This is a genomic window from Kribbella pittospori (assembly GCF_004331465.1).
Classification (GTDB): domain Bacteria; phylum Actinomycetota; class Actinomycetes; order Propionibacteriales; family Kribbellaceae; genus Kribbella; species Kribbella pittospori.
Genome location: NZ_SJKB01000001.1, coordinates 1143697 through 1257365 on the forward strand (window position 1 = coordinate 1143697; position 113669 = coordinate 1257365).

Sequence of the window (113669 nt, forward strand, 5' to 3'; positions counted from 1 at the left end):
GGATCATGGCGCACGTGTCGGAGGACGAGGGCCTGATCTCGGCGTTCAACTCGGGGATGGACTTCCACTCGGTGACGGCGTCGCGGGTGTTCTCGGTCGACACCGCAGAGGTGACGCAGGAGCAGCGGGCCAAGATCAAGGCGATGAACTACGGTCTCGCCTACGGCCTGTCGGCGTACGGGCTGAGCCAGCAGCTGAAGATCGGCGTGGACGAGGCGCGGGGCCTGATGGACGAGTACTTCGAGCGCTTCGGCGGCGTCCGCGACTACCTGCGCAGCATCGTGCTGGACGCCGGCAAGAGCGGCTACACCGAGACGATCCTGGGCCGCCGGCGCTACCTGCCCGATCTGACCAGCGACAACCGGCAGCGCCGGGAGATGGCCGAGCGGATGGCGCTGAACGCGCCGATCCAGGGCTCGGCCGCGGACGTGATCAAGATGGCGATGCTGAAGGTCGACGCGTCGCTGCGCGAGTCCGGCCTGAAGTCGCGGATGCTGCTGCAGGTGCACGACGAACTCGTCTTCGAGATCGCACCCGGCGAACGCGAGCCCCTCGAGGAACTGGTCCGCCGCGACATGGGCCACGCCGTCGACATGACCGTCCCCCTCGACGTCTCCGTAGGCATCGGCCGCACCTGGCACGAAGCGGCCCACTAGGAGGTGGTCGAGCCGAACCGGCCGTTCCGCTGGGATCTGGTCCGGCCGGATCAGCTCGGCTCACTGCTGGACGACGTCGGGGAGCCGCGCCTGTTCTTCCTCGACGACCTGATCGAGTGCGCGGCCCGCGTGCTCGCTCAGTGCGCGGATGGTGAGCTGTACTTCGTCGGCCGCTCGGTCGACAGCCTCTTCGACCTGCTCAGCGGTGCACTGGCCGATACGGACTGGAGCACCCGCCTGCACTCGCTGCCGCTGTCGATGTTCGGGGGCGACGGCCGCGACTTCACGCCGGACGAGATTCGCCAGTTGCGGACCAACCTGACGGCTGACGGCCTCGCGCCCGCCGACCTGATGCGCGGACGCCCGACCGTCTTCGTCGACCTCGTCTACGCAGGCTCCACGTTCGGGAACCTGTACGCCGTACTGCGCCGGTGGATCGATGACGACCGAGCGCAATGGGACGTGATCCGACGCCAGTTGCGGTTCGTCGGGATCACCGCCCGGACCAAGACGAGCCCGAACACCTGGCGCTGGCAGCAGCACGCCGCGTTCGCCGCGGAGTTGCCGGCCTCGGCGATCCGGAACGTGTCGCTCGACGGCCGCCTGTGGTCGTACTTCGGCGACTACCAGCACAAGACGGCGGCGTCCTTCCGCCGCACACGCTGGTCGGACCCTGACGTCGCGAGCCCACGGCGCGACCAGGACACCCGGTTCGCGCTGGCGCAAGCGGTGCGGGTGGTCGCGGCGGGGCGCACGCCGGCGGTACGGCGCCAGCTGGCCGACCGGTTGACACAGGAGCCCACGATCAGCGAGCGGTGGCTGCGCGACCTCCAGTTGGCGCTTCGCCGGTAGCCCGATCGGTCGTGAAGATCGGCATCGGGTCGGGGGAGAGGGCGTGCTGGATCATGGTCAGTTCGCGGCGTGCCAGCGGCGGCAGATCGTCCAGGGGCCACCAACGGACCTCGAGCGACTCGTCGTCGTTCACCCGAGCCTCGCCACGGAGCGGCCGGCAGCGGAAGCAGAGGTCGAGGAACTGGACCTGGTCGCCGTTCGGATAGCCAGACGGCGGCAGTGACTCGATGCTGACCAGACGGTCGATCGCTGCCTCGACGGCGGTCTCTTCCTCGATCTCGCGGAGCAGGCCGACGGCGGGCTGTTCACCCGGTTCGAGGATGCCCGCGACCAGACTCCACCGTCCGGTGTCGGCCCGGCGTACCAGCAGGACCTGATCGGCGTCGTCGAGCACGACACCGGTGATGCCGGTGAGCCACAGCAGGTCGTGCCCGATCTTCTCGCGCAGCTCGAGGATGAACTTGGGAGTGGTCATGTCCAGAAACCTACCGAAGGGGCGGACAGGGTCCTGCTCAGGTTGCGGCGGAGGCCTGGCGATGGAGTCCTGCCGCCAGGCCGGCCGACAGCAGCAAGGCACAGGTGCTGGTCATCGCGACGAGGACCTTCACTCCGTTGAGTCCGGTTGCCATGTCGGTTCCGAGCACGATTCCGGCGGCGATCACGAGGACGACGAGACCGACCCAGATCAGCAGCGCGGCGCGCTTCTCCTGCTGTGCGATCGCAGCATAGACAACGAGTTGCAGTACGGCGTATGCGGAGCCGGAGATCGCGAACAGCCAGGTGTACGGGCCGAGCGGCGCGTACTTCTCCTCGCCGCCGATGATCGCCACTACCAGGTCCGGCAGCAGCAGAGTGCCGATCACCGTGCAGACCCCGAGCCCGGCAACGGCCTGGATCGCACGGCGCAGCCGCACGGTGTCGCCCGGCGAGCTGGCCAGTGTCGGGAACACGACCACGATGACGAACTGCGGCAGGAACAAGCACGCCTTCGCCACGATCACACCGGCCGCGTAGTACCCGCTGTCCGTGCCGTCGAGAAGCGACCGGGCCAGCAGCACATCCGCGTTCGCGATGACGAAGAACGCCAGCAGCGTGTGCGTGCCGTGGACCGTCTCCCGCAGTACCTCCTTGATGTGCTCGGCGGTCGCACCGGACGATCCACGCAGCAGGAAGGCACCCAGCAGAGTCGGTACGACGGCGCCCAGGGCCAGACCGATCATCGCCGAGTCGAGCGATGGGTGGATCAGCAGCGCACCGCCACCCAGCACCAGGCGACCGACGCCGACCGCGGTATAGACGGCTGCCAGTTCGGTCCAACGTTTGCTGCCCTGCAGTACGCCGAGCTCCGAGCCCATCAGCGTGAGACAGCCGAGTGTCGGCGCGAGAAGCAGGACCGGGAGGACAGAGTCGATGTGCAGCAGCCACATGAACAGTGGCGTGGCCACGAGCAGCACCGCAGTCAGCCCGAGCGCCCCGCGGCGGCCCGCCTTGACCAGCGCGTCGGCCAGGGACGCCGTGCTGTCACCGGTGTGGGTGGCCATCATCCGGGCGCCGGTCGCCTGCAGGCCGAGTGAGGCGACGTTGCCGATCAGCAGCAGCCCGAGCAGAGCGGTGATGGCGCCGAATTCCTCCGGCGTGAGCCGGCGGGAGCCGAGGATCGTGAAACCGTAGGCGGCCACGTTCATGATGGCCATGCCGACGGCAACGACAGTGGCACCGCGCAGGAATGCCAACCGAGGTGCCATTGGCTCTTGCTCCGGAGTGGTGTCTGAACTCATGCTCTACTGCCTCAGGTCGCAAGCACTGGGTGGGGAGGTGGTCATGTCAGAACGTGCACTGCGCGTCCTGCCCTGGTTGTGGCCTGTCCTGCTCACCCTGTTGATCACTGCTCCGCTGCTGGCTCCGGGCTATGTGGTCGGCTACGACATGGTGTTCGTGCCGGACCTCACGGTACGGCTTGACCTGTTCGGTGTCACAACGGCCATGCCGCGAGCGGTGCCGTCGGACGTGCTGGTCGCCGTACTGGACGAGTTCACCGGCGGTCAGTTGCTCAACAAGGTCGTGCTGGTAGCCATCCCGCTACTGTCCGGACTCGGTCTGACCGCGCTCTGGCGTGAGCTCCGGCTGGGTGGCGCACTAACCGGTGCCGCGGCCGCCACCCTCTACATGTGGAACCCGTTCGTCGCCGAACGACTCCGCCTCGGCGCCTGGGCGCTCCTCCTCGGGTACGCCGCTCTGCCGTGGCTGGTCCGATCCGCGCTGCGACTGCGCAGGGGAGCGGGATGGCCGGGCTTCGTGCTCGCATCTGCCGGCTGTGCGCTCACCGCGTCGGGTGGAATCACCGGACTGCTCGTGGGCGGCTTGCTCCTGCTGTGGCGACCACGGGTGAAATCGCTGTGGCCGTTGGGCGCAGCGGTCCTGCTGAACGCGCCGTGGCTGATGGCAGGCCTCGCGCACACCGGCAACGCGACCACCGATCCGGATTCGGTCACCTCCTTCGCGGCCCGCAACGAGGGCTACGGGGGAGTGCTGCCCACTCTGCTCACGTTGGGTGGCATCTGGAACGCCGATGTTGTGCCGGGCAACCGGGGCGATCTGCTGCCGATCATCTTCGCGTTCGTCATGCTGGTCGTCTCCGTGATCGGTGTCGTCCTGCGGTGGCGCCAGGATCCGGTGGCGGGGGCTCTGGTCGTGGCTGCGGTGATCACACTGCTTCTCGGTCTGGCCGGCGTGGTCGCATCTGGAGCCTTTGCTCAGGTTGTCGCTCACGTCCCCGGCGCCGGTCTGTTCCGTGACGGCCAGCGCTATCTCGGACCGCTCGCCCTGCTCGAGTCCATCGGCTTCGGTGTCGCGCTGGCCGTGGCTCTCGAGCACGTCCGCCTGTACCGGGTCGTCGGCCTCACCGCGATGCTGCTGCCGATCGCCGCACTGCCGGCCCTTTCTGGTGGCGGGGGACTGAAGGTTGCGCAATACCCGGCCGATTGGGAGCAGGCACAGCAGGCCGTCGCGGGACGGTTCGTCCCGTGGCCGTTCGAGTCTTACCGGGCACCGTCCTGGAACGGACGGCGCCCGTTGCTCGATCCCATGCCGCGGTACTTCGTCCAGCCCTCGGTCGTTCCCGACGAGTTGATCGTCGGGGGTCACCGATTGGCCGGTGAGGATCCGAGCGCGCGCGAGGTGGCAACCGCGATCCGGTCGGCCGTGCGGGACAAGACCGATCCGACGCCCGCCCTGCTGCGGCAAGGCGTCGGTTGGTTGGTGGTCGATCGGGAGGCGGGCGGACCGACTCCACCCAGCCTCATGCCTGGTCTCACCGAGGAGTTCTCCGGTCCGACCGTGACGGTGTACCGACTCGCCGGCACGCCTGCTCCGCGACCCCATGCGCTCTGGCGGACCATCGTCGTACTGGCTGCTTGGGCGGCCGCCGCAATGACCTTGATCGCTGCTCTGGTCTCGGTGGTCCGGCGTTGTTACTCTTCGGTTCACTTGACCGGGAGGGGACACAGTTCATGGGAACACTGATCGGTGCGGCACTCGCCGTACTCGCCGGGCTGGCGGTTGCTACCACCACGGTTGTCGGGGTCGTGCAGTCGGTGCAGGAGGACCCGGCGCCGCCGCCGGCCGGGCAGACGCCGGGGGATCTTCCGGGCGTCGGCTACGGCTCGAAGTAGACAGCAGCCGGTCGAAGGACAGTGCGGCCGCGCACCAGGTGAAGTTGTCCGCACCTGCGACCGCACCGTCCGACAACCGGCGCCGAAGCTCGGTGTCCTGCAGCAGCACGGTGATCGCCGTCCTGAACTCGTCCGGGGTGTCCACCAGGACGCCGGTGACTCCGTCGTGCACGGACTCCGTCGGACCGCCCGCGCTCCGATAGGCCACCGTCGGTACGCCGTGACCCGCGGCCTCACCGACGACCAGACCCCAGCCCTCCTTGAGGCTCGGCAGTGCCAGCACCCAAGCCTCGTCGTACGCCGCGTGCTTGTCGTCCTCGCTCACGTGGCCGGTGAAGTCGACCGCCGCCTGCAGACCGCGCTGCTCGACGTACTCGCGCAGTGAGTCTTCCCACCAGCCCGAGCCGACGACGACCAGGCGCGCGTCCGGCAGTACCTTGCGTGCTTCGGCGATCGCGTCGACCGCGTGCTCGAGCTGCTTGTGCGGAACGATGCGGCCGACGCAGACCACTGTCGGTACGGCGGCCTGCGGTCGCTGCCGTGGTGGCGCCGGATCGGTGCCGTTGTGGATCACGGTGATGTCGGCGACGCCCAGTCCGGCGAGCTCGTCGCGTGAGGCCGACGACACGGTCACGTACCGGCAGTCGTCGTACAGCTGTGGGGCCACGCGCGATTCCAGCCACCACCCGAGCCGGCCGCGCCAGCCCGGGTACACCACCTGCCACTGCTCCTGGTGCACGTGATGCACGAGCACGACAACGCCAGTACGACGTACGAGGCGGGTAAAGAATGGCAGTCCGTTCTGCACGTCCACCACACGATCCGGGCGATGCAGCCAAGTGTGCAGGAGGCCGCGCAGATACACGCTGACCTTCGTACCGCGGTACAGGTACCGCACCTCGTGGCGACGCGCCTCACGCGGGCTGCCGGGGTACGCCGCGCACAGCACCGTCACCGACCAGCCCAATGCGGCAAGGCCTCTTGCCACCTCCTCCACATAACGCTCAGAGCCTCCGCCCTCAGGGTTCGTCGTGTCCCGCCAGTTCAGCATCAGCACGCTCTGGGCACGCACCTCGTCAACCCCACCCCTCCGGTCACCTCCCCCGAGGTAATGGGCGGGGACGTTACCAAGGAGTAACGATGTCCACCAGACCTCGCGAGATCCGTTAATGTCCCGCCTGTGCCAGTGATGACGAGTGCCATAGGGAACACGGGGTGGAAGGCCGATCTCGGCCGTGCCGTCCGGCTGTTCCGGGCGTTCGGCGTCGAGCAGACGGACGCGGATCACTTCTACGAAATGCTTGCTGCGGACTCGGTCGGACAGGTCGGCCAGTACGCCGATCTGCGGGGTTCACTGATGCTCGATGTCGGAGGTGGACCGGGCTACTTCGCTGAGGCGTTCCGCGCTGCCGGTGCGACGTACTACGCGATCGACTCCGACCTCGGTGAGCTGAGCGGCCGAGGCGAACCCGTACCGGGCACAGTGCTCGGCAGCGGCATGGCGCTACCTGTCGCAGACGCCACAGTCGACGTCTGCTTCTCGTCCAACGTGCTGGAACACGTGCCGGACCCCTGGCTGATGGCTGATGAGTTGGTCCGGGTCACCCGGCCCGGCGGAACGGTCTTCCTGTCGTACACCGGCTGGTGGGGGCCGCACGGCGGTCACGAGACAGCGCCCTGGCACTACCTCGGTGGAGACCGGGCAGCCCGTCGGTACGAACGCAGAGTGGGTCACCGGCCGAAGAACAAGTTCGGTGAATCGCTTTTCCCGATCAGCGTCGCCGCCGGACTGCGGTGGGCGCGCACTTGCACCGCGGCTGACCTGGTGGCGGCGGTGCCGAGGTATCACCCGCGCTGGGCGTACGGCGTACTCGCCGTCCCCGGAGTGCGCGAGGTCGTCACCTGGAATCTCGTCCTGGTGCTCCGGCGGCGATGAGGAGACTCAAGGCCGGAAGTTCCGAGCAGGTGGTCTGGCGAGCGAGGCTCGTGCTGGGCTGCCTGGTCCTGATCGCCCTGTGCTTCCACCAGGCGCCGGGCAAGATCGTGCCGGACACCAAGCTTGACCTCACCGCCAGTCCCGGTGGCTTCCTCGTTCGTGCACTGCACCTGTGGGATCCACAGGGCGCCTTCGGGCAGTTGCAGAACCAGGCGTACGGCTACCTGCTGCCGATGGGTCCGTTCCACTGGCTGCTCGACTCGCTGTCGGTACCGGACTGGGTGACGCAACGGCTGTGGTGGTCGCTGGTGCTGTGCGTCGCGTTCCTCGGTGTGTGGAAGCTGTGCAACGCCCTCGAGTACGGCGTGCCCTGGACCCGCTTCGCGGTCGCGCTGCTCTACGCGCTGAGCCCGCGCATGCTGGGCGAGGTGTCGATCACCTCGATCGAGGTGTGGCCGATCGCCATGGCTCCGTGGGTACTGCTGCCACTCGTCACCCCGCGGGCTCGCTCGGGCTGGTGGCGGGTCGGCTGGTCGGCGGTCGCCTTCGCTCTGGTTGGCGGAGTCAACGCGGTCGCCACCGGAGCAACGCTCGTAATGCCTGCGCTCTGGCTGCTCACCCGTCGGCTGGACCGGTCGACGGTGAAGGTGATGGTCGGCTGGCTCGGCTGTGTGGTGGCCGTGTCGATCTGGTGGCTCGTGCCACTCCTGCTGCTCGGCCGGTACAGCCCGCCGTTCCTCGACTGGATCGAGGACGCCGGAGTGACCACCGGAACGGCCAGCGTCTTCGAGTCCTTCCGCGGTACGTCGCAATGGCTCAACTTCCTGTCCGGCACCGACGGACCGAGCTGGCCGGCCGGCTGGTTGTACGTCACCCAGCCGACGCTCATCCTGATCACCGCGGTCGTCGCGCTGCTGGGCCTGGCCGGCTTGGCGATGGGCTCCCTCAAGCACCGCGGCTTCCTGCGGCTCTCACTCGTCGTCGGACTGCTGCTGGTGACGCTCGGCCATGCAGGTACGGCCGGCTCGCCGCTGGCACCCCAGATTCAGGACCTGCTCGACGGACCGCTCGCAGCACTTCGCAACACACACAAGTTCGAGCTGGTCGTCCGTCTGCCGCTCGCACTCGCCGCTGCGCACTCGCTGAGCAGACTCACCGAATGGGCGACCGTCCGAGGCGTTCACCGTCGCATAGTGCCGGTGCTCGTCGCCTGTCTGATCGTGTCGGTGGCCACGCCGGCCATCTTCGGCCAGCTCCCCAGACCCGAGGGGTACGACGCCATCCCCGCCCACTGGCGCGAGGCGGCGGCGTGGCTCGACAACCAGACCACGAAGGGAAGCGTCCTCGTCGTACCGGCCGCGTCATTCGCCGACTTCACCTGGGGGTCGACGAAGGACGAGCCGTTCCAGGCCCTGCTGGAACGACCCCTGGCCGTGCGAGACGCCGTACCGCTCGGCTCTGCCGGTACGACGCGCTGGCTGGACGAGGTGGAACGCCGACTCGGCACGGGGGTCGGCGACAAGACTCTCAAGCAGGCGCTGACGCGGGCCGGAGTCCGGTACGTCGTCGTCCGCAACGACCTGCGGTACGACGCCCAGGTGACACCGACGCCGGCCGTCCACGAGACCTTGGACGAGTCCGGCATCGACCGCGTCGCGTACTTCGGTCCGGGCACCGGCAGCACGATCGAACAGCCCGGTGTCACGCTCGACGGACACACCCGCCTCCCGTACCCGAGTGTGGAGATCTACGACGTCGGCGCCACCAGTCCGGGGCGGCTGATCCCGAAGTCGCAGCTTGTCGAGGTCCGCGGTGCGGCCGAGGACGTGCCGGCCGCACTGACCGCGCTCGGCGGCGATCTCAACGCTGTCACGAGTTCTGACGCGGCCGGTCGACTGACCGGGCTCCCACTGATCCAGACCGACGGCATGCAACGTCGTGAGGTCTCGGTCGGTCGTCCCGCGGAGAACTACTCGCCCGTGCTGACCGCGTCCGAGGCGGGCCGTCAGGGCCGCCGCACCCTCGGGTACGACGTCGACCCCGCGGCACCGGTCACTACGCGGACGTGGGGTGGCGGCATCGTCGACGTACTGGCGTCGTCCTCGGCGGCGGATGCGAACGCGACGCTGCGGACCGGACCGGGCAACGGGCCGTTCGCAGCGGTGGATGGTGATCCGTCGAGTCGGTGGATCTCTGGGACGTTCGGCCGGAGCAGTGGCGAGTGGATCGAGCTGACGTTCGCGTCGCCGCGCAGTGTCGACGGTCTCAAGGTCCAGTTCTCGCTGGCACCGCCGACCACCGAGCCGGTCCGCACGTTGCAGGTGGACACGGACGCGGGCTCACTGACCTCAGTGGTGTCCGGATCGACCGATCCACAGAGCATTCCGACCCCGCCCGGCCAGACCAAGCGGGTGCGGCTCAGTGTGGGTGTGACCGACGGCAAGAACCCGAACGGCGTCTCCATCGCGGAGGTTTCGTTGCCCGGGATGCTGCCGGTCAGTCGGCTCAGCGTGCCGGCCGACGGCCGTCAGCCGAGCGCACTGGTGTTCAGGAACCAGCAGATCGGCCGCTCTGCCTGTCTGCACGTTGGCACGCGTCCGCTGTGCCGACAGGACTCGGCCAAGGACTCCGAGGAGCCGACCGGACTGCTGCGTAGCGTCGACCTTCCGCAAGCCGCGTCGTACCAGCTCCAGGGGACGGCGCTGCCCAAGGACGGTGCCACGCTCGAGGGCCTGCTGACTGTGCCTGGCGCCATTACGGCGTCGGCGACCTCCCGAGCGGTCACGGCTCCGGAGGGACGTCCGGGCGCCGCGGTGGATCGAGACCTCGGCACAGGGTGGGTCGCGGATCCGTCCGACCAGCACCCGGCGCTCACGTTGAAGTTGCCTGTGGCAAGGAGCATCAGTGGGCTGCAGTTCCTCTCCGATCCCTACCTGACCGCCTCGCAGCCGACCGAGGTCGCGTTGCGCTTCGACGGTGGCCCACCGGCGAAGGGCACGGTGGATCCGGAGGGCTACGTGCGCTTTGCCGCACGGAGCGCACGAACAGTCGAGCTGACGTTCACCGCCACCAGGCCCATGACGGATTTCGACTCCGCGACCGGCTACGCGCGCACGGCACCGGTGGGCGTCGCCGAGGTCCGCGTGCTCGGTGCCGACGAGCTGCGCAAGGCACTCGACCTGGACGCCCAGACCGGTGCGTACTGCGGCTACGGCCCAGGTGTGCGCGTGGACGGCGTACCGGCTGACACGCAACTGAAGGCCACCGTGCGGGATCTGCTGCAGCGGCGTCCGGTGACGTTCACGACGTGCGGCAAGGACAGCGTCGTCCCACTGCAGTCCGGACGGCACAACCTCGACGTACTGGCCGGTGGTGGGTTCGTGCCGACTGAGGCGACGCTGACCAGGGCGGGCTTCGGCAGCGTGTCCAAGACGCCGGTGCAGGGTGTGGACGTGTGGCGGCCCAATCCGGCCGAGCTGAGCATCGAGGTGCCGGCTGCGGACGAGCAGTCGGTGCTGACCGTCGCGCAGAACTTCAACGAGGGCTGGGAAGCGTATGACAGCACCGGCCGCAAGCTGACGCCGATCCGGATCGGCGGCTGGCAGCAGGGCTGGGTTCTGCCCGAAGGGCCCGAGCAGGTGGTCACTGCGCGGTTCATGCCGGACCGGCTGTACCGCGCCGGTCTACTGGTCGGGCTGGTCGCACTCCTGTCGGTGGTCGCGCTCGCAGTCTTCTTCCGGCGCCGGTCGAGGCACTCCGGTCATCGACTGCGCGAGGGCCGCGACGTCGGGCCGTGGGTCTGGCTTGGCGTAGGACTGGCCGCAGGGTGGTTCATGTCCGGCTGGGTCGGACTGGGCGCCGTGGCGGTCGCAGCGCTGTGCTCGTGGTTCCTGTCGTCGCGTGTGGCGATCGGAGTGGTGGCTGCTGCGGTGGCTGTGGGCGCGCTGATCGCGGCGGTTCAGCCGTGGCCAGCTGGGGGAGCGGGACTGACGTCGGGAGTGGTCCAGGCATCGACCTTGTTCGGCTGTGCGCTGGCGCTTCTGGCCCGGCCGACCGGTGAGACGTCGTACGTCTTGTCCCGTCTGCCCAGGCGCATGATGGGCCGTTCCATCCCGTAGTAGCTCGCGGCCGCGATGCCGGCGGACACCACCAGCGTCGGGAAGAACAGCAGCGCGAACCTGCCGCTGAACACCTCGTACCCGGTGATCCGCTCGACCACGCTGAGCACGATCAGGTGGTACGCGAAGACGCCGTACGAGATGTCTCCGGCGATATGACCGACCTTGCCTCCGAGGACGCGGACTGTCCTGGCAGTCGGGTTCAGAGCCGGGAACAGGATGCATGCCGCGATCCCGGTGTAGAGCAGGCTCTTCAGGAACGCCTGCCCTGGCGTGGACGGCGTGAGACCGTACGGGCCGGCCAGTGGGCTCGCAGCGATGACCAGCAGCGCCGCAGCGACGCCCCAGATGGTGCCGGGGATCTTCGTGAGGGTATCGAGCGTGGACGGCTCGAGGCGCCCGCTGCTGCGCGCAACCTGCCACAGTGCGAATCCCATGCCGACAGCGAACCAACCGACGTACCCAGGCAGCCAGAGCCCGGCGCGGGGGTGGTCGGTCGCGTTGATGGAGGCCATCCAGATAGGGCTGACGACAGTGAGGACACCTAGTACGGCGAGGCGCCAGCGGACACTGCGTCGGGTCGGACGCTCGTACCCGGTCAGCAGCTTCGCCAGAGCCGGTAGCAGCAGATAGAACGCCACCTCGGTCGCCAGACTCCACAGCTGCGTCAGTCCGTCCGCTGGCGGACCGTCAAAGTAGATCTGGGTGAGCGACGCGTGCTGGAGGTACGTCGCCCAGCCCACGCCGTCCTTGCGTGGGACCAGGAACGCGGCGAGCAGTACGGCGACCCACAGGGCCGGCAGGATCCGCAGCGCGCGGTTCCGCAGGTACGGCAACGTCAGTGGCGGCAGTGTGCCGTCGAACCACGCGACCACGTGCGGCCGGTAGAGCAGGAACCCAGAGATCGCGAAGAAGATCGCCACCCCGACGTCGAGCCGCGCCAGCAGCCCGGCGAACGGCCCGTTGAGCGAAGCACCGGAATGAAACCCGACATGCGTGGTCAGCACCGCGAGCGCACCGATCGCCCGCAACCCGTCCAGCGCCGGGAAGCGCGTTCGATTCATCTCGGCAGTCCGATCTCGAGGTTTTCCAGGCAGAGGTTCGTTGCGGGATCGGAGGAGCGTAGCCGAACCTCGGTGGCTCTGATCCGGTGCGACGGGCCGAGGTACATGCTCCCAACACCGGCCGGCCAGTCCACGGCCGGGAGTGCGGCGACGTTGCCCTCCGCATCGAGTAGCTCGACGGACACCTGGTTCTCGCGGTTGGAGAAGTACGCGGCCTTGATGAACCACTCGGCCGACGCGATCTCGTTCTGCGTCGGCGTCAGCCGGATGGTCAGTGGCTCGGTGCCGTGCACCAGTAGGTTGCAGAACGAGTTCCCCCGCGTTGGCGGCTCGCCGCGTGACCACACCGCGAACGGCGCCGGCCGGATGTGCCCGGTGTCGTCCACCAGCAGAGGCTCGCTACCCGCCGCTTGCAGCCGGAACTCTTTCCCCGCCATCCGCAGTACAGGCGACAACCTGGGGTCGGACATCAGTGCGGTGCCGATCGGCTGTGGCATCGAGGTGTCCCACAGGTTCACGTTCGGTCCGGTCCGATCCAGCTCCGCCACGACCGTCGCGAAGTAGGCCTTGGCCGGATTCCTGCCCCACGGACCAGCGAACCCGACGTCCGACACAACCACTCCGACGAGAAGACAGGCCAACCCGAGGGCCGGTACGGCGATCCGCACCGAGGACGCCGACAGTACGACGGCCAACGTCAACGGGATCGAGAGATCGGACCAGTAGTGGTAGTGCACGGTGAACACCGAACCGAATCCGGCGAACCGTCCGTAGGACACCAGCGCCACAGTCACCAGGACGTAGCAACCCACCGAAGCCCAGAGCAGCAGCGCACGGCGGTCGCGACGGACGGCGACCGCGAGGAGCAGGCCCACCACCAGCGCGCCGAGCACCACCGCTGCGACCGGCGGAGCGGCGAGGCTCAGAGGCTGTCCCGTCGGAGCCCACGTCCAGGGTCCGCCCACCATTGCGGAGACCGGCACCTCGAAGCCGCGGCCCGTGAGTTCCAGCAGCTTCCCCGCAGACGGGAGATCGCCGCGGGACGGATTGCCACGGGTCAGATAGAGAGTGCCGAAGGCAACTACCGGAACGGCGAGAGCGGCAGCGAACGGCCAGGTTCTGCGGAGCCAGAGGCGGATCGGCTGCTCTCGGAGGTAGAGAGCCAAGGCGATGGCCGTGACCAGGATCAGCCCGGACTTCTCCCAGCAGGCCAGCGAGATCAGCAGCGCGAGCGGGCCGTAGGCGAGCGCCCGGCGGCGGCCGTCGTACCAGTCGATGGTTGCGTGTAGCAACAGCAGGCCGAAGACGTGCGCGGACAGGTTGTTCACGCCGCTCGACAGCGACATGAACGACGGCATGCTCAGTGGGGTGAGCGCGTAGAACAGGGTGCCGAGCAGCACCCACCAGTTTGATCCGAGCAGGCGAAGGAGCAGCAGACCCATCAGCGTGATCGCGATCGCCTGCATCACCATCCGCCAGCCGACGGTGAGGTCGTGGTTCAGGGGCGCGACCTTCGCGAAGACCGCGTAGACGAACCGTAGACCCGGCGCGATGTGGTCGTTCACCGGCGTGAGCAGCTCGGCCGGCGCGAATCCGCGACCGCCCTGGACCAGGAAGTCGAGGTCGTCGCTCAGCCACGAACCGCGGCGTGCGAGCAGCCCGAGCACCACCGGCTGCACCACCGCGACAGCCACCACGAGACCCCGGAGAACCGATGACCTCGGCGCGTCCGGCAGTGTCCAGATCCCCCTCATGCGGCGCGACTATATGTCAGTTCTGACGTGCGCGAACTTTGTTGTCGCCGCCGTCTGTTCAAGGTGCCTACTCGCTGGTAGCGTCCCGCGAACAGACCAGGAGGGGATGCAGTGGGGACTCGTAGTCGTGTGGTGCTGATCGGGCTCGGGGTGTTCTTCGTCGGCGTCGCGGCGCTGGCCAGGTTCTATGCGTATCCAACGCTCGCGGTGGCGCCCGCGGACCAGACCGCGCACACGGTGTCGGTGGGGAAGGACGCCACCATCTTCAGCGCCGCCGACCTGAAGAAGAAGACCGGCGTCGAGCTCGAGGCACGCCGGACCGTCCGCGGCGACGTGGTCGCGGCGGAGAAGATCAGCAAGGCGCTGAACCGCAAGGTCGTGGTGTTCGACACCGCCGTGGTGACGGATGACTCGAAGAACTACCAGTTCCCCGACGACTCGTCGAAGACCGCCGAGCTCCCGCTCAGCTTCGTCCAGGAGCGGGTCGTGCTCGACGCGCACACCGGCGAGGCCGTGCGCTGGAACCCGGCCGGCGACGACAACAGCGGCGAGTACATCGCGACCACGCTGGAGAAGGCGGATCGGCTGAAGCCCGTCGAGAGGAGCCCCCTGTTCGCGGGCCACGAGGGCCTGGTGCTGAAGTTCCCGTTCGGCACCGAGAAGAAGACGTACTCCTTCTGGGACACCACACTGCGCAAGGCGTTCCCGATCGACTTCATCCGGGAGGAGCCGCTCGACGGGCTGAAGGTCTATGTCTTCGAGCAGGAGATCCCGAAGAAGGAGGTGCCGCAGGCCAAGCCGCTGGAGGTGCCGGGCAGCCTGGTCGGTGACTCCGGCAAGGACTCGGTCGTCGTCCAGCGCACCTACAAGAACACCCGGACCCTGTGGGTCGAGCCGATCACCGGCGCGATCATCAAGGGCCGCGAGCAGCAACTCGCCACCCTCGCGTACAACGGCGAGGACAAGGTGACCGCCACCCAGGTCACGATCGAGTACGACGACGCCACGGTCGCGAAGAACGTGAAGGGTGCGACCGAGAACGGCGTCGCCGAGGGCGGCTATCAGTCGAAGGCGGCGCAACTGCACCTGATCGGGTTCTGGGTGCCGCTGTTCTCACTGATCCTCGGCCTGCTGTTGCTGGCGTTGGTCGGGTTCTTCGAGCTCCGGCCCAGGAAAGCGGACTGAGCTCAGGCTTTGTGGGCGGACCAGATCGCGGTGCCGGGAACGAGCCGGCCGCGGTCTGGTCCCCAGCCACCCCAGACCAGGTCATGCCCGGCCGGCCACTCCGGCTCGAGCAGGTCGTCCACGACGAAGCCCGCGGTGGTGAGGGCGCGGATCCAGTCGCCGGTGGTGCGGTGGTGCTCGGCGTAGATCGGCGTACCGGCGTCGTCGACTTCGACGTACGGCGTCCGGTCGAAGTACGAATGGGTGATCCGCAGTCCGGCGGGGGTCGGGTCGTCCGGCATGGTCCAGCGGAATGGGTGTGTCACCGAGAACACCAAGAGACCGCTCGGCTTCAGGGTTCGGGCGATCTCGCGTAGTGCGGTGGTGGCGTCGGCGACGAACGGCAATGCACCGAACGCCGAGCAGACGATGTCGAACGTACTGCTCTTATAAGGGAGTGCTACCGCGTCAGCGGCGACCGTGCGGACCGCGATGCCCGTGCGCCGGTCGAGTTGCCGGGCGATCCGGAGTTGCTCGAGCGAGATGTCGAAGGCGACCACGTCGGCGCCCTGGCCCGCCAGCCAGCGCGAGCACTGGGCGCCTCCGCAGCCGACTTCGAGGATGCGCTTCCCCCGGACCGGTCCGAGCAGCTGTGCCTGCTCCTCGTCGACACCTTCGGGACACCAGATGAAGCGGTCGTCGCCGAGGAACTCGCCGTGCTCCGACAAGTACTCGTCGGCCGCGGAGTTCCAGTACGCCCGGCTGGCCCGGGAGGTCTCCGCCTCGCTCAACTCCACCCGCACCGGCCCGCTCACGCACCAAACTGTAGTGCCCTGCGTCGGCGCTCCCTCGGCGCTTGCGGCGCCCAGGCACGCACCTCGCGGCGTTGGAGAAGCATCCACGATGCTCCGCATCGAGGACGCTCCTCCGCCTTGCGATGCACGCACCTGGACACCGCAATCACTCAAGGGAGCCCCGACGCAGGGCACTAGTGTTGAGCGGTATGAGCGACTTCGCGGCCAGTGCCGTTCCGTTGGCGGGTGGGTACGGCGGGCAGACGTACGCCGTGAGCGCCGGTGGTGAGGACGCCGTACTGAAGCTGTACGTGAAGCAGCCGGAGCGGGCGGCCGTGGACGCCGCGCTGTTGCAGCTAGTCCGCGGGCTGCTGCCCGTCCCGAAGGTGCTGGAGGCGAAGCGCGAGGGGTCGGCGGACGATCCGCCGTACCTGCTGACCGAGCGGCTGCCGGGGATCAACCTGCAGGTGTACCTGGAGACGGCGGGGGAGTCGGAGCGGCGGACGGTCGGGGAGCAGCTCGGAGAGTTGCTGGTGCGGCTGAGCGGGATGCCGTTCCTGACCTTCGGCGAGTTCCGCGGCGGCGAGCTGGCCATCGAGCCGTTCGGTCTCGGGGACCTCGAGCAGTACGTCGAGAGCCTCGATCTCGGCCTGGATCCTGGGCAGCTGGAGCGGTTCGGCGCGGTCGTCGCCGAGGCCGAGGACGTGCTGGCCGAGGGGGTCGATCGGGTCTGCCTGGTGCACAGCGATTTCAACCCGAAGAACCTGCTGGTCGACCCGGCCACGGCCCGGATCACCGGGCTGATCGACTGGGAGTTCAGCCACGCGGGGTCGCCGTACATGGACTTGGGAAATCTTTTCCGGTTCTGCTCCGACCCGATGCTGGCCGGCGCGGTGCTGAGCGTGATCCGGGGGAGCGGGCCGGGGCTGGGAGAGCCGCTGGTGGATCTCGGGCGGGCGGCGGATCTTTGGGCCCTGCTGGATTTGGCCGCACGCTCCACCGAGCACGAGGTCGCGGCGGCCGCGCACGACCTGGTCTCCCGAATGGCGGACACGAGTACCCTCTCGGGGGGCCGAGTGGACCTGGACGTCGTACATTGAGATCAGTGAGACGTCGGGAAGCCTCGGCGGGCAGCCGGTGGAGGCCGGGTGCCCCGGGTTGCCCTGCCTTCGTCGATACCCGTATTCTGTGAGATGCGCTATGGGCCCGCGCGACCTCGGACGGAGCAGGCTCGTGCTCGCAGCAGTCGGTGGTGAATCTGTGCTCTTCAGGCAATCCAGCGGTTTGGTGCGATCCAACGGTTCATGACGCGACCGAACGACACCACCAGTCCACGGAGCAACCCACCACATGACGGCCAGCATCGAGGCACCTCTCGACCCCGCAGTGCGCAACACCCCGCAGGTAGCGGTCAATGACATCGGGTCGGAGGAAGACTTCCTCGCGGCGATCGATCAGACCATCAAGTACTTCAACGACGGCGACATCGTCGAGGGCACCATCGTCAAGGTCGACCGGGACGAGGTCCTGCTCGACATCGGTTACAAGACCGAAGGCGTCATCCCCTCCCGGGAGCTGTCGATCAAGCACGACGTCGACCCGAACGAGGTCGTCAACGTCGGCGACCACGTCGAGGCCCTTGTACTCCAGAAGGAGGACAAGGAAGGCCGTCTGATCCTTTCGAAGAAGCGCGCCCAGTACGAGAAGGCCTGGGGCACGATCGAGAAGATCAAGGAGGAGGACGGCGTCGTCACCGGTACCGTCATCGAGGTCGTCAAGGGTGGCCTCATCCTCGACATCGGCCTGCGTGGCTTCCTGCCCGCCTCGCTGGTCGAGATGCGCCGGGTCCGCGACCTCCAGCCGTACGTCGGCCAGGAGATCGAGGCGAAGATCATCGAGCTGGACAAGAACCGCAACAACGTGGTCCTGTCCCGCCGGGCGTGGCTGGAGCAGACGCAGTCCGAGGTGCGGATGAACTTCCTCACCCAGCTGCAGAAGGGCCAGATCCGCAAGGGCGTCGTGTCCTCGATCGTCAACTTCGGTGCGTTCGTGGACCTCGGTGGCGTCGACGGCCTGGTGCACGTGTCGGAGCTGTCCTGGAAGCACATCGACCACCCGACCGAGGTGGTCGAGGTCGGCCAGGAGGTCACCGTCGAGGTGCTGGACGTCGACATGGACCGCGAGCGCGTCTCGCTGTCGCTGAAGGCGACCCAGGAAGACCCGTGGCAGCAGTTCGCCCGGACCCACCAGATGGGCCAGATCGTGCCCGGCAAGGTCACCAAGCTGGTTCCGTTCGGTGCGTTCGTCCGCGTGGAGGAGGGCATCGAGGGTCTGGTGCACATCTCCGAGCTGGCCGAGCGTCACGTCGAGATCCCGGAGCAGGTCGTCCAGGTCAACGACGACACGATGGTCAAGATCATCGACATCGATCTCGAGCGTCGCCGGATCTCGCTGTCGCTGAAGCAGGCCAACGAGGGGCTGGACCCGGTCTCGGACGACTTCGACCCGACGCTGTACGGCATGACCGCGACGTACGACGACCAGGGCAACTACGTCTACCCCGAGGGCTTCGACCCGGAGACCGGCGAGTGGCTCGAGGGCTTCGACGCACAGCGCGAGGAGTGGGAGCGGCAGTACGCCGAGGCCCACACGCGCTGGGAGGCCCACAAGAAGCAGATCGAGGACGCCAAGACGGCGGACGTCGAGGCCGGCGAGGCATCGACGTACTCCTCGGCCGCGGCTCCGAAGGACGACGCTCCCGTCGAGGGCGCGCTCGCTTCTGACGAGGCGCTGCAGGCCCTCCGCGAGAAGTTGACCGGCCAGGGCTGATCCACCGCAGGACCCGAGGCCCCCGCATCCCCGTACTGGATGCGGGGGTCTCGCTCGTCTGTAGGGTGCTGTTGTGCTGAGAGTGGGACTGACCGGGGGTATCGGGGCGGGGAAGAGCGCGGTGTCGGCGCGGTTGGCCGAGCGCGGGGCGGTGGTGATCGACTCCGATGTGCTCGCGCGGGAAGTAGTGGCCAAGGGCACCGAAGGTCTCGCCGAGGTGGTGACGGAGTTCGGGCCTGGAGTGCTGACGGCCGAGGGGGACTTGGATCGGCCGGCGCTCGGGCAGATCGTGTTCGGTGACGCGGCCGCGCGGCGCAAGCTCGAGGCGATCGTTCATCCGCGAGTGCGTGCCCGGGCGGCCGAGATCGAGGCCGGAGCACCGGCTGAGGCGATCGTCGTACACGACATCCCGCTGCTGGTCGAGACCGGTCAGGCGGACCGCTTCGACGTCGTCGTGATCGTCGACGTACCGGTCGACGTACAACTCGAGCGGCTGACCGCGCAGCGCGGAATGCCTGACACAGAAGCGAAACAGCGCATCGCGAGCCAGGCGTCGCGCGAGGATCGGCTCGCCGTCGCCGGTCTCGTCGTGGACAATTCCGGCTCGCTCGACGACCTGGATCGCCGCGTCGACGAGGTGTGGACAGAGCTGGTGCGACGGGCAGGGCACGGTCCGGACACGAAAAGGTGACCCCTGCGCGGTAAATGATGAATCCGGGACCGGCTGTACAAGAATCTGTCCCGGTTCGGCCCAGGCTCTGGGCCGGCCACCGACGGCGCGCCCCGCGCCGGTCCGGATGTCCGAGGTTGGGAGGATGGCGTGGTCTGTCCGCGCTGCAACTCAGACGTCCCCGAGGTGTCGCATTTCTGCCACCACTGTGGCAACGATGTGCGCTCCGGGGATGCCGAGCGGAAGAAGGCGTACGCCGCCAGGCCCGATGAGCCAGTGGCGTCGTTCCGGCTGGTTTCGACGATCATGCCGCAGGGCTCGGGCAAGCAGCCCTATACCTACAAGGTGGCGCTCGGTGTCGCGCTGCTGCTGACCGTTCTCACCGCCGCGCTCGGCGCGCTGCCGGTGGCGATCATGGTGGCGGCGTTCTCGATTCCGATCGTCTACATCCTTTATCTGTACGACGTGAACCTCTGGGAGGACGAGCCGATCCCGGTCGTCGCCGCGGCCTTCGTGCTCACCGGCGTACTGGCCGCGGTGTTCACCTGGATCTGGTCGGACAAGATCGCCCTGAGCCTGGACACGATCGGCGGCAACGACGCCGGTCCGGCCGGGCGGGATCTGCTGATCCTGCTCCTGCTGGTGCCGGTGGTGTCGGAGCTGATCCGCCAGATCGGTCCGCTCTACCTGGCCTCCCGGCCGCGGTACGACGACCTGATGGACGGCTTCACGTTCGGCGTGGTGGCCGGTGTCGGCTACGCGTGCTTCGAGACGTTGGTGCTGCACTGGGGCTGGATCAGCGGCGGCTTCGCCGGTCCGGGCAGCAGCGCGGGCACCTGGATCTCGATCGTCCTGCTGCACGGCTTCATCAAGCCGCTGATCTACGGCTCGGCGACCGGTCTGGCCGGTGCGGAGTTCTCCGGCCTGGGTGAGGGGTACGACGGCTTCACCCCGCGCTGGGTGTTCGGCGTGATCCAGGCGATGGTGATCAACGCGCTGTTCCAGGGCGGGGTCTACCTGCTCGGGTTCGTCGGCGGTCACGGTTCGACCGTCGGTGCGATCCTCGGTGTGGTCTGGGGTCTGCTGCTGCTCGGCGCGCTGATCATCCGGGTCCGCACGGTCCTGCACAAGGGTCTGCTGGAGGCGGCGCTGGAGTCTGCCGCCCGCGGCGGTTCCAACCACGCGTCGGGCGAGCTCGCGTTCTGCTCGCGCTGTGAGATGCCGCTGCTCCCGCAATCCGACTTCTGCTCCGCGTGCGGCAACTCGGTGCGATCCGTACCGAAGTCCGCCCGTGGTGTGGCAGCACAGGCCGTGGCAGGCGGCGGGGCTGGTGGATACGACGCGACGACTGGGGAGACGCAGGTATGAGCAACCAGCCACCGTCCTACGGCCAGGGTGGCCACCCCGGGCAGCAGCCCCCGTACGGCGGCCAGCCGGGTCAGCAGGGTCAGCCTGGCTACGGTCCGCCGGGGCAGCCGCCCCAGGGTCAGCCTGGTTACGGCCAGCGGCCGGGGCAGCCGCCCCAGGGTCAGCCTGGCTACGGTCAGCCCGGTCAACAGCCCGGTCAACAGCCACAGGGGCAGCCTGGTTACGGGCAGCAGCCCGGACGGCCGCCGCAGGCTCCGCCGCCGGGCTACGGTCAGCCGGGTCAGCCGCCGTACCAGGGTCAGGGTCAGCAGCCTTACCCCGGTCAGCAGCAGGCGCCGTACCAGGGCCAGCAGCAGTACCAAGGTCAGCAGCAGGGCTACCCGGGTCAGCAACAGCAGTACCCCGGCCAGCAGCAGCAGTGGGGCCAGTACGGCGGTCAGTCTCCGCGCAGCAAGGGCGGGAACAAGATCCTGTTCCTGGCCGGCGGTGCGATCGTCGTCGTCGCGGTGATCGGTGTCGTGCTGGCGCTGATCTTCGGTCGCGGTGACGACAAGCAGGCCGAGCCGACCCCGCAGCCGACCAACGGGCAGAGCACCGAGCCGACCGAGAACGTCGACGAGGGCATCGAGGTCGCCGAGGGCGTCTTCGTGAAGCCGCAGCCCGGCTACGTCCGCAAGGAACTGAAGGACTTCGACGGTGTCTACCTGCTGAAGGCCAAAGAGGCCTACTTCATGGTGGAGGCCTTCAAGGGCAAGGACGGTGAGAACACCGACACCATCCTGCCGAAGCTGATCGGCGCCGAGACCGGGGACCTGTCCGCGGTGAAGAAGAACGAGCCGAAGGTGACCAAGCCGGGGCCGGACGACAAGACCCCGGTGAAGATCCTGACCACGCAGAGCTTCTCCGCCACCTCGTCCAGCCAGAACGGCAGCGATCCGGTGGTCGGGTTCGTCGGTGTGGTCGAGCGGAACGACGGCGTGATCACGCTGGTGCGGGTGTACGGGCTGAAGTCGAAGTTCGATGCCATCAACAAGGACTCGAACGAGATGCTGAAGTCGGTGCTCAAGAGCCAGTGATCCGCAAGCGCGCCGAGGGTCAGGCCGGCCGGTCGAACCCTTGGGTGAGGAACCCAGCGCCGGACGACGGTGCGGCTCCGGGTACGCCGGAGCCGCCCCCGTCGCGGCGGATGCCGGGTCGGTCCCGACCGACCCGGTCCGCGGGCCCGACCCAGGGTCCGCGGATCCCGACGTACCTGATCCCGGCCGGTGCCGGCCTGATCGTGGTCGTTGCGGTCGCGGTCGGGCTGTACCTGCTGTCCGGCGGGGACGACAAGGCCGACCCGGCTCCACCGCCGTCCCCGACGGTGACCGCGAGTACGCCGACCTCGACATACTCGCCGCCGCCGAACGCAGTGCTGGTCGGGTCCGGCGTCGCCGTCGTACCGGCGGCGGGCTGGAGCCTGCTGGAGAAGGAGACGCAGGGCAAGGAGTTCGTCTCCTACGCGGCCGGCGGCGACGCCCGGGCGTTCTTCTGGGTCCGGCAGAAGCAGAACGTGACCGCGAAGGCGTACGTGCTGGGGATCGTCGAGGGCGAGACCCAGAACGAGATCGCCCAACTCGGCAACGTACGGAACCTGACCTGCCCGAAGGACGTCCTGGAGGAGTGCGTCGCGATCAGCTACACCTCCACCACGAAGGACAAGACCGGGCAGCAGGTCAAGGTCCAGGGGTACGTCGAGGCGTACCGGCGCAAGGACCAGGTGGTCACCGCGCTGGACTTCCGGACCCGGATCGACTTCGCCCCGCAAGCCGAGGCGGACGCCGCGACCATGAAGCAGTCGGTGCTCGACAGCCTGTGACGACGAATTCCCAGACATACCGCGAGGACGAGTTATGAGTCAGCAGTACGGGCCGCCCCCGAACTCCGCGCCGGGCGGCTGGGGACGTGGGCGGGGGCAGCCGCAACGACAGTCGTCGGGGTCGACGCGGTCCCGGTGGATCATCATGGGCGGCGTGGTCGTCGCCGTCGCGCTGATCGCGGTCGGGGTCGTCGTACTGGTGACCGGTGGTGACAAGGAGCAGCCGGTCGCCGAGCAGACGCCGGACCCGACCGGCACGCTGTACACGCCGCCGACGCCGTCGCCGACCAAGGCGGCCGTCACCAAGGGGCGGTACGACACCGGCGTCGAGATCGGTGGTGGGCTCTGGTTCACCCCGGTCAAGGGATGGCTGCCGGATTGGGACAAGTCCAAGGGCGGGACCAACTACATCCTGCAGCAGCCCGGGGCGCGTGGCCGGATCGACGGCTACTACTGGGTCCGCCAGACCACGCACTACGACGCCAAGGGGTTCGCCGAGCACCTGGTCGACGTCGAGTCGGACGGGTTCAAGGATGTCCGCATCGGCAAGACGGTGGCCTGCAAGACCACCAACCCGGCGATCAAGGCCTGCTACGCGGTGACGTTCAACGCACTCGTCCCGGCCGCCGCCGGCAAGTTCCTCCCGTTCCGCGGCTTCGTCACGGCGTACGCCGACCAGTCCGGCAAGATCACCGCCACCGACGCGGCGCTGGAACTCAGCGTCTACAAGCGCCGGGTCCGCGAGCTCGTGTACATGAACAACACCCTGATGAAAAGCTTCTGATCCGGCCCCTGACCTGGGGTTTTTCGGAACTGTCGGAGCGGCCCCGTACGGTGGAGGGCATGAGACAGGTCTCAGATCTCCAACGTATGGTGGCGCCGCTCAAGGTGGTGTCCGATTTCGAGCCGGCCGGTGACCAGCCGGCCGCGATCGCGGACCTGGAACGCCGGATCAACAGCGGCGAGCAGGACGTCGTGCTGCTCGGTGCGACCGGTACCGGCAAGACCGCCACGATCGCCTGGCTGGCCGAGAAGGTCCAGCGCCCGATGCTCATCCTGCAGCCGAACAAGACCCTCGCCGCCCAGTTCGCGAACGAGTTGCGGCACTTCTTCCCGGCCAACGCCGTCGAGTACTTCGTCTCGTACTACGACTACTACCAGCCGGAGGCGTACGTCCCGCAGACGGACACCTACATCGAGAAGGACTCCTCGATCAACGAGGAGGTCGAGCGGCTGCGGCACTCGGCGACCTGGTCGCTGCTGACCCGCCGCGACGTGATCGTGGTCGCGACCGTCTCCTGCATCTACGGCCTGGGCTCCGCCGACGAGTACCTGAACCGGATGATCCACGTGAAGGTCGGCACCGAGATGGACCGCGACGGGCTGCTCCGCAAGCTCGTCGGGGTGCAGTACGCGCGCAACGACCTGGCCGGCACCCGCGGCACGTTCCGGGTCCGTGGCGACACGCTCGAGGTCTTCCCGGTGTACCAGGAGCTCGCCGTCAGGGTGGAGTTCTTCGGTGACGAGATCGAGCGGGTGATGACGCTGCACCCGCTGACCGGCGAGGTCATCAGCGAGGAGGACGAGGTCTACATCGGCGCCGCGACGCACTACGTGACGGCGCCGGAGCGGATGGAGCGCGCGATCACGTCGATCGAGGCCGAGCTGGAGGAGCGGCTGGCCGAGCTCGAGCGTGGTGGCCAGTTGCTGGAGGCACAGCGGCTCCGGATGCGGACGACGTACGACATCGAGATGATGCGTCAGATCGGGACGTGCTCGGGCATCGAGAACTACTCGCGCCACACCGACGGCCGTGAGCCGGGGACGGCGCCGCACTGTCTGCTGGACTACTTCCCCGAGGACTTCGTGCTCGTCATCGACGAGTCGCATGTCACCGTCCCGCAGATCGGCGGGATGTACGAGGGCGACATGTCCCGGAAGCGGACGCTGGTCGAGCACGGGTTCCGGCTGCCGTCGGCGATGGACAACCGGCCGCTGCGCTGGGAGGAGTTCCTGGAGCGGATCGGTCAGACCGTCTACCTGTCCGCGACCCCGGGGCAGTACGAGCAGGACAAGTCGGACGGCTTCGTCGAGCAGCTCATCCGGCCGACCGGTCTGGTCGACCCCCAGGTGATCGTGAAGCCGACCAAGGGGCAGATCGACGACCTGATCCACGAGATCCGGCTCCGGGTCGAGCGGGACGAGCGCGTCCTGGTCACCACGCTGACCAAGAAGATGTCCGAGGACCTGACCGACTACCTGCTGGAGATGGGGATCCGGACCAGGTACCTGCACAGCGAGGTGGACACGCTGCGCCGGGTCGAGCTGCTCCGCGAGCTGCGCCAGGGCGAGTACGACGTACTGGTCGGCATCAACCTGCTGCGTGAGGGTCTGGACCTGCCCGAGGTGTCGCTGGTCGCGATCCTGGACGCGGACAAGGAAGGCTTCCTGCGCTCCGGCCGGTCACTGATCCAGACCATCGGCCGTGCCGCCCGGAACGTGTCCGGCCAGGTGTTCATGTACGCCGACAAGATCACCCCGTCGATGGAACAGGCGATCGACGAGACCAACCGGCGCCGCGCGAAGCAGATCGCGTACAACGAGGCGAACGGGGTCGACCCGCAACCGCTGCGGAAGAAGATCGCCGACATCACCGACATGCTGGCCCGCGAGGATGCGGACACGGCCGACCTGCTCGGCTCCGGCCGGACCCAGTCCCGGGGCAAGGCGCCGGTGCCGGGTGGCGGCAAGGCGAAGGCAGGGGAGAAGGCGAAGGAGCTGGCCGGCGGGTTGCCGTCGTCGGACCTGGCCGACCTGATCCAGCAGCTGACCGACCAGATGCACAACGCGGCGGCCGAGCTCCAGTTCGAGGTCGCGGCGCGCTATCGCGACGAGATCTCCGAGCTGAAGAAGGAACTCCGCCAGATGACCAACGCCGGCATGAAGTAGGAGATCGATCAGCCCCGGCCGCCGTGGGTCGGCCGGGTCACTTGCGCGGGTTGGACTGTGTGCTGGGATGACTCGTTGACGTGCAGGGTGAAGAGGTCCGGGCGGGCGTAGTGGCCGTTCGGGTCGAAGTCGAACTTGCCACGGTCCAGGTCGCCGAGGTCGAGCTCCGCGAGCAGGACGCCCTCGCCCCCGCGCAATGGGCCGGCGAGGATCTCGCCCAGCGGTGAGATCACCACGCTCCCGCCATCGATCAGCACCGTCTCCGGCGCATCACCCTGGACCGGATGCAGATCGTCGGGGAGATCGGCCCGGGTCAGGTACTGGTTCGCGCTCATCACGAAGCACCGCCCCTCGAGCGCGACGTGCCGCATGGTCGCCTGCCACTGCTCGCGGTCGTCGACCGTCGGCGCACACCAGATCTCCACGCCCTTGGCGTACATGGCCTGCCGGAACAGCGGCATGTAGTTCTCCCAGCAGATCGCCGCCCCGAGCACGCCGTACGGCGTCCGCACCGCGGGCATCGTCGACCCGTCGCCCTGACCCCACAGGAAGCGCTCGGCCGCCGTCGGCATCAACTTGCGATGCGTCGCCACCAGCCCGTGCCGCGGATCGATGAACACGGCCGTGCAGTACAGCGTCCCACCGGCCCGCTCGATCACCCCGGCAACCAGGTGTACGCCGAGCTCAGCCGACAGCTCAGCGAGCCGCGCGGTCTCCGGTCCGGGTACGTCGACCGCCGCCTCGCGATACCGACGGAACGTGTCGCGCCCCTCCGGCGATCGGGACCCGACCGTCACACCGAAGTCCAGTCCCTTCGGGTAGCCACCCAGGAATGCCTCCGGCAGCACGATCAGCCGAGCACCGGACGACGCCGCCTCACGGACGTACTGCTCCGCCTTGGCCAACGTCGCGGGCGTGTCGAACAGAGTGGAGCCGACCTGGACCGCGGCAACGACAACTGAAGTCATGCCCCGCAGCCTAGGTCGTGCCTGGGTGGTCGAGTTCTGTCCCGAGGAGGGTCTAGCGTGCGTTCCAGGATCACCAAGGGGAGGACGACATGTTCGATCACCTGTCGCTGCAATGTGACGACCTGGACGCGAGTCGCCGGTTCTACGAGACGCTGCTCAAGCCGCTCGGGATCACTGTGGTCATGGAGTTCGGCGACGTCCTCGCCCTGGGTGGGCCGGACGGGGCACCTAAGTTCTGGCTCGGGAAGCAGACGACCGGAGGTACGCAGCGGGAGATCCACATCGCGTTCACGGCACCGAATCGGGCGACCGTCGACACAGTTCGCCGGACCGCCGGAGAGTTGGGTGCCGAGATCCTGCACGAGCCCAAGGAGTGGCCGGAGTACCACCCCGGCTACTACGCCGTCTTCGTCCGAGACCCCGACGGCAACAACGTCGAGGCCGTCTCACACAGCTGAGCCGAGAGGGAGTGCGATGGGGAGACTGAGTGGCGGGGATGTGCTCGAGCACTGCTTGGCGAAGCCGGGCGCGTGGCAGGACGAGCCTTGGGACGGCGACGTGGTCGCCAAGGTCGGCGACAAGATCTTCGCGTTCCTCGGTGGCGGGGACGGGGTCGGGATCAAGTGCGGGGCCAACCGGGAGGAGGCCGACGAGCTGGTCGACACCTACCCGGGCGACGTCACCAAGATGGCCTACATCGGCCGGTCCGGCTGGAACAGCGTCCGCCTCGGCGGCAGCGTGCCGGACGACGAGATCCTCGAGCTGATCGATGCGTCGTACGAGACGATCGTGGGCAAACTCCCCAAGAGCAAGCGTCCGGCCTAGCCGCGGACGACACGCCTGAATCTGACGAACTGATCACTGAGCGCAACTATTCCTCGGCCGGTTGTGATCATTCCGACAGCCGGACACGGTGCCCTGGGATTTGGAGACTTGGACATCGACCAGTCAGAATAGACGTGGAGAAGGGGAGTATTCCTTCGCGGCGGCATCGTCATCACGGTCAGGGATTCGTTCCCGCGCCCGGTGCCACCGGCCAGGCCCGCAGTGCGGGTCCGGCGGAAGAGACCTTCGGAGTCCTGTTTCAGCTGAGCTCCGGAGGTGTCTGTGCACGTTGCTGACTACGTTTGGTACATCACGGTCGGCGTGCTTCTCGCGCTGCTGGCTTTCGACGTCTTCATCATCGGCCGTCGTCCGCACGAACCGAGTACCCGGGAGTCCGCGACCGCGATCGCGTTCTACGTGGGTCTCGCGGTGGTCTTCGGCCTCGGCGTCTGGTTGTTCTCCGGTGGGCAGTACGCGGGCGAGTTCTTCGCCGGCTGGCTGACCGAGTACAGCCTGAGCGTCGACAACCTGTTCATCTTCCTGATCATCATGTCCAGGTTCGGCGTACCCAGGAAGTATCAGCAGACCGCGCTGCTGATCGGCATCATCCTGGCGCTGGTCTTCCGCGGTGTCTTCATCGCGGTCGGCGCGGCCGCCATCAACCAGTTCTCCTGGATCTTCTACATCTTCGGCGCGTTCCTGGTCTACACCGCGATCCACCTGGCCAAGCAGGGGGAGAACGATGACGACGACTTCAAGGAGAACGCGGTCATCCGGTTCGCCAAGAAGCGCCTGAACGCCACCGACGAGTACAACGGCGTCAAGCTCACCATCGTCAAGAACGGCAAGCGGCTCGTCACCCCGATGGCGATCGTGATCATCGCGCTCGGGACGACCGACCTGCTGTTCGCGCTCGACTCGATCCCGGCGATCTACGGCCTGACCCAGGAACCGTTCCTGGTCTTCACCGCGAACGTGTTCGCACTGATGGGTCTGCGGCAGCTGTACTTCCTGCTCGGCGATCTGCTGAAGCGGCTGGTCTACCTGTCCATCGGCCTGTCGGTGGTGCTCGCGTTCATCGGTGTGAAGCTGGTTCTGCACGCGATGCACGTGAACGAGTTGCCGTTCATCAACGGCGGTCACCACATCGAGTGGGCGCCGGAGATCCCGATCTGGTTCTCGCTGGGCTTCATCATCATCACCCTCGGCATCACCACGGTCGCCAGCCTGCGGAAGTCCCGCATCACCAAGCCGGCTGACCCGACCGACCCCCCGGCCGAGGGCGGCGAGCTGGACGAGTCGACCCCGGTCGACAGCCCGAACGGTACGACGAGCCCGGTCGACAGCCCGAACGGTACGACGGCCGAGCTGGACCCGAAGACCCAGGCCGAGCTCGACTCGATCCGCGAGCCCGAGCCGCACGAGTCGGACGCCAAGAAGTCCTGACCTGAAAGACACACATCGCCCCCGGACCGACCTGGTCCGGGGGCGATGTTGCGTAGTCAGAGCTTGGCGGCGGCGACCAGGGTGGCTCTGCGTTCGTCGGGCACCGTCGCGTCTTCCAGGCGCTTGCCCGTCTCCGACGCGTGCAGCATCCCGGTATCGGAGACGAAGCCCACGTGGTGGATCTGCTTGCCGGGCCGCCCGAAGAAGTAGAGGTCGCCGGGCTGCGCCTCGTCGATCGGGATGTTCTCCAGCATCGCGGCCTGGTCGTGCGCGTCACGAGGGATGCGCAGCCCCAGCACCCGGCAGACCGTGTGGGTCAGTCCGGAGCAGTCCAGGCCGTACGCCGACGTACCGCCCCACAGGTACTCGAGCCCGAGGAACAACGCCCCCAACCGCAACCGGTCCTCGGGCGTCGACGGCTGCTCGACAGACCGCAGTACGTCGTCCGCCAGCCAGCCTGATCCGCCGTCCGGGGTAGCCACCCGGGTGTACCCGTCGGCGTGCTCGGTCGATGCCAGGACGGTCGCGAACGAGAGCTCGCCCAGCGGCGCGCCCGCGCCCGGCTCGGCGAGCAGCATCGCGGTCGGGACCGTGATCGCAACCGGTGCGGTCGCGCTGCTAGGCAGCTCGCCCAGGTGGCTCGACGGCACCCAGCCCGGGTACCCGAGCTCGTCGTTGGACGACGGCTGCCACGGCGCCAGGATCTCCGACCAGCCGTCCCGCTCCGAGCGGACCAGGACGGGTTCGGCGAACAGCAGTTGGGTCAGGGTCCGGCCGTGCAGGCCGAGCCGGGTCTCGGTGTCCATGGACTTCGCCCACGCGGCCACATCGGGCTGGGCGGCGACGGCCGCGGCGTCGATGTCACGGGGCGCATCCGGCGCGGTCCAGACGGTACTGACCGGGACTTTGGCGGCGACTAGCTTCATACGGTCAAGCCTGTCACGCCGAGTCCAGGAGCCGCAGGCAGGTGGATCAGCGAGCCGTCGTACCGGATCCCGCCGGTCACCGGCGCCTGCTTCAGCCACCAGGCCGCGTCGAGGTCGTTGACCGCCGACGTCGGGTACGCCGACACCAGCGCGGCCGCCGCGCCGACGCCGACGTGGCTCTCCATCATCGAGCCGACGATCGTCCTGATCCCGTGCTCGCGGGCCAGTTCCAGCAGGGTCCGGGCCGGTCCGAGCCCGCCGCACTTGGCCAGCTTCACGTTCACCATGTCGGCGGCGCCGTGCCGGATCATGTTCACCAGGTCGCGTACGCCGTACACGGACTCGTCGGCGAGGATCGGCGTACGGACCCGGTCGGTCACCCACGCCATCCCTTCGATGTCGGCGGCAACGACCGGCTGTTCGACGAGTTCGAGGTCGCAGCCCGCGTCCTCCATCGCCCGGATGGCGGTGACCGCGTCGCGCCGCGACCAGCCCTGGTTGGCGTCCAGCCGGAGCGTCGGTTCCGGCCCGATCGCCTGGCGGGCCCGCCGGACCCGTTCGACGTCGGCGCGGGCGTCGGTGCCGACCTTGATCTTCAGTACGTCGAAGCCGTCCGCGAGCCTGGCCTGTGCCGCGGCCGCGAGCGCATCGGGGTCGCCGACGGACAGCGTCATGTCGGTGCGCACGGTGTCGACGGTCGAGCCGAGGAAACCGTGCAAAGTCTGCCCGCGACGCCGCGCGGCCAGGTCGTGCAGCGCGACGTCGACCGCGCCCTTCGCGCCGAAGTTGCCGGTCGCGGCGTTCTGCACGCGGCGCAGCGCCTCGGTCAGGTCGTCCGGGCCGAGACCGTCCAGGGCAGCGGTGATCGGTCCCTCGACGCAGGCCTGCGACCCGGCGAGCGAATCGCCGGTCACCTTCCACACCTGCGGCGCCTCGCCCCAGCCGCTGAGCTCGCCGTCGCTCACCTCGACCAGCAGCGAGTCCGCGTGCGTCGCCGTCCGCAGTGCCGTGATGAACGGCGTGTGCAGCGGCGCCGAGACCAGATGCGTGCTGACCTTCATCGGACCCCTCCCAGATCCCGACGGTGGTTCCACGCCTCGAGCGCGATGTTCGCGATCAGCTTCTGCGCATCCGCGTCGGCCAGGTCGGACGTCGTACACACGACCAGCACGAACGGATCGGCGTCCGGTGGGCGGACGATGCCGCCGTCGTGCCGGATCCGGGTGTCCCAGCCGTTCTTGTGCTCGACCCGGGTCCCGGCCGGCAACAGCGCCGGGATCTCGCCGTTCCACTGGTTGCCGGCCAGCAGGTCCCGCAGGTAGTTGCCCGAGGCGCCCTGCTGATTGCCGACAGCAACCAGTACGCCGGCCAGACCCGCCGGGCTCATCAGGTTGCTGATTCCGGCCCGCACGCCCGGCCCGTCGTCGATCCCGCGCCGGATCGCACTGTCCCCAGGCCCGTACTCCGCGAGTACGGCGTGGGCGGCGTCGACGCCGACCTGCTCCAGCACGAGGTCCGTCGCGAGGTTGCTGGACCGGGTGATCATCTCGGTCGCCAGCCACCCGAGCGGCACCTGCTCACCCAGCTTCGTCCAGGTCGCCGGCGCCTCGTCCTCGTCCGGGTTCACCCCGAACCGCCCGCCGGCCGCGGACGCGAAGTCGTTGTGCACGGTCACCGGCTGGTCGAGCGCCAGCTCACCAGCCTCGACCTTGCGCATCATCGCCATTGCCACCGGGAGTTTCATCGTGCTCGCCGAGTAGTGCGTCCGCTCCGCCAGATGCTCGAACACCGGTACGCCGTCCAGCCGCCCCAGCCACACCCCGAAGGCGCCGCTCCCGTCGACGTCCCGGAGCAGTTCCGCGATTCCCATGCCGATCACCCAACCACACCAGGCCCCTGGCAGACTCCAAGGGTGTTGAGTACCCCGTGGTGGAGATCCTTCGGCGCTTGCGGCGCCCAGGCACGCACCTCGCGGCACTTGAGGTTCGTCCACGATGAACCCGCATCGAGGACGCCCCTCAAGCACCGCGATGCACGCACCTGGACACCGCAATCACTCGAAGCCTCTCCACCACGGGGTACTAGGGCATTGGGTCTCCTCCTCGGGTTCGCGGCCGACCGTGTTCTCGGTGATCCCCGCCGCTTCCACCCGGTGGCCGGCTTCGGGCAGGCGGCGTCCCGCGTGGAGTCCCGCTGGTACGCCGACTCCCGCGCGGCCGGTACGGCGTACACGGTCGCCTTGGTCGGTACGACGGCAGTCGCCGGAGTCGTGGTCGAGCGGCTGACCCGGAATCGTCCGATCGTCCACACGCTCGTCACCGCGGCCGCGACGTGGACCGTGCTCGGCGCTCGCAGCTTGGACCGCGAGGCCGAGGTGATGGCCGGGCTGCTCGAGGACAAGGACATCCCGGCCGCCCGCGACCGCCTCAGCCATCTGTGTGCTCGGGACGCGACCAATCTGGAAGCCGACGAGCTCGCCCGGGCGACCGTGGAGTCGATCGCCGAGAACACCTCCGACGCCTGCGTGGCGCCACTGCTTTGGGGCGGCGTGCTCGGCGTACCGGGGCTGCTCGGCTACCGCGCCGCCAACACTCTGGACGCGATGGTCGGCTACAAGTCCGAGAAGTACCTGAACTTCGGCTGGGCGTCCGCGCGGCTGGACGACGTGCTCAATCTGCTGCCTGCGCGCGTGTGCGCCGTGCTCACCGGCCTCGCCGCCGGCCGGCCCAGACAGACCATCCAGATTTGGCAGCGGGATGCGCCAAGGCACCCGAGCCCGAACGCCGGCCCGGTCGAGGCCGCGTTCGCCGGTGCGCTCGACCTGACCCTCGGCGGCACGAACAGTTACGGGTCGTATCAGGAGGACCGAGGCACACTGGGCGACGGACCCACACCGGCGGTTGCGGACGTACGCCGTACCGCGGCGCTGGCCAAGCGTGTCGGTGTGGTTGCCGCTGGGGTCGCTGCGATCCTGGCCGTCGCCGGCCGGAAGGGAACACGATGGGGTTGAGTCACCGCCCGCTGCGGATCGCACTGATCCGGCACGGCGAGTCCGAGGCGAACCTGGACAAGTCGATCTTCGAGCGAGTACCCGACCACGCGATCCCGCTCACGCCACACGGGCACGAGCAGTCGGCCAAGGCGGGCAAGTACCTGCGCGAGCTGTTCGAGAACGAGCCGGCCCGCGTGTACGTCTCGCCGTACGTGCGGGCCTGGCAGACGCTGGACTCTCTCGGGCTGGACGACCTGATCGGTGAGCCCCGCGAGGAGCCGCGGCTGCGGGAGCAGGACTGGGCCAACTACCAGGACACCGCGGACATCGAGCGGCAGGAGGTGCTCCGGGACCGGTTCGGGCACTTCTTCTACCGGTTCACCCACGGCGAGTCGGGGTCGGACGTGTACGACCGGGTGTCGACGTTCCTGGAGACGATGCACCGCGACTTCGAGGCCCCGGACGCGCCTCAGAACGTGCTGCTGGTGTCGCACGGGCTGACCATGCGGCTGTTCTGCATGCGCTGGTTCCACTGGTCGGTCAAGTTCTTCGAGACACTGCGGAACCCGGACAACGCCGAAACGCGCGTCCTGCTGCGGCAGCCGGACTTCCAGTACAAGCTGGACCGGCCGTTCGAACAGTGGACGACGACGTACAAACCGACGGAACGGGAACGATCGGCCTGGCTGTAAGGCGGCAGCTTCACGCGCGGATTGCGGCGAGAATGAACAACGCCGCGAGCAGCAGCGCCGCCAGCGCGGGCACCGTCAGCAGGACTGTGCGGAGTGCGACGCCGATGGTGAAGGGCCGGAGGCGCCTGGTCCACGTCCACCGCAGAACTCCGAAGCCCAGCGAGCCGATGACGGCCGCGAACGGGAGCGTGACCGCCTTGTACGGGTCCGCAGTGACGAGATACAGAATGAACAGGAAGACCAGATAGACGCCTAGCAGCGTGCCAGGACGGCGGAGGAAATCGACCCACGGGGGCCGAGTCGACGTCGCCCGTCCGTGCTCGATCCGCGATCGTGGCCGTCCAGACACCTGTGCAGCGTACGACCGCACAGGGCCGCGGTCGGCGTGACAGCGACCACCGCGACGTCCCGTGACGCGACCGTGCCGAGGTGGTCAACGTAGGCTTGGCGGGGCCAACTCTGGGCGACGGAACGGGAGCGATCGGCATGGTTGTAGAGCAGACCAAGCAAGCTGTCCTCGATCTGCTGGCGAGCCTTTCGCCGGCACAGCTCGACAAGGTCAAGGCGGCGTTCGACACCCCGGACCACAAGCAGTGGACGTACCTGCCGGGTGCCGTACCGGGGCTTCCGCTGACCGAGCTGACGCCGGCCCAGCAGCAGTTGGTGGAGAAGCTGGTCGCGATCGGGTGCAGTGAGCGTGGCGTGGCCGACGTCTGGGCGGTGTGGGACGCGGAGATCATCGTGCGCGGGATCCCCGAGCTCCCGCCGACAGGGGAGTGGGAGGGATCCGTCGTCGCCGACCGGTACTACCTCCGCGTACTCGGTGATCCCGCCGGGACGGAGCCGTGGGCCTGGCGGCTGAACGGCCACCACCTGGCCTTGCACGTGACGCTTGTGGACGGGGCGATCTCGTTCACCCCGCAGTTCCTCGGGTCGAACCCGGCCGAGGTGCGGTCCGGACCGCAGGCCGGCCGGCGCTTTCTCGCCGACGAGCAGGACCTCGGCTTCCAGCTCCTGCACGCGCTCGAGCCGGGCCAGCGCGAGGTCGCCATCGTCTCGCCGGAGGCACCCGACGACATCCTGACCCGGCACGACCCGGTCGCCGACGCCAAGCTTCTCCACCAGGGCCTCGCGTACGGCGACATGACCGCGGACCAACGGCAGTTGTTCAGCCTCCTCATCGGCCAGTACGTCGGCCGCGCCGCCGGACCGATCGGCCTGCAGACCTGGCAGGACATCACCGATCAGGGCATCGAGCGCCTCAGCTTCGCCTGGGCCGGCGAGACCGAACCCGGCGTCGGCCACCGCCATTACTACTCGATCGCCGGCCCGACGTTCCTGGCCGAGTACGACAACACCCAGGACGACGCGAACCACATCCACTCGGTCTGGCGAGACGTCCGCAACGACTGGGGCACCGACCTCCTGGCCGCGCACTACGCCATGCACCGCTGAGCGGTTCAGCGGAACTGGTGGTTCGCGACCCAGTTCGCCACCTGGTGGCCGAGCCGGTTCCCGTCGTCCACCGCTTCGCGGAACTGGAGACCCTGCCAGACCTGGGAGCTTCTCGTCTCGTCGTCCAGCAGGAGGACGGAGTCGAAGTGCCGGGTCGTCGAGGTCACCGGCGATGAGACGTACAGGTCGAGTGAACGCCCGCCGAACAGCCGCCGGAAGGTCTCCGTCGCCGCGCCGGTGATGCAGGCGTGGCTGCTGACGTACTCCGGGTCCGGCGGTGTCGCGACCAGCGGTTTCCAATCCGGATCGCTGGTGGTGCCGCCGTTGCCGTCGGTGTCGGCCAGGTGGATCGCCGTACCCGGTCGCCAGAACGCGTAGTCGTACTTGGCTCGCCAGCACGCGACCAGGGCGTCGGCGGTGCTGGTGCCGAGGAGCGCGAAGGCACGCGCACTCGTGACGGTGTCCATTCCGCGCCGGGTGACCTTGTCGCGCAGCGCCTGCTGGTACTGCGCGACCGGGTTCGCGCTCCAGAACAACGCGGTCTCGGTCTGCTCCGCCGTACGGCTGGAGCCGTCCTTCGCGCCTTTCTTCGTCACCTCGGCGAGCTCGCGGGCGTACGCCTCGGAGTCGAGCGGGTCGGGACCAGGCACCTCGACCTGCTTCGGCGACTTGAGCACGAGCGGCCGGACGAACCCGAGCCACGGCACCCGCATCGGCTCACCGTTCGTCGGCCGCCACCTGCCCGGTCCGGACGCGACGTCCAATGACCGTGCGGCATCGCGCCCGTCGTTGCGCCGTGCGGCGATCAGCGCATCCGCGGCTGCCTGGCCGACCTCCTGGCCCCGAGCCTTCGCCGGGCCACTCGACACGTCGCTGAGCGACGCGGAGTAGTCGGCCTCGAGCTGCCGCGCGGAGGCGGGGAAGTAGTGGCTCAGCACGCGGTACGCCGCGGTCGCCGCCGCGGCCTGCGTCGATGCGTGCGCCTCGGCTCGTGGTTGCTTCAGAAACGGGCGGTAGTGACCCTCGATCGTCACCACCGCGTCGTACACGGCGATCGACACGAAGCCGAAGTACTGCCCGGACACGGGAACCGGGGTGGCGTTCTCGGTGACGATGGTCCGCTCGGCGATCGCGTTCCAGGTCGTGACCACCGCCGGATCCGTGTCATCAGTGCCGTCGCCTTGGCGAATACCGGTCGCCAGGCTGGTCGGGACCAACACAGCCGAGGCAACAAGACCAGCAGCGAGAGCGATGACGAGTCCAGGGTGTTCGCGGCGCACCGGATTCTCCTTCAGCCGCCTGCTGGTCCCCTCCAGGACAACTGCCGCAGCGGGTTGAGGTCAGCGACGCTGGAACTCGTGGTTCGCGGTCCAGGACGCGACCCGATGGCCGAGCCGGTTCCCGTCGTCCATCGCCTGCCGGAAGTGCAGCCCCAGCCAGATCCGCGCGTTCTTGGTCTCGGCGTCCAACGCCGCGGCAGTGCGGAAATGACGAGTCGTCCCCGTCACCGTCGAGGAGACGGTCAGGTTGATCGAACGCTCCCCGAACAGGCGGCTGAAGGTCTCGGATGTGGCGCCGCTGACGCAGGCATGGCCGCTGACATAGTCCGGGTACGGCGGTGTCGGGACGAGCGATGTCCAGGCCGGATCAGGCGTCGTCGCGCGGTTGCCGTCGGTGTCCGCCAGCCGGATTGCCGTGATCGGCCGCCAGTAGGCGTAGTCGTACTTGGCCCGCCAGCACGCGATCAGCGCATCAGCGGTGCTCGTGCCCAGGAGTGCGAAGGCTCGCGCGCTCTTCACGATGTCCAGCCCGCGCTGGGTGACCCGGGTTCGCAGTGCTGCCTGGTACTGCGCGGGGGCGTTCGCGTTCCAGAACAACGCGGTCTGGGTCTGGGCCGGCGTACGGTCGGAGCCCTCTGCGGCGCCCATCGCCTTCACTTCGGCGAAATCGCGCGCGTACGCCTTCGACGTGATCGGGTCGGGACCGGGCAACCGCACCTGCGTCGGTGACTTGAGAGCGAGCGGTTCGACGAACCCGAGCCACGGCACGAGCGTCAGCGCGAACGCGTCAGGAGTCGGACGCCACACACCGGGTGCCGGTGTGACGTCGAGGGTCACCGCCGCGCCGCGCCCGTCGTCGAGTCGCGCCTTGATCAGCGATGCCGCGGCGGTGTCGCCGACCTGCTGCCCACGGGTCTTCGCCGAGCCGTCCGGGATGCTGCTGAGCGAACTGGCGTAGTCCGTCGCGAGGTTCTGCGCGGACGCCGGGAAGTAGTAGCTCAGCACCCGGTACGCCGCAGTCGCCGCCGCGGCCTCCGTCGACGCCTTGCCCCGGACATGCGGTTGTTTCAGATACGGCCGATACCGGCCTTCGATCGCCACCACCGCGTCGTACACGGCGATGGAGACGAAGCCGAAGTACAGGCCCGAGGCTGGAATCGGCGTGGCGTTCTCGGCGAAGACGGTCCGCTCGGCGATCGCGTTCCACGTGGTGATCACGGCGGGATCGGCAGGCTTGGTGCCGGTCGCGAGGCTTGGTGGGACGGCAACGGCCGAGGTGGCCAGTCCGGCCACGACGATCGCGCTCACGAATGCGGGATGGTGGAAGCGCACAAGAATCTCCTTCAGTAGAAGCCGAGCGACTTGTGCTGAAGCAGCGTTGTGCGCGATGCCGGAGGAGGCCCGCGGACAAGCCCGATCATTCCCGACTAGCACCGCCGAGCCGGGCGGGTCAAGGACTCGCCGCGCTCCTTCGGAGTTCAAGCGTCCGATAGAGTCTCGGCGTCAAGCGATGGCATGTGTAGGAACCCGGTGTGAGTCCGGGACGGTCCCGCCACTGTGACCCAGCGCCGTAGCCGGGCGTGGGGAGTCAGGAACTGCCGCTGTCGCACCTCCGGACGGGGCGTGGACACCCCGAGGAAGGACCGGTCGCGCATGCCCGCGAACCTCCTGTTGCTCTCCACCGCCGACACCGATCTGCTCGCCGCCGCGGAGGCGGACGCCGGCTGGAAGGTCGCGAATCCGGCCCGGCTCGACCTGGCCGACCTGACTCCGTTGCTGGACGCGGCCGAGATCGTGGTGGTCCGGCTGCTCGGAGGTCGTCGGGCCTGGGAGGAGGGCGTCGACGCGGTGCTCGCATCTGGCAAGCCGGCGGTCGTGGTCAGCGGGGAGGCCGCGCCCGACGCCGAGCTGATGTCGTTGTCGACCGTGCCTGCGGGTGCGGTGACCGAGGCATTGGCCTACCTCCGCGAAGGTGGCTCCGAGAACCTGCGCAACCTGGCCGCCTTCCTCAGCGACACGCTGCTGCTGACGGGCGACGCCTTCGACCCGCCCCGCGCGCTCCCGGCGTACGGCGTGCGTGGGACGTTCGTCGAGGATGAGCGACCGGTGGTCGGGATCGTCTACTACCGCGCGCACGAGATCTCCGGGAACACGGCCTTCGTTGATGCGCTGGCTGGTGCGGTCGAGGCTGCGGGCGCTCAACCGCTCCCCGTGTACTGCGGGACGCTCCGCAGACTCGATCCGACCAGCGCCGAGAACGCCGGACTGTTCGAGCTACTGCGGAAGTGCGACGTACTGGTCACGACCCTGCTCGCCGCCGGCGGATCTGTCGCGGCCAACGCGAGCGCGGGCGGCTCGGATGACGCCTGGGACGCCGGTGCGCTCGCGTCGCTCGACATCCCGCTGATCCAGGGCCTCGCGCTGACCTCCACCCGCGAGCAGTGGCTGGCCAGCGACGCCGCGATCAGTCCGATGGACGCCGCGACCCAGGTGGCGATCCCTGAGTTCGACGGGCGACTGATCACGATCCCGTTCTCCTTCAAGGCGTACGACGCCGACGGCCTGGCCCGCTACGCGCCGGACCCGGAGCGGTGTAACCGGCTGGCCGGGATCGCGGTCGCACATGCGCGGCTCCGTCACGTGCCGAACGGTGACAAGCGGCTCGCGCTGGTGCTGTCGTCGTACCCGACCAAGCACGCGCGGATCGGGAACGCGGTCGGCCTGGACACTCCGGCCTCGGCGGTCGTCCTGCTCGGACAGCTGCAGGCGGCCGGGTACGACCTGGGCGGCCTCGATCTCAGTGAACTGCAGGGCGCGGACGGCGCTGACGGGCTGATCCACCGACTGATCGCGGCCGGCGGTCACGACGTCGACTGGCTGACCGACGAGCAGCTGGCCAACGCCGTCGCGAAGATCCCGCGGTCGGTCTACGAGCTGTGGTTCGGGCGCGTCCCGGAGTCGTTGCGCGAGGCAATGACCGAGGCATGGGGCGAGGCGCCCGGAGAGCTGTACGTCGACACGTCCGGGGACGAGCCCGCGATCGCGCTGGCGGCGTTGCGGTTCGGGAACGTCGTACTGATGATCCAGCCGCCGCGTGGCTTCGGAGAGAACCCGGTCGCGATCTACCACGACCCGGACATGGCGCCGTCGCACCACTACCTGGCGGCGTACCGCTGGCTTGAGTCCGCGCCGTCGGATGGCGGCTTCGGCGCGTACGCGGTCGTCCACCTGGGCAAGCACGGCACGCTCGAATGGCTGCCGGGCAAGGGGATCGGGATGGCAGCCGATTGCGCGCCGGACGCCGTCCTCGGGACTCTGCCGATGGTCTACCCGTTCATCGTCAACGACCCCGGTGAGGGGACGCAGGCGAAGCGGCGCGCGCACGCGACCGTCGTCGACCATCTGGTCCCGCCGATGGCGCGGGCCGAGACGTACGGCGACATGGCGAAGTTGGAGTATCTGCTCGACGAGTACGCGACCGTGTCGGCCCTGGATCCGGACAAGGTGCCGACGCTGCGGGCGCAGATCTGGACGCTGATCCAGGCGGCTCAGCTGCATCACGACCTGCACACGTCCGAGCGGCCCGAGGACGACGACTTCGACGAGTTCGTGCTCCACCTCGACGGCTATCTGTGCGAGATCAAGGACGTCCAGATCCGCGACGGGCTGCACATCCTCGGTGGTGCACCGGCCGGTGAGGCACGCGTCAACCTGGTGCTCGCCGTACTGCGTGCGCGGCAGCTCTGGGGCGGGTCGTACTCGACTCCCGGTCTGCGTACAGTGCTGGGGGAGACCTTCGGAGTCGACGAGGCTGCGATGCTCGCCGACCCCGGCCGGGCCGTGCCGGAGCTCGCCGAGTTGGCCACACTCGCAGACCTGCCCGCGGTGAGTGGCGCCGACGGTGTCGATCTGCTGGAAGCCGTTGCGCGCAAGCTCGTCGTCGGGATGGAGACGCTGAGCTGGGAGGCCGCCAAGGTCCCGGTCGTCGTGATCGAGGTGCTCGGCAGGTCGTCGGAGCAGGTCGAGGCGTCGCTGACCTTCGCCGCCGAGGAGGTCGTGCCGCGGCTGGCGCGGACCGGTGACGAGCTGACGAACGTACTGCGTGCCCTGGACGGCCGCTTCGTCGAGGCCGGTCCGTCGGGTTCGCCGACCCGTGGTCTGGTCAACGTCCTACCGACCGGGCGCAACTTCTACGCCGTCGACCCGAAGGCGATCCCGAGCCGCAACGCCTGGGACGTCGGAGTCGCGCTGGCCGACTCGCTGCTGGCCCGGCACAAGGCCGAGACGGGGGAGTGGCCGCGGTCTGTCGGCCTGACGGTCTGGGGTACGTCGGCCATGCGCACCCAGGGCGACGACCTCGCCGAGGTGTTGTGGCTGCTCGGCTGCCGCCCGGTCTGGGACGAGGCATCCCGTCGCGTCACCGGCTTCGAGGTGGTCGGCCTGGAGGAGCTCGGCCGGCCGCGGGTCGACGTGACGATCCGGATCTCCGGGTTCTTCCGGGATGCGTTCCCGCACGTGGTCACGCTCCTGGACGAGGCGGTCCGCACAGTCGCTGCCCTGGAGGAAGGGGCTTCGGACAACTACCTGCGAGCACACGTGGACGCCGACGTTGCGGCCGGCAACGACGTACGGGCGTCGACCGCTCGGGTCTTCGGCTCCAAGCCCGGCTCGTACGGCGCCGGCCTGCTGCCGCTGGTGGACGCGCGAAACTGGCGCACCGACGCCGAGTTGGCCGAGGTGTACGCGGTCTGGGGCGGGTACGCGTACGGCAAGGATCTCGACGGCGCCGAGGCCCGTGGCTCGATGGAACGCGCGTACGCCCGGATCCAGGTCGCGGCGAAGAACGCGGACACCCGCGAGCACGACATCATGGACTCCGACGACTACTTCCAGTACCACGGCGGCATGATCGCCATGGTCCGTCACCTGACCGGGTCCAACCCCAAGGCGTACGTCGGGGACTCCGCCGTACCGGCGCAGGTGAAGACGCGGACCCTGGAGGAGGAGACCAAGCGCGTCTTCCGGGCCCGGGTGGTGAACCCGCGCTGGATGGCGGCGATGCGGCGGCACGGGTACAAGGGTGCCTTCGAGATGGCCGCGACGGTGGACTACCTCTTCGGGTACGACGCGACCGCCGGCGTCGTGGACGACTGGATGTACGAAACCCTCACCACCGAGTACGTCGCCAACCCCGAGATGGCGGACTTCTTCCGCAAGTCCAACCCCTGGGCCCGCCACGGCATCGCCGAACGCCTCCTCGAGGCAGCCCAGCGCGGATTGTGGTCGGAGCCGTCACCGGAAGCGCTGGACACGCTCCGCAGCGCAGTACTTGAGACAGAAGGCGATATCGAGGACCGCGGCTGAGGTCCTGTGATTGGGTGGGGGTATGGCGCCTCCACGGTTGAGAGTCCTGATCACCAACGACGACGGTTACCAGGCTCCGGGGATCCGGGCGCTCGCACCCGTGATCGCCGCGCTCGGGCATGAGGTGCTCGTGCTGGCACCGCTGTACGACGAGAGCGGCGTCGGGTCGGCCCGTGCCGGGATGGTCGGGCGGCCGATCCGGACGGCGACGTTGGAGGAGAACGGCGTCACGTACATCGGCGTCGACGGTACGCCGGCTCTCGCGGTGACGCTGGCGTCCGTCGGGGCGTTCGGGCGGGCTCCGGACGTGGTGTTGTCGGGGATCAACCGCGGGCACAACATCGGCGTACCGATCTTTCACTCCGGCACTGTCGCGGCGGCGCTGACCGCGGCGGGGCAAGGGGTGTCGGCCGTCGCGATCAGCATCGACTCCGACGATCCGGACCACTGGCCGACGGCGGCTGCGGTCGCGGCCGAGGCGCTCACGTGGATCGTGCCGGAGCCGGCTGGGACTGTTCTGACCATCAACGTCCCGGACCGCCCGCTCGACGAGCTCAGCGGTGTCCGGCATGCCTCGCTGGCGCCGATCAAGCGCTCGCGCGTGGTCGGCGCGACGGCTCCCACCGGCGAGCCGATGATCGAGCTCGAACCACCGCTGCCCAACCCGGTGTCCGACTCCGACGAGGCGCTCCTGAAGGCCGGGTACGTGACCGTCACCCCGATCGTCGGTATCCGCGAGGTCAAGGACGACGCGGCCGCCACGGCGCTCGCGAAGCGCCTGTCCTAGAGGTAGCCCAGCAGGTCCGCGTTCGATCTGACGGGCTGGTCCTCCGGCCCCGTCAGCATGTCTTCCAGCCCGAGTCGTACGTCGTACCCCTGCGCCGAGGCCCAGCGCAGTACCGGCCAGGCCCACTCGCCCTCGCCATGCACAAGCACGTCACGCGTCGGCAGGGCGTCGAGCACCGCCACGGCCGCTGCGACGCCATCCGCTCCTGGCGACACTCCCGGGATCGCCTCGACCAGAACGCGCACCACAGGACCACCCCAGGCGAGGTACCTCCGCGCAGCCTCAGGCGTGAACAGCCCGGCCTCGACCCCGATCTCGCGCGCGATCAACAGGTCCGCAACCCGCTCCGCGCCGTCCTCATGAAAGTTCACACTCGCGAAGTCCGGCCCGGCTCGCCACTCGCCGATCAACCGCAACCTGGCCGCCAACTCCGGCACGATCTCCGCCCGAGTAGACACCCCAACCGGCACCCCCGGACAACTCACCCGCACGGCCTCGACCGCGACCCGGATGTCATCCCACCGCAGGCTCTCGCGCTCATCAGCTCCCCGCGGATGCACATGCAACGCCTGCGCTCCCGCCCGCACCGCAGCCGCACCCTCCGCCGCCAACTCCTCCGGAGTCACCGGTACGCCGGGGTGATCCGCTCGCGACCGGTCACCGTTCAGGCACGCCTTGATCAGCACGCCTTCAAGCTACCTAAGGGGGTATGCCGCGGATCTGAGGTGGATTGCCCGACGTGGCGACTCAGGGCCCGGCCGGAGGCCGGTATCGCCCTGGCCGCCCTGTGGGCCTACCGACGTCGCCATCCAGCCCACGTTCACTGACCAGGCAGCCGCCGCTCAGCCAGAGCGGCGGCTGCCACCCGACTCGTCGTCCCGGTCTTCCGCAGGATGTTCGACACATGAACGCTGACCGTCTTGTCACTGATGAAGAGGTCCTTGGCGATCTCGGAGTTCGACCGCCCGGCGACGAGGAAGGCCAGCACCTCGCGTTCGCGGTCGGTGAGTGCGGCTAGTCGTGGGTCGTCATCCTCCCGCTCGACCGGGACCGGCGTACTGAGATCGACCTTCGCTCGCCGAGCCAGCGACTCAACGGCCCGCCGCAAAGGCTCGGCACCTAGCTCGACCGCGCAGGTGTGAGCCTGCCGCAGGAGGTCGCGTGCCTGTACCGAAGTCGGTCCGCTCGTGAGTTCAGCCTCGGCGCACCGCCATTGCGCGACCGCTTGCTCCCAGCGACTTCCGGCCACACCGCAGGTGTCGGCCGCGCGGCGCCAGAGCTCAGGTTGATCCGGGGTATTCCGGCTGCCGCCGATCTCGGCCGCCAGGAGTGCCTCATTCATCGTCTGGACATCCACGCCACCCATGGCGTGGGCGAAGGGAGCCCGTGGCCACCCGTCGATGACGCTGTCGATCGCGTCAGCAGCGGCAGCGGCGGCGGCGACATCACCGCGGTCCCGGGCGGCGCAGGCTGCGTTGGCCGCCGCCTGGGCGAAGCCAGGAAGTACCTCGTCATCCCAGGCATCGGGCGCCTGATCCAGCGCGGTCAGACGTGGGCGTGCCCAGGCGACGGAGTCCGCGACCCTGCCTTCCGCGGTCATCAGCTCGATGCCGACGCGGGTGATGTACGGGCGGAGCGGATTGAAGTCGTCGGAGATCAGCTCCAACGCCCGATCGAAGTGCTGCCGGGCCTCCTCGGTCCGGCCGGTCCTGGCCGCGAGCAGGCTTGCGGACAGCCGGACGCCTGCTCCAGGGATGTCGGCCGCACGGGCCGCCAGCGCGGACCGCAACAAGGCGCGGCACTCGTCCCAACGGCCCAGGTCGATCAGCTCACCGGCGGCCTGGAACGCGAGGAAATACGCCCAGACACCGGCGCCGGCGGAAACAGCGTCGAGGTACGCCGCACGGGTGACCTCGGCTGCGTCGGACCGCGGGCCGATCGTGTGGAGGGCATTGAAACGGAAGATGGCGGCGTTGGTGGCGGTGTCGACATCCCCGCAGGACCTGGCCAACCGCTCCGCAATCTCCGCGTCGGCGAGCGACTTCAGCGGGGCGCGACTGTCGGTCACCGCTGCAAGTGCGACCAGGGCTCGCCCGAGGGCCTGTGTCGAGCCTGACCTGCGCGCGATCCGGACCGATTCCTCCGCGTGGAGCACGTCGTCCGGCAACCCGTGCAGCGTCTCGTCCTCGGACAACTCGGCGAACGCGATGGCGCGCTCCGGGCTCGCCGGGAAGTCCGTCGTCAACTCGATCGCTTCGAGTACGTCAGCCAGATCCGGCATCCCGGGCGACGTCGACTGCCAGCGGGCGGCGGACCGCGCGACCAGGAGATCGCACGCCAGCAACGGCTCGCGCTCCTTGTCCACCAGGCTCAGCGCCTCGGTCAGGAGCGGGAATGCCGCATCGGCCACGCTTGCACGGACACAGATCGTGCTTGTCCGTCGCAACAGACGGATCCGGTCGTCACGCCCGCCTCGGACTGCCGGTGATGCCGACTCCCAGAGGGCGCACGCGCGGCGGAGCTGGATCGCTTCTTCGGATGGGGCCCGCAGCTGTGCTGCCTGGTCGGCCGCCACCAGCGACCAACGGAAGGTCGCATCGATGGTTCCGGCTCGTTCGTTGTGGACCGCCAGGTCGGCGGCCGTCAACTCGGTGGGCCGCGACTCGAGGACGCGGACGTAGCCGGAATGCAGCTCGATCGCTTGGTCGGGGGACAGGCCGTCGTACAGGACCTCGGCCAGCAGCGGATGACGGAACCACCAATCGCCGCCTTCGTTCCACACCACCCCGCGGTCCTGCGCCTCGGACAGGCTTGGCGTGATCTGATTCGCCTTGATCCCATGACCGGAGGCGACTTCGGTCAGTACGGCGTACGACGTCGGGCGACCGCCGACGGCGAGAACTCTCGTGACCAAGCGGGCTTGTTCGGAGAGGCCGTGCCAGGTGGCGAGCAAGGCTTCCCCGAGTGCGACCGGGACTGTTGAAGGCAGACTTCGCTCGGAGCCGGACAGGCCGCGGACCATGAGTTCGACGAGGTACGGGTTGCCGTCCGACCTGGCCAGGACCTCGGTGGCGAGTTCGATGTCGGGTGTGCGGCCGAGCAGTCCTTCGATCTGGTTGCTGACGGCGTCGAGGTCCAGCGGTTGCAAGGAAATCTCGCCGAAGTACGGCATCCGGCGCATGTCGGCCAGCCAGGAGTGGAGCGGATGCCCTTCGCCGCGTTCCTCGGTCCTGCAGGTCGCGATCAGGACCAGCCGCTGTGCCCGGAATCCGGCGATCAGGTAGGACAGCACGTCCAGCGAGGCGACGTCGGCCCACTGCAGGTCGTCGATGACGACCACCGTCGGGCGCTGGTCCGCGATCCGGTTCAGCACGAGATCGACCAGCATCGGCAGCCGCGTCGAGTCGACGCCGTCGGCAGCGCCGCCGCCCGTGCCGATCGAGGGAAGCAAGGCGGTCAGTCCATCGGTCCCGGCGAGGATCCGCTCCCGCTCGTCCGCGTCGGCCTGGCTGAGCCAGTCCTGCAGTGCCCCGCTGATCGGCGCGAACGGAACCGATGCACCCCCGAAATGCACACACGATCCCCACAGCACGGTCAGCCGCGGATCCCGGCAGACCTCACGAGCCAACCGGCTCTTCCCGATGCCGGCCTCACCATGAATGACGATCGCACGAGGAATCCCACCGACGGCGTCCCGCACCACGTCGCCGAGCAGTTCCTGTTCAACAGCCCGCCCCGCAAACCGATGATCGGCCCGAAGACCCCCCATGCCACCTCAGTCAACACCCATCCCCACCCAACCGACAGGCCCATCACCGCCGGATGCGGGTGTGAACCTGGTCGCTGAAGGCGGGGGAGAGGTGTGCCATGATCGGGCCGACGGTTGTGGAGGAACACCGGTGACTGGCTTCGGCCGGGAGTCCGGGGCGGTCCCGCCACTGTGACCGGGGAGATCCCGGGAGCCAGGACATCCGCGTCCGTCCGCCGGGCCGCGGTCTCCGCGGTGCGGCGTACCAGCCGTAGCGGGCGTGGACACCCGCTCGACGAAGGGACTCCCCGCCGTGCGGTCTGCGCCATCCTCCTCCGGTTTTCCGTTCACCGCTGTGGTCGGGATGGAGGACCTCCAACTAGCGCTGATCCTGGCCGCCATCTCGCCGGCGATCGGCGGTGTGCTGATCCGGGGCGAGAAGGGTACGGCGAAGTCGACCGCGGTCCGGGCGCTCACGGAGATCCTTCCGCCGGTGGACGTCGTACCCGGGTGCCGCTTCTCCTGCGATCCCGAGCACCCCGACTCGACCTGTCCTGATGGGCCGCATGGTGCTGGTGCGCAGACGCGGTCGGCGCGGCTGGTGGAGCTTCCGGTGGGTGCGACTGAGGACCGGGTGCTTGGTTCGCTGCATCTGGAGAAGGCGTTGGCCGAGGGCGTTACGGCGTACGAGCCTGGGCTGCTGGCGGCGGCGCATCGCGGTCTGCTGTACGTCGATGAGGTCAATCTGCTGCACGACCATCTGGTCGACGTACTGCTCGATGCCGCGGCGATGGGGCGTGCGACGGTCGAGCGGGACGGGGTGTCGGTGACGCATCCGGCGCAGTTCGTGCTGGTCGGGACGATGAACCCGGAGGAGGGTGAGCTGCGGCCTCAGCTGTTGGACCGGTTTGGACTGACGGTGGACGTTGTTGCCAGCCGGGATCCTGCGGTGCGGGTCGAGGTGATGCGGGCGCGGCTTGCGTACGAGGCGGATCCGGTGGGGTTCGTGGCGCGGTACGACGGTCCGCAGCGGGAGCTGGCGGAGCGGATCGTCAAGGCCCGCGATTTGTTGACTGAGGTGATCCTGACGGATGCGGCGTTGCGTCAGATCGCGGAGATTTGTGCGTCCTTTGATGTGGACGGGATGCGGGCTGATCTGGTGACTGCGCGGACCGCGGTCGCGCATGCGGCGTGGTCAGGGCGGACGGTTGTCGAGGTGGACGACGTACGCGCCGCGGCCAAGCTCGCGCTCCCACACCGCCGGCGGCGGAACCCGTTCGACGCCCCGGGTCTGGACGAAGAACAGCTGGAAGAAGCCATCAACAACAGCACCCCACCGGAGCCAGACGATGACCCGGACGGCGGCCCTGACGGGCCGGGTGGTGGGAGCCCGAATCCGGCAGAGCCGGGGGATGGGGCGAGCGACCCGGCCGCCGACGGCGGAGACGAGCCGGATGGCCGGGTTGACGCCCGACCAGAGGACAGCGAGCGGTCGAAGGAGGGCGAGGCCGCGGGTCGGTCGGGGCCGGCGGCGGTGGGTGAGGTTGTTGGGAGCTCGGAGCCTTACAAGGCTCGGTTGTTGAGTGTGCGGGGGGCTGGGGTGGGGGTTGCGGGGCGGCGGTCTCGGGCTCTTACTGAGGTGGGGCGCGTGGTGGGGGATCGGGCGCGGGTTGGGCGGGAGGCTGGGCGGCCGCATTTGCTGGCGACCATTCGGGCTGCGGCACCGCATCAGCATCTGCGCGGGCGGACCGGGCCGGGGCTCGCGGTGCGGGCGGCGGATGTGCGGCTCGCCGTACGCGAGGGGCGTGAGGGCAACCTCGTGCTGTTCTGCGTGGACGCGTCCGGCTCGATGGGGACGAAGAAGCGGATGGGCGAGGTGAAGACCGCGATCGTCTCGCTCCTGCTGGATGCGTACCAGCGCCGCGACACCGTCGGACTCGTCACGTTCGCCGGCGCCGCCTCGACGGTCGCGTTGCCGCCCACCGGTAGCGTTGAGACCGCCGTACGTCGGCTTGAATCGCTTCCGACCGGAGGACGTACGCCGCTCGCCGAGGGACTACTGCAAGCTGCCGAAGTACTCCGAATCGCAGCAATCCGCGACCCGCGTCGACGGCCGCTGCTCGTGCTCGTCACCGACGGCCGGGCCACCCACGGAGACCACGCATTCGCGCGCGCCAGGCAGGCAGCCGGTTGGCTCGCTCAGCATGGGATAGCCACGGTGGTCGTCGATTGCGAGCCGCGTCGCGGCGTCCGGCTCGGGCTGGCCGGGGAGCTCGCGGCCGACCTCGGCGCGGAGTACCTGGACCTCGGTGAAGTTGCCGCTGGCAACCTCATCCGGACCGTCACGGATCGGAGGGCGGCCTGATGCCGAAAGGGCAGCCCAGCGTGGTGCCGCAGGACGGCCTGACCACCCGCCAGCGCCGGAACCGGCCGCTGCTGATGGTGCACACCGGCGAGATGAAGGGGAAGTCGACGGCCGCCTTCGGGATGGCGCTGCGCGGCTGGAACCAGGGCTGGAACATCGGCGTGTTCCAGTTCGTCAAGAGCGCGAAGTGGAAGGTCGGCGAGGAGAGTGCGTTCAAGGCGCTCGGTGAGGTGCACACCGCGACCGGTCAGGGCGGGCCGGTCGAGTGGCACAAGATGGGCGAGGGCTGGAGCTGGTCGCGCAAGTCCGGCACCGAGGAGGACCACGCCGCCGACGCGCTCGAGGGTTGGCGCGAGATCCAACGCCGGCTCGCCGCGCAGACCCACGACCTGTACGTCCTCGACGAGTTCACGTACCCAATGAAGTGGGGCTGGGTCGACGTAGACGAGGTCGTCGAAACCCTGGCAAACCGCCCCGGTCACCAGTACGTCGTAATCACCGGCCGCAACGCCGACCAACGCCTACTCGACGCCGCCGACCTGGTCACCGAAATGACCAAGCTCAAGCACCCGATGGATGCGGGCCAAAAAGGCCAAAAAGGCATCGAGTGGTAACGCCGGGTTCGGTGGCGGGACCAGCTACGGCAGCGGACCGCCCATCCTGTGCGGGGGTGGGGCGGCAGCACTCGGGTGCGGGAGTGGTGCGGGGGTCCTGTGTGCAGGCGGGGCGGCCGGCGCGTGTGGGTGTGGGGGAGATCTTGTGATTCCGCGGGTTGTGGTGGCGGCGCCGGCTTCGGGGGCTGGGAAGACTACGGTTGCTGTTGGGTTGATGGCGGCGTTGCGGCGGGCTGGGCACGTGGTTGCGGGGTTCAAGGTGGGGCCGGATTACATCGATCCTGGGTTTCATGCGGTCGCTACGGGGCGTCCGGGGCGGAACCTCGATCCGATGTTGTCTGGGGAGGAGCGGATCGGCCCGTTGTTCGCGCACGGTGCTGCTGGCGCCGAGCTCGCTGTTGTCGAAGGTGTGATGGGGCTGTACGACGGTGCTCTCGGGACCGAGGGGTTCTCGTCGACCGCGCATGTCGCGAAGTTGCTTAAGGCACCTGTCGTGTTGGTGGTCGACGCGTCGGCGGCGGGTCGGAGTGTCGGCGCCGTCGTTCAGGGTTTCGTTGCCTTTGACACCGAGATCCGGATCGTCGGCGTCATTCTGAACAAGGTCGGTTCGGACCGGCATGAGGCTGAGGTCCGGGCAGGCGTGGCGCCGACCGGCGTACCGGTGCTCGGGGTGCTTCGGCGGGACACGCGGCTCACCGTTCCCAGTCGTCATCTCGGTCTGGTGCCGGCCGATGAGCAGCGTGAGCAGGCGTCGGCGGCGGTTGAGGCTGCGGCCGAGCTGGTCCGGCAAGGCGTCGACCTGGAGGCGTTCGTTGCCGCTGCCCGCGCTTCCACGGATCTCGACGTCGAGGCGTGGGACCCGGCCGCGGAGGTGGCTCCCGCGGATGAAGGTCGGCCGGTGGTGGCGGTTGCTGGTGGGCCTGTGTTCTCGTTCCGTTATACCGAGACTGCGGAACTGTTGGTTGCTGCGGGCGCCGATGTGGTTGCCTTCGACCCGCTGTCCGATCCATTGCCTGAAGCAACCTCGGCGTTGTATCTGGGTGGCGGCTTCCCGGAGTTGCACGCTGAAGCGTTGTCGGCCAATGACGGACTCCGTCGGCAGGTGGCGACCGAGATCGCGGCCGGGCTGCCGGTCATCGCCGAGTGCGCCGGACTGCTCTATCTCTGTCGCGAGCTGGACGGCCACCCGATGACCGGCGTACTGCCCGCGACCGGCCGGATGACCGAACGCCTGACCCTCGGCTACCGTACGGCGATCGCTGCCACCACGAGTGCGTTCTTCGACGAGGGTCGTCGGGTCCGTGGTCACGAGTTCCACCGGACCGCGATCGAGCTGGACGCTGAGGTGGATCCGGCGTGGCACCTGCCCGCTGGCGTCGAGGGCGTCGCGCTGCCTCGGGTGCACGCGTCGTACTTGCACCTGCACTGGACGGCGAGCCCGGACGTCCCGGCCCGCCTCGTCGCGGAAGCGCGTGTGCATGCGGGGCTCGGGAAGTGAACCTCGTCGTCGGCATCGGCCTCCGCTCCGGTACGCCGTACCGCGAACTCCGGGACCTCGTCGCCAGCGCATTGGACGAGGCGGGCGGCGGCACGGTCCGGCTCGTCGTCACGGTCGTCGGCCGCGAAACCGAGCCAGGTGTACAACGCCTGGTCGCCTCCCTGAACGCCGAGCTGCAAACAGCGCCCGCCGAAGTGCTTGGACGCCAGCCCGTTCCGACACCGAGCGAGAAGGTCGAAGAGCTGGCCGTAACCCTGAGCGTAGCGGAGGCGGGAGTGCTGCTGACCGGCGCCGAGCTGGTGGTCCCGAAGCGCCGCTCAGCGGCGGCAACCGTGGCCATCGGCCGCCTGCCGGTGGCCGGCGCCGGCCCGGCGAAGGCCAGCCGGGCGACGACTCCCGCCCCCGGCTACGCCCCCGCCGAGCGGGAGGTGGTGCATCGGGTGATTTCGGAGCGGCGGGATGTGCGGCGGGGGTTTGTGCGAGAGCCGATTCCTGATGATGTGTTGGTGCGGGTGTTGGAGGCGGCGCATCGGGCTCCGAGTGTGGGGTTGAGTCAGCCTTGGGACTTTCTGCTGGTTCGGGATGTGGCGACGCGGCGGAAGGTGCATGATCTGGCGTCGGTTCAGCGGGATGCGTTCGCGGCGAGTTTGCCGCCCGACCGGAGGCAGTCGTTCGACGGACTGAAGATTGAGGCGATCCTGGACACCCCGCTGAATATCGCGGTCACCTGCGACGCCGGTCGCGGCGGGCGGCATGTGCTGGGCCGGCATGCAGACCCAAGGACCACCTGGTTCTCGGTGGCGATCGCGATCCAGAACCTCTGGCTCGCCGCACGAGCAGAAGGACTGGGCGTCGGCTGGGTCTCCTTCTTCGAGCCCGCCGAGGTCGCCGCAGTACTCAACCTCCCCGCCCACATCGAACTCGTCGGCTACCTCTGCATCGGGTACGTCGAGGCGTTCGCGGCCACGCCCGAGTTGGTACGCACCGGCTGGGCCGCCCGCCGCCCCCTCGCCTGGGCAGTCCACCAAGAGGAATGGGGCCAACGCGGTCTCCCCGGCGTCGCACCCACGTCGATCCTCGACGACGCGGTGCAGGCGAGGCAGAACGCCGTACAGACAAACAGCCAGCAGCTCGTCCGACTCATCGTGGGCGGCGATCCGGCGCAGTACCTCGAGCAGCCCGAGGCGCTCGTCGTACACATGCATTCAGAGAAACCCGCAGCCGACTTCGGTGTGCTGTGGCGGCCCGCTCGCACCCCGGTCGAGGCGGTAGAGCTCGGCGTCGAGCTCGCACGGGACCTGGCACTGCAAGGCGTAGGCGAGTTCGACATCCAGATCGTCGAGCGATCCGAGTTGGCCGACGCGATGGCCCGAGGACTGCGGGTAGGCGCGTCGGCCTGCGGGGTCACGACGGTTGAATGAGCCGGGAGAGCTGTCACACTCCTCCGCATGACTGTTCCTCCTGAGGACCCAGCCCCGATGTACGTGCCCGCGTTCTCGATGAAGCAGCGGGTCACGCTGATGGCGAACAAGTACGAGCTGATCGCGACCAACCCGGACGGCTCCGACGGGCCGCTGCTGGCGTTCGCGCAGCAGAAGCGGATGGCGTTCAAGGAGCAGGTCACGTTCTACACCGACGACACCAAGACCCGGCCGGTGTTCTCGTTCAAGGCGCGCAAGACGATCGACCTGGGCTCGGGGTACGACGTGACGGACGCCGACGGCCAGCCGATCGGCTGGTTCAAGAAGGAGTTCGGCAAGAGCCTGCTGCGGTCCAGCTGGCAGCTGAGCGCCGGCCATGTGCACACGACCGGGACGGAGCGTAACCCCACGATCGCGATCGTCCGCCGGCTCTGGGACTTCGTGCCGTTCATCGGCGAGATCCCGCTGCCGTTCATCTTCCACTTCGACTTCACCGACGTGAACAGCGGTCAGCCGGTACTGTCGGTGGAGCGCAGGCTCTCGGTCCGGGACCGCTACCGGATCACGGTCCACGACCCGCGCCTGGACTTCCGCGTGGCCGCCGCGATGACCGTGGCCCTGGACGCGCTGCAGAGCCGTTGAGCCGCCGTACCAGGCCCGGCGTACGACCCAGGTCGTACGCCGGGCTCACTCTTTTGGGTGAACCCACCCTGAGACCTCTTGGTTCCGCCGCGACGCGGTGCGAGTCTTGACTACATGGGCGTAACGCAGCGCAGTCGACGGTGGTTGGTTCCGGTCACGGCAGTCGCGGTGGTGGCAGGTGTGGGGGCACTCGGTCCAGTGGTCGCGGACGCCTCCCCGAAGCTGCCCGGCATCACGGCGCAGGATCTGCTCGCCAAGGTGCAGACGGCCAAGGTCGACGGTCTGAGCGGCACGGTCCGCTCGTCCGCGGATCTCGGCCTGCCCGCGATCCCTGGTGTCGAGGGCGGCAACCAGCTTTCCGACCTGCTCAGTGGTCAGCACACGGCCCGCGTCGCGTTCGCCACCCCGGACAAGGCTCGGGTGTCCGTCCTGGACAACCAGGCCGAGCGGGTCTGGACGACCGACGGCAAGTCCGCCTGGGCGTACGACTCGTCCCGGCGTGAGGCCGTCAAGCTGACCCTGCCGGCGCGCTCCGCGAAGCCGGACAAGCCCCAGGTCGCCCCGAAGAACTACGACCCGCAGGCGGTCGCGGAGCAGTTCCTGGACGCGATCGACCCGACCACCAAGGTCGAGGTGAGCGGCACGGAGAAGGTCGCCGGCCGGGACGCCTACAAGCTGCGCCTGGTGCCGAAGACGGACCGTACGACGGTCGGCTCGGTGACGCTGGCGATCGACTCGAAGACGTACGTCCCGCTCGACGTGACCGTGATGCCGCGGACCGGCAACGACCCGGCCGTGGAACTCGGCTTCTCGTCGGTCTCGTTCAACGTACCGGGGGCGAGCACGTTCACCTTCACCCCGCCCAAGGGTGTGAAGGTGACGGACAAGAAGGTGCCCGCGACGCGCGAGACCCCGCACCCGGTGAAGCCGCCGACGGCGGTCGCGCCGAAGGGTGAGAAGGCGCCGGCTCAGCGCGGCGACAAGCCGACCGTGCTCGGCACCGGCTGGGAGAGCGTGGTGATGGTCCGCGGCGTGAAGACCACCGGCAACGGCCCGGTCGACCAGTTGCTCGCCAACGCTCGTACGGTCCAGGGGTCCTGGGGCAAGGGCAAGATCCTGACCAGCAAGATGGTCAGCGCTCTGATCACCGACGACGGCCGCGTCTTCGCCGGTCTGGTCACCCCCGACACCCTGCAGGCTGCCGCAGCCAAGGCTCCCCGCTGACGTGACGACCCCGCAGGAGCCGCCGCCACCCGCGGCATCGGCCGCCCCACCCATCGTGACGCGGGGACTGACGAAACGCTTCCGGGGTGGTCAGGTGGCGGTGGACACCGTTGACCTGGAGGTCCCCGCGGGGAGCGTGTTCGGGTTCCTCGGGCCGAACGGGTCCGGGAAGACGACGACGATCCGGATGCTGCTGGGGCTGATCGCGCCGAGCTCGGGGTCGGTCGAGCTGCTCGGCGAATCGATGCCGAAGGCCCAGCTGAAGGTCTTGCCGCGGGTAGGCGCGCTGGTCGAAGGGCCGGCGTTCTACCCGTTCTGGACCGGGCAGGCAAACCTGCTGCGCTTCGACGCGGCCGACCGGACCGCCGACCCGCGCACGCGTAAGGCCCGTGCGGCCGAAGCGCTCGAGCGGGTCGGCCTGTCCAATGCCGCAGGCAAGAAGGTCCGGGCGTACTCGCTCGGCATGCGCCAGCGGCTGGCCATCGCGGTCGCGCTGATGCAGCGTCGCGACCTGCTGGTGCTGGATGAACCGACCAACGGCCTCGACCCGCAAGGCACCCGCGAGGTCCGGAACCTGATCCGCGAGCTGGCGAGCGACGGCACCACGGTCTTCACTTCGACCCATCTGCTGGCCGAGGTCGAGCAGGTCTGCACACACGCGGCCGTGATGAGCCGCGGCAAACTGGTCCGCCAGTCGACGGTGGCCGACCTGCGCGCCGAGCTCCGTCCCCGTCTGGTCGTGCGTACGCCGGACCTCGCGCAGGCAGCCGAGACCCTCAAGAGCCTCGGCGCCACCGATCTGAAGACCACCGAGGAGACCGTCGAAGGCGACTCCGGCGACCTCCCGATCGACAAGTTCGCGGCGGCCCTGGTCGCCGCCGATGTTCGCATCCACGGCTTCGGGCTGGAACGGCCCAGCCTGGAGGAGGCGTTCGTCGCGCTCACGGGGGAGGGGTTCGATGTCGCTGAGTAGCACTGTCGAGGGCGGACGGCGGGTGACGGCTGGCCAGCACACGCTCGGTCTGTTCCGCTCGGAGCTGCGCCTCGTCTTCGGACGGGCCCGCACTCAGGCCGGACTCGGCGTCCTCGCCGCGGTCCCGCTGCTGATCGGGATCGCGATCAAGCTCTCCGGCTCCGACGGCGACGCCGAGGGGTTCCTCGGTCAGGTCGCCGGCAACGGCCTGTTCCTGATCGTCGCGAGCCTCGGCCTCTCCCTGCCGTTCTTCCTGCCGACCGCGGTGACCGTGATCTCGGGCGAGTCCCTGGCCGGTGAGGCCAGCCTCGGCACGTTGCGCACCATGCTCACTGCACCGGCCGGACGCAGCCGGCTGCTCGCGGCCAAGATGGTCGCCCTCGCGGTGTTCTGCCTGGCCGCGACGATGACGATCTGGATCTCCGGGCTGATCGTCGGCTTCATTCTTTTCCCGGTCGGCGACGTACTCCTGCTGTCCGGTACGACGGTCTCGCTGGGGGAGGGCCTGTTCCGCGCTCTCCTGATCGCGGTCGTGATCTCGCTGTCGCTGCTCGGGCTGGCCGGGATCGGCCTGTTCGTGTCGTCGCTCACGGCGACCCCGCTGGCCGCGATGGCGGCGACGTTCGGCGCGTTCATCGTGCTCGGCATCATGACGGCGATCCCGCAGTTGCACGCGATCCATCCGTGGCTGCTGATGTACCGGTGGCAGTCGTTCGCCGACCTGCTCCGAGATCCGCCGTACTGGCATGAGATCGTCCGCAACCTGCTCGTGCAGGGTGCCTATCTGGTCGTCTTCTACACGGCCGCCTGGGCGCGCCTCACCAGCCGGGACATCACCTGACTCACCCGGGACACTGAGACACTGGGTCGGTGGATGCCGACCTGGTCGCCGTACTGCGCTGTCCCGTCTGCGCGGACGCACTCGCCCTGACCGACCGTACGGCGCGCTGCCCGCAAGGGCACGCGTACGACCTGGCCAAGCAGGGCTACCTCAATCTGTTGCCCTCGGCATCCACCGGGATCGACGGCGACTCGGCCGCGATGGTCGGCGCCCGTACGGTGTTCCTCGGCGGCGGGCACTACACCCCGATCCGGGACGCGCTGATCCTCAACGCCGCCGCGAGTCTGCAGCCGGACGGCGAGGAACTGATCGTCGAGGTGGGCGCCGGCACCGGTTACTACCTCGCCGGTGTCGTGGGTGCGTCTGCCGCCCGCCGCGGCCTCGCCCTGGACGTCTCCAGGTACGCCGCCCGTCGCGCAGCCAAGGTGGATCGGCGGATCGGATCCGTGGTGTGCGACGCGTGGCAGCAGTTGCCGCTGATGGACAACTCGGCCCACCTGATGCTGAACGTGTTCGCCCCGCGCAACGCCGCTGAGATGGCGCGGGTCCTCGCGCCGGGTGGTTCGCTGCTGGTGGTGACCCCGAATCAGGAGCACCTCGCCGAACTGGTCGGCGTACTCGGGCTCGTCACCGTTGACGAAGACAAGGAGCGCCGGCTGCACGAGTCACTCGGCGGTGCGTTCGTGAACACCGGCCGGGAGGTCGTCGAGGAGACGATGCGGCTCGACCGGGGTGCGGTAGAGCAGTTGGTGCTGATGACGCCGAGTGCGCGTCATCTGAACTATCGCGAGCTGGCGCAGCGGATCGCCGTACTGCACGAACCTTCGATGGTCACGCTGTCGGTCACGCTGTCGACCTGGCAGCTCGCCTGATCCGATGCCGGCTAGCACGGCACCGCACCAGGCTCGCCCTCAGGCCGCGTTGGCGATGAGTTCGCGGGCCACCACGGTGCCGTGTTGCTCGGCAGTGACCCGGGCCTCGGACTCGGAGACCTTGGATGCGTCGACGAGCTCCTCCATGCCCGGGGTGACCGGGGCCAGGGTGAGTTCGGCGGCGGCGGTGCGGATGTTCATGCCGAAGATGTCGGCGAAGACCCGCTCGAGGTACGGCGTGGCGTGGTCCCAGCCGTGCTTCGGGGTGCCGGGGCTGTAGCCGCCGCCCCGGGCGAGGGTGAAGATGACCGGCCGACCCGCGGTCCCACCGTTGCCGCGGACCAGCTCCTGGTCGATCAGCAGCAGGTCGATCCAGGTCTTCACGTTGTTGGCGATGCCGTAGTTGTACAGCGGGACGGCGAGCAGGATGGCGTCCGCGGTCTTGACCTCGTTCGCGAGCTGCTCGGCGAGGGCCTTCGCCTCCGCCAGCGGGGTGCGGTCGGCCCCTTCGGCGGGCGTGGCGCCCACCTGGGCCGCGGCCAGCGTCGGCCAGACGGTCGACGGCAGCGGGTGCAACCCGAGATCGCGGCGGACCACGATGCCGTCCGGGTGCTCCGCCTTCCAGGCCGCCTCGGCGCTGTCCGCCAGAGCGCGGCTCACCGATCCTTCGACCCGGATGCTGGCGTCGACGCGTAACAGGGTGGTCATTCGTTTCTCCATCTGATGGGGGGCGGCTCATTACGAGCTGTTCTGAAGATAATCTGTTGAGCAGAACATATTCAAGTTAGATCGTATTCCGAGTGGCGTACACCACGTACGATGGGAGCCGTGACCAGTACTTCGCCCGAGGTCGGGACCCGCGCAGCCAGAGGAGCGCCGCACCGGAGCGCCAGCGGTGCGCCGGTCGAGACGGACCTCGGCTGGGCGCTGGGCGTCGTCTTCCGGCGCTACGCGAAGGCGGCCGCCGCCGTGCTCGACGACGTACCGGGTGGCCCGCGCGGCTACCAGGTGCTGGCGACCGCGCATGGGGACGGCCCGAAGCGGCAGCTCGACCTGGCGGCCCAGCTCGGCGTGGACCGGACCGTGATGACGTACCTGCTGGACGACCTCGAGAAGGCCGGCCTGGTTCAGCGCCAGCCGGACCCGGCCGATCGCCGAGCGCGGCTGATCGTGGCAACCGAGCAGGGCCGGGAGACGCTGTGTGAGCTGGAGGAGCGACTGGCGACGGCCGAGGACGAGGTCCTCGGCAGCCTGGAGGACTCCGAGCGCGCCAGCTTCCGGATGCTCCTGCAGCGGGTGGCGGTCAAGGCCGACACCGTCGACCCGCTGCACAACGCCTGTGTCCTCGCCGACGAGAACGTGGATCCGGCCGACACCTGATCGGCCAAAGGGTCAGTGCAGCGGGACGAAACCCGACTCGTAGGCCCGGATGACGGCCTGGGTGCGGTCCCGGGCGTTCAGCTTGGCGAGGACGTTCGCCACATGGGTCTTGACGGTCTGCAGGCCGAGGATGAGCTCCGTGGCGATCTCCGCGTTCGACAGTCCGCGCGCCATCAAACGCAGTACCTCTTGCTCCCGTTCGGTCAGCTGGTATTCGTCCAGGCCGGTCGGTCGCGGCGACCGCCCTCCTGCATGGGCCTGGGCCAGCGCGCGGACTGCCTCGGGGAACAGCAGTGACTCGCTCCCGGCGACCGTGCGGATCGCCGCGATGATGTCGTCCGGCGGGGTCCGCTTGAGCAGGAACCCGGACGCTCCCGCGCGCAGGGCGTCGTACACGTAGTCGTCGTTCTCGAACGTCGTCACCACCAGCACGCGGGGCGCCGGGTCGAGGTTCTCCAGGAGCAGCCTGGTCGCCTGGATCCCGTCCACGGCGGGCATCCGGACATCCATCAGCACCACATCGGCGCCGGTACGGCGGACGACCGGCAGCACCTCCGCGCCGTCACCGGCCTCACCCACCACTGTGAGATCGGGCTCGGCGTTGATGATGGCGCGCAGCCCGCTGCGGATCAGCGGCTCGTCGTCGACCACGACCACCGACAGATTCATGTCATCCCTTCGTCGTCACGGCGACCGGCAAGGTCACGGCCAGCCGCCAGAGCGGCCCGTCCAGACCAGCAGCCACGGTGCCCTGCAGTACGGCGACCCTTTCACGGATACCGGCCAGACCACGGCCACCGCCCGCGTGATCCGACGTGCCGCTCACCGGGTTCGTCAGCTCGAGGCGGAGACCGGACCCGTCCAGCCGGATGGAGAGATCGATCGTGAGCTCGCCGGCTCGGTGGCCGGCGTGGCGGATCGCGTTGGTGAGGCCCTCCTGGACGATCCGGTAGGCCTCCCGGGAGACCGCTGCCGGCAGTCGGTCCAGGTCGCCGTTCCGCCGTACATCGACCGTGATGCCGCCGGCCCGGGTGGCGTCGACCAGCCGGTCGAGGTCGCCGAGGGTCGCCTGCGGCGTCGTCTGTGACCCGGGGCGCCGGTCGTCGCGGAGGAGGCCGAGCACGTGGTCGAGCTCGGCCAGCGCGGACCGGGCGGACGTCTCCATCGCGGCCAGCGCCGTCTCGGCGAACTCCGGATCGGTCGACAGCACCCGGCGTGCCGCGGCGGCCTGGATGGTGACGAGGCTGAGCGCGTGCCCGACGCTGTCGTGCAGCTCGCGGGCCAAACGGTTGCGCTCGGCAAGTGTCGCCGTACGGCGCTCGAGCAGCTCGATGCGCTCGGCGGCCGTCGGCCCGAGCACGCGTGGGGCCAAGTGGGCGAGCAGGGCACCGACTGCGGCGGAGAGCAGGAACAGGCCGACGATCCCGCCCACTGCCGCGGCAGGCAGCCACAGATCGCCCCAGCCACCAGTGACCTCGTACGTCCAGCCCGGCACGATGTCCCGCGTACCGGGGGAGCGGAACGGCACCGCGAGCCAGATCGCTCCGACGCCGAACACGATCGTGCTGAGAACGCCGATCGCGCCACCCGCGACCAGATGCAGGCAGAACCAACTCGCCGTACGGCGGCGCTGCGGCCAGGTCCGGGCCGGGCCGAGCGGCCGCTCCTCGAACCGGACGCCGAGCAGCGACTCGACCGCGATCCCCTCGACCTCGCGGACCGCGGGCAGTACGCCGAGGGCGATCGGCGGACCGGCCGCGATCACCGCGATGACGATGCCGATGGCAACTTTCGGCAGCTGGAGGTCCTGGGCCACCGCGACCAGCGCACTGTCGACCAGGATGAACGCGAGCACCAGGGCCGCACCCAGCAGCAGGTAGACCCAGCGCAGGTACGTCGACGCCCGGCCGAGGCTGGTCACCGCATGCAGAAGGGCGGGCGCCCCACGCACGGGACGCGCCGATCCGCGCACCAGCCCGTTCGCCACTCCTCCATGGTGTCAAACGCCCGGGCCGGAGACCTCCCTCCGGGGAGTGAGCACCGCAACATGCCGCTCACCCGTGGGTTCTGGTTCCGGTTACGTGCCGTGCGTCACTCGAAACTGACGGTTTACACAAATTTGACACCGAACGGACAGTTTCGGAGCCTGCGGCCGTCGCGATCTGCTGTCCGGGCAGGTACGGTCTGTGGTCGGGGCGGGATGCCTGTCCACCACGGACAGGCAGGGGGAAACGGCTCCAGGACGGGTGGCCGGAGGGCTCTGCGGGGACCTGGCACGGGGACGTAAAGTCCCGGTGAAGTCGCCGAAGGCCGATTGACCACCTTTCTGCATTTGATGTTTGATCAAATATCGGACGAGAGAGGTCGATATGAGGTTGAGGCGTTCCGTCATCGCGTTGGTGGCGGTCCTGGGGCTCGCCCTGGTCAGCGCGTGCAACAACGACGATGAGGGAAAGCAGGCCGACAGCGGCGGCCTGACGAAGGTCAGCTACCTGACCTCCTTCAACACCTTCGGCCGGGAGGCCTACGCCTACGTGGCCCTGGAGAAGGGCTACTTCAAGGACGCCGGCTTCGACGTCACGATCAACCCGGGCTCCGGCACGGTCGACGTGATGAAGCTGGTGGCCGGCGGTCAGGCCGACTACGGCATCGGTGACTTCACCGGCGCCGTCATCACCCTGGGCAAGCAGAAGCTGCCGGTGACCACGGTCGGGATGATCCACCAGCGCTCGCTGGCCGCGATCGTCTCGCTGGACGGCTACGGCATCACCAAGCCGCAGGACCTGGTCGGCAAGTCCGTGGGCGACCAGCCGGGCTCGACCAACACGGTGATGTTCCCGGTCTACGCCAAGGCAGCCAAGATTCCCGCCGACAAGACCGACTTCATTCCGTCCCCGCCGCCGGCGTTGCCGCAGTTGCTCGCGTCCGGGAAGGTGCCGGCGATCGGCCAGTTCGTGGTCGGCGTACCGCTGGTCGAGAAGGCGGACCCGAAGCACCGCAAGGCCGTCGTACTGCCCTATGGCGATGTTCTGCCGGACCTGTACGGCAACGCGATCATCACCCGGACCGACCTGGCCAAGGACCACCCGGACCAGGTGAAGAAGTTCACCGCCGCGCTGCTCAAGGGCCTGCAGGACACCATCGACGACCCGGCCGCCGCCGCCGCGACCCTGAAGAAGTACGTGCCGCAGACCGACCTCGGCGTCGCCACCGAAGAGCTCAAGCTGATGAAGCCGTACGTCAAGCCGGACGGCTTCAACGACCCGCTCGGGTCGGTCGACCCGCAGCGGGTGCAGACGATCCTGAACCTGCTCGACGAGGCCGGCGCCATCAAGCCCGCGGGCTCGGTCAAGTCCGAGGATGTCGTCAGCATCGACCTCGCGCCGAAGAGCTGAATCCCGTCGATGATCCGGCTGGACGGTGTAGGGCAGGTCTTCAACGGACGCGAGGGCCAGATCACGGCCCTCGAGGGGATCGACCTGCACGTCCAGCAGAACGAGTTCGTCACGCTGATCGGCCGGTCCGGGTGTGGCAAGTCCACCCTGCTCCGGCTGATCGCGGGACTGATCTCACCGACGTCCGGCACCGTCCGGGTGGCGGGCGACCCCGTCACCCGGCCGCGCCGGGACGTCTCGTTCATGTTCCAGCGGCCGGCGCTGCTGCCGTGGCGGTCGGTGCTGTCGAACGTCATGCTGCCGATCGAGATCGACGGCGGCGAGGGCGATCGGGGCAAGGCGGCGTACCGCGACCGGGCCCAGCAGTTGCTGGAGCTGACCGGGCTGACCGGATTCGAGCGGCGGCTGCCGCACGAGCTGTCCGGCGGCATGCAGCAGCGCGTCTCACTGTGCCGGTCGCTGATCCGCGACCCGCAGGTGATGCTGATGGACGAGCCGTTCTCCGCGCTCGACGCGCTTACCCGGACCGAGCTGTCCGACGAGCTGCAGCGGATCAAGATGGAGCTGGACACGACGATCGTCTTCGTCACCCATTCGATCGAGGAGGCTGTGCTGCTGGCCGACCGGGTGGTCGTGCTGACTCCACGGCCGGGCCGGCTGCGCGAGGTCGTCGACATCGACATCCCGCGTCCGCGCAGCCTGGGCCAGAACGCGCACCTGACCGAGGTCGCGCGGATCAGTGGTCTGCTGCACGGTCTGCTCGCAGAGAAGGTCGCACCAGTTGAGGAGCCGGCGCCGCGGCAGGTGGACGAGGTGCGGCCGCGATGACCAAACGGTCCTGGCTGAAGGACTCGCCGGTCGCGGCGGTGCTGCTGCCGATCATCGGCCTGGCCGGTGCGATCGCGCTGTGGTGGCTGGCCACGATCGTGTTCGGGATCGAGTCCTACCTGTTGCCGAGTCCCAAGGACGTCGTCATCAGCTTCATGGACCAGCCGTCGTACCTGCTGACCGAGACCGGGACGTCGATCCTGGAGACGGTCGAGGGCTTCCTGCTGGCGATCGTGGTCGGCGTACCGATCGCGCTGCTGATCGTCCGGTCGGTGCTGCTGGAGCGGCTGGTGTACCCGCTGCTGCTGATGGTGAACGCGATCCCGAAGGTCGCGATCGCTCCGCTGCTGGTGGTCTGGATGGGCTTCGGTCAGTGGCCGAAGGTGGTCATGGTGCTGCTGGTCTGCTTCTTCCCGATCGTCATCTCGACCGCACAGGGGATGAAATCGACGCCGATCGAGCTGGTCGAGTTGCTCCGGTCGCTGAACGCGAGCCGGGCGCAGGAGTTCTTCAAGCTGCGGCTGCGGTACGCGATGCCGCAGATGTTCACCGGCCTGAAGGTGGCGATCTCGCTGGCGGTGATCGGTTCGGTGATCGCCGAATTCGTTGGCACGACCCACGGACTGGGCTACGTGATCTACCAGTCGGGTGCGAGTGCGGACACGCCGCTGGCGTTCGCCGCGATCACCCTGCTCAGCATCCTGAGCATCGTCTTGTTCTACATACTGGTCCTGCTGGAGCACCTGTTGCTGCCCTGGGCACAGGAATCGCGGTGAGCGCCCGGTGACCGCACAAGCCTCCGACGCCGACCGCCGGGTCCTGGTCCGGCCGGCCTGGCTGGAAGCCACCGTCTCGGCCGTCTTCACCGCGCTCGGCTTCGACCCGGCCGACTCCACCAAGATCGCGGCCGCCCTCGTCGAGGCGGACTTACGCGGAGTAAGTTCGCACGGCATCATGCTCGTCCCGATGTACGTCGAGCGCCTGAACGCCGGCGGCGTCACCCGGGAACGCGAGCTCGACATGCTGTACGACGCGGGTGCGGCGATGGTCGTGGACGCGCGCGGCGGGATGGGGCAACTGTCCAGCCCGCAGGCGATGGGCCACGCGATCGAGCGAGCCGGCCGCTACGGCCTCGGCCTGGTGTCGGTCCGCAACGCGCACCACTTCGGTGCGGCCAGCCGCTGGGCCATGCAGGCCGGGCAGGCCGGATGCATCGGCGTCGCGATGTCCAACACCACACCGCTGATGCCGGCGCCGGGTGGCGCCGAGCGGATTGTCGGCAACAACCCACTGGCGATCGCGGTGCCTACCTCGGCCGGGGTGGAGATCGTCCTCGACATGGCTCTGTCGGCGGTTGCCCTGGGCAAGATCCGGCTGGCCGCGTCGGCCGGACGGCCGATCCCGGAGACCTGGGCCACCGACCCGTCGGGCACGCCGACCACAGATGCCGAAGAGGCCGTCCTGGGCATGCTGCTGCCGGCAGCGGGGCACAAGGGCTTCGGTCTGGCGCTGATGATCGACGTACTGACCGGCGTACTGAGTGGTGGCGGCTGGGGCGACCAGGTCCGGCCGCTGTACCGGGAGCCGGACCGGCCGAACGACTGCGCGCATCTGTTCCTGGCCATCGACCCGGAGTTGATGGGTGGGGTGGAGAGTTTCCGGCGGCGCTCGTCGGGGCTGGCCGCGCGGGTGCGCGGGAGTGCGACCGCGCCAGGGGTGAACCGGCTGTACCTGCCGGGGGAGATCGAGGCGGAACGGGCAGCACACCAGCGGCGGCACGGCGTACTGATCGAGAGGTCGGGGCTGGACGCGCTGCTGGCGGCCGCACGGGCGGTCGGTGCCGTCGTTGCGGCGGGAGGGGTACTGAGCTGATGCCGAAGAAGCAGATCTCGACAGACACGCTGCACAGCCCGAACGGGGTGTTCTCACAGGCCACCACGATCGAGGCGACCGGGCGGCTGGTGTTCGTCTCCGGGATGACCGCCCGCCGTCCGGACGGCAGCATCGCCGGCGTCGGCGACGTCCGGGAGCAGACCCGGCAGGTGCTGGAGAACGTGCAGGCTGCGGTCCAGGCCGGCGGCGGCACACTCGCCGATGTCTGCCGGGTGGATGTGTACGTGCGCAACATGGAGGACTTCGCCAAGATCCACGAGATCCGGGCGCAGTACTTCGCCGAACCGCTGCCGGCCTCGACCATGGTCGAGGTCAGCAAGTTGGCGCATCCGGATTATCTGATCGAGATCAACGCGATCGCGGTGGTTTCATGACCGGGGGTGACTTAATGCGCGGCGTCGAGTGGACCTGAGATGCGGTACGTGATGGTTGAGCACGCGGGCCGGGAGCGGCCGGGCGTGCTCGACGGGAACTCGGTCCTGTTGCTGGAGGCAACGGACCTGACGGCGGTGATCGAGACCGGCGCCGTACCGTCGGGGGAGAAGATCCCTTATTCCGAAGGGTTGTTGCGGCCGCCGTTGCGGCGATTCCGCCGCGACATCCTGTGCACCGGGTGGAACTACTGGGACCACTTCGAGGAGAGCCGGGGCAAGCGCCAGGGCCAGGACGTGGACCGGCCGAAGCACCCGACGTTCTTCACCAAGGGTCCGGACGTGGTCATCGGCCCGTACGACGACATCGCCTGGGATCCGGCGATTTCGGTGCAGTGGGACTACGAGGCCGAGGTCGCTCTGGTGATCGGCAAGACCGGTCGGAGCATCCCGGTCGACCAGGCGCTCGACCATGTCTGGGGGTACACACTGGCCAACGACGTGTCCCAGCGCGACCTGCAACGGGCGCACGGCGGGCAGTGGCTGAAGGGGAAGAGCATCGACGCGACCATGCCGCTGGGCCCGTGGATCGTGACAGCCGACGAGCTGGGAGATCCGCAGGACGTGCAGCTGCAATGCCTGGTGAACGGTGAGGTGCGGCAGGACGCGTCGACGCGCCAGATGGCGTTCGACATCGCCACTCTGATCAGCGAACTCTCCTTCGGCATGACACTGCGACCCGGCGACCTATTGCTGACAGGCACACCGGCGGGTATCGGCAACGCGCGGGAGCCGCAGGTGTTCCTGCAAGAGGGTGACGTTGTGGTGACGCGGGCAGACAAGATCGGCGAGCTGCGCAACACCGTGGTCCGGCAGGTGCTGTCATGACCGGTTCACTCGAGCTCTTGCCCGGTGGCGGTCGCGGCGGGCGTCGTACCCTCGCCGAACATGCCGCCGCCGAGCTGCACCAGCTGATCCTGTCCGGAGAGCTCCCGAGTGGTACGCCGTTGCGCCTGGTGGAGCTGGCCAATCGGCTCGAGATGAGTCAGATGCCGGTCCGGGAAGGACTCCGGCGGCTGGAGGCGCTCGGACTGGTCGAGATCATCCCGCACCGCGGCGCGTGGGTCCGCGACCTGTCGCTGGAGGATCTGCGGGACACGCACGAGACCCGGCTGGCGTTGGAGAGCCTGGCGGTGCGTGCGGCGGCGGAGCGGTTCACCGAAGGAGACTTCCAGCGGGCCGCGGCCGCGTTGGCCGAGCACCTGCGGTTGTCGCGCGCGGAGGACTCGATCGGAGCCCGGCAGGCGCATGCGGACTTCCACTTCACGCTCTACCGGGCCAGCGGCTCGCAGTGGCTGGCCAGGGCGATCGAGCCGGTCTGGCAGAACAGCGAGCGGTACCGGTTCGGCAGCCGGCCGACCGATTTCCTGATCGAGCGGAACCGGCAGGAGCACCAGGCCATCCTGGACGCGTGCGTCGCCCGCGACTCGGACGCGGCGGAGCGGGCCCTGCGCAACCATCTGGCCGGCGCATTCCAGCGGATCACCGAGACCATGACGAGGCGGGCCGAGGGGAATCAGCGCGGCCCGTCGACCCAGAAGGAGACGTCATGAAGGTGAACTTCGACGGGACCGGCGAAGTCGTGGTGATCACCGGCGGCGCGCAGGGCATCGGTGCGGCGCTGGCGACAGCTGTCGACGCATGCGGTGGGACGGCGGTCATCTTCGATGTCGTGAAGCCGGCCGACGCCGCCGTGGAGTACGTCGAGGTCGACGTGGCCGACCGGTCGGCGGTGGAGTCGGCCGTCGCGTCCGTGCTGACCCGGCACGGGCGGATCGACGGTCTGGTCGCCGGAGCGGCAGTGCAGCCGCGGTCGCAGGTGCTGGACACGGATCCAGCGGAGTGGGCCCGGGCTCTGCAGGTCAACCTCGACGGTGTGGTCTGGGTGTGTCAGGCCGTCGTACCGCATCTGGTGGCCCAGCGGTCGGGATCGGTCGTCGTGTTCACGTCCGGCATGGCCGCGAGCGGTTATCCGGGTGCGTCGGCGTACGCGGCGAGCAAGGCGGCGCTGATCGCCTTCGCCAAGTCGCTGGCCGCGGAGGTGGCCGAGCACCGGGTCCGGGTGAACGTTGTCTCGCCAGGGGTGATCGACACCGAGCAGTTCCGCGGAGCGAACGCCGGTGCGGACCGGGACCACTGGCGCGACACCATAGGTATCGGCGACCCCGAGGACGTGGTCGGCCCGTTGCTGTTCCTGCTGTCCGACGCTGCGGCGATGACCGGGTCGATGCTGACCCGGGAACGCGCCTTTGCCAAGCTCACGAGCTTCGTGGAGTGATGTGTGACTGATCAGCTGCCTGTTGCGGTGGTGGGTGCCGGACCGATCGGCCTGACGACGGCCCTCGGCCTGGCCCACTACGGGGTCCCGTTCGTGCTGCTCGAGGAGGACGCCGTCCTGTCCTCCGACACCAAGGCCGGTACGACGCTCAGCCGGACCCTGGAGATCTGGAACCGGTACGGCGCCGTCGACGGCATCCTGGCGGCCGCGCTGCGGATCGACGAGATCGGCGACATCGACCGGGCCACCAACACGCCGCGGGCCTCGGTGCAGCTGGCCGAACTGGTCAACGACACCCAGTTCCCGTTCGTGATCAACCTGCCGCAGCAGAAGATGGAGCCGATCCTCGCGGCCGCACTGCCGCAGCCGGTCCTGACCCAGCACCGGATGACGTCGTTCGAGGTGCGCGACGACCGGGTCGTACTGCAGCTGGAGACGCCGGACGGGCCGCGTGAACTGGAGGCGTCGTACCTGCTCGCGTGTGACGGGGGCCGGAGCAAGATCCGGGACGCGCTCGGCGTGAAGGTGGTGGGGGAGACCCTGCCGGAGCGGTACATGCTGATCGACGTGGTGGTCGATCTGGATGTCGACAACGCGCGCGACTACCCGTACCTGGCGTACTTCGCGGACAAGTCCGAGTGGATGGTGCTGATCCGGCAGCCGGACAACTGGCGGTTCCTGTTCCCGCTCGGTCCGGGGACGGAGCCGCCGACCGACGAGGACATGTTGGTCAAGGTCAAGCAGTTCATCGGCGAGGTGGACCGGATCGAGCTGATGGGCTCGGTGGTCTACAACGTGCACCACCGGGTCGCCGAGCAGTGGACCGCGGACCGCAGGGTGTTCCTGATGGGCGATGCGGCACACCTGATCACACCGATGTGGGCGCTGGGTCTGAACACCGGCGCTCTGGACGCGTCCAACCTGCCGTGGCGGCTGGCCTGGGTACTGCGCGGCTGGGCCGATCCGTCGTTGCTGGACGGCTACGAGCAGGAGCAGCGCCCGGTCGCGATCAACGGCTCGGGTGAGATGGCCGAGGCCGCCCGCAAGTACATGTCGCACCAGCGTGGTGCCGTCACCGAGACTGCGGGCGACTGGGCGACGGCGTACAACCGCACGCTGCTCAGTGTCCGGCTGGACGTGGAGGGCACAGGGGACTGGTCGATGGTGGCCACCGCTGCGACGCCTCCCGCCGTACGGGCCGGTGACCGGGCGCCTGACCTCGTGCTGCAGAGCCCGACCGGTCGCGTGACGATTCACGACCTGTGCCGCGACTCGTTCGTCGCGCTGTACTTCACCGACGTACGGCGTCGTCCGGACATCCCGGTCAACGGCTCTCCGGCGTTGAAGCACTACGCCGTCTCCCGGTGGGACGCGCCGCACGACTCCGGTCTCCGGGACCGGTCCCTGTTCGACCCGGGCAGCATTGCCACGAACAGGTACGGCGTACCCGCGGAGAGCGTCGTACTGCTGCGGCCCGATGGCCACATCGCCGCGGTGGCTCCGATGGCCGCCGGTGTGGCCGAGGAGCTGTACACCCATGTGACCGGCCGGGAGGTCCCGTGAGCTTCGACGAGTCACTGCGGGAGGTGTTGCTGCAGACGGACGACCTGGAGTGGGTGGAGAAGTCGCTCGCCGGGTTGTCGCACAAGATGCTGTGGCGCGACCCGGAGACCGAGGCGTCGATCGCACTGGTGCGGTTCGAGAAGGGGTCGGGGATCCCGTCCGAGCACAAGCACGCGTCGAACCAGTTCATGTTCTGCCTGTCCGGACGGTACGTGTACCTGCCGACCGGGACCACGCTGACCAAGGGCAGCTTCTACTGGAACCCCAAGGGTGTGATGCATGGTCCGACCCGGGCCGAGGAGACCTCCATCCTGCTGGAGGTGTACGACGGTCCGCACTATCCGGAGCGCCCGTCGTTCTACGACAACGACGAGGACGCCCGCTGACATGGGTGGCTGGGACATCCACACCCACCTGATACCGCCGACCGTCCTGTCGGCGGCGTACAAGGGTGAGTTCGGGCTGGCCGTCGACAGCGGCTCGCTGGTGGTCGGCGAGGAGCGGCTGCCGCTCAAGCGCTTGGCGGACCCGGCCGCACTGCTGCACTGGATTGACGAGCAGGACCTGGACGGCGCAGTTGTGTCCGTGCCGCCCGCACTGTTCCGGTACGACGCCGGTGTCGAGTGGGCCGAGTTGGTCAACCAGGGCCTTCGTGAGCTCGCTACGCCGCAGTTGCGCGTGCTGGGCCACCTGCCGCTGCTGGACCCCGAGGCGCCGTCTGTGGCCGCGTCGCTGGCCGGTGAGGGCGTGTTCAGCGGCTTCGCCCTGGGTACGCCGAGCTACGCCGGCCTGGACCCGGTGTGGCGGGTGCTGGACGAAATCGAGGCTTTCACTCTTGTTCACCCGGGCCACAGTGACGACGAGCGGCTCCAGTCGTTCTACTTGACGAACCTGTTGGGGAATCCGTACGAGACCGGCCTGGCCGCGGCGTCACTGGTCTTCGCGGATGTGGTGGGCCGGTTTCCGGGGATCCGGTTCTGTTTGTGCCATGGGGGTGGGGTGACGGCAGCGGTGGCGGGGCGGTGGCAGCGTGGGATCGACCAGGCGCGGCCGGGCATCGTCGCGCCCTCCTTGCCGGTGGCCGACGCGTTGCGCCGGTTCTACGTGGACGACCTGGTGCACGACGAGGGAGTGCTGGAGCTGCTCGGGAAGACCTTCGGGGCGGAGCGGGTGCTGGCCGGGAGCGACTGGCCGTTCCCGATGGGCAGCGACGCGATCGCGGCCGCGCGAGCGACGGCGGCCGACGAGCTGACCAGGCCGCTGGCTCGGGAGGTTGTCGCTTCGTGAGACGCGCTCTTCGTCAGAGCGTGGGTGTGATCAGATATCAAATCGTGAACGGGGTAGAGGCATGAACGTACGGGGGACGGTCCTGCGAAGTCATGGGCCGGGACTGCAACTGAAGACCGAGGACATCGAACTGGTCGCGGGGCCGGGGGAGACGCTGGTCGAGATGCGGCTGGCCGCTGTGACCCAGCAGGACCGGTCGGTGCTGGCCGGCAAGCAGCCGACCCAGCCGTTCGTCCCGGGCTCGGAGGGTGCCGGTGTCGTGGTCGGCTCTGCCGGCCATGAGGCAGGGACTCCGGTGGTGATCCGCGGCGAGGGTATCGGCGTCACCAGGCCGGGCCTCTGGGGCAGGTACGCCGTCGTACCGGACGCCGCCGTACATCGTCTGCCTGCTGGGCTGGAGCCTGCGGCGGCTGTGACCCTGCTGACGCCCGCGCTGACCGCCCACACCGCAGTACGACGGGTGGCGGGCCTGCTCGAGGGTGAGTCGGTAGTGATCACCGGGATCGGCGGACTGGTCGGGCGACTGTGTGCTGCGGTGGCGCGGTCGGCCGGCGCATCGCGCGTGATCGGACTGGCGTGGGCCGGGGAGTCTGTCGATGCGGTGTCTGGGCTGGTCGACCAGATCGTGCGGGTTGACGAGTTGGGGCAGGTCGGCCGTGAACTGCAGTGGTGCGACGCGGCGATCGACACCGTTGGCGGTCCTGTGACCAGTGGGGTGCTCGGACACATCACTCCGGGCGGACGGATCGCCGTACTCGGTTACAAGGCCGGCGAGTTCACCACCATCGACCTGCACCAGCTGATCGGTCGGGACCTGCGGGTGCTGCCGGTGAACGTCCAGCGGACCACCCTCGAGCCCGGTGCGGTCAGTCAGGCGCTGGCGGACATCGCGCTCGCGCAACCGAGAGCGGACGCCGAACTGGTGGCGGCGGATCGCGTGGGCGAGGTTCTGGACGGGTCGACGTTCGGCGGACGCGTTCTGCTGGACCTCACGACGCTGAGCTGAGTGCCTGTACGGTTACCTCCCAGAGCTTGTCTGCGCTGAAGGAGAGAGGCAGCCCGTACCCGATGACCCGACGACTCGAGCTCACACCTGGGGGACCGACCGGCCGTCGTACTCTCGCCGAAGAAGCCGCTGCCGAGTTGCACGAACTGATCCTTTCCGGTGAGCTCCCGAGTGGTACGGCGCTCCGGCTGGAAGAGCTCGCCAAGCGGCTGGACATGAGCCAGATGCCGATCCGCGAAGGACTGCGGCGGATGGCGGCGCTCGGACTGGTCGAGATCGTGCCGCACAAGGGCGCGTGGGTGCGTGAGCTCTCGATGGAGGACCTGCGCGACACGCACCAGACCCGGCTCTCCCTGGAGACGCTCGCGGTCCGGGCGGCCGCGACCCGGTTCGCCGACTCGGACGCGACCCAGGCCCGCGACGCGCTGGCCGAGCACGTGCGGCTGTCGAAGCTCGGCGACAACATCGCGTCCCGGCAGGCGCACACCGAGTTCCACTTCGCCATCTACCGGGCCGGCGGATCCCGGTGGCTGCCGCGGGCGATCGAGCCGGTCTGGCAGAACAGCGAGCGCTACCGGTTCGGTTCCCGGCAGACGAAGGCACGGATCGAGCAGACCCGCCGCGAGCACCAGGCCATCCTCGACGCGTGCATCGCGCACGACGAGGAGGGCGCGGAGACGGCCCTTCGCGACCACCTGGAAGGCGCCATGCAGCGCATCAGCGAGACGATGGCCCGCCGCTCCGCCAAGCCCTAGGCGAGTACTTCGAACCGGTCCTGCTGCCAGCCGGACGCGTCGAAGACCGCTCTGAGGAGCAGTCCGTCGCCGCGGCCGCCGTACGTCGTGACGAGCTCGGGGAGAGGCTTGGTCCCGAGACCGTCGTAGTACTGGTCCATCGCGCGGCGCCGGGACAGCTCTGGTGCGCCGGAGATCTCCTCCAGGGCTCTGCTGTCGGGGCAGCCGACCACCTGTCCCGAGCCGACCTGCTCGTCCGGCAGCAGCCGCCGCACGAGCTCCTCGCCGGCGCGGACGTCCTCGGCGCGCAGCCGGGCTCCCAGAGTGCGGCACGGATGTCCCTGGACGGCGAGCTGCACCGCCCGGGAGACGGCGATGTGGTCCGGGTGACCGGTGAGGCCGTCGCTGCCGACGGTGAGGACCAGCTCGGGGGAGATGTCACGGACGGTCCTCTCGACCACTTCCGCGACCTCGCCCTGGTCAGCACTCGCCAGCGTCCGCGGTCCGTTCCTGCCGCCGTCGTCGATCCACTGACCGGACTCTCCGAGCCAGTCCCATTCGTCGATCCCGAGCAGCTCGCAGGAGCCGGTCAGCCGCTCGGCCGCCGTACCCATGCCCGGTGTGGCGACCCGGAGGACGACGCGCCAGCCGGTGGAGTTCAGCACCCAGGTCGCGGCGCCGGTGGCGAACACCTCGTCGTCCGGGTGGGCGTGGACTACGAGCGCCGTACGCATCTCGTGGTCAGTCGGCCAGCCGGGCCGGGAAGCCGCCTGTCGCGATCGGGCTCCAGCGCTCCGGGGTGATGCGGATCAGGCACTTGCCCTGCGTCCGCATGGCCTCGCGGTACTCGTCCCAGTCGGGGTGCTCACCGGAGATCGACCGGTAGTAGTCGACCAGCGGCTCGACTGCATCCGGCAGCTGGATGACCTCGCCCCGGCCGTCCACCTGCACCCACGCGCCGTTCCACTCGTCGGACAGCACGACCACACTGGTCCGCGGGTCGCGCTCCACGTTGGTGCTCTTGGCCCGCTCCGGGTACGACGAGATGACGATGCGGCCCTCGTCGTCGACGCCACCGGACACCGGCGACGCCTGGGGCGTACCGTCCGCGCGGGTGGTGATCAGCAGCATGTGGTGACGGGGCCGGACGAATTCCAGCAGCCCGTCCAGATCGGTCTTGGTGTTGGTGGCAATGGTCCTCGGCATGCCTCCCACCCTATGTTCGATCAGCGCACGGGAAGGTCCGCCGGGGTGATGAGTTGCTCCAGCTCGTCGTCGGTGAGCTGGTTGATCAGGTGCTTCGCGCGCTGCGCCTGCGGGGTCGTGGGGAGTACGCCGTCGAGCAGGTCGGGCAGAAGGAGCTCGTAGCCCGCGCGGGCGCGGGGTGAGTACCGGTGTCTGGTCCTGGCCACGGCGCTGGCGACCCGGATGGCGTGCTCGTTGCCCGCGGGTACGTCGGGCCGGTCCACCTCACGGGCGGCGAATCGGTAGCCGTTGGCGCGGTCGCAGCTCGTGCAGCCGGTCGGGCCTGCGCCCAGGCCGGAACCGCATTCCGGACAGGTCAGCTGCTTGAGCGCAGCGTCCACCACGCGCCACTCGAACTCGGAGGTGTCCTGCAGCACGACCTCGGCCAGTTCGCGCTCCTCCGGCGTACCTTGGTGGACGCCGGAATCCGAGCAGAACCGCTGCCAGGCGGCGTCGATACTGTCCTCGATCTGCTGCACAGCGGTGATGAACCGCGGATGATCGACCCGTCGCATGCCCGGGACACTAGCTGTCGCGAGGGCTGTGGACAGCCGCATTGACATGATCGAACAGGTGTTCGAACATAGGTCTATGACGGGGGTCAGCGCGATCGAGCAGAAGCCGGGCCAGAAGGTCACGGCGCTCGACCACGCCCGCCAACTCCTCACCCGAGCCAAAGCCCAAAAAGCCGCCCAATCCCACCCCCCAGACCCCGACCTCGCCCCCACCACCCACCTCACCCCCGCCGGCCCCGCACGCCCCACCTCCAGCGGCGACCTCGCCCACCTCGCCCCTCCCACCGACCCTGCTCACCGCGCCCTGCCCGGCGACTCCTCCGACCCCACCCCCTCCGGCGTCCCATCCCACTCCGCCCGCTTCTCCTCGTCCCACTCCGGTTCGTCCGCGGAGCCTGCTCACCCCGCCCTGCCCGACCCCACCCCCGCCCGCTTCTCCTCGTCCCACTCAAGTTCCTCCACCGAGCCTGCTCGGTTTGTGCCTTCGGCGGAGCGGATGCGGCGGGTGCAGCAGGCGTTGGACGCCGGCGAGGTGGATCGGCAGTTGCCTACGCTGCCTGCTGTCGCCGAGCTTCTGCCCGGGGCCGGCCTGCGCAGCGGGGCGGTCTACTCCGTGAGTACTTCGTCCGCCCTGGTGATGGCGATGATGGCCGGTCCGTCCGCCGAGGGTGCCTGGTGCGGAGTGGTCGGGATGCCGTCGTTCGGCGCGGAGGCGGCGCGAGGGCTCGGGGTCGACCTGGAGCGCCTGGTGCTGGTTCCGGACGCCGGGCAGGACTGGCTCAACATCGTCGCAGCGCTGGTCGACGCCTTGACCGTGGTCGTCGTCCGGCCGCCCGGCGAGGTGACACCGGGGGAGGCGTCCCGGCTCGCCGCCCGCCTGCGGACCCGGAAGGCGACGCTGATCTCGGTCGGTTCCTGGCCGGGGAGCGAGGCCCGGCTGGAGGTGGAGAGCAACGCCTGGACCGGCCTGGGTGACGGCGAAGGACTGCTCTCGGCCCGGCAGGCGACCGTCGTGGTGAGCGGCCGCAGAGTCGTCGGTGGCCCGAGGCGGCACCAGCTCTGGCTCCCCGCCCCGGACGGCACCATCCGCCCGGTCGACCCCGCCCAGGAAGCCCCAGGCTGGCCGGAAGAGACCACCTGGCCGACAGAGACCGCCTGGCCGACAGAGACCGCCTGGCCGGAAGAGGCGGTGGGCTGATGGACGATCCTGGGCTGCCCCGCACGCCAGGAAGCGGTGGCTTGACGTGTGGCCACGTGCTGTTGGTGGTGGGCTGATGGGTGGGGGGCTGACGCGCACGTTGGTGATCTGGGTGCCGGACTGGCCGGTGACCGCGGCTGCTGTGGCCGCCGGCCGTTCCCCGGACGAGCCGATCGCCATCCTCGAGAAGGGCAAGGTCCTCGCCACCTCCGCCGCCGCGCGGGCCGGAGGAGTACGCCGCGGTCTGCGCGCCCGGGACGCGCAGTCACGCTGCCCGGAGCTCGTCGTACTGAAGTACGACCCGGTGATCGACGCCCGGGCGTTCGACCCGGTGATCAGCTGCCTGGAGGCGATCACGCCCGGCATCCAGGTGATCCGCCCAGGCATGTGCGCGTTGAAGGCGCGCGGCCCGACCCGGTTCTACGGCGGTGAGTCCGCGGCCGCGGAGAAGCTGCTCGACCGGCTCGAGACCTTCGAGGTCCTGGGCGGCCGGGTCGGGATCGCCGACGGCCCGTTCGCGGCCGAGCAGGCGGCCCGGGCGAGCTCGGCGCGGACGCGGGTCCTGGTGGTCCCGCCCGGCGGGTCGCCGGAGTTCCTCGCGCCGCTCACCGTCGACGTACTCGAGCAACCGCAGCTCACGGACCTGCTCCGCCGGCTCGGGCTGCGGTCGCTGGGTGCGTTCGCGCAGCTTTCCGGCACCGAGGTGCTGACCCGGTTCGGTCCCGAGGGCGCCTTCGCCCACCGGCTGGCCCGTGGGTCCGACGATCGTCCGGTGGTGGCCCGGGAGATCCCGCCCGAGCTCACCCGCACGCTCGACTTCGAGCCGGCCGTGGACCGGGTCGACCAGGTCGCCTTCGCGGTCCGCTCGGTCGCCGACGAGCTGATCGCCCGGCTGACCGAGCTCGGCCTGGTGTGTACGACGCTCCGGGTCGAGGTCGGCACCGAGTCCGGCCGGATCCACGAGCGGGAGTGGCTGCATCCGCGCTGGTTCTCCGCGGCCGACGTGGTGGACCGGGTCCGCTGGCAGTTGCAAGGGAGCGGTACGGCGACCAGCGAGCTGACCTCACCCGTCGTGCGGCTGCGGCTGGTCCCCGATCAGGCGGATCCGGTCGGTGCCCATGTCGACGGACTGTGGGGTGGCGGGCCGGACGAGCGGATCCACCGAGCACTGTCCCGGGTGCAGAGCATGCTCGGCCATGGTGCCGTCGCGTCGGTGGTGATCGGCGGCGGGCGGGGATTCGCGGAGCGACAGACCCTGGTCCCGTGGGGCGACCGCCCGGTGCCGACTCATCCGCCGGACCAGCCGTGGCCGGGCGCGATCAGTTCCGTCGACCCGGCCCGCTGGCCGACGCTCGCGCCCACCACAATCTTCCCCGCGCCGCTGCGGGCGAAGGTGTACGCCGAGGACGGCAGCGAGGTCTCGGTCAGCGCCCGCGGCGCCCTCTCCGGCGCACCCATCGCCTTCCGCCTGGACCCGGCCCCGCAAGTTGCTGACAGCAACAAGCTGCATCCGATCACCGCCTGGGCCGGCCCCTGGCTGACCCACGAACGCTGGTGGGACCCCAGCACCGAGTCCCGCCAGGCCCGCTTCCAGTTCCAGACCGCCGACACCCGAGCCTGGCTCTTCACCCTGCACCGAACCACCTGGCAAGCCCAAGCCACCTACGACTGAGGACTCAGGCCACCCGGAGGACCGTCTTGCCAGAGGTGGTGGCTGCCTCCAACTGCTGATGAACGGCGGATGCGGCGGCCAGCGGCTCGACTCGGGGATCCGGCAGCGTCAGCCCGCCGGACTCGAGTGCGCTCAGGGCGTCCGCCAGATAGTCACCGATGGTGGCGGGAGAGCGCCGGGCAAGATCGCCGATGTTGAAGCCGGCGATGGTCTTGTTGGTCTTCCACAGGTCCCAGACGTCAGCGGTCCAGTCCTCGTACCGGCCGAGGTCGCCGTACACCACGACTCGGCCGAACGGAGCGAGTGCTTCCAGGCTCGCCTTGCGAACCGGGCCGCCGACCGGGTCCAGCACCAGATCGGCGCCGCGGCCGTCGGTGGCTTCGAGCACCTGTCCGGCGAAGTCGTCGCGGGTGAACACGGCGTCGTACCCGAGCGATCCGGCGAGCACGAGCTTGTCCGCCGAGCCGACCGTGCCGAAGACCCGCTCCGCGCCCAGCGTGCGCGCGATCCTGGTCGCGGCCGAGCCGACACCGCCGGCTGCCGCGTGGATCAGCACCGTCTCGCCCGCACGCAACCGGCCGGCGTCGTGGAGTACGCCGTACGCCGTCGGGAAGACGCACGGCAGTCCGGCCGCCATCGCCGCCGGTACGCCGCCGATCGGCCGGACGAAGGTGGCCTCGGCGACGGCGTACTCTGCATAACCGCCGAACCCGGGCAGGTACGCCGCGACCTCGTCACCTTCGGAGAGACCGCCGGTTCCGACGCTGACGACCGTGCCCGAGACCTCCAGGCCCGGTACGTCGTACCCGTCAGGTCCATCGGGCGCACCGAACTCACCCCGGCGGTGCTGCACCTCCGCGAAGTTCACGCCCGCGTACGCCACCTGGATCAGCACCTGCCCGGCGCCGGCTTCGGGGACCGGACGATCGATCTCCTCGAAGACCTCGGGTCCACCGTTGGTCCTGAAGGCAAGCGCACGCATGAAGGTCCTTCCGATCGGCCGGCAGCGGTGAACGCCGACAACCTCCGGCCCGGCCCGGATATTCCGTGCGTCTCCGGACTGCGCCGCGGTTAGGTTTGTCCGCATGCACAGGAGCAGGGTGTCGACGTTCTTGATCGATGTGCACCAGGACGAGGTGCCCGCGGCGGTCGGGTTCTGGTCGCAGGCGCTCGGGGTGCGGACCTCGTCGCCGCCCGGAGAGCCGCAGTTCACGTCGTTGCACGACGGCGTGCCCGGGTACGTGCTGGCGATCCAGTCGATCGACGACGCGCCGCGGTACCACCTGGACATCGAGACCGACGACGTCGCCGCGGAGGTCGCGCGGCTGACCGGGCTCGGTGCCGTCGAGGTATCAAGCTGGCAGGGCTGTCACACGCTGCGGGCGCCCGGTGGGCATCTGCTCTGCGTGATCCCGGTGCACAGCGAGCCGGAGTACTTCGCCCAGAACGCGACCGTGTGGGGGAGTGAATGACACTCGTCGTCCGGGACCTCGTGCCTGCCTTCCTGGAGTTCTGGACCGACCCGAACAGACAGTGGGACGAGTACGCCGGCCAGCACCCGGAAGTGCTCAACGACTTCACCCGCACGGGCCGCACCCTCGAGCCTGAGCGCCTGGAGAAGGCCCTGGCGGCCTACCCCGAGCTCGAAGGCCGCATCCGCGCCAACGCACCACACGCCACCCGCTGGATCGAGGAGGCCGCCGCACGCGTCGTACCCGTCCTGGAAGCGGAGCACGTCGACATCCACGGCGTCGCGATGGTCGGACTGGGCACGTCGAACGGCTGGGTCGACAAGGGCACGCTGTACCTGGCGGTCGAGCTGATCCCGGACGAGCGATCGGCCGGGATCCTCGCGGCCCACGAGATCGCCCATGCTCTGCAGCTCCCACTGCCGGAGAACCCCTGGCCCGGCGACGGACCGCTCGGTCAGTCGATCTACAGCGAGGGCTTCGCCACCGCACTGACCGCGGACCTGTTCCCTCAGTACAACCTCGCCGAGCACCTCTGGTTCGGACCCGGGTACGACGACTGGCTCGCCGACTGTGAGAGCCGGCGGCAGGAGGCCGAGGCGGCGATCCTGGCGGACCTCGACTCCGAGGACGACGCCGTCACCGGTCGCTACCTCACCATGAGCGGACAGACCAACTTCCCGAAGCGCATCGGGTACTTCGTCGGCACCCGCGTGATCCAGGCGCTGCGCCGCGACCACACCTGGCCGGAGCTGGCCCGCTGGTCGACCGACCGGGCGATGGACGAGGTCCGTGCGAGGCTGTCGGCATGAGCGACCTGGCGGGAACGTTCCAGCACGAGGCAGTGGCAGAGGCATATCAGCATCGCCCGCCGTACCCGGACGAAGTGTTCGACCGGCTCGTGGCGCTGATCACCGACGAGCCGAGGACGGTGCTCGACATCGGCGCCGGCGAGGGAGCGCTCGCGCGGCCGTTGGCGCCGACGGTCGAGCGGGTCGACGCGATCGACATCTCCCCGGCGATGGTCGACGCGGGCCGCAACCGGCCGGGCGGTGACCACCCCAACCTGCGCTGGCAGGTGAGCGGCATCGAGAACGCCGAGCTGCACGGCCCGTACGCACTGGTCACCGCAGGCGCGAGCATCCACTGGATGCCGTGGGAGGAGACGTTCGCCCGGATCGTCCCGCACCTGACACCGAACGCGCAGCTCGTCATCATTGAGCACGGCCCAGTCGACATGCCGTGGTGGGACGGCGTCGCGGCCAGCATCAAGCGTCATTCGCGCAACCAGAGCTACAACCCGGCGTACAGCGTGGTCGACGCGATCCAGGAGCGCGGGCTGCTCGAGCCGACGGGCACGGTGCGGACAACGCCGATCACCTTCCCGCAGCGCGTTGCCGACTACATCGAGCAGTTCCACTCGACCTCGTCACTCGCTCGGGACCTGATGTCCGAGGAGGAGGCTGTCGAGTTCGACACCGCGATCGAGCAGGCAGTCACGCCGTACGCGAAGGACGGCGTACTGGAGTTGCAGGTGGTCGCCCAGCTGAGCTGGGGCCGTCCGCTCGCACCTTAGAGCGCGTCGGCGCGGCCCTGAAGGTAGAGCTGCTCGGGAACGCTTTGTGTCAGCCGCGCAGCCTCCTGGTACGCCTCCCGCGCAGCGGACCGGTCACCGGACAGCTCGAGCAGGTGCGCGCGTACGGCGGCCAGCCGGTGATGGTCCCGCAACGCGGGGTCGGCGTCGTCGAGCAGTGCGAGCCCGGCCGCGGGACCGTGCACCATGGCGACGGCGACGATCCGGTTCAGAGTGATCATCGGGCCGGGCGCCATCGTCTCGAGCAGTTCGAACAGCATCAGGATCTCGCGCCAGTCGGTGTCCTCGGCGCGCTTCGCCTCGTCGTGCACCGCCGCTATCGCAGCTTGCAACTGGTACGGACCGACCGGTGCGGTGCGCAGGGTCGAGGCGATCAGCGCAGTGCCTTCGGCGATCGCGCCGGCGTCCCACAACGAGCGGTCCTGCTCCGGCAACGGCACCAGCGCACCGTCGGCCGTCGTACGGGCCGGCCGGCGTGCATCCGTGAGCAGCATCAGCGCCAGCAGTCCGGCGACCTCGCCCTCGTCCGGCAACTGCTCGCGAAGCTGCCGGGTCAACCGGATCGCCTCGGTGCTCAACTCGACCCGGTGCAGCGACGAGCCGGACGACGCGGTGTACCCCTCGTTGAAGATCAGATACAGCACGTGCAGTACGGCGGCCAGTCGCTCGGGCTGCTCGGCCGCCGGCGGGAGCGCGAACCGGGCATCTTGCAGCTTCGCCTTGGCGCGGCTGATCCGCTGCCCGATCGTTGCCTCCGGCACCAGAAATGCTCTGGCAATCTCGCCGGTGGTGAGGCCGCCGACCGCACGCAGAGTGAGCGCGATCTGCGACTGGGGCGTCAGCGCCGGGTGACAGCACAGCATCAGCAGCGTCAAAGAGTCGTCGACCGATGGCGCGGGATCCGGGTCCGGGGGAGTCTCCAACGCCACGGTCTCTTCGCGCCGCTGCCGAGCCGCCTCGCTGCGCAGTACCTCGATCCGCCGCCGCGACGCGACCGTGATCAGCCAGCTGCGCGGGTTGTCCGGTACGCCGTCGCCCGGCCACTGCAGCGACGCGGCCAGCAGCGCCTCCTGGACCGCGTCCTCGCACGCGTCGAAGTCGCCGTACCTGCGGACCAGCGCGCTCAGGACCTGAGGTGCTTGCTCGCGCAGCAGCTCCTCGATCGGCATCAGGTGTACGCCGACAGATCGCGGACCGGCCGTACTTCGACGATGCTGAACGGCGCCTCCGGGATCTGCCCGACGATCTCCACGGCGCGGTCCAGGGAGTCGCAGTCGAGCAGGTAGAACCCGGCCAACTGCTCCTTGACCTCGGCGAACGGGCCGTCGGTGGTCATCGGGAGACCGTCGCGGATGAGCACCTGCTTGGTGGTGGCAGGGTCGTCCAGCGACTCCGACGCGATCAGCTCTCCCCGGGCCGCGAGCGCCTCGTGCAAGGCGGCGTACCCGGCCATCCCTTCCTTCTTCTGTTCGTCGCTCAGCGCGTCCCAGACCTTGCGCGACTCCGGATTGCCGTAGATCAACACCAGGAACTTCATCCGCACCTCTCCCGTTCTCCAGGCTAAGCCTCGATCCGTGGATCCTGGCGCGCTGCGCGGCGGCCAGGATCCACGGATCGAGGCTAAGCATCACCCTTGAGTATCGATCGGGTCACTGGTTTGCAGCGGGCGTAGCGGGATCGGCGGCGGCGCGTTCTGGTATCAGGGGATCGGTATCAATGGGGATGGCCGGGCCTGCCCCGGGATGGCCGGGCGTAAACCTGTCCGGCCGCCCAAGTACAGTTACGACCGGTATCCAGGGTGAGAGGGAGGGGTCGCGTGCCGGATGTGGAAGTGTCCGATCGGGTACTCACGATCCCGAACGCGCTCAGCTTCCTCCGGTTGCTGGGGGTGCCGCTGTTCCTGTGGCTGATCCTCGGGCCGCAGGAGGACGGCTGGGCCCTGCTGGTGCTGGCCGTGTCCGGGTTCACCGACTGGGCCGACGGCCAGATCGCCCGGCGGATGAACCAGACCAGCCGGCTCGGGCAGATGCTCGACCCGGTCGCGGACCGGCTCTACATCTTCGCCACCGTGATCGGCCTGGCACTGCGCGACATCATCCCGTGGTGGCTGGCGATCGCGCTGCCGCTGCGCGACCTGCTGCTCCTCTTCACCCTGCCGGCGCTGCACCGCCGCGGCTTCAACGCGCTGCCGGTGCACTTCCTCGGCAAGTCGGCCACCTTCTGCCTGCTGTACGCGTTCCCGCTGCTCCTGCTCGGCGACGGTGACAGCACCCTCAACCTGCTCGCCCGGGTCTTCGGCTGGGCGTTCGCGATCTGGGGGACCGGGCTGTACTACTGGGCCGGTGCACTGTACTTCGCCCAGCTCCGCCACCTCGTCCAGACGGTGAAACCGATCAACGACCCGGCCGGGTAGACCTGTGTCCCAGACTGCGCCACCGAAGGATGGCCCACCCAAGCCGCGGCGCGTCGACGCGTCGATGTCGTTGCTGAACAACCTCATGGCCCACCCGCTCGACGAGGGGTACGCCGTCGCCGCCAGGACCCGCCCGAAACAGGACGGGCGCCCGGCGAAGACCCGGCACCGCGTGATGCTGGTGGTGGCGTTGCTCGTGCTCGGGTTCCTGCTCGCGGTCGCCGCCTCGCAGAACTACCGCAGCGCGCCCGAGGCGGAGAAGCAGCGCAAAGAGCTGATCACCCGGATCAACCAGGCCGACACCCAGCTGAACGGCCTGCGCACCCGGCAGTCGCAGCTGGCCGACGAGGTACGCCGGTTGCAGGCCAGCGGACTGAGCAACACGAGCTCGGGCGCGGTGCTGCAGCAGCAGCTGGACGCCCTCGAGCTGCAGACCGGCGCGATCTCGGCCACCGGGCCGGGGATCAAGGCGGTCATCGACGACGCGAAGGACGCCGACAAGGAGGGCCGGCTGCTCGACGTCGACCTGCAGCAGCTGGTCAACGGACTGTGGACCTCGGGCGCGGAGGCGATCTCGGTCAACGGTCACCGGCTCACCTCGATGACCGCGATCCGCGGCGCCGGGAGCGCGATCACGGTCGACTACAGCTCGCTCACCCCGCCGTACACCGTGCTCGCGATCGGGGACACCACGACCATGCCGGCCCGGTTCTCGCAGAGCTCGGGCGGCCAGTGGGTGCAGTACCTGGTCAGCAACTTCGATGTCCGGATGACGATCACGACGGAGGACTCCTTGCTGGTGCCGGCCGATGCGACCATCGCGCTGCGATACGCGAAGGTGAGTGGACCGAGATGATCGCCGTACTCGGACTGGTGATCGGTGTGGTGATCGGCCTGCTGGTCGCGCCCGATGTCCCGGAGTGGGCCCAGCCCTACCTGCCGATCGCGGTGGTGGCCGCGCTCGACGCCGTCTTCGGGGCGCTGCGCGCGTTCCTGGACGGGATCTTCGACGACAAGGTGTTCGTCGTGTCGTTCGTGTCCAACGTGCTGATCGCGGCGCTGATCGTCTACCTCGGCGACCAGCTCGGCGTCGGCTCCCAGCTGTCCACCGGCGTGGTCGTCGTCCTGGGCATCCGCATCTTCACCAACATGGCCGCGATCCGGCGGCACATCTTCCGGGCCTGACATGAGTGACGACACCCCCGACACCAGCAAGCCGGACTCGGTCGAGCAGCCGCATCCGGACGAGCCGACGCCGATGCCGCAGGCCAAACCCAAGCCCCGGACGCCGAACCTGGCGCTGCGCCGGCTGCGGACCGGGTTCAAGCCGTCCCGCGGCCAGGCGATCGTCGCCGTCGTACTGGCGCTGGTCGCCTGTGTGGCCGTCGTCCAGGTCCGGGTCAACCGCGCCGACGACGGTTACCAGAACGCCCGCCGCGAGGACCTGATCGCGATCCTGGACGGCCTGGGCCAGAACACCCGCCGGCTGGAGAGCGAGATCGCCGAGCTGGAGGAGCGGAAGAACTCGCTGTCCTCGAGTGCGGACAAGGCCCAGACCGCCCGCGAGCAGGCCGAGGCGCAGGTGCGCACGCTCGGCATCCTGGCCGGCACGCTGCCAGCCCAGGGCCCGGGCGTCCGCATCACGCTGAACGACCCCGAGTCGAAGATGACGTCGAGCAACCTGCTGGACGCGATCGAGGAGCTGCGCGACGCCGGCGCAGAGGCGATCCAGATCAACGGCGCCGCCCGGGTCGTCGCGAGCACGGACTTCGTCGACGACGCCCCGGGCATCCGGATCGACGGTCAGAAGCTGGACTCGCCGTACGTGATCGAGGCGATCGGGGAGTCGCACAACCTGGCCGAGGCGGCCAACTTCCCCGGCGGCCTGGTCAGCGAGGTGACCGGTCCGCAGGTGGGTGGAACGGCCGAGGTGACCGAGCTTCCGCAGGTCCAGATCACCGCCTTGCACGCCCCGGAGGAGCATCGCTACGCTCGCCCGGCGCCCAGCCCGACCAAGTAGCTGTTCGAGCGAAAGAGGAACGAAGGTGTATCCCGAAGACCTGAAGTACACGGCCGAGCACGAATGGGTGAAGGCCGACGGCGACGGCCCGGTGCGGGTCGGCATCACCGACTTCGCGCAGGACGCGCTCGGTGACATCGTGTACGTGCAGCTGCCCGAGGTGGGCAGCGCAGTACGGGCCGGTGACGCCTGTGGCGAGCTCGAGTCGACCAAGAGTGTCAGCGATCTGTTCGCCCCGGTGAACGGCACGGTGACCGCGGTCAACGAGTCGCTCGCCGACCAGCCCGACCTCGTCAACAGCGACCCGTACGGCGAGGGCTGGCTGCTCGACATCGACGTCGAGGACACCGCCGAGGTCGAGGCGCTGATGGACGCGGAGACCTACCAGGGCCAGCTCGACCCGAGTTGACCGGAGCCGGCTTGCCGGCTCCTGATAGGTTGGCCGGACCTCAACCGCTGGTCGAGGGTTGAGGTCCGCGATTCTGCGTCCACACTTGTTCATACGGGGTCTACGAAAACGTCGCCGGACCGCCGGCGATCGGGAGGATCACAGCATGCCGTTCTGCAACCAGTGCGGGCACGAGAACTCCGAGGGCAGCCGGTTCTGTTCGCAGTGCGGAGCGATGCTTCCTGGCGCGGATCGCCCGGCGGCAGCCCCGGCGACGCCGCCGACCCCCGGTGTCACCGACACCGCGATGCTGACCCCGATCGGCGCCGAGCCGGAGCCCGAGCGGGCCGGCGAGCCGCTGTCGCTCGAGGACGAGGCCGCGGTCGGCGCACTGCCGGCCGGCTCCGCCCTGCTGATCGTCCAGCGCGGTCCGAACGCGGGCAGCCGGTTCCTGCTCGACGTCGACGTGGTCACCGCCGGCCGGCACCCGGACAGCGACATCTTCCTCGACGACGTGACCGTGTCCCGCCGGCACGCGGAGTTCCGCCGGGACCCGTACGGCGTCAAGGTGCGCGACGTGGGCAGCCTGAACGGCACCTACGTGAACCGCGACCGGATCGACGAGGTCCAGCTCACCAACGGCGACGAGGTCCAGATCGGCAAGTACCGCTTGGTGTACTACGCCAGTGGCCAAGCCTGAATCGTCCGCCGAAGGCCGCGGCATCGGGGAGGTGCTGCAGCTCCTGCGGGCCGAGTTCGCCGACGTTACCATCTCGAAGATCCGGTTCCTCGAGGCCGAGGGACTGGTGACGCCGGCCCGGACCGCCTCGGGTTACCGGAAGTTCAGCTCGGCCGACGTCGAGCGACTGCGCTACGTGCTGACCGCGCAACGCGACCAGTACCTGCCACTGAAGGTGATCAAGGAACATCTCGGCGCGATCGACCGCGGCCTGCGCCCGGCAGCCGGTGGTCCGCCGGTCGCGCCGGGTTCGTTGCCGGAGACGCCCGGTCTGCCGGTCGCCGAGGATTTCGGTGCCGCGGGCATCGAGCTGAAGCTGACCCGGGACGAACTGCGTGCCGCCGCGGGCATCTCCGCCGAGCTGCTCGACCAGGTCGAGAGCCACGGGCTGGTGGTGGCCCGCGGCAACCACTACGACGGCGACGCGATCCTGGTCGCCAAGCTGGCCGGTGAACTGGCCGGTTACGGGATCGAGCCCCGGCACCTGCGCCTGTTCCGTACGGCGGCCGATCGCGAGGCCGGCCTGATCGAGCAGGTCACCGGCCCCCGCCGTACCGAACAGACCGGCGAACTCGCGGCGCTGGCGGTCCGGTTGCATGCGGCCCTGGTCCGCTCCCGCCTACCACACTGAGCCCACCGTCCACGGCACCCGCCGGGGACTGCCCGGGGCTGCCCCGCGGAGTAGGCTGAAGGTGTGCGCGAAGTCGACGTGGTCGGAGTCCGGGTTGAGATGCCCTCGAGTCAGCCGATCGTGCTGCTCCGGGAGGTCGGCGGAGAGCGGTACCTGCCGATCTGGATCGGCGCGGCCGAGGCCAGTGCGATCGCCTTCGCCCAGCAGGGCATGGAGCCGCCGCGGCCGCTGACGCACGATCTGTTCGCCGAGACCCTGCGGGTGCTCGGTCACACGCTCAGTCAGGTCCGGATCGTGAATCTGACCGACGGTGTGTTCGAGGCGATCCTGGTGTTCGACGACAAGACCGAGATCTCGGCCCGGCCGTCGGACTCGATCGCGCTGGCGCTGCGCACCGGGACACCGGTGTTCTGCACCGAGGAGATCCTGGCCGAGGCGGGCATCCCGGTTCCGGACAGTGAGACGACGAACACCGACGAGGTGGAGGAGGAAGAGGAGGTCGAGCGGTTCCGTGAGTTCCTCGACCAGGTGACTCCGGAGGACTTCGACAAGAGCTGAGGACCGGGCTGGTTTTGACCCGCGTGGTACAAGACCAGGTAGGTAACGATTCGAGCGGCAACCGCGACACGCTCACGGCTCGGTGCGGTTGTCGTTGACCCTCCCTGGTCGGCGGCTTACCTTGAAGGAGTCGTGGGGTGTTGTCACTCCACGGAAGTGACCCGTTCCAGTCGGTACCCAGGGAGGCTCAGGCGTGACACGCACCGGCGACACGGATCTGACGGCGCAGTCGACGTCCGAAGCACGCGCCGAGGCGGCCGCTACCGCCGGCGTCCAGGGCCTGCTCTTCGACGACGACCTGCGACCGATGCCGGAGGATGTCGGGTTCCGCGGACCGACGGCGTGCCACGCGGCCGGGATCACCTACCGTCAGCTCGACTACTGGGCCCGCACCGGCCTGGTCTCCCCGTCCGTGCGCCCGGCGACCGGTTCCGGGACGCAGCGGTTGTACGGCTTCCGGGACGTCCTGTTGCTGAAGGTGATCAAGCGGCTGCTCGACGCCGGGATCTCGCTGCAGCAGATCCGGACCGCGATCGCCCACCTGAGCAAGCGCGGCATCGACGACCTGACCCAGATCACGCTGATGAGCGACGGCGCCTCGGTCTACATGTGCACCTCGCCGGACGAGGTGATCGACCTGCTGGCCGGCGGCCAGGGAGTGTTCGGCATCGCCCTCGGCGGTGTCTGGCGCGAGGTCGAGGGCTCCCTCTCAGAGCTGCCCACCGAGCGGGCCGACGGTCATGAGGACGGCGATCAGCACGCGAGTGATGAACTCGCGGCCCGCCGCCGCGCCCGCATGACCGGCTGACACCTTCATCCATCCTGGGCCGGTCAGCCCGCGCCGCAGGTTCGGCCTTACGCGGGTTCGACCGGCTCGAGAACGACGACGGGGATCGTGCGGTCTGTCATGGTCCGGTACTCGGCGTACCCCGGGAACGCGTCGACAACCCGATCCCACCATTCCGCGTACTCCGCGCCCTCGACCTCGCGGGCCCGGTACTCCTTGACGGTCTCGCCGTCCTGCACGGTGACGTTGGGGTCGGCCCTCAGGTTGTAGAGCCAGACCGGATGCTTCGAGTCGCCGCTGTTGGAGCCGACTGCGACGTACGTACCCTCGTGCTCGACCCGCATCAACGGGACCTTGCGGAGCTTGCCCGACCTGGCACCGCGCGTGGTCAGCAGCACCACCTTCAGGCCGCGCACGTCGACCACATCGGTGGTCCCGGCCGCGGTGACCTTGTCGACCTCGCCCCGGATGAACGCGGACGGACTGGGGGCGTACTCCTCGGCGTTCTGCGTCATTTCATCAACCCTAATAGTGATACATCACCAAAACAATCGGTATTCGCGCTGTCTGCTCTCAGCGACCGGATCCGGCGTCGATGCGGACCCGGGCGGTCGCACGGCGACTGCTGCCCGAACTGTCCGCCAATTCCTGGTAGCCTCGGGACAGCCGTTCACAGCACTCGGGAGAGACCCGTGCGATCGGGCGCCGAAGGGGCAATTCCTCCCCGGAACCTCTCAGGCCCATGGACCGAGTGTCACAGGCGACTCTGGAGCGTGCGTTGCGTGACTGCGGCGCGGGTGACAGAGGGGGAGGCGACCGGAAGCACTGTCAGCAACGGAGCCTCTTGATGAACAACTCACCCCAGATCTCTGCGGCGTTCGCCGACCGGCACATCGGACCACGGCCGGACGAGGTCGCCCGGATGGTGCAGCTGCTCGGGTACGACGATGTCGACGCGCTCGTGGACGCCGCCGTACCGGAGTCGATCCGGTCCACCGAGGCGCTCCGGCTGCCCGAACCGGCCTCCGAGGTCGACGCGCTGACCGAGCTCCGCCAGCTCGCCGCCCGCAACACCGTGGCCACCTCGATGATCGGCCAGGGGTACTACGGCACCTTCACGCCGTCGGTGATCGTCCGGCGCCTGGTCGAGAACCCGGCCTGGTACACCGCGTACACGCCGTACCAGCCGGAGATCTCGCAGGGCCGGCTCGAGGCGCTGCTGAACTTCCAGACCGTGGTGTCCGACCTGACCGGCCTGCCGACCGCGAACGCGTCGCTGCTGGACGAGGGCACCGCGGCCGCCGAGGCGATGACGCTGGCACACCGGTCGAACAAGAAGAGCAAGTCCGACCGCTTCCTCGTGGACGCGGACTGCTTCGACCAGACCATCGCCGTGGTGCGGACCCGCGCCGAGGCCCTCGGTATCGAGGTCGTTGTCGCCGACACCATCGACGGTCTGCCGGAAGGCGACTTCTTCGGCTTCCTGGTGCAGTACCCGGGCGCCGGCGGTGTGGTTCGCGATCTGAAGCCGCTGGTCGCCGCTGCGCACGAGCGCGAGACGCTGGTCGCGGTTGCCTCCGATCTGCTCGCGCTGACGTTGCTCGAGGCACCGGGTGAGGCCGGCGCCGACATCGTGATCGGCTCGTCCCAGCGCTTCGGCGTACCGCTGTTCTACGGCGGTCCGCACGCCGGCTTCATGTCCGTCCGGACCGGTCTCGAGCGGTCGTTGCCCGGTCGCCTGGTCGGCGTCTCCGTTGACGCCGACGGCGCACCGGCGTACCGGCTGGCGCTGCAGACGCGCGAGCAGCACATCCGTCGCGAGAAGGCGACGTCCAACATCTGTACGGCGCAGGTCCTGCTCGCCGTGGTCGCGTCGATGTACGCCGTCTACCACGGGCCGGACGGCCTGAAGGCGATCGCCGACCGTGTCCACGAGTACGCGGGCAAGCTGGCCGCGTCGCTGCGCGCCGGTGGTGTGGAGGTTGTTCACGGCAACTTCTTCGACACCGTGCTCGCGCGTGTTCCCGGTCGCGCCGCCGACGTCGTCGATGCCGCCCGGCAGAACGGGATCTGGCTGCGCCTCGTCGACGCGGATCACGTCGGCATCTCCTGCGACGAGAAGACTGACGTCGCCGCGCTGACCCGGGTGTGCGTGTCCTTCGGCGTCGGGTACGACGGTTCCGCCGAGGCAGCCGGTCTGCCAGAGGCGGTCCGCCGTACGTCGGAGTACTTGACGCACCCGGTGTTCAACACGCATCGGTCCGAGACGGCGATGCTGCGGTACCTGCGCAAGCTGTCCGACTACGACTACGCGCTCGACCGCGGCATGATCCCGCTCGGCTCGTGCACGATGAAGCTGAACGCGACCACCGAGATGGAGCCGGTCACCTGGCCGGAGTTCGCCGATCTGCACCCGTTCGCGCCGATCGAGGACGCGGCCGGGTACGTGAAGCTCATCAATCAGCTGGAGCGCTGGCTGGCCGAGGTCACCGGCTACGCGAAGGTCTCGATCCAGCCGAACGCCGGGTCCCAGGGTGAGCTGGCCGGTCTGCTGGCGATCCGTGGTTACCACCGCGCGCAGGGCGATCACGACCGCAACGTCTGCCTGATCCCGGCCAGCGCGCACGGCACCAACGCCGCCTCCGCGGTGATGGCCGGCATGAAGGTGGTCGTTGTCAAGGGCAACGGCGATGGCACGATCGACCTGGACGACCTGCGGGCGAAGGCGTCCGAGCACGCGTCGAAGCTTGCGGCGATCATGATCACGTACCCGTCGACGCACGGGGTCTACGAGGAGAGCGTCCGCGAGGTCTGCCAGATCGTTCACGACCACGGCGGCCAGGTGTACGTCGACGGCGCGAACCTGAACGCGCTCCTCGGTCTCGCGAAGCCCGGTGAGTTCGGCGGCGACGTCAGCCACCTGAACCTGCACAAGACCTTCTGCATCCCGCACGGCGGTGGTGGTCCGGGTGTCGGCCCGGTGGCCGTGGCCGCGCACCTGGCGCCGTACCTGCCGAACCACCCGCTGCTGGACGAGGCCGGTCCGGAGTCCGGCGTCGGCCCGATCAGCGCGGCGCCGTTCGGTTCGGCCGGCGTGCTGGCGATCTCGTGGGCGTACATCCGGATGATGGGCGCGGAGGGCCTGACCGCCGCGACCAAGGCCGCCGTACTGACGGCGAACTATGTGGCGAAGCGGCTCGAGGGTGCCTTCCCGGTGCTCTACACCGGCGAGAACGGCCTGGTCGCGCACGAGTGCATCCTGGATCTGCGGCCGATGACCAAGGAGACCGGGATCAGCGTCGACGACGTCGCGAAGCGGCTGATCGACTACGGCTTCCACGCGCCGACCATGTCCTTCCCGGTCGCGGGCACACTGATGGTGGAGCCGACCGAGTCCGAGGACCTCGGCGAACTCGACCGCTTCTGCGACGCGATGATCGCGATCCGGCACGAGATCGACCGCGTCGCCGCGGGGGAGTGGCCGGCCGCCGACAACCCGCTGGTGAACTCGCCCCACACCGCCGAGTCCGTCATCAACGACAAGTGGGAGCACCCCTACACCCGCGAAGAGGCCGCGTTCCCCCGCTCGGTGGACCGCACCTCCAAGTACTGGCCCCCTGTCCGCCGCATAGACGGCGCCTACGGCGACCGAAACCTCATCTGCTCCTGCCCCGCCCCGGAGGCCTTTGAGTGACTTCAGTTCGTCCTGTCACCGCCGACGCTCTGTACGCCGAGATCGCCGCTGCGCAGAGCGAATGGAGGTTGCCGTCCGTCAATGCCGGCGTGGTCCGGGATGGTTCTCTGGTGTGGACCGGGTCGCGCGGGCGGTTCGCTACGGCGGACGGTGAGTTACCCGGCCCGGATGTGCAGTACCGGATTGGGTCTGTTACCAAGACGTTGACGGCGGTTCTGGTGATGCAGTGCCGGGATGACGGGCTGCTGGCGTTGAACGATGCTGTGGGCAAGCATTTGCCGGGGGTCGCGTTCGGGGACCGGACGGTGCGGCATCTGCTCGCGCACTCGGGTGGGATGAACGCCGAGCCGGAAGGGCCTTGGTGGGAACGCAATCCGGGGGTCTCGTTCGATCAGCTGACGGCAGCGATGGACGAGTCGCAGGCGGTCGGGCCGGCCGATCGCCGGCATCACTACTCGAACCTTGGCTACGCGTTGCTCGGTGAGATCGTGGCGCGATTGCGCGGCGAGACCTGGCTCGAGCTGGTGCAGTCCCGCATCCTCGATCCGTTGGAGATGCGGCGTACGTCGTACTTCCCGTCTGGCCCCGCCGCTCAGGGGTTCTCGGTGCATCCGTTCAGTGGGCGGCTGCTGGAGGAGCCTGCGCACGACTCCGGGGCGATGGCGCCGGCCGGGCAGTTGTGGAGCACGATCGAGGACCTGGCGAAGTACGCGATGTTCTGGATCGACCCTGTGCACGAGATCCTCAGCCGCGACACGGTCGAGGAGATGGCGTCGCCCGCGGCCTCCGACCCACGCGAGAAGTTGACCGCTTCCTATGGCTTGGGTCTCCGGCTGATCGCCGACGATCCGTATCTGTTCATCGGGCACACCGGCTCGATGCCAGGCTTCCTCGCCGGGCTCTTCGTCGACCGGACCCGCCGCGTGGGTGCGGTGACGTTGGGCAACGCGACGTACGGGCGTGTCGCGTCCCTGCCACCGGACCTCGTGCGCATCCTCGTCACCCACGAGCCGGTCCTGCCGCAGGAGTGGGTGCCCGAGCCATCGCTCACCCAGGGCGATGACCTGCTGGGACACTGGTACTGGGGCAACACCCCGCTGACGATCTCCGTCTCGGCCGGAATCCTCACCCTGACCGGCGGGCTGACCACGCGGCTGTCACCGCTGGGCGGCGACCTCTACCAAGGCCGCGACGGCTACCTGGCCGGCGAAACGCTCCGCGTCCACCGAGACGGCTCCCGCATCACCCACCTCACCGTCGCCACCTTCGTCCTGACCCGTAACCCCTACGGGGCCTAACCCTCCGCCGGGACTCGCAACACATAGACCTTCCTGGGCCGCAACGCCTTCTGAAGCTCAGCGAGGTCATCCTCGAACGGCCGCGCTTCGTCGTTACGGCCCAGTGCCCGCAAGGTCCGGATGAGCGGCTCCAGAGCGTCGGCCGCTGCTCGCGACTGGCGGTGCTTCGCGGTGCGGACGACGTCCACTGCCTCGCGGTACGCGGCCAGAGCGTCCTCGAGACGGTGCAGGTTGCTCAGGTCGTCGCCCACGAGGCCGACCGCCGAGGCGAGCCGCTCCTTGGCCTTGTCGTTGGCGTCCTTGGAGCGGAGACCGGCTCGCAGGATCTCGACTGCGGCTTCGCCAGACTGTACGGCGTCGTCGTACTGCTGCAGCTCCCGGAGACTGGCGGCCAGGTCGAGCAGGAGGCTGGCCAACTCGAGGGGCTTCGTCGAGTCGAGTGTCCGCGCCACGTCCACTGCTTCCGCGTAGGCGGGCCGAGCCAGTCTGTGGTCGCCGAGATCCGTCAGGCAATGGCCCAGTGCGGTCAGCGCCTTCACGAGTGCCGGGCGCCTGCCGGGGTGTACGGCTGCCAGCGGCCGGAGGACGCCGACCGCCTGCTCGAGCAGTGGCAGAGCCGCGTTGTACTCCCGCAGGTCCGTATGCCGCTCAGCGACGAGGGTGAGCGCCCTGGCGTGCTTCTGGTTCGCCTCGTCAGCGAGCTCCGCGCGGACCAGCATCAGCTCGTCGGCTCCGGTGCCGACCCGGTCTGCCGGGAGCACGCTGAGGCTGGTCTCCAGCCGCTCCATTGCGTCGGCGAGGTAGAAGCGTTCGTAGTAGTTCTGGCCGACGACCCGGTACACGGCGACGAGCTCCTCGGCGATGATGCGCGCCTCGTCGTCCCGGTCCAGCTTCCACAGTGCCATCCACTGCAGTGAGAGTGCCGGTGCCAGACGCTTGAGGTCGGCGGGTCGTGCGAACCCCAGCTTCCGCAGGTGCTGGACGCACTCAGCGGCCTCGTCCGCGGCGTCGTCGTACCGCTCGGCATTGAAGCTTCTCATGGCGAACCGCATCAGTGGGATCGCCTGTCCGAGGTACCACGACCGGACCGTATCGCCGAACAGCAGTACGACGAAGCCGCCGATCACGGTGATCGTCTTGCCCGGCCCGATCCCGGCGATCCACAACCCCGCGCCGACGACCACCAGCAGCACCCCCAGCACGCGGACCAGATACCGCCGCAGCGTGGTGAAGTTCATCCACCCACCCCCCTTTGGCTGGGTTAGATGCGCGCGGGGGCCGCCTGGTTGCATGGAGTTGTCCACAGGGCGGCGGAAACGGGTCGTCGGGGGCCGTCCGGTGTGGCTATTGTGGCGCACTGCATGGAGTGGATCAGGGGTAGATCACCCGGCTGCTTACCGGGAGGGCGCAGGCCCGAGTCCTGCCTCCATGTCGAACGCCGGCCGGCGCGCCCGGTCGCACGGGCCGAGACCTGGCGGTCCGTGCTGGACGGCATCGCGACAGGCCGTCTCACGGTCGGCTCCCGGACACCGGTCGCGGACACGCCGGCCTGGGAGACGCTGGAGGTCGCGCACGGTGGCTTCGCGACGGGACGCTTCCTGGCCGAGGCGCCGCTGTCCGCCGACGAGCTCGAACGACTGCGGGAGCTGCCTGGCGACGCCCCCGGGCAGACCGATCGGGAGCGACTGAATCTCTGGTACCTCGGCGCCGAAGGACTCGCCGAGTCGCGTCAGGCGCTGCGCACCGGCCGGTACCGGGTCGACGTACCGGAGGAATCGGCGCTGCTGGTTGTCGGCTGGCTGCTCGAGCACGACCACGCGGCGCAGGCGCTCGACCTGGTGGCCGAGCTGCGTCCGCTGATGCACCGGCTCCGGTTCATTCCGCGCTTCGAGCCGACGTCCGCGCCGTCCGGTGCCGTGGTCAGGTTGAAGCCGGTCGCCGACGTCCGCGATTCGTTGCGGCAGGCAACAGTGCGGCCGGCGATCGCCGCCATGCTCGAGACTCTGCGCGTCTGGAACCCCTTGTACGACAGGCTGGTCGAGCTCTGGTGCGACACCGTCGACGGCGTACTGCCCGAGTTGCGCAATGATCCCTCCATCGTTGGTGACTGGCCGTGCCGGGTGTGGCCGGCGGACTGGGCCGAGCGGCGCCGGCAGTGGCTGTCGGACTACCGGTCCGCGACCGACGTCCATCGACTGTCGGAGGCTCATTGCCACCCGAAGAGCAACTTCGCCCGGCTCCGTCTCGCGCTTGAGCGCTGCGCCGAGGACAGCTCTGGCCTGACCGGGCGCGAGGTTGGCTGGATCCGGCGGGCGCTGGCGAACACCATCTCCGCACACGGTGCGCCCGGATCCGAGGCCCGCGCGGCTCTGCGCAGTACGCAGGCGGTGGTCGCCGGCCGACCGACGTACGCCGCGCTGGCGAGGGTGCTGAGCGCACGCCTGGACAGGTACCCGGGCGACGGTGGCCTGCCTTCGCTCGACCCGATCGAGGCCGACGTCACGGAAGATGAAGTGTCGGTCGCGCCACCAGGCTGGCCGATGCCGCCGCATCTCGTGGCGAAGGCGGCGCGTGCTCTGGAGGCTCCGGTCGGCGAGCTGGTCGAGCGGGGCGTGATCACGTCGGGGGAGGTGCTGGCTCAGGTTCTGCCGCAAGTCACTTCGCAGTTGATCGCCGCCAACATCGCGGACGCTGCGCTCGCCTCGACGTACGCGCGGACCTATGCGGCGTTCCGGCGGCGCCGCAGCCTGCTGCTGCTCAACCTCGAGCATCAGGTGCGGTTCGAGGATCTGCCCTGGGTCGCGGCGGTGTCGCCGTACCGCGAGCGTCGTGAGCAGGCCGCGCGGTCCGCGGCGCAGTCACTGCGGGAGACGACCGTGCTCGCGCTCAGCTCTTTCCCGCAGGCGATGCTGCCGAACCCTCTGATGCGTGAGTTCGGTGCGCTGGCGACGCAGGCGGGGCTTCAGTTGCCGCTGGTCGACGAGGTCGCGGCGGACATCTTCATGGGCACGTTCACGAAGAAGTGGCGGGACGCTGCGGTGACCGCGAGCCGCCTGCTGGAGGGGTCGCTGTACGCCCGGTACTACGACCTGCCGCGGGACTGGCCGTCCGTGGAGGGACGCCGCCGGGTGAAGCGGTGGGGTCAGCGCACCGCGGAGGATTTCGCCGAGCTTTGCACGCAGCGGTCGGAGGAGGCCAGGAGCGGGTCGGACCGCGGCAGCTACATCGCTGCGAACGGCGCTGTCCTGGAGCAGAGCCAGATCCTGACGACGCAGAACTTGGCCGTCCTGGTCGATGCACTCGAGCTGACGGACTGGGTCCGGGAGGCAGGGCCTGAGCTCGCCGACCAGGCGTTCTCCTGGTCTGTCCGCCGGTTGCTGCAGCCCGCGCCGGACTGGGTGAGCAGGCTCCAGGCGATCAAGAACGCGGCGTACTCCTGGCGGCAGGGGATCTTCTTCCTCAGCTTCAGCGATCAGGCGACCCAGCTCCAGGCGGTCGGGCGGCTGCGCTCTCTCGGCGGGCGCTTGGCGCCTGCCGTTGACGGACTGGCGGCGGTCGTTGCCGGGGAGCGTTTCAACGCCGCCGGTCGCGTCGGTGCGGACGGACGCCGCCTGCTCGGCTGGAGCGTCGGCAAGCACTGGGCCCTAGCAGACTGACAGACGCTAGCGGATGATTTCCACCAGGCGTAGGGCCTCCGTCGGGCCCTTCACCGACAGCTCGGCGACCTGGCCGATGCCGCGGACGTAGTACTTGTTGTCCAGGACGTCAGGTTCGAGAGCGTTGGTTTCGGCGGTTCTGAGGGCGTGGTGGAAGGTGCCCAGCGGGACCCTGACGGTTGTGTTGCGGGCGACGACCCAGAAGACGTCCTCGGCCTGGCCCGCGTACCACTCCTGGCGGAACTTGCGGCCGAGCTGTGGATGGGCCTGCATGAAGACGCCGGGCTGGGCGCCGTCGATGCCGGCGTGGAACGATCCTTCGGTGCTGACGACCCGGCCGCGGGCGTCGAGCTCGGCAGTGTCCTCGCCGAAGTACCAGACGTTGCCGCAGCGGTCCTGGGCGTAGTAGTCGCTGGTCCGCTCGGTCAGCACGTTGTTCAGGTACAACCGGTCCTCGACGACCCGGGTCCGGACGCCGTCCACGAGCCTGGTGCGTGACGTCGTGACGACGATGTCGAGCGCCTTCTCGCCGTCCTTGACGCCGGTGGACACCAGCGTGCGCCCGGGTGTGAGCGGGAACCACGGATTGGTCACGTGCGGCGAGAAGTCGCGCGGGTTGATCTTCGGGTGATACCGGCTACCGGGACCGAAGACCGGCAGCTTGCAGACCGCCGGGTGATGGTCCGGTGGTGGTCGATGGGCGGAGCTGACCGCCGGGGTGGAGCCGACGAGCAGAGCCGTCGCCGTGAGCACGACACCGGGTTTGAGCCAACCGAACATGATCAGTGCTCCCTTCGTTCACCCTCACCCTGCGACCGGCTCGCTGAACCAGGCCTGAACCCGTGACGATGCCCACTCCTTGAGTGGCGGAGTTGACACGGTGTGTGAGGCGGGACAAAAGTTAGGCCTGCCTTAGTAAGGCTTGCCTTACTCGACAACTTTCCCCGGGAGATCTGGTGCCGCATCCTGCGCGTCTGACCGCGTTGCCCTCGCCTGTGCGCAACCCGTTCGACTCCGCGTGGCCGTTCGCCTCGACCGTGTCCGATCGTGACCGAGGGCCGCTCCCGCACGGATCGCCGGCCGAGGTACTGCGCCGGATCGCCGAGGTGCTGGGCGAGCCGCGGGTGCCGTCGACCGGGGTCGGCGAGTCCGCCGCGCTGGACCTGATCGCTGGGCTGCTCGACGAGCACGGGATCGACCTGAGCCACCCGCACGCGGCCGCGCATCTGCAGCCGCCGGTGCTGCAGGTAGCGGTCGACGCCGACGCGCTGGCGTCCGCGAGCAACGCCTCGATGGACACCTACGACTCCGGTCCGGCGACGCTCGCGATCGAGCAGTGGGTGGTGAAGGCGCTGGCCGGCCTGGCCGGCTTCGGTCCGCAGGCGGACGGCGTACTGACGCCGGGCGGCTCGATCTCGAACCTGCTGGCCGTGCTGATCGCGCGCGACAGTGCCGGCGCCGCGACCGGGATCGACGTACGGCGCAACGGCGTACAGGGACTCGATCGGCCGGTCGTGTTCTGCTCGGAGCTCGCCCACTTCTCGGTCCAGCGAGCCTGCGCCGCTCTCGGGCTCGGTGAGGAGGCGGCGATCACGATCGGCTCCGACGAGGAGTTCCGGATGCGCACCGACGTACTGGCCGACGAGTTGGCCAAGCCGGGTCGTACGCCGGTCGCCGTGATCGCCACGGCCGGTACGACGGACTTCGGCTCGATCGACCCGATCGCGCCGATCGTCGAGCTGGCCCGGCGGTACGGCGCCTGGGTGCACGTGGACGCGGCGTACGGGTTCGGGGCGCTGTTCTCCGACCGGCTCGCCCCGCTGCTGGCCGATCTGTCGCACGCTGACTCGGTCACGCTCGACCTGCACAAGATCGGCTGGCAGCCGGCCGCGACCAGCGTGCTGCTGGTGGCCGATCGGAACCGGTTCGGGGCGTTCGGCCGCTCGGTCGACTACCTGAATCCGGCCGACGACATTGACTCCGGACTGGACGGGTTGCTCGGCCGCAGTCTGCAGACCACCCGCCGTCCGGACGCGGTGAAAGTCGCGACCACACTGACGGCATACGGGCGGCCCGGTCTGGGCACAATGCTCGACACCTGTCACGAGCTCGCACACGCCGCCGCGGCCCGGGTCGTTGCCGACAGCAACCTCGAGTTGCTGGCGCCGGTGACCCTGACCACGGTGCTGTTCCGGGTCGCCGGGCAGGGCCTGGACGCGGCCGCGGCGGACGCTCTCCAGGGTGAGGTACGGCGCCGGTTGCTGACGTCCGGGCGGGTCCTGATCGGCCGGACCACGCTGCCGGCTCGCGGCGGCCGCCCGGCGGTGGTCGCGTTGAAGCTGACGCTGCTGAACCCGAATGCCACCGCGACGGACATCGAGGACCTCCTCGATCAAGTCGTGGCCACCGGCCACGACGTCCTGGCGGAGAGCGAAGGAGCCGCGTGACCTCATCGAACTCGTCCGATCCATCGACCTCATCGACGTCGTCGATCGCAACGGCTGTTGCGGCCCATCTCAACGCGATCCTGCGGTGCTACACGCGGGAGACGTCCGTGCCGGTCGCGGTCGGTCCGCTGAATCTGGCGGTTGGTGACTCGACGGTGACCGCGCGGGTGGAGCACGCGTCTCGGACCGGGTTGCACCAGTTCACCGACGTACGGCTGGACGGCGTACCGCCGGCTCCGGAGGAGCTGGTCCGGGTGTTGTCGGCCGACGCCGACCCGGCCGAGATCGATGACCTGGCGGCGCGTACGGCGGAATCGGTCCGGAACGTCGCGCGGTTCGTCGATGAAGCCGACGGTGAGCGTGGACCAGGTCGCTTCCTGGAGGTCGAGCAGGCGCTGCTGTTCGGTCACCTGAATCACCCGGCGCCGAAGAGCCGGGACGGATTGAGCGGCGACGAGCTGGCGGCGTACTCGCCGGAGCTCGGCGGCCGCTTCGCAGTGCACTGGTTCGAGGCCGACGCCGAGCTGGTGTCGTCGGACCAGGTGGCCGGCGCGCCCTCGTTGCGGGGTCTCGACGCTGTGCAGCTGATGGGCGCGCTGGCCGGTATCACTCCGTCGGACGGCCGGGTGCTGATCCCGGCCCATCCGTGGCAGGCGGCGTCCGCCATGCACCGGCCGCGGGTGGCTGAGCTGATCGCTGCCGGTCGGGTGAAGGCTCTGGGAGCTCAGGGGCCGGAGTGGTACCCGACCTCGAGCCTGCGGACCGTCTTCCATCCGGACATGTCGGTGATGCTGAAGCTGTCGCTCGGTCTGCGCATCACCAACTCTCGACGCGAGTCGACGGCGACCGAGCTGCGCCGCGGGCTGGAGATCAACCGGCTGCTGGATGCGGCCTACAACGCCGGTACGGCGACCGCACACCCGCGGTTCTCCATCGTCCGCGACCCGGCGTGGGTTGCTCTTGACGAGGGTGGACCGACATTGACTGGACTTGACGTTGCTGTACGAGAAGTGCCAAGAGACGTCAATAGTTATCAATGTTTGGCGGGCCTGGTCGCGCCACGACCAGGCGGGGTGGCGCGGCTGAGCGAGTACGCCGCCGACGATCCGCTCGGCTGGACGGCGTCGTACATCGACAACGTGTTGATCCCGATGCTGCACCTGTACGCCGAGACGGGCATCGGCCTGGAGGCCCATCAGCAGAACACTCTGGTCCGCACGGACGGCGCCGGCCGGATCAAGGGTGGTGCGTACCGCGACAACCAGGGCTACTACCTGGCTTCGTCGTACCTGCGTGGACTGCTCGGGGTGACCGGGCTGCGGGACTCCACGCTGGCTGTGGTCGAGGACGCCATTGTGGACGACAGGCTGACGTACTACCTGCTGCACAACCAGGCGCTGGCGGTTGTCGGGTGTCTGGCGGTGGACGGAGTAGCGGAGGAGGCGGAGCTGCTCGGTGTGGTGCGTGAACGGCTGACACTGGCGTTGCCGTTGCTGAAGGCTGCCGGTCCGGATGGTGACCGGCTGGCTCGTCGCTGGCTGGAGGCGGAAACCCTGCCGTGCAAGGCCAACATGATGACCCGGCTGCGTGGCATCGACGAGGTGGTCGCGCCGCTGGATGCTCAGTCGGTCTACCTCGACATCCCGAATCCGCTCCGATGAGGTGTGACGTTCGGCCGATGCTCCACCTGGACAACGGCTTCGACCTCCGCCCGGCCGAAGCCACCGACGCTCCCAGGATCGCGCTGTGGATGGCGCAGCCGCACATCCAGCAGTGGTGGCAACAGGACTGGCCGGTGGAGCGGTGGGCGGAGGAGCTCAGCCGGCAGACGGCGGGGGAGCACTCCGTCCCGTGCGTGGTCACGGTCGATGCGGAGGACTTTGGCTACGTCGAGCTGTACCGGGTCCGGCACGATCGCCTGGCCGAGTACTACCCGAGCGACGTACACGACTGGGGGATCCACGTCGCCATCGGCGACCTGACCCGCGTCGGCCGCGGCCTCGGGCGCCGGCTGCTGCGCGCGCTGGCCGACGCTCTCCTGCATTCAGACCCTGCCTGTCAGCGCGTCGTCGCCGAGCCCGACATCGCCAACACGCCCTCCGTCCGCGCGTTCGATGCCGCCGGCTTCGTCAAGCAAGGCGAGCTACAGCTGCCCGAGAAGACCGCACTACTGATGGTCCGCACCAGGACCGTGGAGGTACTGACATGACGACCGCCCCGGATTCGACCCCGGATTCGACGCCGTACGACGTGATCGCGATCGGCTGTGGACCCTTCAACCTCGGACTGGCCGCGCTGGCTGACGGACTGGACGACGTACGGCTGGCAGTGCTCGACAGCCGGCCGGAGCTCACCTGGCACCGCGGACTGATGTTCGGCGACGCGATGCTGCAGGTGTCGTTCCTGGCCGACCTGGTCAGTCTGGTCGAGCCGGCGCACCGGTTGTCGTTCCTGTCCTTCCTGCGCGACAACGACCGGCTGTACCAGTTCTACGTGCGGGAGAAGTTCCACCCGACCCGCCGCGAGTACGAGACGTACCTGCGCTGGTGTGCGGCGCAGCTGGACTCGCTGCACTTCGGTCACCACGTCAGCGAGGTCTCCTGGACTGGTGAGGTGTTCGAGCTGACCGTGGAGCGTGGTGAGTCCACTGAGACGTTCGCTGCGCGGCATCTGGTGGTTGGCGTCGGCACTGAGCCCGCTGTGCCTGCCGCACTGGCCGGGCTGCCCGAGGAGCGGTTCCTGCACTCGGCGGACTACCTCTTCCGCCGAGAGGACCTCCTGAGGGCCGGGCGAGTGACCGTTGTCGGGTCAGGTCAGTCCGGTGCGGAGTGCGCGCTCGACCTGCTGCGGGCCAACGCGGACGGTGGCCCTGCCGTGTCGTGGCTGACCCGGACACCGTCGTTCACGCCGCTGGACTACTCGAAGCTCGTGCTGGAGATGACCACGCCGTCGTACGTCGACTACTTCCACGCACTGGACGAGGCCAGCCGCGACAAGCTGGTCAAGGAGCAGTGGCGGCACTACAAGGGCATCTCGTCGGAGACGCTCGACGACATCCACGATGTGCTCTACGCGCGGGACCTCACAGCCGCGCCGGTCGAGCTGCAGTGTGGTGTGGCCGTCGTGTCCGCCGTAGCCCGTGCCGATGGCATCGAGCTGACGCTGCAGCACGCGGACAGCCGCAAGACGTTCCAGCACCACTGCGACGCCGTGGTCGCGGCCACCGGCTATCGCAACCGTCCGCTGCCGTTCGTGGCCGCTCTGGAGGATCAGGTACGTCGCGACGCCGCTGGGCGATGGATGATCAACCGGGACCACAGTGTGGAGACGAACGCCGCACTGGCCGGTCGGCTCTTCGTGGCGAACGCGGATCTGCACAGCCACGGTGTCGCGGCGCCGGATCTCGGGATCGGTGCCATCCGCAACGCCACCATCCTCAACAGCGTGGCCGGGCGCGAGGTGTTCCGGCTGCCGAAGTCCACCGCCTTCACGACGTTCGCCATCCCCGGATGAGCGACTGGAATCGCTGTTCGGCAGAGCTGTTGGCGAAGCTGATCTCGCAGTTCTGCACCGAGAACCTGCTCCAACCGGTCGACAACCGGCTGGACCTCGGCAACGTCTCCTACACGTTTACCGCGGCCCGCGGTGCGTTTGGCAGCTGGCGGGTCGCGTCGGACTCCATCCGGCGTACGACTGCGGGGATCCTGGGCAACGACGAGAGCGAGGTCGCCGTTGACCCGGTGCAGTTCCTCGTCGACGCGGCCGACGTACTCGGACTCGACGGGCCGACGGTGGCCGGGTACGTCGCGGAGCTGGCCAGCACGCTGGCTGCCGACGTACGGATGGCATCTACTGCGGTAGCGCCTGCTGAACTGCTGGACCTGCACCACAGCCGGGTGGAGGGGCATCTGACCGGGCACCCGTTGCTGGTGGCCAACAAGGGCCGTCTGGGGTTCTCGGCCGAGGACAGCCTGCGGTACGCGCCGGAGGCACGTACCCCGTTGCGTCTGACCTGGCTCGCCGTACGCCGGGGGCTCGCAGAGTTCCGTGGTACGCCGGACCTGTCGGAGCACTCGGTAGTAGGGCGCGAGCTGGGTCCTGACGCGCTGGAGGCCTTCCGCGGGCAGTTGGTCGACCCGGACTCGTACGTGTGGCTTCCGTGCCATCCATGGCAGCTGGACCACGTCGTACGGACGCAGTGGGCGCGTGAGCTGGCCGCGGGGGAGATCGTCGTACTCGGGGAGGGTCCGGACGAGTACCTGCCGACCCAGTCGATCCGGACCATGGTGAACATCACCCAGCCGCTGCGCTACCAGGTGAAGCTGCCGCTGAAGATCCTGAACACCTCGGTGTATCGCGGCATCCCGGAGCACTGCACGCTGGCCGCGCCGATGGTCACGCAGTGGCTGCGCGGACTCTGGTACCGGGACGAGGTGCTGGGCCGTCTCGGCACCGAACTGCTCGGTGAGGTCGCGTCAGTGACCGTGCGCCATCCACAGTTGTCCAGTGCTCCAGGCATTCCGTACCAGTGGACCGAGACCCTCGGCTGCATCTGGCGCGACCCGGTGGACCCGCGTCTCCAGCCCGGCGAGACGGTCTGGCCGCTGGCCGCCGTACTGCATCCCGGTCTGGTCGACGAGATGATCGCCCGCTCCGGCACCGACGCCCGCACCTGGATCAGCTACCTCCTCGGCACGCTCCTCCGCCCACTGCTCCACCTGATGCACCACTACGGCATCACCGTGAACCCCCACGGCGAGAACCTCGCGATCATCTGCAGTCCGGACGGCCTCCCGGCCCGCCTCGTCATCAAAGACCTCGTCGACGACATCAACATCTCCACCGACCCAATACTTGCCCGAGGCCCCGAACCCGACTCCCACGCCCGAGTTCTTCCGCGCAAACCCTGGCACATCCTCCGCCAATACCTCGTCGACGCCCTTCTCCTAGGAGTCCTCAACCCCCTGGCCGACCTCGAACTCCTCCCACCACAAGAGTTCTGGGGCCTCACCCGCGGCGAGGTCGACCTCTACACCACCACCCATCCCGAGTACGCCGACCGCCTCGCAGCCACCGCCCTCACCGCCGAAACCTTCGCCCGCTACCCCCTCAACGCCTACCGCCTAACCCTCGGCTACACCGACCTCGACACCCGCCCACCCATCCCCACCACCGGCCGCATTCCGAATCCGCTCCACACGGCCGAGCCGCTCCACTAGAACTGCGACGGAGGGCTGTGGCGCCAGAGTTGTAGTTCTTCGTCTATTACCAGGGCCAGGCCTAGTAGGTCGGCTTCGCGTTCTGGGAGGGCGGCTAGGGAGAGGCCTACGGGGAGGCCTCGCTTGTCGAAGCCGGCGGGGACGCTGAGGGCGGGGAAGCCGGCGACGGACCAGGGGGTGGACAGACGGATCTTCGGGCCTTTCGGGGGGCCGTTGGGGTCGATCAGGGGTGGGGCGGCGTCGATGGTGGGGTGGGCGATCGCGTCGAGTCCGTGGGCGGCGATGATGCCTCGCCAGTCGTTGGCCCAGCCGGCGCGGAGGCGGAGGGCTTCGGCGTACCGCTCGGGGCTGACGCGTTCGCCTTTGCGGACACGTTCGCGGACCTGTGGGGTGTAGAGGTGGCTGTGGGGTTCGAGGGCGTCGTGGATCTGGTGGGCCTCGCTCTCGTTGATCGTGTCGAAGACGCCGATGGACTTCTCCAGGACGACCTTGGTGTTGGCCGGATTCTCGACCTCGACCAATTGGGCGCCGCGGGCTGCCAAAAGGCCGAGAGCCTCATGGCAGACGACGGCTATACGGTCGTCGACCTGCTGCCAGGACATCTCGGTCGGAAGCCCGATGCGGACGCCGCTGAGGTCGTGCGGGGCTTCCAAGGGGTACGGCGGGCACGGTTCATCGCGGGTGGCGGGGTCACGCGGGTCGTGGCCGGCGAGGACCGACATCAGGATCGAGATGTCGAGCATGCGGCGCGCCATCGGGCCGGCGACGTCGAAGGACGGGCTGAGCGGGATCACGCCGTACCTCGAGATGCGGCCCGGCGTGCTGCGCAGGGTGCAGACGCCGCAGGCGGCCGCGGGGATGCGGAGCGAGCCGCCGGTATCGGTGCCGGTGGCGATCGGAGCCATGCGACCGGCGAGCGCGGCCGCCGATCCGCCGGAGGATCCACCCGGCGTACGACGTACGTCCCAGGGGTTGGCGGTCGGCGTCGACGCGGTCCCGTAGGCGAACTCGTGGGTCGTCGTCTTCCCGAGCAGGCCCGCACCGGCCGCGGACAGCCGCTCCCACACGGCGGCGTCCTCGGCCGGGACGTAGGTCGCGAGCACTTGGCTGCCCGCGGTGGTGAGGACTCCTTTGGTCAGGAAGACGTCCTTCACCGCCACCGGTACGCCGGCCAGCGGTCCGACCCGTTCGCCGCATGCGCGGGCCTCGTCGGCGCGGAATGCGGCGTCGAGGGCGAGGTCAGGAGTTCGGGTCACGAATGCGCGTACGGCGGGCTCGGCCAGGTCGATGCGGCGCAGACAATCCTCGACGAGTTCGCGCGCGGAGAGTTTCCGTTGCCCCAGAAATTGGAGCACCTCGGTCAGGCTGAGGTCCGCGGCGGATTCACTCACGTCTGCGAGCCTACGAAAAAATACCCGCCCGGGGATCCCGGGCGGGTGTCGAGAGGTGCGCGGCAGCGCTGCCGGTCAGCGCCCCATGGCGGTGGCGACGTTGTAGAGGCCGAAGCAGAAGACCATCACGACGCCGAAGAGCAGAATGAACAGGATCTGCTTCCAGAAGGAGATCAGGAGCACCGCACTGGCCAGCACGACGATGGTCGCGACGAATTCGTTGGGAGGCATGGCGTTTCCTCTTTTCCTTCGATTCACTTCCTCTTGATGACTTGTCATTTGCCGTTCACCGGTTAGAGTGAGTCGGCGGCTCGGCGTAACTGATTACGCTTTCAGTGAACGCCGCGACAATCGGTTGTCAATGGAGAAAAGTTGGCACCACAATCTTTGTCCGGACATGATTTTGGCAGGCCGGCGTCCTGGCGCTCCCGAGGTTTGGCAGTGGCCGACGGTACGCTGGCAGGTTTGCGCGTATCACTTTCCGCCAGTTGGCAGGATCGGTCTGCCAACTGGCAGTTCCGGCGCCAACACGCCGCCAAAACTCGTCCAGTTGGGAAGTTGCGGTGCCATGGCAACTGTCGGATAGCATCCGGGTGTGGTGATCAATGCCGTCGGCCCGGCGGTGCGCGCCGCCGCTGTCCCGCGGCCTCCAGTCTCAGTGGTCCCAGCAGTTCCCGCGTCCCCAGCAGCCAGACTTTCGCTCGATGATTGCCGAAGGCATGCTCCTGGTTTCGCCGACCTGCTGGACGATGCCGTGCGCCGGCACGGCGTCCCGAACCGCGCGCTCAGTGTCCGGACGCTGCTGCACCTGCCTCGATTGGCCCGGCCGAACGGGTCGGTCGCTCGCCAGCAGGTGATCGCCGAACTGAATCGCAACGCGGCCCGGTTGCAGCGTGATCAGCAGGCCATCGAAAGCCTTATTCCGAAGGACAAGTACCTGCTGCCCGACCTGCGTTTCGTGCGCCTCGGGAACAGCGAGGCGGATCAGGTGTTCAGTCGCCTGCATTACCTGCGCAGTGCCCGGGCCGGGTCGGTGAACTTCGCTCTGGTGGATCCGGTGAACAGGCTGCCAGTGACGTTGTGCAGTGTTTCCCCGCTGGAATGGATGCGGGTCGGACGGCAGCTCCAGACGCAGTTCGGCGTACCACTCGGAGCCGCCTGGGACGTGTCCCGGGTGTATTCCTTCGACGTCGCTCCGGTGAATGCGATCTCGTTCCTGCTGTCGAAAGTCCGGCAGGTGATCCGGCGCGAGATTCCCAGCGTGCAACTGCTCACCACGGCGGTCGATCCGAATCTCGGATTCATCGGTTCGAGCTACCGGGCTGCCAACTGGCAGCAATGGATGTCGATCGAGGCGCGTCCCTACCTGTACGTCGACAGCATCTACGCCAGCCCGCGGCAGCTCCGGACCCGCTACGGCGGCGCGAACCTCACCGAGCTCCGGCGTGCGAACGTCGGCACCCGCTTCGAGCAGAGCCGCGCCAAACTCCTCGACTCGGTCATCTACTGCTGCCGCATGCGCGGCGAGACCGCCCCCGTGCCCCTCGAAGACCAACGCCGCCTACGCCGCTGATCAGCAGGATCAGTTGGCCGCCCCGCCGTTCATCGAGAACGGGAATCTGGCCAGCAGCGCGTCGATGCGCTGGCGGTCGGGCATGGAGTTGGTGAGGGGGAAGTCGGCGGTGGCGCACGACATCGCGGCGGTGGCCCAGAGCGCGACCGCCGCGGAGAACTTGCCGTCGTTGTCGACGAGTTTGGCGGCCAGTGCGGCGCAGAAGGCGTCGCGCGCGGCTGAGGACTCCTTGTAGATCGACGGGATGGTCGGCACGCTCAGTACGTCGTGGGCCGCGCCGGAGTAGACCGTGCAGCCGCCGTTGACGAGCACGCACAGCGCCTCCACCCCGAAGGCGAGCAGGTTCCGCGCGACCGGGTCGGGGTCGAACGGTGCCTGGCCCTGGGCTGCGAAATGGCCGAGCTCCCACGGATGCGCGACCAGGTAGTCGATCCGCAGGAACGTGTCGCGCGAGATGCGCTCGTCGACGTAGGGCTGGCCCGGAGTCACGATCACCAGTGGCCGGTTGAGCGGGTCCGAGTGCGCGAGAGCCAGCGATTGCTGCATCGTCTCGCGCGGGACCTCGAACGTCGTCAGCAGTACGTCGCAGCCGGCCAGGTGGTCGCGGTGGTCGTCGAGATCCTCGGGGGACAGGAAGACCTGCTTCTCGTTCCGCCAGTTGACCGCGATGCTGTCGCCGAGTTCCTTCTCGAAGACTCCGGTGAACGGCGTACGGCGGCCGCGGATGCGCTTGACGAGGGACGTGTCGACGCCCTCGTCGTGCAGGTACTGGAGGATCTCCTCGCCGAAGCGGTCGTCGGTCACCGCCGCGATCAGAGAGGTTCGGAGCCCGAGGCGGGCCGCCGCGACGGCCTGAGTCAGACCTTTGCCGCCGGGGGAGAGGTCGAAGCCGTAGGCCTCGCTCGACGTCTCCGGTTCCGGCAGCGTCTTGGTCCGGAACGTCGCGTCCATCACCGCACCGCCGACCACGATCACGCGCCCGGCCGGCGCGGCGTCGGCGGCCGGGGCTGCGTCGAGCATGGTGATGGTCTTCGAGCCGACCGAGTAGATCGCCCGGCGGATCAGCTGGTTCGCGAGTTCGCGCAGTACGGCGGGCTCCGTCGTACCGCGCAGTGAGCGGTCGCTCGGGGCTTCGCCTGGTTGCTGGCCGAGTGCCTGGTGCAGGCGGTGCCAGTTGTTCAGCAACGCCTCGCGACGGGGACCGAGAGAGGGGTTGTAGAGCGACCGGGTGACGCGCTCCTCGATGCCGGCCTCGGCGTACGTCGTGGTGTGGACGCCGAGGGCGAGGATCGCGTCGGCGACGATCTGCGTGGTGCCCTTGAGGTCGTCCCGGACGCAGTTGATGACCAGCTCGCGCGCCGCCCGGGCGCGGTCGAGCTCATGCACGGACGCGAACCTGCGGGTCGCCGGCAGCTCCAGCAGCGGCGCCGTCGTACCCGACTCGCCGGCCTTCAGCCGGGCGATGGTCAGGCCGTCGTGGGTGCGGAGCTTCTCGAGCACGCTGGCAAGCAGCAGCACGTCAGCCGTCTGCTTGTCGCTGCGATTCGTCATCCGGCCCCCGGGTCGTGAATATCCTCGAACCAAGTATGCGGACCGGGGGGCCAGGGTGGAAACCGGCTGCGCGCGTCGGGTCACGCCCGGGCCGCGCCGGTCACGAAGAGTGTCCGGATCCGGCGGCCACGGACGCCCGCGCTCCACCGCCGGCTGTCGTTGCCGTCAGCAAATAATCTGGCGTGGCGATGGATGAGGCCGGACCGCTGGACTGGGGGCCGGACCTGGTTGTGACGTAGGCTGCTGCGGTCTGCCGGTTGTCCAGACCGGCGAGACGACCACGGGGAGCAAGATGAAGACTGGGCATGTCGAGCTCGCGAGAGCTCAGCAGGAGCGTTGGCAGCGGGCCTACCTGCATCATCCGCAGCTGCACGGTTCGGAGCCGTCCGCGGCGGCGCAGTGGGCCGCGGAGGTGTTCGGTGCCGCAGGCATCGATGACGTCCTGGAGCTCGGTGCCGGGCACGGCCGGGACGCGTTCTTCCTGGCCAGACAGGGATTCAGCGTGCACGCGACGGACTTCAGCGAGTCCGCGCTCGACCAGTTGCGGCTGGAAGCACAGCGTGAGGGCCTCGACGACCGCGTCACCGCCGCGCTGCACGACGTACGCGATCCGCTGCCGCCCGCCGACGCCACCGTCAACGCGGTGTTCGCGAACCTGCTGCTGAACATGGCCTTCTCCCGCGCCGAACTGCGCTCTCTGGTGTCCGAGATCTACCGCGTCCTGTGCCCGGGCGGACTCTTCGTGTACGCCGTGTGGTCGGCCGACGACCCGTGTGCGGGCCACTGGCAAGAACTCGAGGAAGGCCTGGCCGTGCACGATGGATTCGTCGGCCGGTTCTTCGACCAGCCGTTGATCCAGGAACTGGCCGACCGCTGGCGGCTCGACGACGAGACGCCGTACGACGAAGGCCCGCGGCCGTTGCGGATGTGGCGGGTCACGCTGGCGAAACCCGAGCAGGAAACCTGAAGCCGGCTCTAACAGTTGGCCGGTTCCGGATAGGTGACGTTGGCGGCGGCAACGGCGTGCCAGGTTGCGGTGTGGTCACCATACGGAAAAGTTGCATTGACGGACCCGGTTGGTTCCGACAGGCTCTGTCCGCGTCTCACCTTCGACCATCGGAGATCAGCAATGCAGTGGTTCATCGACGTCATCACGAAACGGTATGCGCAGTTCAATGGGCGTGCCCGGCGCAAAGAGTTCTGGATGTACGTTCTCTTCTACATCATCGGGTCGATCATCGTCGGCATCCTCGACCGGATCCTCGGCCTGGACTTCGAGAACGGTGGAGTCCGCAGCGGCGGCTGGCTGTCGACGATCTACGGCCTGGCGCTGCTGATCCCGACGATCGCCGTCGCGGTCCGGCGCATGCACGACAAGGACCGCAGCGGCTGGTGGGTGCTGATCTGGCTCATCCCCTGCATCGGGTGGATCTGGTTCATCATCTGGCAGGCACAGGAGGGCACGATCGGTGACAACCGGTTCGGTCCGGACCCGAAGGCGGCCGAGCGCGGCCAGGGCTTCGGCCAGCCGGGCGGGCCGGCCGAGCCGGGATACCCGACGGTCTGACCTTCAACGCACAACGCCCCGCGAACCCGAGGAGGGTTCGCGGGGCGTTGCGCTGTGTCAGCTGGCCTGGCTGACGCTCGACATGTTGAAGTCGGGCACCAGCAGCGGCGGGGTCGCGGTCCGTGAGAAGTAGTCGCCCCACTCGCGCGAGAACGACGGAACTGTTGCCCCAGCGGCGCTGAACCGGGCGAGCAGGTCGACCGGGCTCTCGTTGAAGCGGAAGTTGTTCACGGCACCGGTCACCTCGCCGTTCTCGACCAGGTAGACGCCGTCGCGGGTCAGGCCGGTGAGCAGCGACGTCTGCGGATCGACCATCCGGATGTACCAGAGGCAGGTGAGCAGCAAGCCATGCTCGACCCCGGCGACCAGGTCGTCGGTCGACCCGGAAGCGCCATCCACGGACAGCACGTAGTTGTCGATGCCGGGCGACGCGGCCGGTGTACCGATCAGGTCGGCCGTGTGCCGGCTGGTCATCAGGTGCTCGAGCTTGCCGCCGCGGATCCAATCGGTCGCGGACAGCGTGAGCCCGTTGTCGAACACACTGGACGCTCCGCCGGACGAGCGAGCCACTGCGAACGGGAAGGTCTCGAGGCCAGGCAGCTGCGGATCCGACAGTAGGTTGACCGGCTGTGTCGACAGCGCGTCGCCGATCCGCGTTCCACCGGACGGGGTGGAGAAGACGCTGCGGCCCTCGAACGCCTCCCGTCCGTCCAGTTGCCAGAACAGGTACGTCATCAAGTCGGCGACCGCGGCCGGCGGCAGGATCGTCGGGTGCCGGCCGGCGTCGACCGAAACGGTCCGCGACGCCCAGCCGAGTCGGCGGTTCAGCTCGGTGTCGAGCGCGAACGGGTCGATGTCGGCGAAGTCGCGGGTGGCCGCACCGACCCAGGCGGACTGGCTGAGGTCGCCGGACTTGCCCGTCTCCGACACGAATCCGCGAGGCAGCGCCTGCCGCAACCGCAGCCCGGCGGACGAGCCGAGGTAGAGGGTGGTGACCTCGTGGTCGGCGAAGCCGTAGAGCCAGCGGCTCTCCTTGCCGGCCCGCTTCAGCGTCTCACCGAGCGCCGGGGCGAACTTCTCGTAGACGCTGACCGACGTCTCCTCCGGCTCCGCGGCCCAGTCCGCCCCGGCGGTGCCGTCGACGAGCGGGCGGGCGTCCTCGGCCGGGCTGGAGGCACGGGCGGTGGTGACCGCCGCGGACACCAGATCGCCGAGCGACGCATCCGTGACCGACGACCGGCCGACGACGCCGGCCGCAGTACCCTCGCCGGCTCCGACCGTCGCGATCACGGTCACGCTGGAGCCGCGCATCGCGCCATTGGTGGTCAGCGTGTTGTTGGCCCAGCGCAGGTTGGCACTGGAGGTCTCGGCGACGATGACGACACAGCCGTCGGCGCCCTCGGCCGCGGCCAGGTCGAGCCCGCGCTCGATCGTGTCCTGCGGAGTGAGCTGAATGGCGGTCGTCACCGGCCGGCCTCCTGCGTGGTGTTGAGAATGCGGACGCTGCGGAACAAGGCCGACGGGCAGCCGTGGCTGACGGCACCGGACTGTCCGGGCTGCGCCTTGCCACAGTTGAGCGCACCGCCGAGGACGTACGTCTGCGGGCCGCCGACGGCCTCCATCGAGCCCCAGAAGTCGGTGGTGGTCGCCTGGTAGGCGACGTCGCGGAGCTGGCCGTCCAGCTTGCCGTCGGTGATCTTGTAGAACCGCTGACCGGTGAACTGGAAGTTGTACCGCTGCATGTCGATCGACCAGGACTTGTCGCCGACGATGTAGATGCCGTTCTTCACCCGGCTGATCAGCTCCTCGGTCGAGGGACCGTCAGGGGCCGGCTGCAACGACACGTTCGCCATCCGCTGGATGGGGATGTGCCCGGACGAGTCGGCGTACGCACAGCCGTTCGAACGTGGCGTACCGAGCAGGTCCTCGTTGACCTTGGCCATCCGGCGGTCGACCTGGTAGCCGACCAGGGTGCCGTCCTTGACCAGGTCCCACTGCTGGCCGGCGACACCCTCGTCGTCGTACCCGACCGTGGACAGGCCGTGCTCGGCGGTGCGGTCTCCGGTGACGTGCATGACCGGTGAGCCGTATTTCAGCGTGTTCAGCTTGTCGGTGGTGGCGAAGCTGGTGCCGGCGTAGTTGGCCTCGTACCCGAGCGCGCGGTCCAGCTCGGTGGCGTGGCCGATCGATTCGTGGATGGTGAGCCACAGGTTGCTCGGGTCGATCACCAGGTCGTAGCTGCCCGCCTCGACGGCCGGCGCGGTCATCTTCTCGGCCAGCCAACCGGGGATCTGGGCGAGCTCCGCATCCCAGTTCCAGCCGGTGCCGGTCAGGTACTCCCAGCCGCGGCCGGCTGGCGGCACGCAGCTCGACATCGAGTCGAACCGGCCGGTCTCGTTGTCCACCGCGTAGGCGGTGATGTCCGGGCCGATCCGGACCCGTTGCTGGGTGTACGACGTTCCCTCGGTGTTCGCGTAGAACTTGCACTCGTGGACCGAGGCGACGCGGACGCTGACGTGAGCGACGCCGTCGGCCTTCATCAGCCGGTCGCTGTAGTCGGTCAGCAGCGCGACCTTCTCGGCGCGCGGCACGCTGAACGGGTCGATCTCGTACGACGACACCCAGCTGACGTCGTCGTACACGGGCTCGTCGGCGAGCTCGATCGGCTCGGCGTTGATCGGCCGGGCGACCTGGGCCATGTTGACGGCCTGCTCGGCGACCTGGACCGCCTCGTCGGTGGTCAGCGCGACGCCGGCGGCGAAGCCCCAGGTGCCGTCGTGGATGACGCGGACCGCGAGACCGAGATCCTCGTCGTCGGAGGCACTCTCCAGCAGACTGTCGCGTAGCGCGATGGACTCGGACCGGATCCGCTCCAGCCGGAACTCGGCGAAGGTGGCGCCGAGGTCTCGGGCGCGCTGCAGCGCGGCCTCGGCGAGCTCGTGACGGGGAAGGGCGAGGAAGGACGCATCGACTTCTGGCACGTTCCCGACCTTATACACGGAACCAGACAATCTCCGGCGGTGTAGAGACACTGACACGAAACCGCCTCGCTCCGCTCGGCGGGTGAGGAGAAGAACCCTCGCTCCACTCGGGTGGTGAGGAGAAGCACCGCTCGGGTGGAGAGGAGACGCACCGCTCGGTGGTGACGAGGAGGAACCTCGCTCCGCTCGGGTGGTGAGGAGAAGCACCGCTCGGGTGGTGGGAAGAGGAACCTCGCTCTGCTCGGGTGGAGAGGAGAAGGACCGCTCGGGTGGTGAGGAGAAGCACCGCTCGGGTGGTGGGGAGAAGGAACCACGGGTGGGCCGGTGGTGTAGTCACACTGTCTGAAACTGACTGGAGGCGTGATCAGCCAGGGCGACGAGGCGGAGATTCTGGCTCGGGTGCGGGGTGGTGAGTCGGCCGCGTACGGCGAGCTGGTGCTGCGGCATGCCCCGGTGGCCAAACGTACGGCGGTCTTCCTCGGCGCCGGTGCGGACGCGGACGACGTGGTCCAGGAGGCGTTCGTGAAGGCGTACCGGGCTCTCGGAGGGTTCCGGGACGGCTCGGCGTTCCGGCCGTGGCTGCTGCGCATCGTCGCGAACGAGACGCGCAATGTGGTCCGGTCCCGGAGCCGCAGATCCCGTCGTGAGGAGCTGGCTGCGCCGCTGGACGTCGTACTGGACCCGGCCGAGCACGCAGTCACGCTGGAGCGGCGGCAGGAGCTGCTGACCGCTGTCCGTGCACTGCCCGACAACATGCGGCAGGTGGTGACCTGTCGCTACCTGTTGGACCTGGACGAGCAGGAGACGGCTGTGGTGCTCGGCTGGCCGCGCGGGACGGTCAAGTCCCGCCTGCACCGCGCACTCGGCCGGCTACGGACCGAACTCCCCGACAAGGAGGTGCAGCGATGAACTTGGACGACGAGCTACGGATCCTCGGACGTTCCGCCGTCGTACCTCCGGTGGACGAGGGGCTGACGGCCGCAGTGCTGTCCCGGGTGGCCGGCGTACCTGTGAAGAGGCGGCTGCGAGATCGCTGGCGTGCGTTCCTGGCCGGGTTCCTCATTCTGATCGCGGGTGCTGCGCTCACGCCGCCGGTCCGTGCAACGGTGGCGGAGTGGTTGAACATCGGGGGAGTGCAGGCTCGTCCGGTCGGCACCGGCCCGACTAGTGCGCCCCCAGCGCCCGGAGTCAACGGCGAGCTGTCGTTGGAGGAGGCAGAGCGGATCGCGGGGTTCAAGCCGGCGCTGCCGCAATCGCTCGGCGCTCCCAAGGGTGTTGAGGCATCAAAGGGCTTCGTGGCGATCAGCTGGGAGAGTGGGATCCGGCTGGAGCAGTTCCAGGCCGAGGTGTCACCGCTGTACCTGAAGAAGTACTACGACAGCCTGGAGTACGTGCCGGACCTCAACGGCTACTGGTTCAAGACCCCGCATGAGCTCGTGCTGGGGGACGAGCACGGCGTGGAGCAACGTGTACGCGTGGCCGGTCCCACTCTGGTCTGGGTGAATAACGGTGTGACGTTCCGGCTCGAAGGAGCGCCCGACAAGACCAGAGCGGTCGAGTTGGCTCGCGGAACCTCCTAGCTACCGGCGGTGTAACAGGGGTGAATCCTCGTCTTTCCAGGGAGAGCCGCCATGGTCCGCCGTACGCTCGCA

The 113669-nt window shown here is 68.9% G+C and carries 104 protein-coding genes, 1 tRNA gene, 2 pseudogenes and 3 riboswitches (2 of these 110 only partly in view); of the genes and pseudogenes, 75 read left to right on the plus strand and 32 right to left on the minus strand.

Annotated elements, in window-relative coordinates:
* Positions 1 to 656 carry the final stretch of a DNA polymerase I gene (gene polA, locus E0H73_RS05240; RefSeq protein WP_131352546.1) on the plus strand. The gene continues 2047 nt to the left of window position 1, outside the view, so the window shows 656 of its 2703 coding nt (coding positions 2048-2703); its start codon lies beyond the left edge, outside the window; its stop codon occupies positions 654 to 656.
* Positions 657 to 659: 3 nt separating this feature from the next.
* Positions 660 to 1508, plus strand: coding sequence for a hypothetical protein (locus E0H73_RS46505; protein ID WP_131351958.1), 849 nt, complete (start codon positions 660 to 662; stop codon positions 1506 to 1508).
* On the opposite strand, the gene E0H73_RS05250 is transcribed toward E0H73_RS46505, so the two are convergent.
* Complete coding sequence (locus E0H73_RS05250; RefSeq protein ID WP_131351960.1) at positions 1462 to 1983, minus strand: NUDIX hydrolase; 522 nt, start codon at positions 1981 to 1983, stop codon at positions 1462 to 1464. The two genes, E0H73_RS46505 and E0H73_RS05250, sit on opposite strands and share 47 nt — an antisense overlap.
* A gap of 37 nt (positions 1984 to 2020) precedes the next feature.
* Positions 2021 to 3286, minus strand: a complete 1266-nt coding sequence (locus E0H73_RS05255; protein WP_131351963.1) for an MATE family efflux transporter — start codon at positions 3284 to 3286, stop codon at positions 2021 to 2023.
* 43 nt (positions 3287 to 3329) lie between these two features.
* On the opposite strand from E0H73_RS05255, the gene E0H73_RS05260 reads away from it, so the two are divergent.
* Together E0H73_RS05260 and E0H73_RS47045 are read left to right on the plus strand one after the other, a co-directional pair.
* Positions 3330 to 5030 (plus strand): MmpA family trehalose lipid delivery protein, encoded by a 1701-nt coding sequence (locus E0H73_RS05260; RefSeq protein ID WP_202867198.1) that lies wholly within the window; start codon positions 3330 to 3332, stop codon positions 5028 to 5030.
* Positions 5018 to 5113 (plus strand): annotated as a pseudogene (locus tag E0H73_RS47045) (DUF2613 family protein); the annotation flags it as partial. The gene E0H73_RS05260 and the pseudogene E0H73_RS47045, both read left to right, overlap by 13 nt.
* Here the strand turns inward: E0H73_RS47045 and E0H73_RS05265 are convergent.
* Positions 5070 to 6251, minus strand: coding sequence for a glycosyltransferase family 4 protein (locus tag E0H73_RS05265; protein WP_131351966.1), 1182 nt, complete (start codon positions 6249 to 6251; stop codon positions 5070 to 5072). The pseudogene E0H73_RS47045 and the gene E0H73_RS05265 sit on opposite strands and share 44 nt — an antisense overlap.
* A 117-nt stretch (positions 6252 to 6368) precedes the next feature.
* Between E0H73_RS05265 and E0H73_RS05270 the strand changes: the two genes are divergently transcribed.
* Together E0H73_RS05270 and E0H73_RS48320 are read left to right on the plus strand one after the other, a co-directional pair.
* Positions 6369 to 7115: a class I SAM-dependent methyltransferase gene (locus tag E0H73_RS05270; RefSeq protein ID WP_131351970.1), complete on the plus strand. Its 747-nt coding sequence runs from the start codon at positions 6369 to 6371 to the stop codon at positions 7113 to 7115.
* Positions 7112 to 11233 (plus strand): alpha-(1->3)-arabinofuranosyltransferase, encoded by a 4122-nt coding sequence (locus E0H73_RS48320; RefSeq protein WP_420323417.1) that lies wholly within the window; start codon positions 7112 to 7114, stop codon positions 11231 to 11233. Before E0H73_RS05270 ends, E0H73_RS48320 begins: the two co-directional genes overlap by 4 nt.
* Positions 11234 to 11259: 26 nt before the next feature.
* Here E0H73_RS48320 and E0H73_RS05280 read toward each other — a convergent pair.
* Positions 11260 to 12297 (minus strand): annotated as a pseudogene (locus tag E0H73_RS05280) (acyltransferase family protein); the annotation flags it as partial.
* Positions 12294 to 14051 carry a hypothetical protein gene (locus E0H73_RS05285; protein ID WP_131351976.1) on the minus strand — a complete coding sequence of 586 codons (1758 nt, stop codon included), beginning with the start codon at positions 14049 to 14051 and terminating at the stop codon, positions 12294 to 12296. The gene E0H73_RS05285 and the pseudogene E0H73_RS05280, both read right to left, overlap by 4 nt.
* Positions 14052 to 14162: 111 nt before the next feature.
* Here E0H73_RS05285 and pgfA point away from each other — a divergent pair, with 111 nt between their 5' ends.
* Positions 14163 to 15236, plus strand: a complete 1074-nt coding sequence (gene pgfA / locus E0H73_RS05290) for a cell envelope lipid trafficking protein PgfA (RefSeq protein WP_165555490.1) — start codon at positions 14163 to 14165, stop codon at positions 15234 to 15236.
* Between the two features lie 2 nt (positions 15237 to 15238).
* Here pgfA and E0H73_RS05295 read toward each other — a convergent pair whose 3' ends face one another.
* A complete protein-coding gene (locus E0H73_RS05295) occupies positions 15239 to 16030 on the minus strand; it encodes a class I SAM-dependent methyltransferase (protein WP_238163813.1) in 792 nt (263 codons plus the stop codon).
* Positions 16031 to 16218: 188 nt separating this feature from the next.
* On the opposite strand from E0H73_RS05295, the gene E0H73_RS05300 reads away from it, so the two are divergent.
* From E0H73_RS05300 to uvrB, 8 genes are all read left to right on the plus strand, one after another.
* The gene (locus E0H73_RS05300; RefSeq protein ID WP_131351979.1) at positions 16219 to 17109 is read left to right on the plus strand and encodes a phosphotransferase family protein; all 891 of its coding nucleotides are present in this window, start codon (positions 16219 to 16221) and stop codon (positions 17107 to 17109) included.
* Between the two features lie 250 nt (positions 17110 to 17359).
* On the plus strand, positions 17360 to 18838 hold the full coding sequence (gene rpsA, locus E0H73_RS05305; protein ID WP_131351982.1) for a 30S ribosomal protein S1: 1479 nt from the start codon (positions 17360 to 17362) through the stop codon (positions 18836 to 18838).
* A gap of 73 nt (positions 18839 to 18911) precedes the next feature.
* Entirely contained in the window at positions 18912 to 19529 is a 618-nt protein-coding gene (coaE, locus tag E0H73_RS05310; RefSeq protein WP_131351985.1) for a dephospho-CoA kinase, read from the plus strand.
* A 129-nt stretch (positions 19530 to 19658) separates the two neighbouring features.
* Entirely contained in the window at positions 19659 to 20876 is a 1218-nt protein-coding gene (locus E0H73_RS05315) for a zinc ribbon domain-containing protein (RefSeq protein ID WP_131351988.1), read from the plus strand.
* Positions 20873 to 21952, plus strand: coding sequence for a hypothetical protein (locus E0H73_RS46510; protein ID WP_202867199.1), 1080 nt, complete (start codon positions 20873 to 20875; stop codon positions 21950 to 21952). The genes E0H73_RS05315 and E0H73_RS46510 overlap by 4 nt, the downstream gene beginning before the upstream one ends.
* Positions 21953 to 21996: 44 nt before the next feature.
* The gene (locus E0H73_RS05325; RefSeq protein ID WP_131351991.1) at positions 21997 to 22734 is read left to right on the plus strand and encodes a hypothetical protein; all 738 of its coding nucleotides are present in this window, start codon (positions 21997 to 21999) and stop codon (positions 22732 to 22734) included.
* Between the two features lie 34 nt (positions 22735 to 22768).
* Positions 22769 to 23518 carry a hypothetical protein gene (locus E0H73_RS05330; RefSeq protein WP_131351994.1) on the plus strand — a complete coding sequence of 250 codons (750 nt, stop codon included), beginning with the start codon at positions 22769 to 22771 and terminating at the stop codon, positions 23516 to 23518.
* A 59-nt stretch (positions 23519 to 23577) separates the two neighbouring features.
* On the plus strand, positions 23578 to 25683 hold the full coding sequence (gene uvrB / locus E0H73_RS05335) for an excinuclease ABC subunit UvrB (RefSeq protein WP_131351997.1): 2106 nt from the start codon (positions 23578 to 23580) through the stop codon (positions 25681 to 25683).
* Positions 25684 to 25691: 8 nt separating this feature from the next.
* Here uvrB and E0H73_RS05340 read toward each other — a convergent pair whose 3' ends face one another.
* Positions 25692 to 26651: a carbon-nitrogen hydrolase family protein gene (locus tag E0H73_RS05340; protein ID WP_131351999.1), complete on the minus strand. Its 960-nt coding sequence runs from the start codon at positions 26649 to 26651 to the stop codon at positions 25692 to 25694.
* A gap of 89 nt (positions 26652 to 26740) precedes the next feature.
* Between E0H73_RS05340 and E0H73_RS05345 the strand changes: the two genes are divergently transcribed.
* From E0H73_RS05345 to E0H73_RS05355, 3 genes are all read left to right on the plus strand, one after another.
* Entirely contained in the window at positions 26741 to 27109 is a 369-nt protein-coding gene (locus E0H73_RS05345; RefSeq protein WP_131352002.1) for a VOC family protein, read from the plus strand.
* Positions 27110 to 27125: 16 nt separating this feature from the next.
* A complete protein-coding gene (locus E0H73_RS05350) occupies positions 27126 to 27476 on the plus strand; it encodes an MmcQ/YjbR family DNA-binding protein (protein WP_202867200.1) in 351 nt (116 codons plus the stop codon).
* A 282-nt stretch (positions 27477 to 27758) separates the two neighbouring features.
* Positions 27759 to 28922, plus strand: a complete 1164-nt coding sequence (locus tag E0H73_RS05355; RefSeq protein ID WP_131352004.1) for a TerC family protein — start codon at positions 27759 to 27761, stop codon at positions 28920 to 28922.
* A gap of 56 nt (positions 28923 to 28978) precedes the next feature.
* On the opposite strand, the gene E0H73_RS05360 is transcribed toward E0H73_RS05355, so the two are convergent.
* Genes E0H73_RS05360 through E0H73_RS05370 form a run of 3 tightly spaced genes read right to left on the minus strand, consistent with a single transcriptional unit; the run spans position 28979 to position 31718 of the window.
* On the minus strand, positions 28979 to 29848 hold the full coding sequence (locus E0H73_RS05360; RefSeq protein WP_131352006.1) for a C40 family peptidase: 870 nt from the start codon (positions 29846 to 29848) through the stop codon (positions 28979 to 28981).
* Positions 29845 to 30909 (minus strand): mandelate racemase/muconate lactonizing enzyme family protein, encoded by a 1065-nt coding sequence (locus E0H73_RS05365; RefSeq protein WP_131352008.1) that lies wholly within the window; start codon positions 30907 to 30909, stop codon positions 29845 to 29847. The genes E0H73_RS05360 and E0H73_RS05365 overlap by 4 nt, the downstream gene beginning before the upstream one ends.
* Complete coding sequence (locus tag E0H73_RS05370) at positions 30906 to 31718, minus strand: serine hydrolase (protein ID WP_131352010.1); 813 nt, start codon at positions 31716 to 31718, stop codon at positions 30906 to 30908. The genes E0H73_RS05365 and E0H73_RS05370 overlap by 4 nt, the downstream gene beginning before the upstream one ends.
* Positions 31719 to 31937: 219 nt before the next feature.
* Here E0H73_RS05370 and E0H73_RS05375 point away from each other — a divergent pair, with 219 nt between their 5' ends.
* Together E0H73_RS05375 and E0H73_RS05380 are read left to right on the plus strand one after the other, a co-directional pair.
* Positions 31938 to 32858, plus strand: a complete 921-nt coding sequence (locus tag E0H73_RS05375) for a cobalamin biosynthesis protein (protein WP_238163814.1) — start codon at positions 31938 to 31940, stop codon at positions 32856 to 32858.
* Complete coding sequence (locus E0H73_RS05380) at positions 32849 to 33532, plus strand: histidine phosphatase family protein (protein ID WP_131352016.1); 684 nt, start codon at positions 32849 to 32851, stop codon at positions 33530 to 33532. The genes E0H73_RS05375 and E0H73_RS05380 overlap by 10 nt, the downstream gene beginning before the upstream one ends.
* Before the next feature lie 10 nt (positions 33533 to 33542).
* On the opposite strand, the gene E0H73_RS05385 is transcribed toward E0H73_RS05380, so the two are convergent.
* The gene (locus tag E0H73_RS05385; protein WP_131352019.1) at positions 33543 to 33881 is read right to left on the minus strand and encodes a hypothetical protein; all 339 of its coding nucleotides are present in this window, start codon (positions 33879 to 33881) and stop codon (positions 33543 to 33545) included.
* A gap of 137 nt (positions 33882 to 34018) precedes the next feature.
* Here E0H73_RS05385 and E0H73_RS05390 point away from each other — a divergent pair, with 137 nt between their 5' ends.
* Positions 34019 to 34987: a DUF3500 domain-containing protein gene (locus E0H73_RS05390; protein WP_131352022.1), complete on the plus strand. Its 969-nt coding sequence runs from the start codon at positions 34019 to 34021 to the stop codon at positions 34985 to 34987.
* A 5-nt stretch (positions 34988 to 34992) separates the two neighbouring features.
* On the opposite strand, the gene E0H73_RS05395 is transcribed toward E0H73_RS05390, so the two are convergent.
* Together E0H73_RS05395 and E0H73_RS05400 are read right to left on the minus strand one after the other, a co-directional pair.
* Entirely contained in the window at positions 34993 to 36267 is a 1275-nt protein-coding gene (locus tag E0H73_RS05395) for a vanadium-dependent haloperoxidase (protein WP_131352025.1), read from the minus strand.
* A 60-nt stretch (positions 36268 to 36327) separates the two neighbouring features.
* Positions 36328 to 37599 carry a vanadium-dependent haloperoxidase gene (locus tag E0H73_RS05400; RefSeq protein ID WP_202867201.1) on the minus strand — a complete coding sequence of 424 codons (1272 nt, stop codon included), beginning with the start codon at positions 37597 to 37599 and terminating at the stop codon, positions 36328 to 36330.
* A 144-nt stretch (positions 37600 to 37743) separates the two neighbouring features.
* Positions 37744 to 37884: riboswitch (cobalamin riboswitch) on the plus strand.
* Between the two features lie 36 nt (positions 37885 to 37920).
* Between E0H73_RS05400 and cobN the strand changes: the two genes are divergently transcribed.
* Together cobN and surE are read left to right on the plus strand one after the other, a co-directional pair.
* Positions 37921 to 41631: a cobaltochelatase subunit CobN gene (gene cobN, locus E0H73_RS05405; RefSeq protein ID WP_131352028.1), complete on the plus strand. Its 3711-nt coding sequence runs from the start codon at positions 37921 to 37923 to the stop codon at positions 41629 to 41631.
* Between the two features lie 22 nt (positions 41632 to 41653).
* Complete coding sequence (gene surE, locus E0H73_RS05410) at positions 41654 to 42418, plus strand: 5'/3'-nucleotidase SurE (RefSeq protein WP_131352031.1); 765 nt, start codon at positions 41654 to 41656, stop codon at positions 42416 to 42418.
* Here surE and E0H73_RS05415 read toward each other — a convergent pair.
* Both E0H73_RS05415 and E0H73_RS05420 read right to left on the minus strand, forming a co-directional pair.
* Positions 42415 to 43104: a 3-keto-5-aminohexanoate cleavage protein gene (locus tag E0H73_RS05415; RefSeq protein WP_131352034.1), complete on the minus strand. Its 690-nt coding sequence runs from the start codon at positions 43102 to 43104 to the stop codon at positions 42415 to 42417. The two genes, surE and E0H73_RS05415, sit on opposite strands and share 4 nt — an antisense overlap.
* Positions 43105 to 43238: 134 nt before the next feature.
* Positions 43239 to 46187, minus strand: a complete 2949-nt coding sequence (locus tag E0H73_RS05420) for a helix-turn-helix transcriptional regulator (RefSeq protein ID WP_131352037.1) — start codon at positions 46185 to 46187, stop codon at positions 43239 to 43241.
* Positions 46188 to 46284: 97 nt separating this feature from the next.
* Positions 46285 to 46411: riboswitch (cobalamin riboswitch) on the plus strand.
* A gap of 68 nt (positions 46412 to 46479) precedes the next feature.
* On the opposite strand from E0H73_RS05420, the gene E0H73_RS05425 reads away from it, so the two are divergent.
* The 9 genes from E0H73_RS05425 to E0H73_RS05465 all read left to right on the plus strand — a co-directional run bounded on the left by E0H73_RS05425 (position 46480) and on the right by E0H73_RS05465 (position 56616).
* On the plus strand, positions 46480 to 48531 hold the full coding sequence (locus tag E0H73_RS05425; RefSeq protein WP_238163815.1) for a putative cobaltochelatase: 2052 nt from the start codon (positions 46480 to 46482) through the stop codon (positions 48529 to 48531).
* Entirely contained in the window at positions 48531 to 49145 is a 615-nt protein-coding gene (gene cobO, locus E0H73_RS05430) for a cob(I)yrinic acid a,c-diamide adenosyltransferase (protein ID WP_131352043.1), read from the plus strand. Before E0H73_RS05425 ends, cobO begins: the two co-directional genes overlap by 1 nt.
* A 163-nt stretch (positions 49146 to 49308) precedes the next feature.
* The gene (locus E0H73_RS05435) at positions 49309 to 50643 is read left to right on the plus strand and encodes a cobyrinic acid a,c-diamide synthase CobB (protein WP_238163853.1); all 1335 of its coding nucleotides are present in this window, start codon (positions 49309 to 49311) and stop codon (positions 50641 to 50643) included.
* Positions 50640 to 52064: a 5,6-dimethylbenzimidazole synthase gene (gene bluB, locus E0H73_RS05440; protein WP_131352049.1), complete on the plus strand. Its 1425-nt coding sequence runs from the start codon at positions 50640 to 50642 to the stop codon at positions 52062 to 52064. The genes E0H73_RS05435 and bluB overlap by 4 nt, the downstream gene beginning before the upstream one ends.
* A gap of 27 nt (positions 52065 to 52091) precedes the next feature.
* Positions 52092 to 52706 (plus strand): LURP-one-related family protein, encoded by a 615-nt coding sequence (locus tag E0H73_RS05445; RefSeq protein ID WP_238163816.1) that lies wholly within the window; start codon positions 52092 to 52094, stop codon positions 52704 to 52706.
* Between the two features lie 180 nt (positions 52707 to 52886).
* Positions 52887 to 53930: a LolA family protein gene (locus tag E0H73_RS05450; RefSeq protein WP_238163817.1), complete on the plus strand. Its 1044-nt coding sequence runs from the start codon at positions 52887 to 52889 to the stop codon at positions 53928 to 53930.
* Between the two features lies 1 nt (position 53931).
* Positions 53932 to 54903 (plus strand): ABC transporter ATP-binding protein, encoded by a 972-nt coding sequence (locus E0H73_RS05455; RefSeq protein ID WP_165555493.1) that lies wholly within the window; start codon positions 53932 to 53934, stop codon positions 54901 to 54903.
* Positions 54890 to 55744 carry an ABC transporter permease gene (locus E0H73_RS05460; protein ID WP_131352055.1) on the plus strand — a complete coding sequence of 285 codons (855 nt, stop codon included), beginning with the start codon at positions 54890 to 54892 and terminating at the stop codon, positions 55742 to 55744. The genes E0H73_RS05455 and E0H73_RS05460 overlap by 14 nt, the downstream gene beginning before the upstream one ends.
* Before the next feature lie 29 nt (positions 55745 to 55773).
* Complete coding sequence (locus E0H73_RS05465) at positions 55774 to 56616, plus strand: putative RNA methyltransferase (protein WP_131352058.1); 843 nt, start codon at positions 55774 to 55776, stop codon at positions 56614 to 56616.
* A gap of 39 nt (positions 56617 to 56655) precedes the next feature.
* On the opposite strand, the gene E0H73_RS05470 is transcribed toward E0H73_RS05465, so the two are convergent.
* The gene (locus E0H73_RS05470; RefSeq protein WP_131352061.1) at positions 56656 to 57324 is read right to left on the minus strand and encodes an FMN-dependent NADH-azoreductase; all 669 of its coding nucleotides are present in this window, start codon (positions 57322 to 57324) and stop codon (positions 56656 to 56658) included.
* Positions 57325 to 57435: 111 nt separating this feature from the next.
* Here E0H73_RS05470 and E0H73_RS05475 point away from each other — a divergent pair, with 111 nt between their 5' ends.
* A complete protein-coding gene (locus tag E0H73_RS05475) occupies positions 57436 to 57996 on the plus strand; it encodes a MarR family winged helix-turn-helix transcriptional regulator (protein ID WP_131352064.1) in 561 nt (186 codons plus the stop codon).
* 12 nt (positions 57997 to 58008) lie between these two features.
* Here the strand turns inward: E0H73_RS05475 and E0H73_RS05480 are convergent, their stop codons facing one another.
* Positions 58009 to 58665, minus strand: coding sequence for a response regulator transcription factor (locus E0H73_RS05480; RefSeq protein ID WP_131352067.1), 657 nt, complete (start codon positions 58663 to 58665; stop codon positions 58009 to 58011).
* A 1-nt stretch (position 58666) separates the two neighbouring features.
* Positions 58667 to 59983 (minus strand): sensor histidine kinase, encoded by a 1317-nt coding sequence (locus E0H73_RS05485; protein WP_238163818.1) that lies wholly within the window; start codon positions 59981 to 59983, stop codon positions 58667 to 58669.
* A gap of 382 nt (positions 59984 to 60365) precedes the next feature.
* On the opposite strand from E0H73_RS05485, the gene E0H73_RS05490 reads away from it, so the two are divergent.
* The 13 genes from E0H73_RS05490 (at position 60366) to E0H73_RS05550 (ending at position 71432) form a co-directional block, all read left to right on the plus strand.
* Positions 60366 to 61391 carry an ABC transporter substrate-binding protein gene (locus tag E0H73_RS05490; protein ID WP_131352070.1) on the plus strand — a complete coding sequence of 342 codons (1026 nt, stop codon included), beginning with the start codon at positions 60366 to 60368 and terminating at the stop codon, positions 61389 to 61391.
* Positions 61392 to 61400: 9 nt separating this feature from the next.
* Positions 61401 to 62219: an ABC transporter ATP-binding protein gene (locus E0H73_RS05495; RefSeq protein WP_131352073.1), complete on the plus strand. Its 819-nt coding sequence runs from the start codon at positions 61401 to 61403 to the stop codon at positions 62217 to 62219.
* Positions 62216 to 62995 (plus strand): ABC transporter permease, encoded by a 780-nt coding sequence (locus E0H73_RS05500; protein WP_131352076.1) that lies wholly within the window; start codon positions 62216 to 62218, stop codon positions 62993 to 62995. Before E0H73_RS05495 ends, E0H73_RS05500 begins: the two co-directional genes overlap by 4 nt.
* A 7-nt stretch (positions 62996 to 63002) precedes the next feature.
* Positions 63003 to 64091, plus strand: coding sequence for an Ldh family oxidoreductase (locus tag E0H73_RS05505; RefSeq protein WP_131352078.1), 1089 nt, complete (start codon positions 63003 to 63005; stop codon positions 64089 to 64091).
* Positions 64091 to 64486 (plus strand): RidA family protein, encoded by a 396-nt coding sequence (locus E0H73_RS05510; RefSeq protein WP_131352080.1) that lies wholly within the window; start codon positions 64091 to 64093, stop codon positions 64484 to 64486. The genes E0H73_RS05505 and E0H73_RS05510 overlap by 1 nt, the downstream gene beginning before the upstream one ends.
* A 51-nt stretch (positions 64487 to 64537) precedes the next feature.
* On the plus strand, positions 64538 to 65371 hold the full coding sequence (locus E0H73_RS05515; RefSeq protein ID WP_238163819.1) for a fumarylacetoacetate hydrolase family protein: 834 nt from the start codon (positions 64538 to 64540) through the stop codon (positions 65369 to 65371).
* Positions 65368 to 66096: a GntR family transcriptional regulator gene (locus E0H73_RS05520; RefSeq protein WP_131352086.1), complete on the plus strand. Its 729-nt coding sequence runs from the start codon at positions 65368 to 65370 to the stop codon at positions 66094 to 66096. Before E0H73_RS05515 ends, E0H73_RS05520 begins: the two co-directional genes overlap by 4 nt.
* Positions 66093 to 66821 (plus strand): SDR family NAD(P)-dependent oxidoreductase, encoded by a 729-nt coding sequence (locus tag E0H73_RS05525; protein ID WP_131352089.1) that lies wholly within the window; start codon positions 66093 to 66095, stop codon positions 66819 to 66821. Before E0H73_RS05520 ends, E0H73_RS05525 begins: the two co-directional genes overlap by 4 nt.
* Before the next feature lie 3 nt (positions 66822 to 66824).
* Positions 66825 to 68384, plus strand: a complete 1560-nt coding sequence (locus tag E0H73_RS05530) for an FAD-dependent monooxygenase (RefSeq protein ID WP_131352092.1) — start codon at positions 66825 to 66827, stop codon at positions 68382 to 68384.
* Positions 68381 to 68770, plus strand: coding sequence for a cupin domain-containing protein (locus tag E0H73_RS05535; protein WP_131352095.1), 390 nt, complete (start codon positions 68381 to 68383; stop codon positions 68768 to 68770). Before E0H73_RS05530 ends, E0H73_RS05535 begins: the two co-directional genes overlap by 4 nt.
* 1 nt (position 68771) lies before the next feature.
* On the plus strand, positions 68772 to 69671 hold the full coding sequence (locus E0H73_RS05540; RefSeq protein ID WP_131352098.1) for an amidohydrolase family protein: 900 nt from the start codon (positions 68772 to 68774) through the stop codon (positions 69669 to 69671).
* A gap of 61 nt (positions 69672 to 69732) precedes the next feature.
* The gene (locus E0H73_RS05545) at positions 69733 to 70677 is read left to right on the plus strand and encodes a quinone oxidoreductase family protein (protein WP_131352100.1); all 945 of its coding nucleotides are present in this window, start codon (positions 69733 to 69735) and stop codon (positions 70675 to 70677) included.
* Between the two features lie 62 nt (positions 70678 to 70739).
* A complete protein-coding gene (locus E0H73_RS05550) occupies positions 70740 to 71432 on the plus strand; it encodes a GntR family transcriptional regulator (protein ID WP_131352103.1) in 693 nt (230 codons plus the stop codon).
* Here E0H73_RS05550 and E0H73_RS05555 read toward each other — a convergent pair.
* The 3 genes from E0H73_RS05555 to E0H73_RS05565 are packed head-to-tail and all read right to left on the minus strand — an operon-like array spanning position 71429 to position 73171.
* Positions 71429 to 72145, minus strand: a complete 717-nt coding sequence (locus E0H73_RS05555; RefSeq protein ID WP_131352106.1) for a PIG-L family deacetylase — start codon at positions 72143 to 72145, stop codon at positions 71429 to 71431. The genes E0H73_RS05550 and E0H73_RS05555 overlap by 4 nt on opposite strands.
* 7 nt (positions 72146 to 72152) lie before the next feature.
* A complete protein-coding gene (locus E0H73_RS05560) occupies positions 72153 to 72617 on the minus strand; it encodes a PPOX class F420-dependent oxidoreductase (protein ID WP_131352109.1) in 465 nt (154 codons plus the stop codon).
* A gap of 20 nt (positions 72618 to 72637) precedes the next feature.
* Positions 72638 to 73171: a hypothetical protein gene (locus E0H73_RS05565; RefSeq protein ID WP_131352112.1), complete on the minus strand. Its 534-nt coding sequence runs from the start codon at positions 73169 to 73171 to the stop codon at positions 72638 to 72640.
* A 76-nt stretch (positions 73172 to 73247) separates the two neighbouring features.
* Here E0H73_RS05565 and E0H73_RS47055 point away from each other — a divergent pair, with 76 nt between their 5' ends.
* Both E0H73_RS47055 and E0H73_RS05575 read left to right on the plus strand, forming a co-directional pair.
* Positions 73248 to 74369, plus strand: coding sequence for a hypothetical protein (locus E0H73_RS47055; protein ID WP_238163820.1), 1122 nt, complete (start codon positions 73248 to 73250; stop codon positions 74367 to 74369).
* 76 nt (positions 74370 to 74445) lie between these two features.
* Positions 74446 to 76041, plus strand: a complete 1596-nt coding sequence (locus E0H73_RS05575; RefSeq protein WP_165555494.1) for a DNA polymerase Y family protein — start codon at positions 74446 to 74448, stop codon at positions 76039 to 76041.
* A 4-nt stretch (positions 76042 to 76045) separates the two neighbouring features.
* On the opposite strand, the gene E0H73_RS05580 is transcribed toward E0H73_RS05575, so the two are convergent.
* On the minus strand, positions 76046 to 77023 hold the full coding sequence (locus E0H73_RS05580; RefSeq protein WP_131352115.1) for a quinone oxidoreductase family protein: 978 nt from the start codon (positions 77021 to 77023) through the stop codon (positions 76046 to 76048).
* 103 nt (positions 77024 to 77126) lie between these two features.
* Here E0H73_RS05580 and E0H73_RS05585 point away from each other — a divergent pair, with 103 nt between their 5' ends.
* Genes E0H73_RS05585 through E0H73_RS05595 form a run of 3 tightly spaced genes read left to right on the plus strand, consistent with a single transcriptional unit; the run spans position 77127 to position 79086 of the window.
* Positions 77127 to 77513 carry a VOC family protein gene (locus tag E0H73_RS05585; RefSeq protein WP_131352118.1) on the plus strand — a complete coding sequence of 129 codons (387 nt, stop codon included), beginning with the start codon at positions 77127 to 77129 and terminating at the stop codon, positions 77511 to 77513.
* On the plus strand, positions 77510 to 78322 hold the full coding sequence (locus E0H73_RS05590) for a hypothetical protein (RefSeq protein ID WP_131352121.1): 813 nt from the start codon (positions 77510 to 77512) through the stop codon (positions 78320 to 78322). The genes E0H73_RS05585 and E0H73_RS05590 overlap by 4 nt, the downstream gene beginning before the upstream one ends.
* Complete coding sequence (locus E0H73_RS05595; RefSeq protein WP_131352124.1) at positions 78319 to 79086, plus strand: class I SAM-dependent methyltransferase; 768 nt, start codon at positions 78319 to 78321, stop codon at positions 79084 to 79086. Before E0H73_RS05590 ends, E0H73_RS05595 begins: the two co-directional genes overlap by 4 nt.
* Here the strand turns inward: E0H73_RS05595 and E0H73_RS05600 are convergent.
* Positions 79083 to 80273, minus strand: coding sequence for an RNA polymerase sigma factor (locus E0H73_RS05600; protein WP_131352127.1), 1191 nt, complete (start codon positions 80271 to 80273; stop codon positions 79083 to 79085). The two genes, E0H73_RS05595 and E0H73_RS05600, sit on opposite strands and share 4 nt — an antisense overlap.
* A complete protein-coding gene (locus tag E0H73_RS05605; protein ID WP_131352130.1) occupies positions 80273 to 80641 on the minus strand; it encodes a YciI family protein in 369 nt (122 codons plus the stop codon). Before E0H73_RS05605 ends, E0H73_RS05600 begins: the two co-directional genes overlap by 1 nt.
* 279 nt (positions 80642 to 80920) lie before the next feature.
* On the opposite strand from E0H73_RS05605, the gene clsA reads away from it, so the two are divergent.
* The 9 genes from clsA to E0H73_RS05650 all read left to right on the plus strand — a co-directional run bounded on the left by clsA (position 80921) and on the right by E0H73_RS05650 (position 86661).
* Complete coding sequence (clsA, locus tag E0H73_RS05610) at positions 80921 to 81517, plus strand: cardiolipin synthase ClsA (protein ID WP_131352133.1); 597 nt, start codon at positions 80921 to 80923, stop codon at positions 81515 to 81517.
* A 4-nt stretch (positions 81518 to 81521) separates the two neighbouring features.
* Positions 81522 to 82373, plus strand: a complete 852-nt coding sequence (locus E0H73_RS05615) for a DUF881 domain-containing protein (protein WP_238163821.1) — start codon at positions 81522 to 81524, stop codon at positions 82371 to 82373.
* Entirely contained in the window at positions 82370 to 82702 is a 333-nt protein-coding gene (locus tag E0H73_RS05620) for a small basic family protein (RefSeq protein WP_131352136.1), read from the plus strand. The genes E0H73_RS05615 and E0H73_RS05620 overlap by 4 nt, the downstream gene beginning before the upstream one ends.
* Before the next feature lies 1 nt (position 82703).
* On the plus strand, positions 82704 to 83537 hold the full coding sequence (locus tag E0H73_RS05625; RefSeq protein WP_238163822.1) for a DUF881 domain-containing protein: 834 nt from the start codon (positions 82704 to 82706) through the stop codon (positions 83535 to 83537).
* Positions 83538 to 83562: 25 nt separating this feature from the next.
* Positions 83563 to 83946 carry a glycine cleavage system protein GcvH gene (gene gcvH / locus E0H73_RS05630; RefSeq protein WP_131352139.1) on the plus strand — a complete coding sequence of 128 codons (384 nt, stop codon included), beginning with the start codon at positions 83563 to 83565 and terminating at the stop codon, positions 83944 to 83946.
* A 145-nt stretch (positions 83947 to 84091) separates the two neighbouring features.
* Entirely contained in the window at positions 84092 to 84625 is a 534-nt protein-coding gene (locus E0H73_RS05635; RefSeq protein ID WP_131352142.1) for an FHA domain-containing protein, read from the plus strand.
* Positions 84612 to 85295: a transcriptional regulator FtsR gene (gene ftsR, locus E0H73_RS05640; protein WP_131352145.1), complete on the plus strand. Its 684-nt coding sequence runs from the start codon at positions 84612 to 84614 to the stop codon at positions 85293 to 85295. The genes E0H73_RS05635 and ftsR overlap by 14 nt, the downstream gene beginning before the upstream one ends.
* Positions 85296 to 85358: 63 nt before the next feature.
* Positions 85359 to 85853: a bifunctional nuclease family protein gene (locus tag E0H73_RS05645; protein WP_131352148.1), complete on the plus strand. Its 495-nt coding sequence runs from the start codon at positions 85359 to 85361 to the stop codon at positions 85851 to 85853.
* Between the two features lie 193 nt (positions 85854 to 86046).
* Positions 86047 to 86661, plus strand: a complete 615-nt coding sequence (locus E0H73_RS05650; RefSeq protein ID WP_131352151.1) for a MerR family transcriptional regulator — start codon at positions 86047 to 86049, stop codon at positions 86659 to 86661.
* Positions 86662 to 86708: 47 nt separating this feature from the next.
* Here the strand turns inward: E0H73_RS05650 and E0H73_RS05655 are convergent, their stop codons facing one another.
* Entirely contained in the window at positions 86709 to 87155 is a 447-nt protein-coding gene (locus E0H73_RS05655) for a nitroreductase family deazaflavin-dependent oxidoreductase (RefSeq protein ID WP_131352154.1), read from the minus strand.
* A 155-nt stretch (positions 87156 to 87310) separates the two neighbouring features.
* Positions 87311 to 87400: riboswitch (glycine riboswitch) on the plus strand.
* Between the two features lie 87 nt (positions 87401 to 87487).
* Here E0H73_RS05655 and gcvP point away from each other — a divergent pair.
* Together gcvP and E0H73_RS05665 are read left to right on the plus strand one after the other, a co-directional pair.
* On the plus strand, positions 87488 to 90334 hold the full coding sequence (gcvP, locus tag E0H73_RS05660; protein WP_131352157.1) for an aminomethyl-transferring glycine dehydrogenase: 2847 nt from the start codon (positions 87488 to 87490) through the stop codon (positions 90332 to 90334).
* Positions 90331 to 91632: a serine hydrolase domain-containing protein gene (locus E0H73_RS05665; RefSeq protein WP_131352160.1), complete on the plus strand. Its 1302-nt coding sequence runs from the start codon at positions 90331 to 90333 to the stop codon at positions 91630 to 91632. The genes gcvP and E0H73_RS05665 overlap by 4 nt, the downstream gene beginning before the upstream one ends.
* Here E0H73_RS05665 and E0H73_RS05670 read toward each other — a convergent pair.
* Positions 91629 to 92870 carry a tetratricopeptide repeat protein gene (locus tag E0H73_RS05670; RefSeq protein ID WP_165555495.1) on the minus strand — a complete coding sequence of 414 codons (1242 nt, stop codon included), beginning with the start codon at positions 92868 to 92870 and terminating at the stop codon, positions 91629 to 91631. The genes E0H73_RS05665 and E0H73_RS05670 overlap by 4 nt on opposite strands.
* Positions 92871 to 92992: 122 nt before the next feature.
* Between E0H73_RS05670 and E0H73_RS05675 the strand changes: the two genes are divergently transcribed.
* Positions 92993 to 93064 (plus strand) — tRNA-Ser (locus tag E0H73_RS05675).
* 49 nt (positions 93065 to 93113) lie between these two features.
* Positions 93114 to 95288 (plus strand): hypothetical protein, encoded by a 2175-nt coding sequence (locus E0H73_RS05680; RefSeq protein WP_131352167.1) that lies wholly within the window; start codon positions 93114 to 93116, stop codon positions 95286 to 95288.
* Between the two features lie 6 nt (positions 95289 to 95294).
* Here the strand turns inward: E0H73_RS05680 and E0H73_RS05685 are convergent, their stop codons facing one another.
* A complete protein-coding gene (locus E0H73_RS05685; RefSeq protein WP_131352170.1) occupies positions 95295 to 96068 on the minus strand; it encodes a hypothetical protein in 774 nt (257 codons plus the stop codon).
* Between the two features lie 176 nt (positions 96069 to 96244).
* On the opposite strand from E0H73_RS05685, the gene E0H73_RS05690 reads away from it, so the two are divergent.
* Genes E0H73_RS05690 through E0H73_RS05710 form a run of 5 tightly spaced genes read left to right on the plus strand, consistent with a single transcriptional unit; the run spans position 96245 to position 102954 of the window.
* Positions 96245 to 97735, plus strand: a complete 1491-nt coding sequence (locus E0H73_RS05690; protein WP_131352173.1) for a pyridoxal phosphate-dependent decarboxylase family protein — start codon at positions 96245 to 96247, stop codon at positions 97733 to 97735.
* Positions 97732 to 99396 (plus strand): IucA/IucC family protein, encoded by a 1665-nt coding sequence (locus E0H73_RS05695; RefSeq protein ID WP_131352176.1) that lies wholly within the window; start codon positions 97732 to 97734, stop codon positions 99394 to 99396. Before E0H73_RS05690 ends, E0H73_RS05695 begins: the two co-directional genes overlap by 4 nt.
* A gap of 17 nt (positions 99397 to 99413) precedes the next feature.
* A complete protein-coding gene (locus E0H73_RS05700; protein ID WP_238163823.1) occupies positions 99414 to 99944 on the plus strand; it encodes a GNAT family N-acetyltransferase in 531 nt (176 codons plus the stop codon).
* Positions 99941 to 101248, plus strand: coding sequence for a lysine N(6)-hydroxylase/L-ornithine N(5)-oxygenase family protein (locus E0H73_RS05705; RefSeq protein ID WP_131352182.1), 1308 nt, complete (start codon positions 99941 to 99943; stop codon positions 101246 to 101248). Before E0H73_RS05700 ends, E0H73_RS05705 begins: the two co-directional genes overlap by 4 nt.
* On the plus strand, positions 101245 to 102954 hold the full coding sequence (locus E0H73_RS05710) for an IucA/IucC family protein (RefSeq protein WP_131352185.1): 1710 nt from the start codon (positions 101245 to 101247) through the stop codon (positions 102952 to 102954). The genes E0H73_RS05705 and E0H73_RS05710 overlap by 4 nt, the downstream gene beginning before the upstream one ends.
* On the opposite strand, the gene E0H73_RS05715 is transcribed toward E0H73_RS05710, so the two are convergent.
* Together E0H73_RS05715 and E0H73_RS45755 are read right to left on the minus strand one after the other, a co-directional pair.
* Entirely contained in the window at positions 102951 to 104345 is a 1395-nt protein-coding gene (locus tag E0H73_RS05715) for an amidase (protein ID WP_165555496.1), read from the minus strand. The genes E0H73_RS05710 and E0H73_RS05715 overlap by 4 nt on opposite strands.
* A gap of 75 nt (positions 104346 to 104420) precedes the next feature.
* The gene (locus tag E0H73_RS45755) at positions 104421 to 104576 is read right to left on the minus strand and encodes a hypothetical protein (RefSeq protein WP_165555497.1); all 156 of its coding nucleotides are present in this window, start codon (positions 104574 to 104576) and stop codon (positions 104421 to 104423) included.
* A gap of 523 nt (positions 104577 to 105099) precedes the next feature.
* Here E0H73_RS45755 and E0H73_RS05720 point away from each other — a divergent pair.
* The gene (locus E0H73_RS05720; RefSeq protein WP_131352191.1) at positions 105100 to 105918 is read left to right on the plus strand and encodes a Mom family adenine methylcarbamoylation protein; all 819 of its coding nucleotides are present in this window, start codon (positions 105100 to 105102) and stop codon (positions 105916 to 105918) included.
* A 9-nt stretch (positions 105919 to 105927) separates the two neighbouring features.
* Here E0H73_RS05720 and E0H73_RS05725 read toward each other — a convergent pair whose 3' ends face one another.
* The gene (locus E0H73_RS05725; protein WP_131352194.1) at positions 105928 to 107469 is read right to left on the minus strand and encodes a PfkB family carbohydrate kinase; all 1542 of its coding nucleotides are present in this window, start codon (positions 107467 to 107469) and stop codon (positions 105928 to 105930) included.
* A 292-nt stretch (positions 107470 to 107761) separates the two neighbouring features.
* Here E0H73_RS05725 and E0H73_RS05730 point away from each other — a divergent pair, with 292 nt between their 5' ends.
* Both E0H73_RS05730 and E0H73_RS05735 read left to right on the plus strand, forming a co-directional pair.
* Positions 107762 to 108436 (plus strand): class I SAM-dependent methyltransferase, encoded by a 675-nt coding sequence (locus E0H73_RS05730; RefSeq protein WP_131352197.1) that lies wholly within the window; start codon positions 107762 to 107764, stop codon positions 108434 to 108436.
* Between the two features lie 162 nt (positions 108437 to 108598).
* Positions 108599 to 109036 (plus strand): DUF805 domain-containing protein, encoded by a 438-nt coding sequence (locus tag E0H73_RS05735; protein WP_131352200.1) that lies wholly within the window; start codon positions 108599 to 108601, stop codon positions 109034 to 109036.
* A gap of 57 nt (positions 109037 to 109093) precedes the next feature.
* On the opposite strand, the gene E0H73_RS05740 is transcribed toward E0H73_RS05735, so the two are convergent.
* A complete protein-coding gene (locus E0H73_RS05740; RefSeq protein ID WP_131352203.1) occupies positions 109094 to 110503 on the minus strand; it encodes a TldD/PmbA family protein in 1410 nt (469 codons plus the stop codon).
* Positions 110500 to 112017 carry a TldD/PmbA family protein gene (locus E0H73_RS05745; protein ID WP_131352206.1) on the minus strand — a complete coding sequence of 506 codons (1518 nt, stop codon included), beginning with the start codon at positions 112015 to 112017 and terminating at the stop codon, positions 110500 to 110502. The genes E0H73_RS05740 and E0H73_RS05745 overlap by 4 nt, the downstream gene beginning before the upstream one ends.
* Positions 112018 to 112377: 360 nt before the next feature.
* Here E0H73_RS05745 and E0H73_RS05750 point away from each other — a divergent pair, with 360 nt between their 5' ends.
* The 3 genes in view from E0H73_RS05750 to E0H73_RS05760 are tightly spaced (at most 51 nt apart) and all read left to right on the plus strand, a layout consistent with a single transcriptional unit that may run on beyond the window.
* The gene (locus E0H73_RS05750; protein ID WP_238163824.1) at positions 112378 to 112926 is read left to right on the plus strand and encodes an RNA polymerase sigma factor; all 549 of its coding nucleotides are present in this window, start codon (positions 112378 to 112380) and stop codon (positions 112924 to 112926) included.
* Positions 112923 to 113597, plus strand: a complete 675-nt coding sequence (locus tag E0H73_RS05755; RefSeq protein WP_131352209.1) for a hypothetical protein — start codon at positions 112923 to 112925, stop codon at positions 113595 to 113597. The genes E0H73_RS05750 and E0H73_RS05755 overlap by 4 nt, the downstream gene beginning before the upstream one ends.
* Before the next feature lie 51 nt (positions 113598 to 113648).
* On the plus strand, positions 113649 to 113669 hold the start of the coding sequence (locus tag E0H73_RS05760) for a hypothetical protein (RefSeq protein ID WP_131352212.1). It continues 657 nt past the right edge of the window; the window shows 21 of its 678 coding nt (coding positions 1-21); it begins with the start codon at positions 113649 to 113651; its stop codon lies off the right edge, out of view.

Bases quoted from the DNA above. Each gene is read 5' to 3' on its own strand.
- E0H73_RS05545 (WP_131352100.1), top strand. From the start codon at position 69,733: ATGAACGTACGGGGGACGGTCCTGCGAAGTCATGGGCCGGGACTGCAA.
- E0H73_RS05470 (WP_131352061.1), bottom strand. From the start codon at position 57,324: ATGACCACCCTGTTACGCGTCGACGCCAGCATCCGGGTCGAAGGATCG.
- E0H73_RS05345 (WP_131352002.1), top strand. From the start codon at position 26,741: ATGTTCGATCACCTGTCGCTGCAATGTGACGACCTGGACGCGAGTCGC.
- E0H73_RS05500 (WP_131352076.1), top strand. From the start codon at position 62,216: ATGACCAAACGGTCCTGGCTGAAGGACTCGCCGGTCGCGGCGGTGCTG.
- E0H73_RS05350 (WP_202867200.1), top strand. From the start codon at position 27,126: ATGGGGAGACTGAGTGGCGGGGATGTGCTCGAGCACTGCTTGGCGAAG.
- E0H73_RS05250 (WP_131351960.1), bottom strand. From the start codon at position 1,983: ATGACCACTCCCAAGTTCATCCTCGAGCTGCGCGAGAAGATCGGGCAC.
- E0H73_RS05255 (WP_131351963.1), bottom strand. From the start codon at position 3,286: ATGAGTTCAGACACCACTCCGGAGCAAGAGCCAATGGCACCTCGGTTG.
- cobO (WP_131352043.1), top strand. From the start codon at position 48,531: ATGCCGAAAGGGCAGCCCAGCGTGGTGCCGCAGGACGGCCTGACCACC.
- E0H73_RS05365 (WP_131352008.1), bottom strand. From the start codon at position 30,909: ATGAAGGTCAGCACGCATCTGGTCTCGGCGCCGCTGCACACGCCGTTC.
- E0H73_RS05540 (WP_131352098.1), top strand. From the start codon at position 68,772: ATGGGTGGCTGGGACATCCACACCCACCTGATACCGCCGACCGTCCTG.
- E0H73_RS05460 (WP_131352055.1), top strand. From the start codon at position 54,890: ATGTCGCTGAGTAGCACTGTCGAGGGCGGACGGCGGGTGACGGCTGGC.
- E0H73_RS05475 (WP_131352064.1), top strand. From the start codon at position 57,436: ATGGGAGCCGTGACCAGTACTTCGCCCGAGGTCGGGACCCGCGCAGCC.
- E0H73_RS05585 (WP_131352118.1), top strand. From the start codon at position 77,127: ATGCACAGGAGCAGGGTGTCGACGTTCTTGATCGATGTGCACCAGGAC.
- E0H73_RS05370 (WP_131352010.1), bottom strand. From the start codon at position 31,718: ATGGGAATCGCGGAACTGCTCCGGGACGTCGACGGGAGCGGCGCCTTC.
- E0H73_RS05600 (WP_131352127.1), bottom strand. From the start codon at position 80,273: ATGCCGATCGAGGAGCTGCTGCGCGAGCAAGCACCTCAGGTCCTGAGC.
- E0H73_RS05490 (WP_131352070.1), top strand. From the start codon at position 60,366: ATGAGGTTGAGGCGTTCCGTCATCGCGTTGGTGGCGGTCCTGGGGCTC.
- E0H73_RS05340 (WP_131351999.1), bottom strand. From the start codon at position 26,651: ATGACTTCAGTTGTCGTTGCCGCGGTCCAGGTCGGCTCCACTCTGTTC.
- E0H73_RS05670 (WP_165555495.1), bottom strand. From the start codon at position 92,870: ATGAACTTCACCACGCTGCGGCGGTATCTGGTCCGCGTGCTGGGGGTG.
- E0H73_RS05590 (WP_131352121.1), top strand. From the start codon at position 77,510: ATGACACTCGTCGTCCGGGACCTCGTGCCTGCCTTCCTGGAGTTCTGG.
- E0H73_RS05565 (WP_131352112.1), bottom strand. From the start codon at position 73,171: ATGCGACGGGTCGATCATCCGCGGTTCATCACCGCTGTGCAGCAGATC.
- E0H73_RS05580 (WP_131352115.1), bottom strand. From the start codon at position 77,023: ATGCGTGCGCTTGCCTTCAGGACCAACGGTGGACCCGAGGTCTTCGAG.
- E0H73_RS05705 (WP_131352182.1), top strand. From the start codon at position 99,941: ATGACGACCGCCCCGGATTCGACCCCGGATTCGACGCCGTACGACGTG.
- cobN (WP_131352028.1), top strand. From the start codon at position 37,921: ATGCCCGCGAACCTCCTGTTGCTCTCCACCGCCGACACCGATCTGCTC.
- E0H73_RS05360 (WP_131352006.1), bottom strand. From the start codon at position 29,848: ATGAAGCTAGTCGCCGCCAAAGTCCCGGTCAGTACCGTCTGGACCGCG.
- E0H73_RS05605 (WP_131352130.1), bottom strand. From the start codon at position 80,641: ATGAAGTTCCTGGTGTTGATCTACGGCAATCCGGAGTCGCGCAAGGTC.
- E0H73_RS05635 (WP_131352142.1), top strand. From the start codon at position 84,092: ATGCCGTTCTGCAACCAGTGCGGGCACGAGAACTCCGAGGGCAGCCGG.
- E0H73_RS05520 (WP_131352086.1), top strand. From the start codon at position 65,368: ATGACCGGTTCACTCGAGCTCTTGCCCGGTGGCGGTCGCGGCGGGCGT.
- E0H73_RS05735 (WP_131352200.1), top strand. From the start codon at position 108,599: ATGCAGTGGTTCATCGACGTCATCACGAAACGGTATGCGCAGTTCAAT.
- E0H73_RS05655 (WP_131352154.1), bottom strand. From the start codon at position 87,155: ATGACGCAGAACGCCGAGGAGTACGCCCCCAGTCCGTCCGCGTTCATC.
- E0H73_RS47055 (WP_238163820.1), top strand. From the start codon at position 73,248: ATGACGGGGGTCAGCGCGATCGAGCAGAAGCCGGGCCAGAAGGTCACG.
- E0H73_RS05285 (WP_131351976.1), bottom strand. From the start codon at position 14,051: ATGAGGGGGATCTGGACACTGCCGGACGCGCCGAGGTCATCGGTTCTC.
- E0H73_RS05620 (WP_131352136.1), top strand. From the start codon at position 82,370: ATGATCGCCGTACTCGGACTGGTGATCGGTGTGGTGATCGGCCTGCTG.
- E0H73_RS05495 (WP_131352073.1), top strand. From the start codon at position 61,401: ATGATCCGGCTGGACGGTGTAGGGCAGGTCTTCAACGGACGCGAGGGC.
- E0H73_RS05420 (WP_131352037.1), bottom strand. From the start codon at position 46,187: ATGGGGGGTCTTCGGGCCGATCATCGGTTTGCGGGGCGGGCTGTTGAA.
- E0H73_RS05525 (WP_131352089.1), top strand. From the start codon at position 66,093: ATGAAGGTGAACTTCGACGGGACCGGCGAAGTCGTGGTGATCACCGGC.
- gcvP (WP_131352157.1), top strand. From the start codon at position 87,488: ATGAACAACTCACCCCAGATCTCTGCGGCGTTCGCCGACCGGCACATC.
- E0H73_RS05480 (WP_131352067.1), bottom strand. From the start codon at position 58,665: ATGAATCTGTCGGTGGTCGTGGTCGACGACGAGCCGCTGATCCGCAGC.
- E0H73_RS45755 (WP_165555497.1), bottom strand. From the start codon at position 104,576: ATGCCTCCCAACGAATTCGTCGCGACCATCGTCGTGCTGGCCAGTGCG.
- E0H73_RS05625 (WP_238163822.1), top strand. From the start codon at position 82,704: ATGAGTGACGACACCCCCGACACCAGCAAGCCGGACTCGGTCGAGCAG.
- E0H73_RS05730 (WP_131352197.1), top strand. From the start codon at position 107,762: ATGAAGACTGGGCATGTCGAGCTCGCGAGAGCTCAGCAGGAGCGTTGG.
- E0H73_RS05555 (WP_131352106.1), bottom strand. From the start codon at position 72,145: ATGCGTACGGCGCTCGTAGTCCACGCCCACCCGGACGACGAGGTGTTC.
- rpsA (WP_131351982.1), top strand. From the start codon at position 17,360: ATGACGGCCAGCATCGAGGCACCTCTCGACCCCGCAGTGCGCAACACC.
- E0H73_RS05685 (WP_131352170.1), bottom strand. From the start codon at position 96,068: ATGTTCGGTTGGCTCAAACCCGGTGTCGTGCTCACGGCGACGGCTCTG.
- E0H73_RS05390 (WP_131352022.1), top strand. From the start codon at position 34,019: ATGGTTGTAGAGCAGACCAAGCAAGCTGTCCTCGATCTGCTGGCGAGC.
- E0H73_RS48320 (WP_420323417.1), top strand. From the start codon at position 7,112: ATGAGGAGACTCAAGGCCGGAAGTTCCGAGCAGGTGGTCTGGCGAGCG.
- E0H73_RS05510 (WP_131352080.1), top strand. From the start codon at position 64,091: ATGCCGAAGAAGCAGATCTCGACAGACACGCTGCACAGCCCGAACGGG.
- E0H73_RS05330 (WP_131351994.1), top strand. From the start codon at position 22,769: ATGAGTCAGCAGTACGGGCCGCCCCCGAACTCCGCGCCGGGCGGCTGG.
- E0H73_RS05595 (WP_131352124.1), top strand. From the start codon at position 78,319: ATGAGCGACCTGGCGGGAACGTTCCAGCACGAGGCAGTGGCAGAGGCA.
- E0H73_RS05260 (WP_202867198.1), top strand. From the start codon at position 3,330: ATGTCAGAACGTGCACTGCGCGTCCTGCCCTGGTTGTGGCCTGTCCTG.
- E0H73_RS05725 (WP_131352194.1), bottom strand. From the start codon at position 107,469: ATGACGAATCGCAGCGACAAGCAGACGGCTGACGTGCTGCTGCTTGCC.
- E0H73_RS05270 (WP_131351970.1), top strand. From the start codon at position 6,369: ATGACGAGTGCCATAGGGAACACGGGGTGGAAGGCCGATCTCGGCCGT.
- E0H73_RS05575 (WP_165555494.1), top strand. From the start codon at position 74,446: ATGGGTGGGGGGCTGACGCGCACGTTGGTGATCTGGGTGCCGGACTGG.
- E0H73_RS05700 (WP_238163823.1), top strand. From the start codon at position 99,414: ATGCTCCACCTGGACAACGGCTTCGACCTCCGCCCGGCCGAAGCCACC.
- E0H73_RS05445 (WP_238163816.1), top strand. From the start codon at position 52,092: ATGACTGTTCCTCCTGAGGACCCAGCCCCGATGTACGTGCCCGCGTTC.
- E0H73_RS05380 (WP_131352016.1), top strand. From the start codon at position 32,849: ATGGGGTTGAGTCACCGCCCGCTGCGGATCGCACTGATCCGGCACGGC.
- E0H73_RS05560 (WP_131352109.1), bottom strand. From the start codon at position 72,617: ATGCCGAGGACCATTGCCACCAACACCAAGACCGATCTGGACGGGCTG.
- E0H73_RS05550 (WP_131352103.1), top strand. From the start codon at position 70,740: ATGACCCGACGACTCGAGCTCACACCTGGGGGACCGACCGGCCGTCGT.
- E0H73_RS05755 (WP_131352209.1), top strand. From the start codon at position 112,923: ATGAACTTGGACGACGAGCTACGGATCCTCGGACGTTCCGCCGTCGTA.
- E0H73_RS05300 (WP_131351979.1), top strand. From the start codon at position 16,219: ATGAGCGACTTCGCGGCCAGTGCCGTTCCGTTGGCGGGTGGGTACGGC.
- E0H73_RS05710 (WP_131352185.1), top strand. From the start codon at position 101,245: ATGAGCGACTGGAATCGCTGTTCGGCAGAGCTGTTGGCGAAGCTGATC.
- E0H73_RS05515 (WP_238163819.1), top strand. From the start codon at position 64,538: ATGGTTGAGCACGCGGGCCGGGAGCGGCCGGGCGTGCTCGACGGGAAC.
- surE (WP_131352031.1), top strand. From the start codon at position 41,654: ATGGCGCCTCCACGGTTGAGAGTCCTGATCACCAACGACGACGGTTAC.
- E0H73_RS46510 (WP_202867199.1), top strand. From the start codon at position 20,873: ATGAGCAACCAGCCACCGTCCTACGGCCAGGGTGGCCACCCCGGGCAG.
- uvrB (WP_131351997.1), top strand. From the start codon at position 23,578: ATGAGACAGGTCTCAGATCTCCAACGTATGGTGGCGCCGCTCAAGGTG.